The following is a 115,343-nucleotide window of genomic DNA, read 5'->3' as shown; positions in this document are numbered from 1 at the left end:
CCGCCGAGGCTGATCCGGATCAGCCCGCCGCCGCTGCAGCACCCCGGCTCCGCCAGCGGCACTTCGACGCTGTCCCCGACGGTGTCCAGCCGATAGCTCCGCCCGTGCGTGGCGGTCACCGAGATGACCGGCGCGGCGTAGCGGACGTCGGTACGGTCGGTTCCGGCGGCGAGCGCGACCAGCGACGGAGCGGTGAGGAACCGGATCGTCACCTCGGTCGGGGTGCCCCGGAACAGCGTGATCGCGGTCAGTTCGGTCCGAGCCGAGGACCGCATGCCGAGCGTCGGCTGCCCGGGGACGGCGACTAGCTGGTTCTGTGTCCGGCTCTGACTGCCCCGCCAGACGTGCATCAGCGGCGCGTCCTCGTCGGGACGCAGCACCAGCTCGCCCGGGCGGGCGATCGCGGAGCTGAGCACGGTCCCGCTGCCCCACTGAGCGTTCGCGGTCAGCCGGCTGCTGCCGAGCGTCAGGAAATCCAGGTCCGCGCCGGAACTCGTCCGGGTCATCGTCCCGGACTCCTCGTCACCGTCCCCCGCGCTGCGGGTCACCGCCGCAGGCGGCGCACCGGGCGGGCCGGTCATCTGGACCGCGGACGCGGCCGACCGGGGCGGCTCATCGGTGTCGACCCGTGCCGTCGTGGTGCCCAGACGGAGTCCGCTCAGTGCGGTGCCGCGCGGCCCGGCGTCCGAATCGGCCAGACGCAGCACGCTCGCGGAAGCGCGAGCCTGATAGGACACCCGCTCGACCTGGGCGACAGTGCTCATAGTGCTTTGTCCACCGTTGTTGACCATGACCACCCAGGCGGTCGTGAGAGCCAGTCCTGCCACTCTCCGGGACCACTGGTACATAAGGAACCCTGTTCTCCCGAGGGGACGGTACGGGCAAATCAACGACTTCTTCCGGCGAGCCGTGACGGTCGGACGGCGGTAAGCGGTGTACCGTCTCGTCTTTGCTGTCCGAATGGCCCTACGTGCGGGGTAGCGCGCCGGTATCGTGCGTTCATGGGCATGCTGTGCGCGGTGAGCTTCACCCGGCATGGCCGGCTCTACTACTGCGATCCCGGCTCCTATTCACCGAAGGTCGGCGATCGGGTGCTGGTGCCGACCGACGACGGCGTTGAGGTCGCCGAATGCGTCTGGGCTCCGCAGTGGGTGTCGGACGAGACGTCGGGCTTCCCGGTGCTGGCCGGGTTAGCGGCCGAGGGTGACCTCGAACGCGACAAGCTGCTGCGGCGCAAGAAGGCGCAGGGAAAAGTCGCGGCGAAGCGGCTGATCCGGGCACACGACCTGCCGATGAAGGTCGTCGCGGTCGACCACGCGCTGGACACCAACCGCACCACGATCTACTTCACCGCGCCCCACCGTGTCGACTTCCGGGCGCTGGTCCGCGACCTCGGCGCCACGCTGTCCGCGCGCGTCGAGCTGCGGCAGCTCAATCCGCGGGACGCCGCGAAGGCGCAGGGCGGGATCGGTCCGTGCGGTCGTGACCTGTGCTGCTCCACGTTCCTCACCGACTTCGAGCCGGTGACGATCCGGATGGCGAAAGACCAAGACTTACCGCTGAACCCGATGCGCATCTCCGGGGCCTGTGGCCGGCTGATGTGCTGCCTGAAGTACGAACACCCGCTCTACCAGGCGTTCGACGCGTCCGCGCCGGCCATCGGCGAGAAGGTGGAGACGTCGGCTGGCCGTGGACGGGTCGTCGGCCGGTCGGTGCCAACCGACTCGGTGACCGTACGGCTCGACGCGGACGGCAGCCGTTGTGTGTGCAGCCGGGCGAGCGTGTGCGGCTCGCGACAGGCTTACGAGTCGTCGACGGCGTCCGAAGGGCCGGTCGGGGGCTGAGGGCGGCATCATGAGCGCATGGAGCAACTCGACACCCGAGTGGCGTACAAAAACCCTTGGCTGAGCGTTCGCGAGGACACCGTTCGGTGGCCGGACGGCTCGACCGGCATCTACGGCGTCATCGACAAGCGTGACTTCGCGCTCGTCGTCCCGTTTGACGGCGGCGGCTTTCACCTGGTCGAGCAGTATCGCTATCCGGTGCAGGAGCGCTGCTGGGAGTTCCCCCAAGGCGGCTGGCCGCCAGGTGCCGCCGGGGGCACCGGCTTGGAGCTGGCCCAGGCCGAGCTCGCCGAGGAGACCGGCTACCGCGCGGCCACCTGGACCTTGTTGGGCCACTTGCAGGCCGCGCCGGGCGTCATGAGCCAGTACTTCGACGTGTACCTCGCCGCCGACCTGACCCCCGGCGAGCATGCCCGCGAAGCCTCCGAGCAGGACATGCGCCAGCGCTGGGTGTCGGTCGAGGACTTCGAGAAAATGATCCGCTCCGGCGAGGTGCGCGATGCGCATTCGATCGCCGCCTACGCTCTATTCTCGCTCGTCCGGGGACGCTAATCGCGGTTCCGGGACCGCGATATCAGAACAATTGCCACAATAAGAACACCGATAATCCCCACGGCGGCGATGACACCCTCGACCGGCATGCGTGGTAACTCCTCGTTGGCTTCAGCGGGGGAAGCCGGCTCGCCCAGTGCGGCCGGCGCGTGGGGCGTCGCCGGTCTAGGCGGTACTCCGGCGGCGACGCGGTGGGTGCCGCCACACAGGTTCACGAACAGCGTCCCGTCGGCGTCGATCGCGTAGACCGCGTACCGCTCGCCGATCGTGAACTCCACGCCGCACGACGCCGCACCGTTGTTCGTCGAGACCTTCACCGTGGGTCCGGCGACCGTGCCCTTGAGCACCCTCTCGACGGTGAAGACGTACGTCACCGGCTCCGGCGACCCTTCCTCCGGCCTACCGACGAGCTGACGTGCTGTTCCCACGAAGACGACGCCGGCCTCGGCCGCAGCTTCGCTCGGCGTGACCGGCACGCAGTCACACGCGCACGCGGGGGCGCTGCTGATCGTCACGGCGCTGATGCCGCAGAGCACCGCGCCGAACAGTCGCACCCATGCCGACCCCCGTGGCACCCGCGTTCCTCCTCGGCCAGTGGCGACCCCGCACGGTCGCCGAGCGAGCGCAGCGGGTTACTCAGGCGTCCGGACGACGATAGCGGCCTGCCGCATACGCTGGTAGGACCACCGCCTGGGCCACCAGCACGCTGCCGCCGTCGACGTCGAACGTGATTGCTGGCGATCCGTACAGCTCGTAGCCCTCGTCCAGTGCCTCGCTCACCCGTGCAGCCAGAACGTCGCCGTCCGGACCTGTCAACAGAAGGTAGCGGAGGCGTTCCCTAACGTGGTCCATCCAGCGTCCTCCGGCCGTGAAGGGGATGCCCACACCGTAGGGGGTGCGGGGGGTGGGTGCACGGATTCGGTTGCTGGGGGAGGACCCGCTACACTGGTGACGCACGTTGCCGCCTTAGCTCAGTCGGCCAGAGCGACGCACTCGTAATGCGTAGGTCAAGGGTTCGATTCCCTTAGGCGGCTCTCTCCTGGCAGTGCAAACGCCCGACAGCCTTAGGCTGTGGGGCGTTCTTCGTTGGGGAGCGTTTGCGCTCGGCTGGTCGGTGTGACTGTCGCGAGGGCTGGCCTCAGATGCTGGTTGACGAGTTCGAGCGAATCGCGACTGCGGCGCAGCGTGAAGGCGTCCGGCTGGAGTTCCTCCTCGGGAAGTTGGGAGTAAAGGTCGAGCCGGACGGCAACCACGGCGAGATCTTCCGCTGGGTGATGCAGCGCTGCCTCCAGCACCGTCCCGGCCTGTGGCTTTATCCTGCGCGAGGCCTGAGGGTCAAGGCGTACCGCAACGGCCATGCCAAACCGGACGGTGCCCTCGCTCCGGAGGGGAGCTTCGGGCCAGGTGAGTGGGCGGACGCCGACCACGTCCTCATGGTTCTCGAGGTGACTTCGTACGATGCCGATACGGACAAGAGGGACCCGCGAGTAAGAGCCGCGCGCATACGCCGAGACCGGCATTCCGGTATATCTGCTGATCGATCGGGAGGCGGGCGAGGTTCTAGTCACAGCGCGCCGGAGGACGGTGTGTATGCCACTCTCGTTCGTCGCCCATTCGGCAAGAGCGTGGAATTGCCCGAGCCGGTGGGCATCGTGTTCGAAACCGAGCCACTCAAGGAGTGGATTCACTAACTAGCCCTCGTGTTTCATTATGCCATCGTGGGCACGAGTTTCCGCTATGGCGTATCTCGATTGAATCCAAAGCCATGGTCGATCGCGTCTATGGCGAAATTCCTGGCTTTCCGCCTGGAAGCGTATTTGCAAATCGATTTGAGCTCGCAAGTTCAGGCGTGCATCGGCCGCTACAGGCGGGAATATCGGGCGGCAAGGACGGTGCTGACTCCATAGTGGTTTCCGGTGGATACATTGACGATGAGGACTACGGGGATGAGGTCGTCTACACCGGTCAAGGCGGCAATGATCCGGACACGGGGCGTCAAATCGCCGATCAGCACCTGATCCGGGGAAACCTTGGACTCGTGCGAAGTCAGGAAGAGGGCAGGCTGGTCCGACTCATCCGCGGTGCAAACGGAGATCCCAGGTACTCACCCTCCTATGGGCTCCGATACGACGGACTATTCCGGGTGATGCATCATTGGTCCGAGCCGGGCATTGATGGTTTCCGTATTTGGCGATTTCGCATGGTGGCGCAACAGTCTGAGCGGGCGCCGCTTGGAATTGAGCTTCTAAACGGCCGCCTTCGAATAGTCATGGAGCAGGCCGACGGAACGGTTAAGCTTGCTGGATCCGCAGGCCAGGTTCACAATTTGCTCTACGTGGTTACGGCACAGACGCTGCAGTGGCGTAATCGAATAAAGGAGCTAGAAGATCTGATCAATTCGCCGCAGGTGCGTGAGCATGACCTGCAGCTATTCTTTGAGCAAAATCCCGACTTCCTTTTCGGCGATGCTTACGAGAGTGCTTATCCGCAGATAGTACTGCAGCGCGAACTCGAGGGGCCGCTCATTCCGGACTTCGCCCTTAAGCCCACCAATACGAATGCGTTGTGCGACTTACTAGAGATCAAGCTCCCCAAAGTGAAGTTGATTAGAGAGAGTCCTAACCGTGTTCGACTCAGCTCAGCCATCATGGAGGCGTGCGCTCAACTCCGCGAATATCGCGACTATTTTGAGGACGCAGAGCGACGCAAAGCCGTCCAAAGAGAGTACGGCCTGCAATTCTTCCGTCCCCGAATGATCGTGTTGATCGGACAGCGCCGAGGTCATTCGTCCATGGGCATGCGGAAAGCCGAGACAGACGTCCCCAGTCTCTCAATCGTCACCTACGACGACATCTTAGAGCGTGCAAAGGCCAGGCTGCGCAGGCGCTGAGAGCTACCACTAGGCCGGTCGCCGCTGGCCCCCGCCTGAACCTGGTCGATAGCCAGGGGTGCTCGCGAGGTCGGTGAGCGACTCTCGGCGTTGGAGCCTCGAACCCGGTTCGGTTCAAGACACGCCGTTGGGGTTCGGCTCTTCGGCCCAGCGTGCTCGGGCTGACGCGAGGTGCTCCTGCAGATATTCGGGATTTGGGGCTTGCGAGGGGGATACCTGCAGCTTGGCGCCTTGGAATGCATGCAAATGGGGGAAATGATAAAGGGCCGGATCGACCTCGACGGTCCATGTACTCGGGTCGACGGCGATGCGCCAGTTGTCGAAGAGAAGGTGCAGGTCGGCCCGGAGGAGAAGTCCTCCGGCGGTGTCATGCTTACCGGAGTCCGCATAGAGATACAGGTGTGCGGCTTGGAGCGCCTCGCGCGGTTGGGGCCCGGAGATCGCGCACACGTTGCCGTGCATTCTCAAGAGCTCCTGGCGGAAGCCTGATTGGCCCTTGCGCACCCGCACCTTGGTAACGCGATGCCCGCCTGGCAACTCCACTGCTTTAGGCGGCTGTCCGACAGCGAGACTTTCGAGCGCGGACATGGAACTCTTGCGTCGAAGAAGGTCGCGGAGCCCAGCCAAATCCAGCGGCCGAATGGCGTTCTGCCTGCTGTGGCTGAGGTATACACCCTCTAAGTCTGAGGCGGCCAGGCTGATCGGCGTCCAGGTATCACTGTAGTGCGCCTCACTGGCGGTGACCTCAACGCTGATGCGATCCGGCTCGTCGAAGTTGGCCTTGCAATGCGTGCAGTGATAGCGCGGCCGTAGAGTCTTCCGAGGTTCCGGCCCGCCCTTCTTGCACGCAGGGCATCGGTTCATGAGCTTGGGGCGAAGCTCGTTCCGGATGAAGTCGATATAACCGAATCCAAAGACGGTTTCGTTGTCCCTGATGATCAGAAGGTCACCGTCTGTGACGCGTCGAGAGTTCGCGACTTGCGAGTCATAAGCGTACTTCACGCCGAGGACGTCGCCATACGAATGCCAGACGGGAGTATCGATCTCAATTCCGTGAGAGAAGCAACTCCAAGCCTGCTGCTTGTCGAATTGAATCGAACTCTCATTGCCGGGACCCAGCGCCATTCGGTGACACTTGCACCGGAGTGCTCAGCGGCTAGAGATGCCTACGAGCCGATGAGGCTGGCCCGCGGATGTTCGCCGACCAATTCGGCATATCGCAAGAAGAGTGTGTGCTGACGCGTGTGCCTGCCTGGTTGGCCGGCGGCAAACAACGCGTCGACCAGCGCGTCCAGGGAATCGTGAGCGGCGCCCAGCGCCGGAGACATCGGGTCGGGGGAGTACAGCGCTGCTAGCGGGACAGCTGGGTCGCGGGTGGCTAGGACGGCACGGCCGGCCTCGGCGATCGCTCGGCGGGTGGCGGGGTTCACGGCCGGCAGCGGCAGCGTGTTCCAGACCACCGTGTTCGTGAAGCTCGGATCCGACTTCATCCGACCCCCGACCGTCTTCTGCCACGTCATGAACATCGACGACGAGATGATGCCGAACAGGAAGCCGTCCGGGTCCGGCGACGTGAACAGCTTGATCGACGCGATCACGTCGGGCGACAGATGCCCGGCTGTGGCGTACGGGCGGTTCTCGGTGAACGTTTGGGGGATCGCCAGGTACGGCACCGATGGTTGGCGGCGCTCGTGGAAGAGGTGCGGTGTGGCGGCGGCGGCTCGGGTCGCTGCCTTGGGACTCGCGAGGCGGCGGGCACGCACCTCGGCGAGACGCCGAGCGAGTAGCGGACTCTGGTAGAGCGATTCGAGCGACGCCCCCTCGAACCAGAAGCACCATCGTGCGAGGTTGTTGATCAGCTCATCGCCGCCGCGGTACGGCCGGAGATAGCGTGCGGCGATCGGGTCGGCGGCGACGTCCGGGAATTCTGCCGGCGAGACGGTGAGGAAACCCCAGTCAACAGCTTTCGAACCGGCCTGTACCGCCGGTAGGTCCGGTGAGAGTGGAGTGCGGCGCGGCGTGACGAGGATGTCCGGACCGTCGACGAGATAGGCGTTGATCGTCGGCACCGGGGAAGCCCGGTCGTTCTCGATCAGCACCGGCTGGACCGTCGGGTCTTGGGTGAAGCCCACGACGACGCAGTGCACCGCGGCGGTACGCCGCCCAGGGGCAGCCGGAAGGGAAGGCGGGGGTACCGACCAGGTGAACGTGCGGTGCGCGAACTTTATGCGCCAGCCGGCGTCGACCATCGCGCCGAAGAGCGTCGGCACCGCCTGGCCCTGCACGATCGAGTTCGTGGAGACGAAAGCCCAGTCACCCACGCAGTACGAAGCAGCCTTTGCGTGCCAGCCGGTCACGTAGTCGAGCAGCCCCGAGTAGCGCGGTCCCCAGGCGGCGCGGAGGTCGGCGCTCTGTGCGGCGCTGCGTTCCTTTGGCCCGCGGAACGGCGGGTTCCCCGCCACGATGACCGCCGACGACGGCGGGCACACGGACGTCCAATCAATTGTCAGTGCGTTGCCGACGACGATCGTGGCCGACGATTTGTTGGTTGCCCGCTCGGGCGCAGCGCCGACGCGCTCGGCGAACTCCAGGTCGCACTGGCGCTCGGCCAGCTCCAGTGCGGCGGCGGCGAGGTCTGCGGCGTGAGCGTCCAGTTCGATGCCGTAGAAGTTCGCCAACTGAACGTGCGGTTGCCCCGCGGTGCGCAGCCGCACAAGCACCTCGTGCTCCAGCCGCCGCAACTCCCGATACGCGACGACGAGGAAGTTCCCGCAGCCGCAGGCGGGGTCGAGGAAGCGCACTGAGGCCACTCGCTGCCGGACCGCGTGGAGCTGGCGTGGGTCGGAGGCCGAAGCCACGGCCGAACGCAAGGCGCCCAGGAAGAGTGGTTCGAGCGTTCGCAGCACGACGGCCTCGGACGTGTAGTGCTCACCGAATGCCCGTCGCGCCTTGGCGTCCCGCCCGGCCTGGTACGCCTCACCGATCGCGAACGGATCCACGCCACACGCTAACCCGGTTCCCGGTTTACGCCGGGCGTACTGGCCACCGCAGTTCACGCGGGTCGCCCGATCGACGCCGAGGCACGCGAAATCGTCCTCTAAGCGCCTGTACAGCCCGCAAACGCGTCAACCGACGGGGCCGCACGGTGTCGGCGAACGGGCGAGCGTTCGTGGACGCCGTACTAGCAGATCCAGTTGTTCGATCGGATCTGGCGATTCCAGCTGCCGCTGCCCATCGAGACGTCGGCCAGTCGGGGCGCACCCTGTTGCCGGGCGAGGACCAGCGACGACGTCCCGGCCGCACTCTTGAGGTTGGTCTGGTTGAACAATTGGACCTTGCAGTTGGCGCCGTTGTTGTAGATCGACGCGGCGCAGGCGCTCCACGTGCCGCCCGGGCAGCTGGCGTGCGGGAACGATGCCCAGGTCGTGTTTTTCCCCGCCAGCTTGCCCATGTCGCCGGTGTAGTCCGGGCCGGTCCAGAAGCAGACGTAGCCACTCGGGCAGGCTGAGACGTCGCGCTTCGGGACTGGTGCCGGCGCTGCGGCGGGTGGCGGGCTCGGCTGTGGCGCGGGTGCGGGCTCGGTGCTGGGCGGGGCTGTGGATGGTTGGGTGGGCTGGGGAGCCGGCGAAGACGGAGCCGGCGAGGACGGCGCGGACTTGGCGGGCTGGGTTGTCGGCGCGGCAGATGCGGTGACCTGGCTGGTCGGTTGGAGGCTCGATTCGCCATGCCCCGCGCCCGGTGCAGAGGAAGCGGCCTGGGTGGTCGCCGCTCGCGCCTCGGATGGGTCGGCTCCCGAGCGAAAGGCCACGACGGCGAGCACGGCAACGAGTCCGAGGACGATCGTCCCGGCGACCCCGGCAAGTGCTGCGGTACGGCGACGGTTGCCGGTCTGCGGATCAGGTGTGGCGGGCCGAACGGCTCCGGCGGGCGGCGCGGGAGGAAACGCCGGGCCTGAGGGGAAGACGGGCGGCGAGGAGATCAGCCCTGGCGTCCCTGCGGGCCCCTGTGTGACGGCGGGCCCTCGGGGAACGGTGGGCGCCTGCGAAACGACCGGGGCCTGCGGAACGGTGGGCCCCTGGGAAACCAGCGGCGCCTGCGGAAAGAGCGCCGCCTGCGGAACAGTGGGCCCCTGGGACTCGGTGGGCCCTTGCGGGACGCCGGGCCCTTGCGGGACGCCGGGCCCTTGCGGGACGCCGGGACCCTGTGAAACGGCGGGAACGGTCGGCGCCTGCGGAACGGCGGGCCCCGGTGGAACGGCGGGAACGAACGGACTCTGGGGAACGGCGGCCCCCGGCGTGACGCCCGGCCACTCCGGAAACCCGGAACCCGCCGGAAACAGCGGACCGGCTGCCGGCGGCGACGAAACAACCGGCGCGACGGTGGTAACCGCCCCCGCGGCCTGAGCGGCCTGCGCCGCCCCCGCCGCGCGGGCGGCGTCCGCGAACGCTGCCGCCGTCGGGTGACGCTTCCCGGGGTCCCGGTCCAGAGCCCGCAGCACCAGCGCCGCCACCTCCGCCGGAACTTCCGGCGGCAAACTCACCGGCCCGCCCTGCAGCAGCTTCGTGATGACCTGCACGGTGTCCCCGGTGAACGGCGGGTTCCCGGTCAGGCAGCAGTAGGCGACCGCTCCCAGCGCGTAAATGTCGCTCGCGGCCGAGATCTCCCCACCGGTCGCTTGCTCGGGTGCCATGTACTGCGGCGACCCGATGATGAACTTGCTGTTGGTCAGGCCGGCCAGGTCTGCGGAGCGGGCGACGCCGAAGTCGATCAGGACCGTGGTGCCGTCCGGTCGGAGCAGGAGGTTGCTGGGCTTGACGTCGCGGTGGACGATCCCGGCCTGGTGCGCGGCGTGCAACGCGTCCGCGGCCTGGGTCACGATCGACAGCGCGGTGGCGACGTCGAGGGTCCCGGCAGCCTTGATCCGCTTCGACAGCGGCTCACCGTCGATGAGTTCCATCACGACGAAGTCGAGACGGTCGTCGTCGATCAGGGCGTTCTCGCCGTAGTCGTGAACCTGGACGATGCCCGGATGCCGCAGCGCCGCCATCAGCCGCGCCTCGGTGCGGAAGCGGGCGATGAACTCCGCATCCGAGACCAACGCGGGTAACAACGCCTTGACGGCGACCTCGCGTTGAAGCAGCGTGTCGGTGCCTGACCACACCTCTCCCATACCGCCGACCGCGATCCGGCGGTTCAGCCGGTAGCGACCGCTGAGCATGGTTCCGGGAGAGAGCACCCGAACACGGTACCGTTCCCCACCTATCTCAGTGGACACGCTGTTCTTGCTGCAACGGCCTCTAGTGCCGGGTGCCCACGTAGGTTCACACGAGTTCTCGGCCGGTAACAGGATCTTAAGAGGTGGTTTTGCGCGTTTCGGTGTCGAGCGTCTGATCAGGGTGATCCGAGTCGCTGGTGGCCGCTGAAGTGGGTGGATTCCGACGGGCTACCACCGGTCGGAATCCACACACTTGCTCAACTGCCGGCCGGTCGTTGGGAGCGGGAGCTGGTTGGTGTGGGTGGGCTGCGCGGAGAGGGTTGCGGCGTTCTCCGCCTGCCTCGCTGCATGATTGTGGCGGTTTCCGTGCCAGGGCACGGAAAACGCCACAACGACACTCCGCGCTACACGGAAACGGCTACATCCATTCGGTGGGGAGCGGCGTCCACCCCGGGTCCACTCCCGTTGCCGGCAGGCAAACGGCGAAAACTGTCACCGGGCGACAGTAGAACGACGCCGCACCAGATAGGACCCCTCAAAGCCCGACGTGACCGAGTCCCAGGGTGGCGTTGACCTCGAGGTCTCGCCGGGCACTGGGGATCACGGTGATCGATCCCCGGTGAGTAGGACGCGTCTCGTTGGCGGGACCACTGGTCCGAAATCCGCCAGCAGCGCGGCCGGGTTCCGGTGGGGGACCCGCGTACTGCGGGGTCGCCCGAATCCAGACACCGGCGCCAGGCCTGTGGCGGGCTGGACTACGCCGCACCCGGCAGCCGGACCGTCACGACGAGTCCACCTTCGACCCCCGGCACCGCGGACACCGACCCACCGTGCGCGCGAGCCACCGCCTGGACGATCGACAACCCGAGCCCGGCGCCCGAAGACCCGGCCACTCGCTCCGAGAGTCGCCGGAACGGCTGGAACAAGCCCGGCACCTCGTAGCGCGGCACGACCGGTCCGGTGTTGCGCACCTCGAGCACCGCCGACCCCTGCGCTACTCCGGTCGCGATCTCGATGCTGCCGTGCGACGGCAGGTTGTACCGCAACCCGTTCTCGACCAGGTTCTGCACGAGCCGCTCCAGCAGAACCGGGTTCCCCGTCGTCGGCGCCTCGGCCAGCTTCGTCAGCACGGTCACCGACCCCGGTGACACCGAGCCCGCGACGTGGTCGGCGAGATCGGCCAGGTCCAGAAACGCGCGTTCGCCGACGTCCCGCTCCGAGCGTGCGAGCAGCAGCAACCCGTCGATAAGCCGTTCGTGTCGGCCGTTGACGGCCAGCAGCGTCTCGGCCAGGTGCCGCACCTCCGGCACCGGATCCGACCGGTGCAGCGCGACCTCGAGCAGCGCACGGTTGACGGTCAGCGGCGTCCGGAGCTCGTGGGAGGCGTTCGCGATGAAGCGCCGCTCGCCGTCGAAGGCGTGATCGAGGCGCTCGAGCATCACGTCGAACGTGTCGGCGAGTTCCTTCACCTCGTCGTGCGGGCCTTCTAGCGCGATGCGCTCGTGCAGGCTGCGGTCGGCGATGGGCGCGTCCGCGATCCGCCGCGCGGTCTCGGTCACCCTCTGCAGCGGATGCAGCATCCGGCCGGCGATCAGCCAGCCGAACGCGGTCGCCGCGATGCCGACCAGCAGCAACGCGACACCGCCCTGGGTGAGCAGCGCGGTGAGCGCCTCGTTCTGAGCGTCCATCCGGACGTCGGTGATCACCGATTCGCCCTGCCCGGGCACGCCGGACTTGACCAGCGGGCGGGTTCCCCCGTCGGCAGGCAGACGCTGGGCGACCAGCACGTACGTGACGGCGAGCAGCACGACACCGGAGAACATGAACAGCCCGCCGTACACCAGCGCGAGCCTGACCCGGAGCGTGAGCCTGTTCATGGGATCCGGTACCCGACACCGGTTTCGGTCAGCACCACCGGCGGTTCGCCGAGCTTGCGCCGCAGCTTGAGGATCGTCAGCCGGACCGCGTTCGTGAACGGGTCGGCGTTCTCGTCCCAGGCCTTCTCCAGTAACTGCTCGGCGGAGACCGCGGTGCCGTCCGCCCGGAGCAACTCCGCCAGCACCGCGAATTCCTTTCGCGACAGCGGCACGTACCGGCCGTCGCGGTACACCTCGCGACGGTGCGGATCGAGCCGGATCCCGGCCCGCTGCAGGACCGGTGGCGCGGCCGGCCGCGCTCGGCGCCCGAGCGCGGTCACCCGCGCGGCGAGTTCGGGGAACGCGAACGGCTTGGGTAGGTAGTCGTCTGCGCCGATCGCGAGACCGGTGACCCGGTCGTCGATCTCGGCCGCCGCAGTCAACAGCAGAATTCGGACGTCCGGCCGCTCGGCAACCGTCGTACGGCAGACGTCGTCCCCATGGACGACCGGCAGGTCACGGTCCAGCACGACGACGTCGTAGTCGTGCACACCGATGCGCTCCAGCGCGGAGCCACCGTCATACGCGACATCGACCGCGTGCGCGTCGCTGCGGAGCCAGGTGGCCACCGCGTCGGCCAGGAGCGGTTCGTCCTCCACCACCAGGATCCGCATTTCTCCATAGTGACTCCTCACTGCATTTCTTTGGCGTTTCCGTTTTCGGAAACGGCCGGGAAGCGCGTCGGCGACTCCAATTCGACGTGCGGGCGCCGCACGACGTCCGCACGTCGATTCGAGAAGGAGAGATGATGCGACTCAGGTGGGGAGTGCTCGTCGGCTTGCTGACCGTCCTTGCGCTGGCCGGCGGTGGGAGCGCGGCCTGGGCGACCGACGGCGGGTCGACGAGTGGTGGTCCGACGCACACACGCTCGTCCGGGGACGGGCCGACGCTCGTCGGGGTCGGGGAACCCGGCGACACGCCGTTCACCCAGGAGCAGGCGGAGAAGTTCGCGAAGTGCATGCGCGCCAACGGCATCCCGGACTTCGAGACGCCGAAGGTGACCGAGCCGGAGGGTGACAAGCCGGGACGGATCGAGTCGACGCTGCCGAGGGACGTCGACCCGGAGACGGCCAGGAAGGCGACGGAGAAGTGCGCTGAGGCGGGCGGACTGCCCAAGCCGGTGAAGCCGTCCGCGGCCGACGTGAAGAAGCTCAAGCAGTACGCCAAGTGCATCCAGGAGAACGGGATCGAGAACTTCCCGACGCCGGAGGCTGACGGTCGACTGGAGTTCCCCGAGGGCATCGACCCGGACAGCGAGGAGTTCCAGGCGGCGGAGAAGGCCTGCCAGAAGTACGCACCGCGGCACGGCAAGAAGACCGTGCACAAGGGCGACGGCGAGAAGGCCCTGCACGTGGCGTGAGGAAAGCGGCCGCGCTCACCCGGGGTGAGCGCGGCCGATCTAGACGTTCCAGGCTGGTGGCACCACCGGCTCGGTACGCAGCTCGGCGCGGGCGATCGACCGCAGGTGCACCTCGTCCGGGCCGTCGAACAGGCGCATCGCCCGGTGCCAGGAGTACATCCAGGCGAGCGGCGTGGTCTCGCTGACGCCGGCCGCGCCGTGCACCTGGATCGCCCGGTCGATGACGCGCGTCGCGGCCCGTGGCACCGCGACCTTCGCCATCGCGACGAGGTTCCGTGCGGCCTTGTTGCCCGACTCGTCGATCGTCGCGCAGGCGAGGTGGCAGATGGCCCGGGCCTGCTCGATCTCCAGCCGGGACTCGGCGATCTGCTCCTGGACGACGCCCTGGTCGGAGAGGCGGGAGCCGAACGCGACGCGGGACTGGGCCCTGGCGACCAGCAGAGCCAGCGCCCGCTCGGCCGCCCCCAGCGCCCGCATGCAGTGATGGATCCGGCCCGGCCCCAACCGCGCCTGGGCAGCCGCGAAACCGCCGCCCTCCTCGCCGATCACGTTGCTCACCGGGACCCGGACGTCGCGGAACTCGACCTCGGGGTGACCGTGCTGGTCCCAGTGCCCGAGTACCGTGTGGTCGCGCACGACGGTGACGCCGGGGGTGTCCCGCGGCACCAGCACCATCGTCTGCTGGCGGTGGGTGGGCGCGTCCGGGTCGGTCTTGCCCATCACGATGAAGATCGCGCACCGTGGGTCCGACGCGCCGCTGATCCACCACTTGCGCCCGTTGATGACGTACTCGTCACCGTCGCGGACGATCCGGGTGCTGATGTTGGTGGCATCGCTGCTGGCGACGTCGGGCTCGGTCATCGCGAACGACGACCGGATCTGCCCGTCGAGCAGCGGCCGGAGCCATTGCTCCTTCTGCTCGTCGGTGCCGAGCAGGTGCAGCAACTCCATGTTGCCGGTGTCGGGCGCTTGGCAGTTGATCGCCTCGGGCGCCAGGTCGTTGCTCCAGCCGGACAGCTCCGCGATCGGCGCGTACTCGAGCTGGGTGAGCCCGGACTCGGACGGCAGGAAGAGGTTCCAGAGGCCGAGTTTCCGCGCGGTCTCCTTCAGCTCCTCGACGACCGGCGGGACGACGTGGTCGTCGGGCCCGGCGGCGCGGCGGTAGGAGACGTAGCGGGCCTCGCTGGGCAGCACGTGGTCACGAAGGAATTCGACCATCCGTTCCCGGAGCTCCACGGCTCGGTCCGACGGCGCAGGCATAGTCATCGTTGGCCTCCTGAACAGACCGATCGCTTGCTAGGTCCTGAACTTAGGTGCCTCGCTTCGAGGCGTCAACGCGGACGACGTCGAGAGCGAACTGCACGTACTGCGCCGCGACCGTCGTCGGCGGCGTCGGCCCATCCGGTGACCACCAGGTCGGCAGCGCGGTGCACATCGTCACGACCGCCCGGGATGCCTCGTGCGGCAGCGGCGTGGCGAACAAGCCGCGTCGCTTGGCCTCGCGGACCTCGACGTCGACCATCCGCTGGACGTCCACCCGGAGCGCGGCGATCCGGGTCCGGTCGGGCTCGTCCAGGCTGCGCATCTCGCTGGCGCCGATGAAACCCAGCTCGCGGCGGTGCGTGTGGAACAGCGCGAGGCACTCGACCAGCAGACCGAACCGCTCGACCGGCCCGTCGCCCTCGGCCCGCGCGGCTTCGGCGCGGGTGAGCAGCTCGTCCATCGTGCGGTCGAGCAGCGCGACCAGGAGGTGCTGCTTGGTCGGCCAGTGGTGGTAGAGGCCCGGAACCGACAGCTGCGCGCGCTGCGCGATGTCGCGGATCGTCGCGCCGTGGTAGCCGAGCTCGACGAACGCGCTCAGGGCTCCGGCCAGCGGTGCCGGGAGGTCGAGCGGCGGGAAGTCGCGCCACGTGCCCGTGTCTACCGGCGCGGCTGCCGGAGCGCGGAGCGCCGCGACGTCGGTGCCGAACAGCCGCGCGGCGCTCTCGACCCGCTCGGCCGGGATCCCGGTGCGGCCGTTCTCCACCGCACTCCAGGTGCCCGCGCTCACGCCGAGCGCCTCCGCGGTCGCCCGGAGCGTCAGCCCGGCCGAGCGCCGTGCGATACGCAGGCGGTCACCCAGCAGCACGCGTTCAGCGTTCATGCGTGCCCTCCTTGACAGCCGTGTTCAACTGAACAGATCGATCGATCGCTCGTCTTCAGGAGAGTACATGGCTGACGCGCCGGGCGTGGACGTCGAAGCACTCGAAGCGTTCCTGCGCGCCGAGCTGCCCGGGCTGCTCACCGGCCCGTTGAGCGTCGAGCTGCTCACGGGGGGCCGCTCGAACCTCACGTACCTGCTGAGCGACGGCACCGGCCGCTGGGTGCTGCGGCGGCCGCCGCTGGGGCACGTCCTGGAGACCGCCCACGACATGGGTCGCGAGCACCGGTTGCTGAGCGCGCTGCACCCGACGAACGTGCCGGTGCCGCGGCCGCTGGTGCTCGCCGGCCGGGACGTGATCGGAGCGCCGTTCTACGTCATGGAGTTCGCCGACGGTGCGGTGCTCAGCACCCGCGACCAGCTCGCCGCGTTCGACGCCTCCGGCGCGACCGCGCTCGCCGACGGGCTGATCGACGTGCTGGCCCGGCTGCACCGCCTCGATCCGGACGCCGTGGGGCTGGGCGACCTCGGGCGGCCCGCCGGGTACCTGGAGCGGCAGTTGCGCCGGTGGGCCAGGCAGCTCGACGCGTCCCGCAGCCGTGACCTGCCGGAGCTCGACCGCCTGCACGAGCGGCTGTCCGCGCGTCTACCGGAACGGCAGGGGAGCGGCATCGTCCACGGCGATTACCGGCTGGACAACGCGATCGTCGACCCGCGGACCCGGACCGTGACCGCGGTGCTGGACTGGGAGATGGCGACGCTGGGTGACCCGCTCACCGACCTCGGCTCGGCGATCATGTGGTGGGACGGGATGCGCGGGCTGAACGGCCCGGTTGCGGCACTGCCCGGTGACCTCGCCGCGTTCCCCGACGGTGGTCACCTGGTGGCGGAGTACGGCAGGATCACCGGCACCGACCTCAGTGAAATGCCCTGGTACTGCGGGTTCGCGTACTACAAGATGGCCGCGATCTTCGAGGGCATCCACTACCGGTCGCTGCAGGGCATGACGGTCGGAGAGGGCTTCGATCGAATCGGGCCGCTGGTGCTGCCCCTGACGGAGCGAGGCCACGCGGCCCTCTCCGGCGGGCTCCACGGCTGAACGGACGCGCGCCTCGACGGCCCTCCCAGCGTGGGCCCTCACCCCCGCCGAGCCGGTACCGTCCCTCCCATGCCGAGCCCGGCGTTGCGTGTCTTCCTGAGCCACACCGATGAGTTCCGGCGGTTCCCGGAAGGACGCTCGTTCGTCGACGCTGCGGAGAACGCGGTGACGCGGGCCGGATGCCTGGTCACCGACATGGCCTACTTCCCGGCGCAGGACCGGCTCCCGGCCGAGGTCTGCCGGCAGAAGGTGCGCGAGGCGGACGTGTGGGTCGGGATCCTCGGTCTGCGCTACGGCTCGCCGGTGCGGGACGAACCCGAGCACTCCTACACCGAGCTGGAGTTCGAGGCTGCGACCGAGGCCGGCCTTCCGCGGCTGGTGTTCTTGTTGGACGCGGAGAGCGTCGTCCCGATCCCGGCCGCGCACATGCTGGACGCGCAACACGCCGACCGGCAGGAGGCCTTCCGCCAGCGGGTCCGCGAAGCGGGCGTCGTGACCCGAAAGTTCGTGTCACCGGACGAACTCGCGCTGGAGCTGCACCACGCGCTCGTCGATCTGGGCCAGCACGGGCCGCGAGCGCAGCGCCTGTTCATGGCGCCGGCCCGCACCCACCGGATCGTGCAGCGACCCGCGCTGTCCGACCGGCTCGTCGAAGCCTTGACCAACAAGAGCCTGATCGGGCTGACCGCGCTCGGCGGTGCCGGAGGCTTCGGCAAGACGACGCTCGCGGGCGAGGCCTGCCGGGATCCCCGCATCGCCGAGCAGTTCCCGGACGGCGTGCTCTGGTTGACGCTCGGCGAGCACGTTGCCGGCGCGGATCTCGCCGCCGCGATCAACGAGCTGGCCGAGCAGATCACCGGTGAGCGTCCGTCGTTCACCGACCCGGAGCAGGCCGGACACCATCTCGGCCGGTTACTCGGCGGCCGGCGTGCGCTGCTGGTGTGCGACGACGTGTGGCATCGCCACCAGCTGGAGCCACTGCTCCTCGGTGCGCCGCAGTGCACCCGGCTGGTGACGACCCGGGTGCACGCCGCGCTGCCGGACGGCACGCCCACGATCGACGTCGACGCGATGAGCGTCGCGGAGGCGGACGAAATGCTCGCCGACGGCCTGCCCGAGCCGGCACCGGACCTGTCCGGGCTGCTCGGCCGCACCGGTCGGTGGCCGGTGCTGCTGCGGCTGGTCAACGGCGCCCTGCGGCGGTACCTACGCCGGGGCGCACCGGCCGCGGACGCCGTCCGCCGGGTGGAGGAACGGCTGGCCAAGGGTGGCCCGGCGAGCTGGGACCCGGCGAACCCGGCCCGGCGGCAGGAGGCCGTCGCCGCCACGCTCGAAGCGAGCCTGGAGCTGCTCGACGAGACCGGTCGTGGACGCCTGGACCGGTACCTGGAGCTGGCGATCTTCCCCGAGGACGTGCGGATCCCGCAGCGCGTCCTGGAGGTGTTCTGGCGCTCCACCGGCGGACTCGATGCCGACCAGGTCGAGCACCTCTGCCTGGACCTGGCCGACCTCTCGCTGGTCGCCGACTACTGGTTCGGCGACGAACCGTGGCTGCGGCTGCACGACGTCGTCCGCCACTACCTGCGGCACCGCATCGACGCCGGGCTCCCGGCCCTGAACGCAGCGCTGCTCGACGCCTACCGAACGGGCCTGCCGCACTGGTGGGCGCTGCCCGATTCGGCCGGCTACCTCTGGCAGCAGCTGACCACGCACCTCGCCGAAGCCGAGCTCACCGACGAACTCGACGCGCTGGTGACCGACCTGCGCTGGCTCACCACCGCACTCCACCGCACCGGCCCGGCGGGCATCGAAGCCGACCTCGCGCGGTCTTGCGACCCCACGGCCGCGGTGCTGGAGCGCGCGATCCGGCAGAACGCGCACCTGCTGACGCCGCTCGACCCGCCGCACGCGCTGGACGCCACGCTCGTCAGTCGGCTGACCGCCTATCCGGAACTGCGCGAGCGCGCCGAACAGCACCTGGCGAGCCTCGGCCCCGTGCTGCGGCCGGTCTGGCCGCTGCCGAGCTCGCCGCATCCGGGGCTGATCCGCGTCCTGGGTGGTCCCGCGATGCCGCTGGGTGACGTCGTGATGAGCCCGGACGGCACGTGGCTCGCGACTCCCGGCCGCGAGGACGGCACGGTCTACCTCTGGAATTCCGACGGCACCCGGAGGGCGGAGCTGAGCGGTGATCCGGCCGACGTCAGGGTGCGGATCAGCCCCGACAGCCGGTGGCTCGCGGTGGCCCAGCGCTCCGTCTCGCTGGGGCGGCAGCAACTCCGCGACGTGTATCTGTGGAACGCCGACGGCTCTCGCCGCGCAGCGCTGCCCGGGCACCTCGGCGCCACCGCCGTGGTGATCAGCCCGGACGGAACCTGGCTGGCCACGGCCGCGCGAGGACCCAACCGCCGCGGGCGGGTGCGGCTGTGGAACGCCGACGGCTCGAAGCGGACGGACCTGCCGGGTGACGTCGATGCGCTGGAGTCCGAATGGGCGGCACCGTTCGTCGGGATCAGCCCGGACGGGACCTGGTTGGCGACCTGGAACCGGAGTGACACCACCGTGCGGGTCTGGCACCCGGATGGTTCGCCGAGGGCACGGATTCGGGTGGCGAGCGCGGAGATGATCGAGCTCGCGCCGGACGGCCGCTGGCTCGCGATCGCCGGGGCGGGTGGCGTTGCGCTGTGGACTCCGGACGGCGTACTGCACGCCGAGATGCCGGGGCGGGTCGACACGCTGAAGCTCAGCCCGGACGGACAGTGGCTCGCCACCGGGCTAGGAAACACGGTCGTGCTCTGGGACAGCGACGGGACCCGCCGGGGTGACGTCCCGCTTCCCAACCCCGCCAGTGGGCTCCTGATCAGCCCGGACTCCACCTGGTTCGTCATCGCCTCGGGCCGACTGCCCCCGGACCAGCCGACGACACAATTCTGGGGCGCCGACGGCACGATTCGGGCGGTGCTGCCGCGCTCGTCGTACAGCCACTTGCTGATGTCGATCAGCCCGGACAGTGCCCGGCTGCTCGCGCCGACGCAGGGCGGCGGCATGGGGGTGTGGGACTCGTTCGGTGTGCCGCAGGCGACGTTCTCCCGGGAAGCGGGGCGGGTGAGCACGGTGCGTACTAGTCCGGACGGGACGGTGGCGGCCGTCGCGAGCGCGGAAGACGGAGCCGTACGACTGTGGAGCCTCCCGGGCGTAGTCGCGGCGGGTAACCACGGCACGCGCGGCCTCCTCCAGTTCCTGGCCGCCTCGGACGGCACGTGGTTCGCGGTGATCGACAGCGCACACGGGCGCGTGCGGCTCCTGGACGGCGTCGGCGCGGGCCGGGCCATGGCCGAAGCGGTCCGCGGTGGGCTCATTCTGAGCCCGGATGAGACCTGGTTCGCGGTCGTCAATATGCCTCGCGACGAGATGACGCTGTGGACGCGCGACGGAGCACCGCTCGGTACGGTCACCGATCCACGCGGCGGAATCCGGGGCGTGGCGATCAGCGGGGATGCCCGCTGGTTGGCCACCGCGGGGAGGAACGGAACCGTCCGGCTCTGGAATCTGGACGGCACGCTGCGGGCGAGCATCGCGCCGCCACACGCCGGCGGCGGGATGCTCCGCTCGATCGAGGTGAGCCCGGACGGGAGCTGGCTGCTGACCCGCCACGTCGGCGACGACCTGCTGCGGCTGTGGAACGCCGACGGGACCCCGCGGGCCACCGTCCCGACGCCGACTGTGTCAGGCGAGCGGACTAGGGCGTTCGGTGCACTCATGTCCCACGCCGCGCTCAGCCCGGACGGCACCTGGTTCCTGGTGGCCGGCACCAGCCCGGTCGGCCGCGACGAAACCGTCCGGCTCTGGAACTCCGACGGCACCCCCAGGGCGTCCATCCACCGGCACGCGCAGTCCGGGGGACATCCGGTGATCAGCCCGGACGGCACCTGGATCGCGGTGCCGACCGGCGACGGCGTTGACGTCTGCGGCGCCGACGGAGCGGTTCGCTGCTCGATCGTCGCCCCGCTGAACGGCGGGACGCCGATCCGGATCAGCGCGGACAGCCGGTGGCTGGTGACGAGTCGGGTGCGCGCCGACCTAACAGGCGACGCCGTGATGGTGTGGACGTCGGACGGGGAAGCGCGGGGGAGCTACCCAGCGACCACGGCCGCGATCAGCGGGGATTCGCGCTATCTGGCCACCGCTGAGCGGGACGGCACCGTGCGGATCTCCGAGTTGGCGAGCGGGCGTCAGGTCACCGCGCTGCGGATCGAGCCGCGCGCGACCGGGCTGCGGTGGCTGGCCGGCTCCGCGCGGCTACTCGCGACCGGAGCGCAGGGCCTGACCGTCCTAGAGACGAATGTCGGTGGGGGTCGCTAACGTGTGCGACCTAAGTTCTCAGGGATCACGGGGGTCCCGGTGGACACGGCAGAAGGATTACTCACGTGAAAGCCGTAGCGTCGGCGTTAGCGTTGCTGGTCATCGGAGTAGGCCTGTTGGGTTGGGGCGGATGGAACTACATCGCCGGCACCACGGGGGAGAAGGCCACGGCGGTGGTCGAACAGTGCACGAAGTCGTACGGGCGCAAGGGCCGCTCGCGGACGACGTGTTACGGCACCTGGCAGCAGAACGGGGTCGCTCAGCGCGGGCAGATCGACGGCGTCGGTGACGACGACCAGGGCAAGAGCGTCGAGGTCCGCATCCACGACGGCGAGGCCTACGCGTTCAGCTGGCCCGGTGTGCTCGTTCCGGGTGCCATCGGCGTTGTCATGCTGATCGCGTCCGTGTTCTGGATGGCGTCGGCGTTCAAGGGCAAGAAGGAAGAGCCACCGGCCCAGGGCTGGCAGGGAGGGCCGCACCCGCAGGCCCGCGTTCCGCACCCGGCCGGGTACGCCCAGCACCCGCAGCCCCAGCACCCGCAGCCCCAACACCCGCAACCCCAGTACGCGCACCCTTACGCGCAGCGGCCCGGTTACCCGCCGCAGGGCCAGCGTCCGCCGGCCTACCCGCCTGCCGGGTACGGCCAGCAGCCCGGTTATCCGCCGCCCGGTTACCCGCCCGCCGGTTATCCGCCGCCGGGGTACCCGCCCGCGCAGTACCCGCCACCCGGTTACCCACCTCGGTAACCCGCACCACCTGGGGGAGACGATGAGCGATACGGCATTGAGCGTCGAGGTCAACGGCATCAACCAGATCGCCGAGTCCGAGCGCAAGGGCAGTCCCAGGGACTTGTTCTGGCCGTGGTTCGCCGCGAACGTCTCGGTGCTCGGCGTCAGCTACGGGTCCTACATCCTCGGGTTCGGCATCTCGTTCTGGCAGGCGGCGCTGGTCGGCGTCGTCGGTGTGGTGATCTCGTTCCTGTTCGTCGGCATCATCTCGATCGCCGGTAAGCGGGGCTCCGCGCCGACGATGACGCTGACCCGCGCGGCGTTCGGCGTCCGCGGTGGCCGGCTGCCGTCGCTGATCTCCTGGCTGCTCACCGTCGGGTGGGAAACCTCGCTGGTCGTCGTCGCGGTGCTCGCCACCGCGACGATCTTCGACCGGCTGGGCGCAGGCGGCGGCACCGGGACCAAGGTCGTGGCGCTGATCGTGATCGTCGCGATGGTCGCGCTGGGCGGCACACTCGGGTTCAACCTGATCATGCGCGCGCAGCGGTGGATCACCTGGATCGCGGGTCTGCTCACGGCCGTCTACCTGGTGTTCGCCGCGGACAACATCGACTTCGGCCGGGTCGTCGACCTGCCGGGTGGTTCCGCACCGGCGGTGATCGGCGCGTTCGTCTTCACGATGACCGGCTTCGGCCTGGGCTGGGTCAACGCGGCCGCCGACTACTCGCGGTACCTGCCGCGGTCGGCGTCGACCCGGGGTGTCGTGCTGTGGACGACGCTCGGTTCGTCGCTGCCGCCGGTGGTGCTGCTGCTGTTCGGCATCCTGCTCGCCGGCTCGTCGGACGACCTGAACGCGGGCATAGCCGCCGACCCGGTCGGCGCGCTGACCACGATCCTGCCGACGTGGTTCCTGGTGCCGTTCGCGGTCGCGACGATCCTCGGGCTGGTCGCCGGCGCGATCATGGACGTGTACTCGTCCGGCCTAGCGCTGCTCAACGTCGGGCTGCGGGTGCCGCGCTGGGTCGCGGTCTGCATCGACTCGACGCTGATGCTGATCGGCGCCGTCTACGTGGTGTTCTTCGCCAACGACTTCCTCGGGCCGTTCCAGGGCTTCCTGATCACGCTGGGTGTGCCGATCGCGGCCTGGTGCGGCATCTTCATCGCTGATATCGCGCTGCGGAAGAAGGATTACGCGGAGGACGAGCTGTTCACCCCGAGCGGTCGGTACGGCGACGTGCGGTGGGTATCGGTCGGGCTCGTCGTGGTCGGCTCGATCGTCGGCTGGGGCCTGGTGACGAACACGCTGGCGTCGTGGCTCGACTGGCAGGGCTATTTCCTCGGACCGCTGGGCGGCAAGTCCGGTGACTGGGCGTTCGCCAACCTCGGCGTCCTCGTGTCGCTGGTGATCGGCTTCGTCGGGTACCTGCTGCTGGGACGGGGTGCGGTGCGCGGTCAAGAGGCGCTGCCGACTGTGCCAGAGTCACCGGTGACCGAGGGGGCGAACTGAATGGGCTACACGGCAGCGGCTGCGCGGTACGAAAACAAGACCTACCGGCGGGTCGGGCGAAGCGGGTTGAAGCTTCCGGAGATCTCGCTGGGTCTCTGGCAGAACTTCGGTGACGAGACGCCGCTCTCGACGCAGCGGGCGATCATCCGGCGGGCGTTCGACCTCGGCGTCACCCACATCGACCTGGCGAACAACTACGGCCCGCCGTACGGCAGCGCGGAGATCAACTTCGGGCGGATCTTCGCCGAGGACCTGAAGCCGTACCGGGACGAGCTGGTGATCTCGACGAAGGCCGGCTACGACATGTGGCCGGGGCCCTACGGCGACCACGGCTCTCGCAAGTACCTGCTCGCGAGCCTCGATCAGTCGCTGGCCCGGATGGGGCTGGAGTACGTCGACATCTTCTACTCGCACCGGTTCGACCCGGAGACGCCGCTCGAGGAGACGATGGGGGCACTGCACACGGCGGTGACCTCCGGCCGTGCCCTGTACGCCGGGATCTCCAGCTACTCGCCGGAGCGGACGCTGGAGGCGGCGCAGATCCTGCGGGACCTCGGGACGCCGCTGCTGATCCACCAGCCGTCGTACTCGATGTTCAACCGCTGGATCGAGGGCGGGCTGCTCGACACGCTCGGCGAGCTCGGCGTGGGGTGCATCCCGTTCTCGCCGCTGGCCCAGGGCCTGCTGACGAACCGGTACCTGAACGGGATCCCGGCGGGCTCCCGGGTGGCGCGGGAAGGCTCGGCGACGTCGTCGATGCTGACCGAGGACACGCTGGGGCGGATCCGCGCGCTGAACGAGATCGCCGGGTCGCGCGGGCAGTCGCTGGCGCAGCTCGCGCTCGCGTGGGCGTTGCGCGACGAGCGGATCTCGTCGCTGCTGATCGGTGCGTCCAGCGTCGCGCAGCTGGAGGACAACCTGGCGGCGACGCGGAACACCACGTTCACCGACGCCGAACTGGCCGAGATCGACAAGTACGCGGTCGAAGTCGGCATCAACCTGTGGGCGAGCTCGAGCGAGAGCTGAGCCCTGCACACCCCCAGCAACCGGAGGGTGGGCGAGTTACCGGCTACGGCGCGGCGGGACGTCACGGCGGCAGCAGCGCGCGCCGGTCGCGGGAGCGACCGGCGCGCGCCATGCAGGCGTCGATATCAGGCGTTGGTTTTTTCTCGGGCCTCGGCTGACGGAGACGGGACCCGGGAGAGGGGTGAGGGCCACCAGAAGTGACGGTCCAGCAGCACCACGAGCGCCGGGACCAGCACGGTCCGGACCAGCAGGGTGTCCAGCAGGACACCCAGCCCCACGATCACGCCGATCTCGGTGAGCGTGATCAGCGGCAGGACACCGAGCACCGCGAACACCGCGGCCAGCAGGATGCCCGCGCTGGTGATCACACCGCCGGTGACCGCCACCGCCGTTTTGATGCCTTCCCGGGTGCCGTGGCGCAGCGCCTCTTCCCGGGCCCGGGTGACCAGGAAGATGTTGTAGTCGACGCCCAGCGCGACCAGGAACAGGAACGCCAGCAGCGGCACGACGGTGTCCAGCGCCGGGTAGCCCAGCACGTGGGTGAACAGGAACGTGCTGGCTCCCAGCGATGCGAAGAACGTCGCCACGACCGTCAGCATCAGCAGCAGCGGCGCGACGATCGCCCCGTGCAGCAGCACGATCAGCACGATCAGGACCACGCCCAGCACCAGCGGCACGATCACCTTCAGGTCCCGGATCGCGGCCTCGCGGGTGTCGAGCTCGGTGGCGACCGAACCGCCGACCAGCGCCCCGGTCGAGTCCAGCCGGTCGCGCAGCGCGCGGATCGCGTCGTAGCTCTCGGACGTCGCGGGTGCCGCCTTCAGCACCACGTCGAGTTCGGCCAGGTCACCGGCTGTTTCGCCGGGCCGCACCGACGCGACGCCCGGCGTGTCCTCGGCCAGCGCGGTCACCTCGGCGATCTTGTCCGGCGTGGTCATCACCGCTACCGGGTCGGTGGCACCGGCGGGGTAGTACCGGGCCAGCGCCTCGAGCCCGTCGACGGACTCGGCCTTCACCCGGAACTGCTCGGACTGGCTGAGCCCGAGCCGGGCGTCGGTCAGACCGGCCGACATGGCCCCGAGCAGCACCAGTGAGAAAACGATCACTGCGACCGGACGGCGAGAGACACCAGCCGCGACGCGGGCCCAGGCTCCGGTCCGCGACTTGTCCGGGTCGCCGACCTTCGGCACGAACGGCCAGAACAGCCCGCGACCGCAGACGACGAGCGCGGCCGGAAGCACGACCAGGCCGAATACCGCGGCGACGACGATGCCGATCGCGCCGGCCAGACCGATCGCCCGGTCATTCTCCAGGATCGCCAGCGCGAGCGTGAGCAGGCTCAACGTCACGGTGACCGCACTGGCCACGATCGCACCACCACCGGAGCGGAGAGCCTGGCGCATCGCTGCCCGGCGATCCTCGGTGAGGCGTAGCTCCTCGCGGTAGCGGGCGATCAGCAGCAGCGCGTAGTCGGTGCCGGCGCCGAAGACCAGGACGTCGACGATGCCGGTCGTCGACGGGTCGATGTTCAGGCCGGTGGCCCGGGACATCAGCGCGATGATCGAGGCGGCGACCACGTCGGCGAGGCCGACGACTGCGAGCGGCACCAGCCACAGCACGGGGCTGCGGTAGGTGATCAGCAGCAGCAGCGCGACGACGCCCGCGGTGACCGTGAGCAGCTTGAAGTTCGCGCCGCTGAACGAGGACGCGATGTCGGCCAGGAAGCCTGCGCCGCCGGTGACCTGGGCGGTCAGCCCTTCGGGGAGACCGTCCTTCGCCTTCTCCCGCAGCTCGGTGACCCGGTCGATGACCAGCTCGTTGTCGAGGTCGGCGGCGAACGGCACGGCGAGGAGTGCGGCGGTGCGGTCCGGGGAATAAATCGGGGGAGAGATCCGGCCGCCGAGCGCGAGGGGGGTGAACTCCTTCGCATCCGCCTGGATCGCGGCGATGTCAGCGTCGGTCAGCGGTGCGCCGTCCCGTGCGTACAGGATCAGCGCCGGGTTCGTCTCCCCGCTCGGGAGCTGCTTCTGCAACTCGGCGACTTTTGCGGATTCGGCGGACGACGGGAGCGCCGCGGTCGGCTCGTTGCTGTTCTCCGCGGTGCCGCCGAACGCGATCACCAGCCCGGAGAACAGCGCCGCCAGTAGGAGTACCAGCCAGGCCGTCCGGCGTCCGGTCACAAACTCGGGCATCGCTCTTCTCTCGATTGTGAAGTCTCTCGACAGTCGAGATTCTTAGTGACGCGGCTATAGTCTGCAACTCGTGGACACGGACGACCACCGGCGAGAGCAGACGCGGGCGCTGGGACGGGAGCTACGGCGATACTTCGTCGAGGCGCGGCTGGTCAGCCACGCGTTCGCCGACCTGCACGGCCTGCACGCGACCGACCTGCACGCGCTGATCGAGGTGATGGACGCCGAGGGGCGCGGCACGCCGACGACGCCCGGCCGGTTGGGGGAGGCGCTGGGCCTCTCGTCCGGGGCGACCACCGCGGTGATCGACCGGCTGGAGCGGCTCGGACAGATTCGCCGGGTCCGGACCGGTACCGACCGTCGTCGGGTGTACCTGCACTACGACGAGCAAGGCATGGTGCTGGCCAAGGAGTTCTTCGGACCGCTGCACGAGCGGATCTACCAGGTCGTCGCCAGCTTCACCGAGCAGGAGGTGGAGGTGGCCCACCGATTCCTGACCGCGGTGACCGACGCCGCCGCCGATCACCGCCGGGCGGTTCGGGACGGCCTCAGCTGAGGCTGACCGCGACGCTGCCTGCGGAGGCCGTGACGCGGAGGCGGAGCGAGTCGAGCCGCTCGCCGTTCGGCAGGTCGAACGCGAGCTTGCCGGTGACGGCGGCGCCCGGTCCGATCGGGGTGAGGAACGTGCGGCTGCTGCCGTTGGCGTACCGGGACGCCGGGGCGCTGCCCAGGTAGCGGTCGCCCGCGGTCGTGTAGCCGACCTGGTCCGCGGCGGTGAACACCTGGGCGCGCCGACTGACGTTGCGGACGCTCAGCGTCACCACGCAGAAGTGGCCGCGGGACGGTTGACCAGCGGATCCGGCGTTGACGCCGACCTCGGGAACGCCGCACTGCTGGTCGGTGACGCGGTACTCGAACGCGCCGTTCCGTACCGTGCTGCCGAGTCTCGGCTCGTTGCCGAGCAACTCGACGGTGTTTTCATCGAGCGATGGGCTGGCCACCGCGACCGGTGCCGCGCTCGTCCGACGGGGCTTCGGGTCGTCAGCCGGTCCGCCGTCGACGATCCAGATCCCGACGCCGCAGAGGCCGAAGACGACAACGGTGGCCAGCCCGATCATGACGGAGGCCATCCGGTGGCGACGTTTGGGCGGAGTCCAGTCGAACGTCGGCGGATCGTGCTTTTCCATGAAAAGCACCGTAAGTGATGTTGTCGATGTTGCAGGATGCGACTCCTGTGAAACGTGCGGTCAGGCTTTGGGGGTTCCCGACCCGCCGACCGTCGCCCCCGGCTCCGGCTCCGGCTCGGGGCTCGACCCGGGGTTCGGCTTCGGCGCCGGGGCGGCGTCCGTCGGCGCGGGCGCGGGAGGCGGGACCTGGCCCGGGGCCTGGGCCTGGGCCGGGGCCGGGGCCGGGACCTGGGCGGAAGGCGGGACCTGGGCCGGAGGCGGGACCTGGGCGGGAGGCGGGACCTGGGCCGGGGCCGGGACCCGGGCGGAAGCCGGGTTCGAGGTCGAGTTCGGGACCCGGGCTGGAGTCGGGGTCGAGGTCGGGACCCGGGCCGGAGCCGAGGTCGGGACGCGGGCCGGGGTCGGGACCGGAGTCGGGACCCGGGCCGAAGCCGGGGTCGAGTTCGGGACGCGGGCCGAAGTCGGGACGCGGGCTGCGGCCGGGGCCGGGGCCGCGTCTGCGGCCTCGCGGACCAGCACACGCGTGGGGACGCCACGGCGCGGCGACGCCGTCCGTACTACGACCCACCCGAGCAGCAGCACGTTCACCACGGTGAGCAGCGTCCGAGCCGGGACGCTGTCCGCGCCCTCCCAGAGCGCCTGCAGCGCCACCACACCGATCATCGCGAGCACGAGCCGCCGCAGCGCCCGCCCGCTCCAGTGCTGCTGAGCAGCGAGCCAGAGCGCCGCAGCCGCGATCCCGGCCCAGGCCAGGTGGGAGGCCGGACCGAGCAGCCCGCGGACCAGCACCGCGTGGGCGGCCGGCCCGACCAGATCCGGGGACGTGACCAGGTAGCCGACGGCCTCCGCGGTTGCGAACCCGGCACCGGCGGCGGCGCCGATCAGGAGGCCGTCCGCGGCTCGCCGAGTGGGCAGCGCGAACAGCACGGCCAGCGGCACGAGCAGCGTCACCGACGTCTTGACCAGCGCGACCGCTACCGTCGACGCCGGACCGAGGTGCTCCAGGGTGGGATACCCGAGCAGCCCGGCCGTCCCGGCGCCGAGCAGCGCGGCGGTCGCCGCGGACGCTGCCACCACCCACGTCGGCAGCGTGAACCGCAGCTGGTGTCCGAGCGCGGCCGCGTAGAACGCGGCGGGTGCGGTCGCCGCGCCGATCACGAGGACCGTCGTCACCAGGCCAGGCTCGTCCGACGCCGCGAGAATGCGTTCACCCGCGACGAAGGCGCCCACGCCGACCGCGAGGACAGCGATCCAGAGGTCTCGACGCCACTGCATGTCTCAAATACTGACAAAAATGTCGCAACTTCGCCTTCCCCGTGGACCGAGTGTCACGGATGGACGGTGCCGAATGTCCCCATCGGGTTCTCCGAGCCGAAGCCGCGGCGGCCCTGGATCCGGTCCGGAAGGTGGGCGCCGAGGACGACTCCACCGCACACCCCGCCCGTTCGAACGCGACGGTAGGGGGCGGGCGGTGGAGTCGCTGTCGGGTCACTTACCGGCGCGAGCGGCGTTCGCGTGAATCGCGTCTCGGATGTACCCAGCCAACCCCGGCGTATCGGTGTCGTAGTTGGCCGTGAACCGCTCGTCGTCGACGTACATCGTGCCGAGGCCGCGGTGGATCTCGTAGTTGCAGTCGTAGAACCACTGGGTGATGTGCTGCCGGTGCTCCTCGGCCGCGTCCATCGCCTCCACGGCGTCCGCCGGGGTGCCGGCCAGGAACGCGGCGCGGAACTGCTCGACGTTCGCCGCCGCCTCGGCCTTGATCGTCAGCCAGTCGTCCTTGGTGTACCGCGAGGTCCGCTGCTGCGACTGCCGGTACGCGTCGGTGTCGCCCCAGCGCTCCTTGACCTCTTCCTCGTACTGGGTGGGGTCGTTGTCGCCGAACACCTCGAACATCTCCTGCGGGTTGAGCGAAACGCCCATCCTTCTCGCCTCCATCGTCTTCTCGACGGCGGCGACCATCTGCTGCAGCTCCTCGATCTTCCCGGTCAACAGCGCGTGCTGCCGCCGCAGATGATCGATCGGATCAACGGAGCTGTCATCCAGGATCGCCGCGATCTCGTCCAATCCGAACCCGAGTTGCCGGTACGCGAGGATGCGCTGCAGCCGCGCGAGGTCGTCGTAGGAGTACCGGCGGTATCCGGCGCTCGTCCGCTCGCTGGGGGTGAGGAGCCCGACCTCGTCGTAGTGGTGCAGTGTCCGAACCGTGATCCCGGCGTCCTTCGCAACCTGCCCGACCGACCAACTCATGCGAAGGACGGTAAGGACTCACGCCACGTGAGGGTCAAGCATCATTCTCGGGAACCTGCCTACTATGCCCGTAGGAGAAGGGGGCTACATGACGGCAGAACCAGCGCGCCTCGTCGTGGTCGGTGCCGGCCCCGGCGCCACCGGGCTGCTCGAACGTCTGATCGCCAGCGCCCCCGAGCTGCTCGGCGATCGTCCGTTACAGGTCACGCTGGTCGATCCGCACCCGCCGGGAGCGGGCCGAGTCTGGCGTGCGGACCAGTCGCCGCTGCTGCTGATGAACTCGATGGCCGAGGACGTCACGATGTTCCCGGACGAGACCGTGCTCGTCGACGGGCCGCTCGCCCCCGGCCCCGCGCTGCACGAGTGGGCCGACGAGACCGGCACCCCGGGCGTCGAGGGACGTTCGTTCGTCAGCAGGCACGTCCAGAGCGGCTACCTGACCTGGGTGTTCGACCAGGTCCGGGCGTCCGCGCCCGCGAACATCCGGATCGAGACCATCGCCGATCGCGCGGTGCGGATCGAGGACGGTACGGGTTCCGCCCAGCGCGTCCATCTCGCCGGACGGACCGAACCGCTGGAGGCTGACGTCGTAGTGCTCGCGCTCGGCCACCTCGACGCCGAGCCGACCGGCGAGACGGCGCGGCTCGCGCAGTACGCGCGCGCCCACGACCTGACCTACGTGCCGCCCGCCTACACCGCCGACCTCGACCTCGCCCCCCTGCAACCGGGCCAGGACGTGCTGGTCCGCGGGCTCGGGCTCGCGTTCGTGGACCTCGTCGTGCTGCTCACCGAGGGCCGTGGCGGCCGGTTCCTGGAGGACGGTAGTTACGCCCCGTCCGGCCGCGAGCCGCGGCTGCACGTCGGCTCCGGCCGGGGCGTCCCGTACCACGCGAAGACCGGCTACCGCCTGGCCGGACCACCGCCCAAGCTGCCCCGGTTCTTCGGCCCCGAGCAGATCGACGCGCTGCCCGACGGCCCGCTGGAGTTCCGCCGGGACGTCTGGCCGCTGATCGCCAAGGAGATCGGCTGGGGCTACTACCACGAGCTGTTCGCCGCCCATTCGGAGCGCACCACGCTGCCCTGGGACGACTTCGCCGCCGCCTACGCGGCGGTGCCCTGGTACAGCGACGCCCGCGTCGATCTCGTCGCCTCGGCCGTTCCGGCCGAGGAGGACCGCCTCGACCTCGACCGGCTCGACCGCCCGTTCGCCGAAACCCGCTTTGCGGACGACGGCGCGGTGCAGGCCGCCTTACGTCACTACATCCATGCGGACGTCGTCCGCCGGAACGATCAGGCGTACAGCGCCGATCTCGGGGCGTTCCTCGCGCTGCTGTCGATCTACGGCCAGTTGCCGCGCGTGCTGGCGAGTGGCCGGCTCACCGGGCGGAGTCAGGTCGAGGAACTCGACGGGTGGTGGCACGGGTTCTTCAGCTTCCTCGCCAGTGGGCCGCCCGCGTTCCGGCTCGAGCAGCTGCTGGCGCTCTCCCGGGCAGGCATCGTCCACTTTCTCGGCCCGGACGTCCGGATCGACGGTGCGGGCGGCCGGTTCCGGGCGTGCTCGCCCGCCGTCGACACGGTCGTCGAAGCGGACGCCGTGGTCGAGGCGCGGTTACCGAAGCCGACCGTGGTGGCCACCGCCGACGAGTTGCTGCGCGATCTGATGGTCACCGGCCAGGGCGTCGAGGAGACCGTGGACGCCGTCTCCACCGGTCGCCTGCGGACCAGCCGAGACAACCGGGTCATCGACCGGTACGGCGAGGAGCATCCGCGCCGGTTCGCGATCGGCTGGTACACCAGCTCACGTGGTGCGGCCGCGTTCGCCCGGCCGCGGACGAACGCGGCCCCGTTCCGGATGGCCGACCAGGTTGCTCGCGCGGTGCTGTCCGCTTTAGGGGCAAGTGTGGGCAGCGCCACGCCGCAGTGCTAGCGGAACCGCTTGCTGGCAGCTAGCACTCGCGGTAGCGTAGCCAACGTCGGAGCGGAACGCGTGGTGGAGGGGGCGAGGTCGTGACTTCGCTCAAGTCGCCACAGGACGCGGTCCGGACGCTCGGCGAGTTCATCCGCGAGCAGCGGGCGGGTTCGCAGATCTCGCTCCGGCAGCTGGCCAAACAAGCCGGCATCAGCAACCCGTACCTGAGCCAGATCGAGCGCGGCCTCCGCAAGCCGTCGGCCGAGATCCTCCAGCAGATCGCCAAGGCGCTGCGGATCTCCGCGGAGACGCTCTACGTCCACGCCGGGCTGCTCGACCGGGAGACGCTCGACGGCGTCGAGGGGTTGCGGACGGACGGTGCGCTCGGCGCAACGGCGTCCGCGATCACCGCTGACGAGTACCTGACCGAGCGGCAGAAGCAGATCCTGCTGGAGATCTACCACTCGTTCCGACGCGAGAACGAGGCGACGGCCACCAGCCCCGGCCACGCCGAAGAGACCACGACCGGCTTCTCGCAGTCCTGAGCGCTGTCCCGGCGCCGCTGCCGGGGACGACAGGCGAGCCCGCCTGCGCCGGGAAACACGCGCTATCCCCATGCACGAGCCAGGGAGGAATTCATCATGGCTACCGCTAAGACCGAGACCAAGAAGACCGGCAACACCGTCGAGGCCACCGGCGACGTGAAGTTCGCGCTTCCGGACGCCAAGCGCGGCCTCTACGCCTACGTCGGCGTCGCGGACTACGCCGTCGAGCAGATCCGCGCGCTGCCCCGCTACCAGGGTGCGGTCGTCGAGGTGCTCCGCAGCCAGGTCAAGGACCTGCAGACGCAGGCCCGCGAGCTGCCGCAGACGCTGCGCACCTCGCTGACCGGCCTGTCGGGCAAGGTCAACGAGACCTATGTCGACCTGAGCGGCCGCGTGACCGGCACCTACACCGAGTTCGCCGACCGCGGCGAGAAGCTGGTGTCCGGCATCCGCAAGGACCCGGCGACCACCGCGGCCGTCGACCAGGCGAAGACCGCCAAGACTCAGGTGAAGGCCGCCCGGACTTCCGTGAAGAAGGCGGCGTCCGAAGCGGAGACCGCGACCGAGAAGGCCGGCGACAAGATCGGCTGACCCACCGGTCCCATTACGGCCCGGAACGCTACGGCGTTCCGGGCCGTCGTGCGTCCGCGTTCGTTCGTCGATGGCGATTGCCATTGACGTTTGCCTATTCGCGGCTCACTCTCGATCCCACCCCTATTGGCACCATCGGGAGGTGGGACGATGCGGTCCAGCTTCTCCGTCGGCACCGGTTCCCAGTGGACCCGCGCTGCCCGGTCCGGCGCGTCCGAGTAGGTTCGACCGCCTCACAAGGGCGGCGTTCCCAGGCGTTCACCAGCACGAATACGTTCCAGGCCCAGCCAGATGAACTCGACAGCCATCGATTCGGCCCGTTCCCGCGGCACTTCGGGGTGATCGAGCCACCACGAGATCAGTGACATCAAACCGCCGGTCACCATCGGAGCCAGCAGCGTGACCACCGGTTCCGCCGCGGCCAGCCGGGTGGGGTTCTGCCGGCGGTTGAGCAGCATCAGATCGACGATGATCGCGCCGAGCCCGTCGCGCAGGCCACGGAGCTCGGCGCCGACCTCGGGCTTGTCGAAGTGCCGGATGATGACCGCCCAGGCACTGGGCCGGCCGGTGGCGAAGTCGAACAGCGTCTTCGCCAGTACCCGCATCCGGTCCAGCCCTGGGTCGCCCGGGTTCGTCGCTTCGTGCAGCTGCCGGGAGAGGTCGTCGACGATGGCCGCGGTGACGGCCGCGAACAGCTCCTCCTTGGACTCGAAGTGCTGGTACAGCAGGCCCTTCGAGACGCCGGCCGCAGCGGCGACGTGCTCCATCTGCGTGAGGTGGAACCCGCGCCGCCCGAACTCGTCGAGTGCGACCGCCAGCAGTTGCTCGCGCCGGGACGCCGACGTGAGCCGACGCCGTACCGGCGCATTCACTTGTTCAGATACGGGGCGAGCTCGGTACGCGCCACCGACATGATGTGCACCTCGTCCGGCCCGTCGGCCAGGCGTAGCGTCCGCAGACCGGCGTAAGCCCTCGCTAGCGGGAAGTCGCCGCTGACGCCGCCACCACCGTGCAGCTGGATGGCCTTGTCCAGGATGCTGGTCGCCATCTGCGGCACGACGACCTTGATCGCCGCGACCTCGGTGCGCGCCGACTGGAAGCCCTTCTTGTCGATCAGCCAGGCGGTCTTGAGCGTCAGTAGCCGCGCCTGCTCGATCGCCATCCGGGACTCCGCGATCCACTGCTGGACGACGCCCTGCCGAGCCAGCTCCTTCCCGAACGCGACCCGCGAGACGGCGCGGCGGCACATGGCGTCCAGAGCCCGTTCGGCCATGCCGATCGCCCGCATGCAGTGGTGGATCCGACCCGGACCCAGACGCTGCTGAGCCAGCGCGAAAGCGCTGTTCTCCGGGCCCAGCCGGTTCGTCACCGGCACCCGGACGTCGGTCAGCCGGATCTCGCAGTGACCGTGCTGGTCGTGGTACCCGAAGACGCTCAGATCGCGGACGACCTCCAGGCCGGGGGTGTCCATCGGGACCAGGATCATCGACTGCTGCGCGTAGGGCGGACCGTCCGGATCGGTCTTGCCCATCAGGATCATGACCTTGCAGCGCGGGTCGGCGGCGCCGCTGGTCCACCACTTGCGACCGTTGATCACGTAGTCGTCGCCGTCGCGGACGACCTTGGTGCTGATGTTGCGGGCGTCCGAGCTGGCCACGTCGGGTTCGGTCATGCCGAAACAGCTGCGGATCTCGCCGTTGAGCAGCGGGGTGAGCCAGGTCTGCTTCTGCTCGTCGGTGCCGAAGAGGTGGAGCAGCTCCATATTGCCGGTGTCCGGAGCGGCGCAGTTGATCGCCTCCGGCGCGAGCTGTGGCGAGCGCCCGGTGATCTCGGCGAGCGACGCGTAGTCGGTGACGCTCAGGCCGTGCTTGGGGTCCTCGGAGTCCGGCAGGAAGAGGTTCCATAGCCCGCGCGACCTGGCTTCACGCTTCAGGTCCTCGACGATCGGCGGGAGCTGGTGCGGCTGACCGGCGGCGGTCAGCTCGGCGCGCTGGGACTCGTAGACGGGCTCGGCCGGGTAGACGTGCGAGTCCATGAACTCGGTCAAGCGGTCGATGTACTCCTGCGCTCGCGCGCTGGGCTCGAAGTCCATGGGCTCTCCCGAGATGTGAGTCACTGAATGGCCCCTAAAGTAACCGACGAGTCAGTAAGTTGTCAGGGGACACCGACCAAGGAGGTTCGGATGGCAAAGGCGGCCTGGGTGACCGGCGGGGCCAGCGGTATAGGTGCCGCAGTGTCGCGTCGGCTGGCTTCACAGGGGTACCAGGTACTGGTCACCGACGTTGATGTCGCTGGTGGCGAGAAGGTCGCGGCCGAGGTCGGTGGGGTTTTCCGCCGCTGTGACGTGCGCGAGCCGTCCGACAGCGTGGCCGCCGTTTCGGCGGCCGTGGACACCTTCGGGGGCCTTGACCTGGCCTTCCTCAACGCGGGCGTCGCGACCGGCTTCGGGCTCGAGGACGGGTTCTCGCCCGAGGCCTACCGCCGCGTGATGTCGATCAACCTGGACGGCGTCGTCTACGGCGCGCACGCGGCGATCCCTGCGTTGAAGGCCCGCGGTGGCGGCGACATCATCGCGACCGCCAGCCTCGCCGGCCTGACCGCCGTGCCGTTCGACCCGATCTACGGCGCGAACAAGGCCGCGGTCGTCGGCCTCGTGCGGGCCCTCGGGCCGCTGTACGCGCCGCAGGGCATCCGGGTGAACGCGCTCTGCCCCTCGTTCGCCGAGACCGCGATCATCGAGAACGTCCGGGACGTGCTGGTGGGGTCCGGCGTGCCGCTGCTGGAGGTCTCCGACGTCGTCGCGGCGTTCGATGCGATCCTGGCGGGCGAGGGCACCGGAGAGGCCTGGTACGTGCAGGTCGGGCGCCCGGCAGAGCCGTTCGCGTTCCGCAACGTCCCCGGGCCGCGCACGCCCGCGGGGGACAAGGCACCCGCCGCGGACCCATCCGTTCAGATCACTGCGTTCCGGGAGGGCTGATGCGCGCGATCCAGATCACTGAGTTCGGCGGACCCGAGGTACTGGTCCCGACCGATTTGCCCGACCCCGTCGCGTCGGGTACTGCACTTCTTTTGGACGTCGACCGGGCGGGCGTCAACTACGCGGACACCCACCAGGCCGAGAACTCGTACCTCGCGGCGGCGTCGTTGCCGCTGGTGCCGGGCGCCGAGGTCGTCGGGCGGCTGGCGGACGGCCGCCGGGTCGTGTCGCTGCTCGCCGGGGGCGGCGGGTACGCGCAGAAGGCGCTGGTCGAGCCCGCGCTCTCGTTCGACGTCCCGGACGGGGTCGACGACACGACCGCGCTGGCGATGGTCGTCCAGGGCGCTTCGGCCTGGCTGCTGCTGCGTCGGTCGGCGCCGCTGGCGGCGGGCGAGTCGGTGGTCGTGCATGCCGCGGCAGGCGGGGTGGGGTCGCTTGCCGTGCAGCTGGCCAAGGCCTGGGGTGCCGGACGAGTGATCGCGACGGCGTCCAGCGAGGAGAAGCGCAAGCTCGCTCTCTCCCTGGGGGCGGACGTGGCGGTGGACTCCCGTGCCCCGGACATGACCGCGGCGCTGCGTGAGGCGAACGGCGGCAAGCGGGTCGACATCGTCCTCGACATGACCGGCGGGCGGGTCACCGACCAGAGCCTCGCCGCGCTGGCGCCGTTCGGAAGGCTGGCGTTCTACGGCATGGCCAGCCGGGAGCAGCCCACTCCGGTCAGGCCCGCGAGCCTGCTCTCGCACTCCACCACCGTGGCCGGGATGTGGCTCGCACACGCGTTCCTGCTGCCCGGTGACGTACTGCGGCCGGCGATCGCCGAGCTGTTCGGCATGGTCCTCGACGGTCGCCTCCGCGCTGTCCCCGGTGGGGAGTACGCGCTGTCCGAGGCCCGTCTCGCGCACGAAGCCCTGCGGTCCCGCAACACCGTCGGCAAGCTGATCCTCGACCCCTCCCGCTAAGGAGCTTGAGTGGACATCAACCTGGAAGGGCGCGTGGCTGTCGTCACCGGCGCCTCGCGTGGCATCGGTGCCGCGATCGCCAAGGCCTACGCCGACGCCGGTGCGAAGGTCGTGCTGACGGCCCGCAAACTGGAAGGGCTGGAGAAGGCGGTCGCCGAGATCGGCGAGGATCGTGTGCACGCGATCGCCGCGCACGCCGGTAAGGCCGAGGACGCCGAGCGGGTCGTCGCCGAGACGCTGCAGAAGTACGGGCGGCTCGACGTGCTGGTGAACAACGCCGCGACCAACCCGTACATGGGGCCGGTCATCGACGCGGAGCTCCCGGCGTGGGACAAGACGTTCGAGGTGAACCTGCGCGGGCCGCTGGTGTGGACGCAGGCTGTCTACCGCGGATGGATGAAGGAGCACGGCGGCTCGGTCATCAACGTCGCGAGCATCGACGGGCTGCGCGCGGGTGGGCCGCTGGCGATCTACGGCATCACGAAGTCGGCGCTGATCTTCCTCACGCAGCAGCTGGCGACCGAGGTCGGGCCGAACGTCCGGGTGAACGTGCTCGCGCCGGGCCTGGTGAAGACCGAATTCGCGCGGGCGCTGTGGGAGGGGGCAGGCGAGGACGCCAAGTACCCGTGGCCGCTGCAGCGGCTCGGTCAGCCGAACGACATCGCGAGCGCGGCGTTGTTCCTGGCCAGCGACGCGGCGTCCTGGGTGACCGGCGGCCTGTTCGTCATCGACGGCGGCGGCAGCCTGGGCGGCCCGTTCTCCTGACCCCCGGCTTAACGCGAAACTGGCCTCTAAGCGCGCCTTAGAGGCCAGTTTCGCGTCGCTAGGCGTGCGTGATCAGGGCGTGCGGGCCAGCGCGGCTCGGATGTGCGTGGGTGCCGCCGCCAGGCCTTGCCGTGAAGCTGATCAACGGTCAGCAGCCCTCGACGAATCGCGTCCGAGTCAAGGAACGGCCGGTCGAGCAGCTCCTCCGGGCGGTGCGCGGTTTCGCGTCAGCTCGCGCGCAAGGGGCGGCGCATCGCTAGACGGGGGGCGATTTCGTCCAGGCCGTCGGCGATCTCGTGGGCTCGGGCCTCTCGCAGGCCCGGGGTCAGGTCGGCTTCGTCGAGGTCGACGAACCCGTACCGCCGGTAGAACGGCGCGTTCCACGGCACGTCCCGGAACGTCGTCAGCGTCACCGCGGGCAGCCCACCGCGCCGCGCCCAGCCGATCACCGCGGCCAGCAGCCCGCGGCCGATGCCCTGTCGCGCGTACGCGGCGTCCACCGATAACTGGGACAGGTGCGCCGCGCCGTCGACGACGTCCACCGCGGCGAAGCCGACCGGCGTACCGGTCGGCCCGGGCGCTACCAGGACGATCGCGCACTTTCGCAGCGCGTCCGCGGACATGTATTCGGCGGGCAGGACCATGCCCGCCTCCGCGAAGGGGGCCTCCGAGGCCTTCTCCACCTCAGCGAGGCCCGCCAGCTCTTCGTCGGCGGCCGGCCGTACCGCTGCCACCCCGTCGATTCCGCTCACCGGTGCATCATCCCGGTGCGGAGTGCCGCTGACTACTCCGACGGCGGGTGCGCGTCACCGGTGCCGGTGTAGTCACCGTGCGCCTCGACCGCGCGCTTGCGGGACAGCTCGATCTCCCGCTCCGCCTCGGCACGCCCGACCCACTGGGCACCTTCCACGGACTTCCCGGGCTCGAGGTCCTTGTACACCGTGAAGAAATGCTGGATCTCCAGCCGGTCGAACTCCGGCAGGTGGTGGATGTCGCGCAGGTGCTCCTGCCGCGGGTCGTTCGCGTGGACGCAGAGGACCTTGTCGTCCGGGCCCTTCTCGTCCTTCATCCGGAACATGCCGATCGCGCGGGCGCGGATCAGGCAACCCGGGAACGTCGGCTCCTGCAGCAGGACCAGGGCGTCCAGCGGGTCGCCGTCCTGACCGAGCGTCTCCTCGATGAACCCGTAGTCGGCCGGGTACTGGGTCGCGGTGAAGAGAATCCGGTCGAGGCGGATGCGTCCGGTCTCGTGGTCGACCTCGTACTTGTTGCGCTGACCCTTCGGGATCTCGATCGTGACGTCGAACTCCACGGATGGGCTCCTCATCGGGTCGGGCTGATTACGGCTAGTGTCTCGCAGGTCGGAAACAGCCCTTGGGGAGGATATGCAGAACGGCCGCCACCCTGTGCTGTGGCTCACCCTCTGCTGGGTCCTCGCTGCCGTGCTGATTACGGACCTGCTCTGGTTCGTCCGCGGTGGCGCGAGCGAGGTGGACGACGGGCGCGTCGGGGTACTGATCCCCGCCGTCGCCGCAGGTCCGGTGTTCACCGAACCGCCAACGGTACTCAGCCCCGACGACGACTCTGCCGAGCCGCCCACCGAGGCGGGACTCACCGCTGCGTTGACCAGCCTGCTCACTGACCGCCGGCTCGGAACCAGCGTAGCCGTGTCCGTACGGGACGCGGAAAACGGGAGCACGCTGTTTAGTCGAAACGCCGACACTCCGGTCACTCCTGCCTCGACGACCAAGACCGTCACTGCCGCTGGGGTGCTGCTCGCCTACGGGCCGTCGCACCGGCTGACGACCACCGTGCTGCAGGGCTCGACGCCGGGCGAGATCGTGCTCGTCGGCGGCGGTGACCCGACGCTGGCATTCGACGAGCAGCACAGCTACCCCGGCTCGGCGCGGCTCGACACGCTGGCCGCGAGCGTGCGAACCGCCTTGAAGGGCACCCAGGTCACCCGAATCGTCGTCGACAGCAGCCTCTTCAGCGGCAGTGCGGTCGGCCCAGGGTGGGACTCGGACATCGTCTCGGGCGGCTACTCGGCGCCGGTGAACGCGCTGACCGCGAACGGCGGCCGGTTGCAGCCCACCGCCGATCACGAAGCCCCGCGGACGTCGACGCCGGACCTGTTCGTCGGCCGGCGGTTCGCCAGGCTGCTCGGCGCCGAGGGTGCCGAGGTCGTTCAGGGAACGGCCGCCGATGGTGCCCAGCAACTCGCCGAGCTGAAGTCGCCGCCGCTCTCGCACCTCGTCGACGCGATGCTGACCGAGTCCGACAACGTGATCGCCGACTCGATGCAGCGGCTGGTGGCGGTCAAGAAGGGGCTGCCTGCGACGTTCGCGGGTGGCGCCGAGGCCGTGAAGGCGGTGCTGTCCGAGGCGGGAATCGACGTCAGCGGGTTCGGCCTGGTCGACGGCAGCGGCCTCTCCCGGCTCAACCGGCTGACCCCGAACCTGCTCACCGGGCTGCTGAGCGCCGCGGTCGGCACCCAGCACCCGCAGCTGCGGACGCTGCTGGCCGGGTTGCCGGTGGCCTCCTACAGCGGGACGCTCGCCGACCGCTTCGAGGCTCCCTCGGCGACCGCAGGTGTCGGCCTGGTGCGCGCGAAGACCGGAACGCTGTCCGGGGTCAGCTCGCTGACCGGCGTCACCGTGACCGTCGAGGGACGCGTGCTGGTGTTCGCCGCCGTGGCCAACGGAGTGCCCAGCGGCGGGACGCAGGGGGCGCAGGACGCGCTGGACCGGATCGCGGCGACGCTGGTGCAGTGCGGGTGCCGGTGAGCAACCGGTCCGGTGGGCGCCGCGTGCGATTCACCCGTACCGTGAAGAGATGACGCAGATGGTGGACTGGGATCTGGCGGTCTCCACCGCCGCGACGCTTACCGGTGGTGGCCCGCGGGTGAGCGTCACCGAGGCGGCGGACGTAGTGCTGGAGCTGCGTCGCCTGACCGACGCGGCGGAACGGCACGTCGCCGCGTACACGGGGTTGAGCGCGCAGGTCGACCATCCACCGGTCCAGGTCGTCGACCGCACCGACTGGGTCCGCTCGAACGTCGAGGGCCTGCAGATCGTGATGGACCCGGTCATCGAGAAGCTGCAGTCGGTCTCCCCGCCCAAGCCGTCGCCGCTGGGGCCGATGGGCGGCGCGGTCGGCACCGCGGTCAAGGCGGTGGGCTCCAAGGCCACCGGCATCCAGGTCGGCACGATCCTCGGGTTCTTCTCCAGCAAGGTGCTCGGCCAGTACGAGGTGTTCTCCGGAGCCCCCGGGCGGCTGCTGCTGGTCGCCCCGAACGTGGTGGAGATCGAACGCAAGCTCGGCGTCGACCCGACCGACTTCCGGCTCTGGGTCTGCCTGCACGAGGTCACCCACCGGACCCAGTTCACCGCGGTTCCCTGGCTGCGCGACCACTTCCTGTCCGAGGTGAACGCGTTCGTCGACGCCACCGACCTCGACCCGGACGCGCTCGCCGACCGGGTCCGCAACGGGATCTCGGCGCTGGCCGACGCGGTCCGCAACCCGGAGTCCAAGGCCTCGGTGCTGGACCTGGTGCAGACGCCGGCCCAGCGTGCGGTGGTCGACCGCCTGACCGCGCTGATGACGCTGGTCGAGGGCCATGCCGAGTTCGTGATGGACGGCGTCGGGCCGGACGTCGTGCCGACCGTCGAGGGGATCCGGGCCCGGTTCAACGCCAGGCGCGCGGCTCGCAACCCGTTCGAGAAGCTGGTGCGGCGGCTGCTGGGCATCGAGGTCAAGATGCGGCAGTACGCCGAGGGGCGGCGGTTCGTGGCGGCCCTCGTCGAGAAGGTCGGCATGAACGGTTTCAACCAGATCTGGACCTCGGCCGAGACGCTTCCGCTCCCGTCCGAGATCAACAACCCGGACGCCTGGGTGGCGCGCGTCCACGGCGCCACCGCCGCCACGAACTAGATGGTCGGGCCGCCGGCAGCGGTTGCCGCGGTACGGGTCGCGGTGCGGGCCGTCCTGCGTGAGCTGCCGGCCGGCTCGCTCGTGCTGGTGGCCTGCTCCGGCGGGCCCGACTCCGCCGCGCTGGCGGCGGCCACCGCGTTCGAGGCATCCCGGGCGGGGCTGCGGGCCGGGCTGGTGACGATCGACCACGGCCTGCAGCCGGGTTCGGCGTCGCGCGCGGCCGATGTCGCCGCGTGGGGGACGAAACTCGGGTTCGAGCCGTCGGAGGCGGTACCGGTCGAGGTGGGCACCGGCGGCGGGCCGGAGGCGGCGGCCCGGTACGCCCGGTACGCCGCGCTGGACGCCGCCGCGGTTCGGCACGGCGCCGCGGCCGTGCTGCTCGGGCACACCGCCGACGACCAGGCCGAGACCGTGCTGCTCGGGCTCGCCCGCGGCTCGGGAGCGCGGTCGGCGGCCGGGATGGCGCCGGTTCGGGGCGTCTACCGGCGTCCGCTGCTGGAGCTGTCCCGCGCGACGACGCACGCGGCCTGCGCGGACGAAGCGCTGCCCACCTGGCACGACCCGCACAACGTCGACCCGGCCTACGCCCGGTCACGGGTGCGTGCGGTGCTGCCCGCGCTGGAGGAGGCCGCCGGCGGCGGCCTGATGGCCGGTCTGGCGCGCAGCGCCGCGCTGCTGCGCGCCGACGCGGACCTGCTCGACGAGCTCGCGGCCGAACTGCTGGCCCGAGCGATGGTCCCCGCCGAGGATCCGCGCGCGCCGGGTCAGGCGGACGCCGTTCGCGCGGACGCCGCTGCGCCGGCCGCCGAGCGCGGGCTGGACGTGCGCGTGCTGGCGGACGCCCACCCCGCACTGCGCGGGCGGGTGCTGCGGCGGTGGGCGATCGAGCAGGGCGCTCCGGCCGGCACGTTGGCATCGACGCACGTCGACGCCTTGGACGCGCTGGTCATCCGCTGGCGCGGCCAGGGAGCGGTCCACCTCCCCCTGGGCATCGAAGTGGTTCGAACCAACGGCATCCTCGTCGCCAGGCGGTTTGTACCGAGGTGAGGCCCTGGGGGCTGGGGAGAGAGCGGACGCCCGTAGGCTGCAATTGTGACGAGCCAGTTGCAGAACTCCGGCCCGTACGCGGCCGACATCGAGCGCGTGGTCGTCTCGGCCACCGACATCAAGGACAAGATCGCCGAACTGGCCCGGAAGGTCGAGGCCGACTATCAGGCCGACCCGGAGAGCCCGCTGCTGCTGGTGGGTGTGCTCAAGGGCGCGTTCGTCTTCATGGCCGACTTCGCCAGGGAACTGCAGCACCCGACCGAGGTCGAGTTCATGGCGGTGTCCTCGTACGGGTCCTCGACCACGTCGTCCGGCGTGGTGCGGATCCTGAAGGACCTCGACCGTGACATCGCCGGGCGGCACGTCCTGGTCATCGAGGACATCATCGACTCCGGGCTGACGCTCAGCTGGCTGCTGAAGAATCTGGCCAGCCGTAACCCCGCCTCGGTCCAGGTCGTCGCCCTGCTGCGGAAACCGGACGCGGTGAAGGTGCCGGTGGAGGTGCCCTACGTCGGCTTCGACATCCCGAACGAATTTGTCGTCGGATATGGCCTCGACTACTCCGAGCAGTACCGCGGATTGCCGTTTGTCGGGGTGTTGAAACCCCAGGTTTACGGCGCCTCCTGAGCGGTCAGGGAACGGTGACCAGGGTTCACCCGTTGTCTCGAAGGGTTGCCGACCGGCCACCTGCACGGTCGGTGGGCGCGGAGTACGCTTCGAAGACCGGGTGAACTCGTAGTTATAACGCCCGCCGAAACACCTGTAGTGCACACCGACACGCGCCTAATAGCCTGAGAATCGGGAGGGGCCGGGGCTCTGCTTTTCGGAGTACCCCGCACGGAGCATGGAACGTACTCGCTTCATCCGCAGGCCCTTGGTCTGGATCATCCTGATGATCCTGGTCGCTCTGTTGCTGGGTTCACTCTTCACCGGCGACGACGACTACAAGAAGGTCGACACCTCCGTCGCCCTGGCACAGGTGCGCGACGGCAACTACAAAGAAGCGCAACTCCAGGACAAAGAGCAGATCCTCCGCCTGGACCTGAACAGCGACTACCGGGGCTCGAACAAGATCGAGGCCTCGTTCCCGTCGCAGTCCGCCGACGACGTCTTCACGTTGCTGTCGGACCAGGCCAAGTCGAACGACGGGCCCGCCTTCGATACGAAGGTCACCCAGGAGTCGATCTTCGTCACGCTGCTGATCACCCTTCTGCCGATCCTGGTCGTCGTCGTCCTGCTGTTCCTCTTCATGAGCCAGATGCAGGGTGGCGGCAGCCGAGTCATGAACTTCGGCAAGTCGAAGGCCAAGCTGGTCAGCAAGGACACCCCGAAGACGACGTTCGCGGACGTCGCCGGTGCGGACGAGGCCATCGAGGAACTCCACGAGATCAAGGAGTTCCTGCAGAACCCGGCCAAGTTCCAGGCGATCGGCGCGAAGATCCCGAAGGGCGTCCTGCTCTACGGCCCGCCCGGAACCGGTAAGACGCTGCTGGCTCGTGCCGTGGCCGGCGAGGCGGGGGTGCCGTTCTACTCGATCTCCGGCTCGGACTTCGTCGAGATGTTCGTCGGTGTCGGCGCCAGCCGGGTCCGCGACCTGTTCGAGCAGGCGAAGCAGAACGCCCCGGCGATCATCTTCGTCGATGAGATCGACGCGGTCGGCCGTCACCGTGGCGCCGGCCTCGGCGGTGGCCACGACGAGCGCGAGCAGACCCTCAACCAGATGCTGGTCGAGATGGACGGCTTCGACGTCAAGGGCGGCATCATCATGATCGCCGCGACGAACCGGCCCGACATCCTCGACCCGGCGCTGCTGCGTCCCGGCCGCTTCGACCGGCAGATCGCCGTCGATCGTCCGGATCTGGAGGGTCGTAAGGCCGTCCTTCGGGTGCACGCCAAGGGCAAGCCGTTCTCGCCGGACGTCGACCTCGACACCATCGCCCGCCGTACGCCCGGCTTCACCGGCGCCGACCTGGCGAACGTGATCAACGAGGCCGCGCTGCTGACCGCCAGGCAGGACAAGAAGGCGATCACCAACGAGTACCTCGAAGAGGCGATCGACCGTGTCATCGCTGGTCCGGAGCGCAAGACCCGGGCGATGAGCGCGAAGGAACTCAAGGTCACCGCGTACCACGAGGGTGGGCACGCGCTGGTGGCCTGGGCGCTGCCGCACTCGGCGCCGGTGCACAAGCTGACGATCGTCCCCCGCGGCCGGTCGCTGGGCCACACGCTGATCCTCCCGACGGAGGACAAGTACACCCAGACCCGGTCCGAGATGATCGACACGCTGGCCTACGCGCTCGGCGGCCGCGCGGCGGAGGAACTCGTCTACCACGAGCCGACCACCGGCGCGGGCAACGACATCGAGAAGGCCACCGGCATGGCCAGGGCGATGGTCACCGAGTACGGCATGAGCGCCAAGCTCGGTGCGATCAAGTACGGCACCAGCGACTCGGAGCCGTTCCTCGGCCGCGACATGGGCCACCAGCGCGACTACTCGGACGCGATCGCGGCCGAGATCGACGGTGAGGTCCGGGCGCTGATCGAGCTCGCCCACGACGAGGCGTACGAGATCCTGTCCGAGTACCGCGACGTCCTCGACGCGATGGTGCTCGAGCTCCTGGAGAAGGAGACGCTGAGCAAGGACGACATGGCTCGCATCTGCGCCAGGGTGCAGAAGCGTCCGCCGATGTCGCCGTTCAACGGGTTCGGCAAGCGGGCGCCGAGCGACAAGCCGCCGGTGATGACGGCGGCCGAGATCGCGGAGCTGAAGAAGAAGGCCGAGGACGAGGCGACCGCTCGCCTGGCCAGCGGCCCGCACAGCCTGCGGAGCAACGGTGGTGCGCATGCGGCCCCGGACGACGAGCCGCACGTGGTCATCAACCCCGGTAGCGACGCCGCGGTGCCCGCCCCCGGCGACCCGCTGACCGACCCGCTGCCGCCGCAGAGCGACACGCTCGGCGGTCCGCCGGTTCCCGGTCAGCCGGGCTGGCCGGGTAACCCCGGGCATTCCGGGCCGGCCGGGCCGATGCACCGCTCCGAGGGGGAGGACCTGCGCTGAGCACCGAAGCCCAGACGCCGGTGGCTCAGCCGTCGACGGCGCCTGATTCTGGGGCCATGACGCCCGCTGGTGACGGAGGCACGTCGGCGGAGCACACCGTCGATCTGCTGCGGATCCAGCGGGCGGTCCGGGAGATCCTCTCCGCGGTCGGGGAGGATCCCGACCGCGAGGGCCTGCGCGAGACGCCGGCCCGCGTCGCCCGCGCCTATGCGGAGATCTTCTCCGGGCTGCACGTCGACCCGTCGGCGCTCCTCACCACGGTCTTCGAGGAGGACCACGAGGAGATCGTCCTGGTGAAGGACATCGAGCTCTACTCGACCTGCGAGCACCACCTGGTGCCGTTCCACGGGGTGGCCCACGTCGGTTACATCCCGGGCGAGGAAGGCCGGATCACCGGGCTGTCGAAGCTGGCTCGCCTGGTCGAGGCGTACGCCCGGCGTCCGCAGGTGCAGGAGCGGTTGACGTCGCAGATCGCCGACACGCTCATGGAGAAGCTCGAACCGCGCGGCGTGATCGTGGTCGTCGAGTGCGAGCACCTGTGCATGTCGATGCGCGGAATCCGCAAGCCGGGTGCGCGCACGGTGACGTCGGCGGTCCGGGGCTGGTTCCAGCGGTCCCAAGCCGCACGGGCCGAGGCGATGAGCCTGATACTCGGGTCAGGTCGGTGAACACGCCCGATCGGTGCCGCGTGATGGGCGTCCTCAACGTGACGCCCGACTCGTTCTCCGACGGCGGGCGTTACGAGAACCTCGACGCCGCTGTGTCCCACGCTCTCGAGCTCGTCGCCGAGGGCGCCGACCTGATCGACGTCGGCGGTGAGTCGACGCGCCCCGGTGCGGAACGCGTCGACGCCGACGTGGAGATCGCCAGGGTCGTCCCGGTGATCCGCGCGCTGGCGGCCGCGAACGTCGTCGTCAGCATCGACACGACCCGCGCCGCGGTGGCCGCGGCGGCCCTGGAGGCAGGCGCCACCGTCGTCAACGACGTCTCCGGCGGTCTGGCGGATCCCTGCATGGGGCACGTGGTCGCGGACGCCGGCTGCCCGTGGATCCTCATGCACTGGCGCGGCCACAGCCGGGACATGCAGCAGTTGGCTTCGTACTCGGACGTGGTGACCGAGGTGCGCGACGAGCTGTCGGCCCGGGTCGACTCGGCGCTGGCGGCCGGGGTGGCTCCGGAGTCGCTGATCCTCGATCCGGGACTCGGTTTCGCGAAGACCGGCGTCCACAACTGGGAGCTGCTCGCGCGGCTCGACGTCTTGCAGGAGCTGGGTTTCCCGGTGCTGATCGGGGCGAGCCGCAAGTCGTTCCTGGGCACGCTGCTGGCCGACGCCGACGGTAAGCCGCGCCCCGTCGACCAGCGCGAGGACGCCACGCTGGCGATCACCGTGCTCTCCGCCCAGGCCGGAGCGTGGGGTGTGCGCGTGCACGAAGTGCGGCAGAGCGTCGATGCGATCGCGGTGCTGGAGGCGTACCGGAGGGCAGCGCGATGAGTGCGGACCGGATCGTGCTGACCGGGTTGACGGTCACCGGCTACCACGGCGTGTACGACCACGAACGCCGGGACGGGCAGCCGTTCGTGGTGGACGTCGTCCTCGAGCTGGACACCGCCAAGGCGGCCGCCAGCGACGACGTCACCGACACCGTGCACTACGGGGAACTGGCCGAGAAGCTGGCCGCGGTCGTGGCGGGCGAGCCGGTGAACCTGCTGGAGAAGCTCGTAGCCCGGCTGGCCGACGTCTGCCTGGAGGACAAGCGGGTCAGCGCCGCCGAGGTCACCGTGCACAAGCCGAAGGCGCCGATCCCGCTGGAGTTCGCCGACGTCGCCGTGGTGATCCGGCGGGAGCGTCCGTGAGTAGGGCCGTGCTCTCGATCGGCTCGAACCTCGGTGACCGGTTGGCGCATTTGGCCGGAGTGATCACCGCACTCCGGGGCGCCGGGCCGGTGCGCGTCTCACCGGTCTACGAGACCGACCCGTGGGGCCCGGTCGCCCAGGACAACTATTTGAACGCGATCGTCATCGCCGACGACCCCGGCCGCGACGCGGCCGGATGGCTGTCTTTTGTCCGCGCGTGCGAGCAGGCCGCCGGTCGGGTGCGCGACGTGCGATGGGGTCCCCGAACACTCGATGTGGACGTTGTGCAAGTGCACAACGCGCGCGGAGAGCCAGTGATCTCCGACGACCCCGAGCTGACGCTGCCGCATCCGCGGACCCACGAGCGGGCGTTCGTGCTCGTGCCGTGGTTCGCGGTCGATCCCGACGCGACGCTCGCCGGTCGGGGCTCGGTGCGTGAGCTGATCGAGGCACTGCCGGATGATGAGCAGGCCAGCGTCCGTCGTCGCGATGATTTGAGCCTGGAGAGGTGACCAGCAGTGACTCCGCCCCCCAGCCCACCGACGCCGACCCCGCGGTTGACCCCCACCCGCCCCGGCAGCCTCGCGCTGGTGGCGCTGGTGGCTTGTGTGGCGGCCTGGGCGATGGCGAACCGGTTCTACGGTGACCTGCCGACCTTCACCTGGTTCCCGGCGCTGACGCTGGCGCTGCTGGCGATCTTCGAGCTGATCGTGGCGCGCGCGACCAAGGCCCGGATCGACCGGCAGGAGGGCGCCGCTCCGGTCGAACCACTGGCGGTGGCGCGGTTCGCCGCGCTCGCGAAGGCGTCCTCGCTCGGCGGGGCGCTGTTCGTGGGGCTCTACGCGGGCCTGCTGCTGTTCCTGCTCGGCGAGCGTGACCGGTTGGCCGCGGCCGCCGACGACCTGCCGGAGTGCGCGGGCGGACTGGTGGCGGCGGCCCTGCTGGTCGGGGCCGCGCTCTGGTTGGAGCGGTCGTGCCGGATCCCGGACCCACCCGACGACGAAGAGTCCTGATCGAAGGATGAACCCATGAGTGACCTGGCCACCCTGGACGCGTTGTCGACCGAGGAGTTGCGCGACCGTGCGTTCTCGAGCGCGCGGAAGCGGGGTGACATCGGCTTCTTCTGGAACCTGATCGAGCGCTTGCCGAGCGCCCGCGACACCGAGTCGAACGACGAGAGCCTCGGCAGCGTCGGCAGTTCGATCGAGGAGGTCGTGGGCCTGTGGCGTGAGCTGACCGGGCACGAGTACGGAGAGCAGGAGCCGCTCATCCGCGCGGCGTTCATCGACTACCTGCTGAAGCATCCGGCCTGATTGCTGGGCCGTCCGCAGGTGCGGTCGGGGACTACTGTCGGAATTCGACGGGGGTCGGACGCGATCGTGCGCCGGGAGGTCAGATGGTGGACGGGAAGCTGCACAGGGACGATCCGGGCATCGACGAGCGTGACTCCGGGACATTGACCCTGCCAGGTACCACGACCGGCGAGTACGCGTACCCGCCGGACCTCGATCTCCGCTTCGCCGAGGACACCCCGACCGAGATGCTCGGCGGGAACACACCGCCGTACGGAGTGCCGACCGTTCCGCCGCCGGAGCCGCCGATCTTCGCTCCGCCCGGGCCGGAACCGACGCCGGAACGTCCGATCAGGGACAAGGTCTGGCCGCACCTGATCTGGGAAATCGTCCTGGCCGCGGCTGTCATCACCGAGGTGCTGCTCGTCCTGGCGCAGGACGATCAGGTCTTCCGGGGCGACGCCGGGCCCGCGGTGCTGCTCTGGATCGCCACCGCGGTCCTGCTGGGCAGCGCGGCGGCGCTCTCGCTGCGCGCGGGTATGCCGAACATCGCGATCGGTGCGATCGCGATCGCGGCCGGTGCGGACTACGCCTGGCTGGTCGGGGTGGAGGGCCACTCGTTCGGTCAGGCGCTGGCGATCGCGTTGGCGGGTGGCGCCCTGGCCGGTCTGGTCATCGCGCTGTTCAGCACGGTGTTCGGCGTCCCGAGCTGGGCGGTGAGCCTCGGCATCGCCGGGCTGCTGTCCGGCCTGGTCCCCGCGCTGGCCGGTAGCGCCGCGCGTCGGATCGGCGGCGAGACGCCGGACGTCCACGTGTCGGCGGAGTGGTGGTTGGTGGGTGCTGCCGGGATCTCGGTGCTGGGCGGGTTGCTGCTCGCCGTGCCCGCGTTCCGCCGGTTCGTCGGCCGTTCGCGTCCCACCGGGGACCCGGCGAAGCGCGCCGGGTTTGTCGCCTCGATCGCGGCGGCCGGCGCGCTGGCCGGATCGGGTGCGCTCGCGGCGGCTGCCGGCCTGCTCGACACCGCCAACCGGGGCAGTAGCGCCGCCGGGTACACCGGGATGGCCGAGCTCGCGATGATCGGCTTCAGCGTCGCGCTGCTCGGCGGGGTGAGCGCCCACGGACGCCGCGGCGGTGTTTTCGGGGTGGTGCTCGCGGCCGCGCTGCTCGGGCTGGTGCGGCTGCACCTCGACCTGGTCGGCGCGGACAGGTGGGTCGGCGCGGTGATCTCCGGAGCGGCGATTCTGCTGGGTCTGGCCGTCACCCGGCTGATGGAGCGGCTCGGGCGCCGCTGAGGGTGTCTGTTTTGCCCTCTCCTGGTTGCCGGGGCATGTCTTGCAGATGTTGTGACGGTTACCACATACTCGGCAGCTGACGGAACGATGCTCCCGAGGGGACCCGGATGGCACTGACGTCCTCGACCCGGACCGGGTCCGCGCAGCCGGAGTCGGCCCAGACCGGCGCGCCGGTGCTGCGGTTGGACGACGTCCGGGTGCGGCTCGGTAACACGGTCGCGCTGGGCACGCTCTCGCTCAGCGTCGAGCCCGGGCAGGTGGTCGGTGTCGTCGGCCCGGACGGCGTCGGGAAATCCACGCTGTTCAACACCGTGTGCGGCTTCGTCCGGCCGGAATCGGGGCAGATCACCTGGCGTGGTGCGGCGTTGCGTCCGCGCCCGCATCGGCTGACCGCGGTGGGCGTAGCGCGGACGCTGCAGGGCGTCGGTTTGTACGGCGGCCTGACCGTGCTGGAGAACGTGCTGGTCGGTTCGGCGGGGGTGCCCCGGGTGCCTGCCGTTCCCGCCGGGCGTCGTGCCGGGGTCGGCGTCGCGCTGCTCGGCTCGGCCCGCTTCCGGCTCCAGGGCGCGGCGCTCCGCGAGCTCGCGCTGGATCACCTGTCCCGGCTGGGGCTCGGCGAGTACGTGGACGCGGATCTCGCGGCGATGCCGCTGGAGCTGCAGGGCCGGGTAGTGCTCGCGCGCGCTCTGCTCGCCGGTCCGGAACTGCTCTTGCTGGACGATCCGGCCGAAGGGCTGGGAGCGGCTGAGGCGGCGGCACTGGCCGGCCTGGTGCGCAGCCTGCCCGCCGGTACGCCCAACGCGGTGCTGCTCGCGACGTCCGATTCCGAGTTCGCCCGGCGTGCGTGCGATCGCGTCGTACACCTCGAACCGGACGCCTCGGACGCTCCGGGTGGCCACAGTCACTAAAACCGTCATCGTCTCGGATTTTCGGCGCAGATTACGACGTAGTTAACATCAGCCCGAGGTTTCGTGATCACGTGTAGTTAGATTTACGGGCGTTGATGGCCGGGTGTAGTGCGGCTATCGGGTTACCGTGGCGTTGTGGATCCGCAGAGTGCACAGCCGGCGGCCCCGGCCGGGCCGGCTACGGACAGTGGTGATCCGTCCACTGACGAACCAAAACCGGGCGAACCGTCCGGTGTGGACCCGAACTCATCCGACAAACGGGTCGATCCGCCCGCCGGGGAGGCTTCTGGATCCCCCAGAACGCGGACACCGGGTGAGCGACTCGCTAACCTCGATCGCATGCCGCCGCCTCACCTACCGCCCCCGGAGCGCGGGGAGAGTGAAAGCGCACCGACTCCCGGCTTCCGGCGTCACGTCGGCAAGTTGTTCTGGGTCGGCGTCGCCATCGCCCCGATCGCGGCGCTGCTCCTCGTTCTCGGTAGCGGTGTCGGGCCCCTGCGGGCAGCCGCCGTGCTCGCGGTGTTCTCCGTCGTCATCATCGGGCTGAGCGTCGTCCTGCGCGACGACGCCGCGATGGTCAAGGACGACGTCGAGGATCAGCTCCGCACCGAGGTCGACCGGCTCCGCGCCGACATCGATTCGCTTCGCCGCGGTGTTGAGGTGTCCGTCCACCGTGAGTTGGAGCGGGTGCACCGCGAGCTGGAGGCCACCCGCCGCGACAGCGTCCTGCGGGCCGAGTCCACGCGGCTCAACCGCTTAACCGGCGCGTTACCGGCGGGCGAGGACGACTACCCGCTCGACGGCCGCTACCGGGGCACCGACCCGCGCACCCCCGCCGAGCGCCGGGCCATCACCGCCCGGATGGAAGCGGACATCAACCTGCCGCCGCCCGACCCCGGCTACGACTGGTTCGGTAGCACCGAGGGTGAGGACGGTCACGAGGGCGCGCCCCGGCAGGAGCCGATCCGCTACGAGGCAGGTACCTACGGCAGCGCCCGCCCCAGCGAACCGGCCGCGCAGGCCGCGCCGACGGCACCGGTCGGGCCGGAGGGACCCGCGGGCAACTGGCCGCGCCACCCGGCCGAGGCCGAGCAGGCGCCCGGCCGCAGGCGGCGGGGGAACCGCTACGAGGACGAGGCCGCCGCGGCCAACGCGAAGCCGGCGGGCACCGAGTACGGCCGCCGCCGCGCCGAGGCCGACGGCGCGGACGCCGCCGCGCGCTACCAGACGTACCAGGCGGGCACGTACGGGTCCGGCACCTACGACCCGGACACCGAGGACACCTCGGGCCGGCGGCGCAGTGGCCGCCGCCGCGCTGCCGAGGAAGACCCGGCGCCCTCGTACGAGCTGATCGATTACGACGACGCTCCGCCGGTCTACACGCCGCAGCGGCTCGACGCCGGTGTCTACGGATCCCGCACCGCGAACGGCGCCGAAGCCCAGCGAGCCGACGACGGCTCCGGCGAGGCGGGCACGATCGACTACACCGAGTTCTGGGCCCGCTCGGCTTCGCCGCCCCGCGCGGAGGCCGAACGAGGCGCCGACCGCGGCGTCGACGGCGACCGCAGCTCGGCCAGCGAGTGGTCGTCCTGGCGGGAGAACAGCGGTGGCTGGGACGTCGGCTCGCCGCGTTACAACCGCGACGACCCCCAGGTGATCACCGGCGCGATCACCGGTGACGTCTTCGACGTCCCGTACACGGTCGGCGGCCAGTCGCTGGGAGAGTCGGGATTCGGCGCCGGCAACGGTTTCGGGGCCGGAACCGGCTTCGGCGCGGGCAACGGTTTCGGCGCGCAGCGCTGGGACGAGGTGCCGGACGTCCCGCCGGCGCCCGGATGGTCCGCGGGCTCCGACCGGGCGGCGAGCGCCGCTGCCGACCAGGCGTCCGCCGAGTTCGAGCTGCCGAGCCTGGAGCACCTTCCACCGGCCGGCGCGCCCCCCGCGCCCGAGGGTTCGAGCGGTTCCGGCGGACGCCACGCGCGCCACGCCTCCGCCGAGGACGAGAGCAGCCGCTACCGCTCCTGGTGAGCTACTTGTCGATGTCGCCGACGACGAAGAACATCGAGCCGAGGATCGCGACCAGGTCAGGCAGCAGCGTGCCGGGCAGCAGCGTCGCCAGCGCCTGGACGTTCGCGTAGGACGCCGTCCGCAGCTTGAGCCGCCACGGCGTCTTCTCGCCCCGCGAGACCAGGTAGTAGCCGTTGATGCCGAGCGGGTTCTCGGTCCACGCGTAGGTGTGCCCCTCCGGCGCCCGCACGACCTTCGGGAGCCGGACGTTCACCGGGCCGCCGACGGTGGCGAGCCGGTCGAGGCAGGCGTCCGCGAGATCGAGCGAGACGTGCACCTGGTCGAGCAGCACCTCGAATCGCGCGTGGCAGTCGCCCGCGGTGCGGGTGACGACCTTCAGCACGTCGGTGAGCTCGCCGTAGGCCAGGTACGGCTCATCCCGACGCAGATCGACGTCGAGCCCGGACGCGCGCGCCACCGGCCCGCTCACCCCGTAGGCCGCACCGACGTTCGGGTCGAGCACGCCGATGCCGACCGTCCGCGCCAGGAAGATGTCGTTCGTCCGAATGATCTGTTCGAGGTCGGTCATCCGGCGTCGGACGTCGGCCACCGCGTGCCGTGCCCGGCTGACCCAGCCGGCGGGGACCTCCTCCTTCACGCCGCCGACCCGGTTGAACATGTAGTGCATCCGGCCGCCGGACGCCTCCTCCATCACCGCCTGCAGCGTCTCGCGTTCCCGGAACGCGTAGAACATCGGCGTGATCGCGCCGATCTCCAGCGGGTACGACCCGAGGAACATCAGGTGGTTGAGGACGCGGTTGAGCTCGGCGAGCAGCGTCCGGAGCCAGGTGGCGCGCTCGGGCACCTCGATGCCCATCATCCGCTCGACGGCGAGCGCGACACCGAGTTCGTTGGAGAACGCCGACAGCCAGTCGTGGCGGTTGGCCAGCATGATGATCTGCCGGTAGTCGCGCACCTCGAACAGCTTCTCGGCGCCGCGGTGCATGTATCCGACGATCGGCTCGGCCGAGACGACCTGTTCGCCGTCCACGACCAGACGAAGCCGCAGGACGCCGTGCGTCGAGGGGTGTTGCGGGCCGATGTTCAGCACCATGTCAGCGGTGGCGAGACGGTCGTCGCTGACCATCTCCGCGCCGCTGCCGACGCCAACGGTGAGCTCCACGTGCTCATCGTTCCACGATGCGAGTTAGCGTGGCGGGATGACCGGTTCAGTAGTCCCCGCTCCCGCGTTTGACCCCTGGTCGCCGGAGTTCGTCGCGTGGCCCTACGACGTCTTCGCCGATCTCCGGCAGAACGCGCCGATCTGGCGGTTCGAGCGGACCGGTCAGTGGGTGTTCTCCCGGCATGCCGACGTTGACGCGCTGCTGCGCGACCGCCGCCTCGGCCGCACCTACCTGCACGTCGCCACGCACGAGGAGATGGGCCACCAGGCGCCCCCGGACCATCTCGAACCGTTCTGGACGCTGAACAACAACGGGATGCTCGACCGCGAGCCGCCCGACCACACCCGTCTCCGGCGGCTGGTGTCCAAGGCCTTCACCCCTCGGACCGTCGAGCGGCTCGCGCCGCGCGTCCGGGAGTTCACCGACCAGCTCGTCGACAACCTGCTCGACGCCGGCTCGGACGGCTCACCGGTCGACCTGATCTCGACCGTGGCCGAGCCGCTGCCGGTCGCCGTGATCGCCGAGATGCTCGGCATCCCCGACGCCGACCGGCACCTGCTGCGGCCCTGGTCGGCCGACATCTGCGGGATGTACGAGCTGAACCCGTCGGCGGAGGCCGAGGAGAAGGCGATCCGGGCCAGCGTCGAGTTCACCGAGTACCTGGTCGCTCTCGCCGCCGAGCGTCGGAAGAACCCCGGCGACGACCTGATCAGCGCACTGGCGTCGGTGGCCGACGCCGGGGACCAGCTGACCGACCCGGAGCTCGTCGGGACCTGCGTCCTTTTGCTCAACGCCGGTCACGAGGCGACGGTCAACGTGACCGGCAACGGGTGGTGGGCTCTGTTCCGCAACCCCGACGAGCTGGCGCGTCTGCGGGCCGGCGAGGTCGGGTACGGCACCGCGATCGAGGAGCTGATGCGGTGGGACACCCCGCTGCAGCTGTTCGAGCGGTGGGTGCTGGAGGACATCGAGGTGCACGGCGTGCGGATCCCGCGTGGTGAGGAGGTCGCGCTGCTGTTCGGGTCGGCCAACCGTGACCCCGAGGTGTTCGCGGACGCCGAGCGTCTGGACCTGGGACGGTCGCCGAACCCGCACATCTCGTTCAGCGCCGGCATCCACTACTGCCTGGGTGCGCCGCTGGCTCGGCTGGAGTTGGCAACCTCGTTCGAGACGATGGTGCGGCGGGTGCCGAACCTGGCGCTCGCGGAGACTCCCCGCTGGAAGGGCAGTTTTGTCATCCGCGGGTTGGACGCGCTGCAGGTCACGGTCTGAGACGTCGATCGCGCGGTGAAATCACCCAGCGAATAGGTGAGAGCTGCGCATCGTCCGATCCGGCCACGAACGGGCGTCGACGCATCGTAGGGTGTCAGCCAACTCGGTTTGCCCCAGTGGCGCTTCGCAACGGAAGATGTGCCATCGGGGGAGCGCGGTCACGCCGTCGTGGTCCCGCGGCTGCGCAGACGGGTCAGGAGAAGGTCTTACAACGCTGGGACGGTTGTGGCGTGAGTTTCGGAGTAGCCGACGATCTGGGTCAAAGCGGCCGTCACCGAGCTGCTGACTATTCCGAGCCTCCCCGGCGGCGTTCGCGGCGGGAGGGGTGGGACGGCCCGCCTCCGGAGCGGCGACGTCCGGATCCGCTGACCGATCCGCTCGGCGCGCTGGAGCCCGAGCAGCGGCCGGAGCGGCGGGAGCGTCGCAGTTTCGGTGAGGCCGAGGATCTGTCGCCCGGCCGTTCGCTGTTGCGCCGCGACGACCCGGCGCGGGTGGCGGCCCGGGAGGGTCGCACCGGCCGTTCCGACGAGCGTGAGCGGCCGCACCGCCGTGGCGAGGACGAGCTCGGCCCGCGGCGGTTTCCGCAGCAGCGGCGGCCCGAACCCGGCGAGGAAGACGGATACCGCAGCCGAGCGCTGCGCCGCCCCGACCCCGACGACCGCCCCCGAGGTGTAACCGACACCGGTGACCGCCCGCGCCGGGCCGAAGTGACCGATCGTCCGCGTGGCGTGGCCGACACCGGGGACCGCCCGCGGCGGGGCGATCTGGCCGACCGCCCCCGCGGTGTGGCGGACACGGGTGACCGTCCGCGTGGGATTGCGGACACCGGGGACCGCCCGCGGCGGGGCGATCTGGCCGACCGCCCCCGCGGTGTGGCGGACACGGGTGACCGTCCGCGTGGGGTGGCGGACACCGGGGACCGGCCTCGGCGGGGTGCCGATACCGGGGACTGGCCGCGTGGGATTGCGGACACCGGGGACCGGCCTCGGCGGATGCCGGAGACCGGCGACGTCATGCGCGGGGTAGACCTGGCGGACCGGCCGCGGAGCAGCGGCGACACCGGGGACCGCCCGCGCGCGGCGCGAGCCTCGGTGCCGGTGGCCGGACGTGCGGTCGTCGCCGATCCGGTCCGGCCCGAACCCGTTCGGCCTGACCCGCTCCGACGGCCCGCCCCCGAGCCAACCGGCCGACCGGACTTCCGCCGGGCGAACCCGTTCGAGATGCCGGACCCGCGCGGTTACTCGCAGGCCGCGGTCGTCACCGGACAGTTGGTCGTCCTCGCAGGCCAGACCGGCGTCGACCCGGACGGCCGCGTCGTCGACGGCGGTCTGGTCAGCCAGTTCGACCGGGCGGCCCAGAACCTGCTCGGCGCGCTGGCGGCCGCAGGCGGATCCCCGGAGGACCTGGTCAGCCTCACGGTCCACGTCACCTCGATCGACGAGTACCAGGCGAACGCCCGCGCGATCGGCCACGTGTGGCGCGGCCGCGCCGGCGGCACCGTCCCGGCCCTCTCCCTCGCCGAGGTCCGCCGCTTCTGGGACCCCGAAGCCTCAGTACAACTCGCCGCCCAAGCCCTAGTGGCGGCCCGCTGAGAACGACGCTGACAGACGAGCGCGAGGCCTTGAGTCACAGCTAGGACGCGGCGGCCTCGCGCTCGACTGCCAGCGCCGCCCTCAGCGCGCTCAACGTCAGAACCTCACGCTTTTGGCGTTCTTCGGGTTGAAGAGCCAGAAGAACGAACCGAGGCCGGTGGGCGCCGTGAGTTCGGCGGCGCGGGTGGCGGTGCTGAGCGCGCGCAGGTAACCCGCCGGGTCGGTGCTCGCCAGCTCCCGTGGCGGCAACCCGCCCGAGACCCCCAGCCCCCGCAGCACCTCCCGCTGTCGACGCACCACCGCACCGGGCCCCGATGCCGCGGCCACCGCGTCGATCGCGACGTGTGCGGTCAGGTCGCAGCTCCCGTCCGGCACCGGCGGCACCTGCCTGCCGTCGCGGTAGCCGGTCAGCGTCCCCCCGACCGGACGCGAGCCGGCCTCGTGCCCGTAGTCGACCGCGACCGCGAGCCCACGCGATACCTGCGCCACTGCGGACGCCCACGCCGCATCCCGCGGAGCGCCGATCTCCGCCCGGTCACCGGGCGCCTCCAACGGCCACCAGCGCGCCATCCACGCGGCCTCGGCGCCGGAGACCGGCGGCCCGAGTTCCTCGGCGCCGGTCGCCGGGTCCACCAGCACGATCCGGTCGACGCCGTCCGCGTCCCGGGATACGACGTCGACCGGCACGTTGTCGAGCCACTCGTTCGCCACCAGCAGCCCGGTCACCGGCGGCATCGCGGAGGCCCAGCCGACCCCGGGCACCAACCCCGACGGTCGTGGCCCTCTCTCCACGGCGGTCAGCCGCACGCGTCGCCCCAACTCGGACGAGACCCCCAACGAGGACAGCAGCTCACCGCCGCCGGCTCCGACGTCCACCAGATCGATCGGATCCGGCCGACCGAGGGCGGCGTCCACCCGCTCCAGCAGGGCGCCGATCGCGTCCGCGAACAGGTCCGCGGCGGCATGCACCGACGTGCGGAAATGCAGAGCCGGACGGGTGGAGAGGTAGAAGCCGCCCGGCCCGTACAACGCGTCCTGCGCGGCTTCCCGCCACGGAACCAGCACGGACGCAGACTCTAGGCGGTGACGTCCCGGGAGCCGAAGCGTGCCCACGCCGCCGAACCGAACACCGCGGTGTAGACGGCGGCGCTCAGCAGGCCGGAGACCAGCGGCCCGTAGTTGATCGGATCGCGCAGCAGCTCGCCGAACGTCGTCCAGTGGTGCGTCAGCAGGTAGGGGTGCACCGCGGCGAGCTGCGGGACCGCGTCGAGGACCTCGCAGGTCACCGCCGTCGCCACCACCGCGATCGTGGCGCCGATCGGCTGCTCGGTGAGCGTCGAGACGAACAGGCCGACGGCGACGAGCGCGACCAGGCACGCGGTCAGGTAGAGGCAGACCAGGGCCAGCCGTGCCAGCCCGCTGCCGAAGCCGACCTGCGCCCCGGACAGCAGCGCGGCCGGGCCGCCCCCGAACAGCAGCACGCCGATGCCCGCACCGACCGCCGCGATCAGCGTGACCCCGACGAACGTGTACGTGACGACCGCGGCGAATTTCACCAGCAGCAGCCGGGTCCGGCTCACCGGCACGGTCAGCAGGTACCGCAGCGTGCCGAGGCTCGCCTCGCCGGCGATCGTGTCGGCCGCGATCGCGGAGATCGCGAGCGGCAAGAACAGCGGCAGCGCCACCGCGAGCGCGGTCAGCGCGACGAACAGCCCGTTGCCGTTGATCAGCGCGAGGAACGCCGGTCCCTCACCGCCGCCCGCAGGTCCTGACCACCGGACCGCGACCGCGACGACGACCGGGACGGCCGCGAGCATGCCGAGCGCGGCCAGGTTGCGGCGACGTCCGAACATCAACCGCAACTCGGAACGGAACAACCGGCCGACCGGATGCCCGCCGCGGACGCTGCGGGCCTGCGCGGGCACCGTGACCGTGGCCCGCTTGAGAGGCACAAAAGCCCCTGGGACCAGGGCGTACGAGGCGTCCGGCTCACGCACTGACATCAAAACCCTCCCCGGTGAGCCCGACGAAGACCTCTTCCAGATCAGGCACCACGACCCGGAAGCCCTGCACCGGCACGCCGTCGTAGACCAGCGCCGCCACGACCCGATCCGACGGCAGGTCGCCGAGTGCGGCGCTCACCCGCCGACCGTCGGCCAGGACGTCGGTGAGCGCCAGCCGGCGCACGGTCGCGACCGCGTCCGCCGGGCGGTCGGTCTCGATCTCGACCCGCGGCGCGGTGCTGCCCCGCAGCTCGGCGAGCGGACCCTGCGCGACCAGGCGCCCGCGGTGCACGACGCCGACGTGCGTGCAGATCTGTTCCACCTCGGCCAGCAGGTGCGTGGAGAGCAGAACGGTCGCTCCGGACGCCGCGAGGTCGGCGACCAGCGTCCGCACTTCCCGGGTGCCCTGCGGATCCAGGCCGTTCGTCGGCTCGTCGAGGATCAGCAGCTCACGCGGCCGGAGCAGCGTCGCGGCCAGCCCCAGCCGCTGACGCATGCCCAGCGAGTAGGCGCGGTAACGCTTCTTTCCGGCGGGGGTGAGGCCGACCCGGTCCAGTGCCGCCCCGATCCGTTCCGCGGAGGTCGCCGGATCGGCGGTGCCGTCGACCGCGTCCAGGCGGCGGAGATTGTCGAGCCCCGACAGGTGCGGATAGAACGCCGGTCCCTCGACCAGCGCACCCACCCGGGGCAGCACCGCCGCGGCGTCCTCGGGCATCCGGCCGTCGAGCAGCCGGTGCGAGCCCGCGGTCGGCCGCACCAGCCCCAGCAGCATCCGGATCGTCGTCGTCTTTCCCGACCCGTTCGGGCCGAGGAACCCGTAGACCGACCCGGTCGGCACCGCGAGGTCGAGCCGGTCGACGGCGACCTGCCCGCTTCGGAACTGCTTGGTCAACCCCGCGGTGGTGACCGCGAGAGCACCCTCACCGGCTTCGGTCATTGGGGGACGCTCGACCGCGGGCGCCGTCATCGCGCCGCCGCCTCGTAGAGCCGCTCCGGATCCACGGCGCCGACCACCAACCGGCCGTCGTCGGTGATCAGAGCGCAGAGCAGGTTGGACTCGAGTAGCCGGCCGCTGCCCCACGAGCCGCTGACCTTGGGGAGCGCGTCGAGCATCGAGGTCGCGGAACCGGTCGCCCGGACGCCGGTCACGACCGCGACCTGGGTCCAGCCCGACCCGACAACCGTGAGCCGATCGGTCAGATCCGGCTCCTTGCCCGCGGCGGGTGCCTCGTTCACGGTCGCCCCCGCGGGCGGCGTGAACTCGAACTGCGCCGGGTCCGGGGTGGCGAACGAGACCTGGGTGAACCCGACCTCGTACGCCGGGCTGCTCGCGCCGCGGGCGTAGACCCGGACGCGCAGCGGCATCTTCTTCTCGGCATCGATCGCGACCCGGACCTGGCCGATCCGGGTCGCTGCGTCCTTCGGCTTCAGCACGAGCTCGTACGCGGCCCGCCCGGCCACCCGCGCCGTGCCGTCGGTGGTGACCTCGGTGGTCGGCGAGATCGCCGCCAGGGCCTTGTCGGCGGCGTCCTGCGGGGTCGTGGGCATCGGTGTTCCGGAGACGGACGGCGTCGGGTTGACCCGCCGCAGGTCTTCGGCGGTGAGCCGGGTGTGGGTTGCGGTGTTCTTCTCGCTCGACCACGTCCACACGTCGTTGCCGTTGCGGACGACGTCCGACTCACCGAACGGACCGAGCAACGCGAGACGCTGCCGGTCCTCACCGCCGTACCAGACGCGCAGCGTGTGGACGCCGGTCAACATCGACGTGAAGTCGGCACCGCTGGAGCCGGCGCCGGAGAAGTCCGGCATTCCCAGCTCGGACCGCTGCACGACGGTGCCGGACAGCGCGTGCGGAACCGCGGTCTGCAGATCGACCAGCAGCTCCGCGGCCGTACGTGGTGGTAGCGAGGGTGCCGCGTCGGCGGTCAGCATCCGTCCGACGCCGCCGACCGCCAGCGCCAGGACCAGCACGATCGCCGGGACCACCCACCGCAGCGCCGGCCGGCGGACCAGGAGCGGCCGGTGCCTGGCGGACGCGAACGGATCGGCGGTATCCGAGGTCCAGCTCGGATCCGGCCCGCTGAGCACGTCCGGCGGCTCGGGACGGTTCGGCGGGGACTGCTCGGGCGGTGGTGCCCCGGAATCCCGCGGAGACATGGCAGACACCTCCCGGTGGGCGGCGGTACACCCCGATGCTGCTCGGTGCATGCTGAGATCGGGCTGAGATGAGGGGATGTCCTCAGCCTCCTCTCAGTGGTGGTGCCGGACGCTGACCCGGCCGCCATCCGGGGCAACGAAGGGGAGCGCGTGCGGGTACTGGTCGTCGAGGATGAGGTGCGGCTCGCCGCGGCACTGCGGCGCGGACTGCAGGCCGAGGGGTTTGTCGTCGACATCGCGCACGACGGCCAGGACGGCCTGGAGCGGACGCGGCAGAACGAGTACGACGCGGTCGTGCTGGACGTCATGCTGCCCAAGCTCTCGGGTTACCGGGTCGTCCAGGCGCTACGGGCGGAGCGCAACTGGGTGCCTGTGCTGATGCTCTCGGCCAAGGACGGCGAGTACGACCAGGCAGACGGGCTGGACGCGGGCGCCGACGACTACCTCACGAAGCCGTTCTCGTACGTGGTGCTGGTGGCCCGGCTGCGGGCGCTCCTGCGGCGGGGAGCACCGGAGCGGCCGGTGGCGCTGACCGCGGGGGACCTCGTGCTCGACCCGGCGTCGAAGCGGGTGACCCGCGGCGGCGCCGAGATCACGCTGACCGCTCGTGAGTTCGCGCTGCTCGAGTACCTGATGCGCCACGCCGGTGAGGTGGTCAGCAAGGTCGAGCTGCTGGAACACGTCTGGGACCTCTACGACACCGGCGAGGCCAACGTCGTCGAGGTGTACGTCGGTTACCTGCGGCGCAAGATCGATCAGCCGTTCGGCAAGCGGGCCGTGACGACGGTTCGTGGGGCGGGGTATCGGCTCGAACCGGACGGCGGATGAGGTCAGGGCTGAGCGTTCGCTCTGTGCTGCGGTTGCCGGGGCAGGCGTGGCGGCGGGCCCGGCTGCGGACCAGGCTCGTCGCGCTGGCGGCTGCCGCGCTGGTCGTCGCGCTGGCGCTGAGCCTGGTCGTGCTGGTGATCGTGCTGCGGGTGACGCTCGAACGCGCGCTGGACACCGCGGCACTGCAGACCGCGCGTGACGTCGCCGCGCAGGAGGACGCCGGTGGGTTGCCGGAGCTGATCCCGGCGGGCGGCACCACGGTCGTCCAGGTGATCGGCGCGGACGGCCGGGTCCTCGCCGCGACCGGTGGCGCCGACCGGCTCGTTTCGGCGCTGCCGGCGGACGAGTTGGCCGAGGTGAAGCGGGACGGCCAACGGTACGAACCCGGCCACCTGTTCGGGGTGGACGGGACGGTCCGGGTGGCCGCGGTGTCGGCCGGTACCCCCGCTGATCCGAAGACCGTGCTGGTGGCGGTGCCTGCTGCCGAGGTGCACGAGTCGATCAAGGTCGTGCGGGTCGTGGTGCTGGGCGGTTATGCGGCGCTGCTGGTCTTCCTGGTGGTGCTGGCCTGGCGGATGGTCGGGGCGGCGCTGCACCCGGTGGAGGCGCTGCGCCGCGGTGCGGAGACGATCACGGCCGGCCGGACCGGGTCGGGGGACGCCGCTCGGCTCCCGGTGCCCCGCGCGCAGGACGAGATCTACCGCCTCGCGATCACGCTGAACAGCATGCTGGCCCGTCTGGACGCCGCCCGGGCGCGCCAGCGCGCGTTCGTCGCGGACGCCGCCCACGAGCTGCGCAGCCCGCTGGCCAGCCTTCGGACGCAGATCGAGGTGGCTGAGGTGACGTCGGTTCCGGCGGACACCGCTGACCTGCTCGCCGACGTCGAACGGCTGACGCGTCTCGTCGACGATCTGCTGCTGCTGGCGCGCATGGACGACGGTCCGGTGCAGCGTCGCCCGGCCGAGCCGGTGGAGCTGACGGTCGTCGCGGACGCGGTGACCGGCCGGGCAACGGGGGCGCGCGTGCCGGTGGTGCGGGCCGACCGGCCGGGTGCGGCGTCCGCGGTCGTCGAGGGTGATGAGGACGCGTTGACGAGGGTCGTGACGAACCTGGTCGAGAACGCGGTGCGGTACGCCGACACGGGCGTGGAGGTGCGGGTGGCGTCCGACGGGCAGCAGGCCCGGCTGGACGTGGTGGACGACGGTCCGGGGATTCCGGCGGCGGATCGGGAACGGGTGTTCGCGCGCTTCACCCGGACCGGCGACGCGCGGGATCGGGACAGCGGCGGCGCGGGGTTGGGGCTCGCGATCGCCCGCGAGATCGTGCGCCGCCACGCCGGGTCCATCGTCCTGAGCGACGTGGAGCCGCACGGGCTGGTGGCGAGCGTCCGCCTGCCGCTCTCGCAGCCGCCGGAGACAGATTGACGCCTTGACGATCCGGCTCTGGGCCGTTGCCGAATCGTCAAGGCGTCACGGGCAGGTCGCTCCCTCAGAGCAGGTGAGCGCCAAGGCTGGTGAGCATCGCGAGTAGTGCGATGCCCGCGGCAGCACACTGGACGGCGGCGCCGTTGAAGAACGGGATGCGCGCGTCGGCCGCGTATCGTCCTGGCCCGGTGAGCAGCAGCGCGAGCGCGCCCCCGCTGAGGATGAGCGGCAACTCGATGCCGTCGTGGCTGGCGAAGAAGCCGTTGCCGAGGTTCACCGCCACCATCGCGTTCACCGTGACGCCGATGATGCCGCCCGCCGCGAGCGGGGTGAGCAGGCCGATCGCGAGGAACAGCCCGCCGAACAGCTCGCCGACGATCGCGGCCAGCGCGAACAGGGCGCCGGGCTGGTAGCCGAGCGCGGAGAACCCGTCGGCGGTCGGTCCGAGGCCGTCGCCGCCGAACAGGCCGAACGCCTTCTGCGCGCCGTGCGCGGCCATCGTGAGGCCGACGACGAGCCGTAGGACGAGCAGGCCGGCGTCGGCGACCGCGGCCGGCGTCTCGATCGTGAGGAGTGCGCTGGTGGAGGTCCAGTCGGGCGGTGCCGCGTGGCGGGGCCCTGCCCAGATGGTTCGATTGGTGGACGGTTGGGCGGCGTAACTGAGGTCGAACGGTCCGGTCGCGCGGGGCGGGGCGGCGTGCTCGGGGTGCGGTCCGTGGGCGGTTGCCGCTGAGTCGGACGCCGCTGGGCCCGGTGCCGCTGGGCCGGGTGCCGTGTGGGGGGCTGCTGTGTGGGGGGCTGCCGTGTGGGGGGCAGCCCCGTGGGGAGCTGCGTGGGTCGGCGGCGCGGGCTGCGCTCGGGTCGCCGGTGGCGGCATCGTCGGCGGGGCCATGCCCGGCATACCCGCGGCCAGCGCGGTGTCCGCCGGATCCGGCGTCGGCGCGGGTTTCGGCGGGGTGGGCATCGTGGTGGGCATCGCCACCGGACCCGGCATGACCGGCCGGCCGAGGACCGGCACGAACGGCTCCGGGGCGGCGGACGCCACCGGCACGGGCGTCGCGGCGGCCGGCGGGGCGGCGAGGGCTTCCGGTGCGGGTGGCGTGTCGTCCTCCGCGGCGGCCGGCTCGGGGGCCGGTGGCGGCATCACGCTCGTCGGTGCAGCCACCACCGCACTCCACAGCGCGTCGAGCACCGACCGCTCCTCGAACATCGAGTGATGCTCGTGGTTCGCCGCTCGACGACCGTGCCGCCCGGTCGTCGCGCCAGCGGAGCCGTTCCGCTCGTCCGTCTGTTCTCGCTGCTCCGCAGCGACGTCCGGCGACTGCTGACCCGATTTTGCCGGGCCAGCAGTGTGGCGGGGCACCGTTCTGGCGCGAGCCATACAGCCTCCTTAGTCGCCTTCATCTCATTAATAGATGAATACTCCAATTCCGGCAAGTGGTGTAATTCGGTCAGTGGAACACTGACAAAAGTTGACGGCGGTAACGGTGCTGTGACACACCCGACACGCTCTACCTCGGCGGTCGGTGCTCGCGCATACTTGCCGCGACCGGTACCCCGCGTCCGAGGACTGGATCATGGATCACTCGCACGGCTCCCCACCGGAGCGGTCGTCCCCGACCGACCGGCCCGGACGGCTCGCTGTCGGTCTCGTCGGCGCAGGCCGCGCCGGATCGGTGCTGGCCCCCGCGCTGGCCCGCGCCGGACACCGCACGGTGGCGCTCTCCGCGGTGAGCAGCGCCTCCCTCGACCGCGCGGCCCGGCGTCTGCCCGGCACGCCGATCGTTCCCCCGGACGCCGTGGTGGCCGCCGCTGACCTGGCGCTGCTGGCGGTCCCGGACGACGCCCTGGAATCGCTGGTCACCGGACTCGCCGAGGTCGGCGCGTTCCGCCCGGGTCAGCTGGTCATGCACATCTCCGGTGCCCACGGGCTGAGCGTCCTACAGCCGGCGATCCGCGCGGGCGCTCTGCCGCTCGCGCTGCACCCGATCATGACGTTCAGCGGCCGCGACGAGGACGAGAACCGGCTCACCGGGACGCACTGGGGCGTCACGACGGTGCCGGAGCTGCGCCCGGTCGGCGAGGCCTTGGTCCTGGAGATGGGCGGCGAGCCGATCTGGGTCGAGGACAGCCGGCGTCCGCTCTACCACGCCGCCCTGGTCGTCGCCGCGAATCACCTGGTCACGCTCATCAACGACGCGGCCGACCTGCTGCGCGCGGCGGGCGTCGAGCAGCCCGCGCTGGCGCTCGCGCCGCTGGCCGGTGCGGCGCTGGACAACGCGTTGCGCTCCGGGGACGCCGCGCTGACCGGCCCGGTCTCCCGTGGCGACGCCGGAACCGTCGCCGGACATCTCGAAGCCCTGCGCGGACGCCAGCCGAGCGCGGTCGCCGGTTACCTGGCCATGGCCCGCCGCACCGCCGACCGGGCGATCGCCGCCGGCCGGCTCGACCCGGCCGCCGCCGAAAACCTCCTCGACGTGCTCGGTGAGCACTCCGCGTCGACGTGACGGGCCCTCACGGCGGTGGAGCCCGTCGGGCCGCGCAGGAAAGGAGTTAGCCATGGCTGCAGTACGCACGCCGGTCGTGGTCACCGACCGGGAGTCGCTGGCCCGCGCGCGTGACCGGGCGGACGGTCCGGTTGCCGTCGTGATGACGATGGGCGCCCTCCACGAGGGCCATGCCGCGCTGCTGCGCCAGGCCAGGGCCCGCGCCGCCACCGTCATCGCGACGATCTTCGTCAACCCGCTGCAGTTCGGTCCCAACGAGGACTTCGACCGCTATCCCCGGACGCTCGAGGGTGACCTGGGGATCTGCGCGCGCGAGGACGTCGACGTGGTGTTCGCCCCGACCGTGAACGTCATGTACCCGAACGGGCAGCCGAACACGCGGGTCAACCCGGGGCCGCTGGGCGAGATCCTGGAGGGCGCCAGCCGCCCCGGTTTCTTCCACGGCGTGCTCACGGTCGTCCTGAAGCTGCTCAACCTGACCCGTCCCGACGTCGTCTTCTTCGGTGAGAAGGACTACCAGCAGGTGGCGCTGGTCCGGCAGATGGTGCGCGACCTCGACCTGGACATCGAGGTCGTGGGCGTGCCGACCGTCCGCGAACCGGACGGGCTGGCGCTCTCCAGCCGGAACCGGTACCTGTCCGAGCCCGAGCGGACGACCGCGCTCGCGCTGGCCGCCGCACTGCGCGCAGGCGCAGAGGCCGCCCCCGGTGGTGCGGACGCCGTCGAGACAGCCGCCCGTGACCTGCTGGGCAGCACCGAGGGGATCGACCTCGACTACGCGGTCGTCACCGCTCCCGACCTGGGCGCCGCGCCGGAGACCGGCCCGGCGCGGCTGCTGCTGGCCGCCAAGGTCGGCACGACCCGCCTGATCGACAACGGCCCGGTGCTGCTAGGCGAGCGGAATACCCGATGAAGGCTGCCGGCACCGCCCCGCGGCGGCTGCTCGCACCGTCACCGGGCTGGACCGTCACCGCGGACGTCTGCGTGATCGGATCCGGGGTCGCCGGGCTCTGCGCCGCGCTGCACGCGCGGGAGGCGGGCCTGTCGGTCGTGGTCGTGACCAAGGTCAACATCGACGACGGCTCGACCAGGTGGGCGCAGGGCGGCATCGCGGCCGTGCTCGACCCGCTCGACACCCCCGCGGCGCACGCGCAGGACACGCTGATCGCCGGCGTCGGGCTGTGCGACCCGGCCGCGGTGGACGTCCTCACCCGCGAGGGCCCGGCGCGGCTGCACGAGCTGATCCGGGTCGGCGCGGAGTTCGACCGCAACCCGGACGGCTCGCTGATGCTGACCCGCGAGGGCGGCCACCACGCGAACCGGATCGTGCACGCGGGCGGCGACGCCACCGGTGCCGAGGTGCAGCGGGCGCTGCACGCCGCCATCCACCGCGACGCCGGCATCCGGCTGATCGAGCACGCGCTCGTGCTCGACCTGCTCACCGGCGCCGACGGGCGGGCGGCGGGGGTCAGCCTGCACGTGCTCGGCGAGGGTTCCGAGGACGGCGTCGGCGCGGTGCTGGCCAGGGCCGTCGTGCTCGCGACCGGCGGGCTCGGACAGGTCTTCGCGTCCACCACGAACCCGGCCGTCTCCACCGGCGACGGGGTCGCGCTCGCGCTGCGCGCCGGAGCCGTCGTCACCGACCTGGAGTTCGTCCAGTTCCACCCGACGGCGCTGTACCTGGGGGCGAACGCCCCGGCTGGCCAGCAACCGCTGGTGAGCGAGGCGATGCGCGGTGAGGGCGCCTACCTCCGCAACGGCGCCGGCGAACGGTTCATGGTCGGGCGGCACGAGCTGGCCGAGCTCGCGCCCCGGGACGTCGTCGCGAAGAACATCACCAGGGAGATGCTCGCCGAGGGCGTCGAGCACGTCTGGCTGGACGCCCGCCACCTCGGTGCTGACTTCCTCGAGCACCGATTCCCGTCGATCCTGGCGCGGGCCCGCCAGTCCGGCATCGATCCGGTCACCGACCTGGTGCCGGTGGCGCCCGCCGCGCACTACGCGTCCGGCGGTGTCCGCACCGACCTGCGCGGGCGAACCAGCGTCCCCGGTCTATACGCCTGCGGCGAGGTGGCGTGCACCGGCGTGCACGGCGCGAACCGGCTGGCCTCGAACTCGCTGCTGGAGGGGTTGGTGTTCGCCGGGCGGATCGGCGCCGACCTCGCGAAGGACCTGCCGCCCCAGGCCGAGCCGGTCGACGTCGAGGGCAGCGGGCTCGAACACTTCGTGGTGTCGTCCACCGTGCGGGAAGACCTGCAGCACGCGATGGTCCGGGGCGCGGGGGTACTGCGCTCCGCTGACTCGCTCCGGTCCACCATGGAAACCCTCACCCAGCTCGGCGGCAAGCGCTCGATGGACCCACGCCCGGTGAACTGGGAGGTCACGAACCTCCACACGGTCGCGACCGCGCTGGTCGGCGCCGCGCTGGCCCGCGAAGAGACCCGCGGCTGCCACTGGCGCGAAGACTTCCCCGACGCCGTCGACGCGTGGCGAGGGCACCTGCTGGCCGCGATCGCGCCCGACGGCGCGCTGACCGAGACGTACGAGGCGATGACATGAGTTCGCTGGACGAGAAGTTCCAGGAGGCCGGTCTCGACCCCGCCTGGGTGCGCGACCTGGTGGCCCGCTCGTTGGCCGAGGACCTGGGCGGCCCGGACGGCGTCGACGTGACGAGCGTGGCCACGATCCCGGCCGAACAGGTCGACATCGTGGACGTGGTGGCGCGGGAGTCCGGTGTGGTCGCCGGGCTGCCGGTGGCCCTGGCGGTGTTCGAGACGGCCGGAGCCGCTTCCTTCGAGGCCCACGTCGCCGACGGCAGCGCGGTGGAGCGCGGCGACGTGGTCGCGACGGTCACCGGGCCGACGCGGGCGCTGCTCACCGCCGAGCGCACCGCGCTGAACCTGCTCTCCCGGGCCAGCGGCATCGCGACCCATACCCGCCGGTGGGCGGAGGCGATCGAGGGGACGGGCGCGCAGGTGCTCGACACCCGCAAGACGACGCCGCTGCTGCGTCCGCTGGAGAAGTACGCCGTCCGGGCCGGTGGGGGCACCAACAAGCGGATGGGCCTCTACGACGTCGCGATGATCAAGGACAACCACAAGTTCGCGGCGGGTTCGATCACCGCGGCCTTCGACGCCGTCCGGGCGGCGTTCCCGGACGTGCTCGTGCAGGTCGAGGTCGACACCGTCGCCGAGGCGATCGAAGCCGTCGACGCCGGTGCGACGTTCCTGCTCCTCGACAACATGCCGCCGGCGCAGCTGCGCGAGGTCGTGGCCGCGGTCGGCGGCAAGGTCGAACTCGAGGCGACCGGCGGCCTGACCCTCGACCGGGCCCGGGAGTACGCCGAGACCGGCGTCGACTACCTCTCGGTCGGTGGGCTCACCCACTCGTCCCCGATCCTCGACATCGCCCTCGATCTACGTCCCCGTCCGGAAGGTGCCTAGCGGTGCTGCTGACCATCGACGTCGGTAACACGAACATCGTTCTCGCCACGTTCGACGGGGACAAGCTCGTGCACTCGTGGCGGGTGCGGACCGACAGCCGGATGACCGCGGACGAGCTGGCGCTGCTGTTCCGAGGCCTGCTGGAGAGCGAGGCCGTGCAGATCACCGGCGTCTCGGCGTGCTCGACCGTGCCGGCGACGCTGCGCGAGCTGCGGTCGATGCTCGACCGGTACTACGGCGACATCCCGACGATGATCATCGAGCCGGGCGTCCGGACCGGCGTGTCGATCGTGATGGACAACCCGAAAGAGGTCGGGTCGGACCGGATCATGAACACGCTGGCGACGTACCACCTCTACGGGGGCCCTGCCGTCGTCGTCGACTTCGGGACGTCGACGAACTTCGACGTCGTCGGCCCCGACGGGGCGTTCATGGGCGGCGCGCTGGCGCCGGGCATCGACATCTCGGTGGACGCGCTGGCCGCGCGGGCCGCGCAGCTGCGGAAGGTCGAGCTGGTGCGGCCCCGGTCGGTGATCGGGAAGAACACGGTCGAGGCGCTGCAGTCCGGGATCATCTACGGGTTCGCCGGCCAGGTGGACGGGATCGCGCGGCGGATGGTCGAGGAGCTCGGCGGTGTGACCGCGGTGGTGGCGACCGGCGGGCTCGCGCCGCTGGTGATCGGTGAGTCCCGGGAAATCACCCAGCACGAGCCGAACCTGACCCTGATCGGCCTGAGACTGGCCTACGAGAAGAACTCGTAGCTCGAAAGCCCCGCTCCTCTGGGCGGGGCTTTTCTCCGCGCGGCGTCTTGAGCGATCGCTCAAAGGCTGTCTATGCTCCTGGTTGAGCGGATGCTCAAAAGGAGGCGGGCATGGACGTGCGGCGGCGCCGGGGGCTGTGGTGGCGGGTCGGGTGGACGGTGGTCGTCGGGATCTTCGCGGTGCTGGGGTTCGCCCTGACGGTGGCCACTGGCCGCGAGGACAGCGCGCTGCTCTTTGTCGGGCTCCCGGCCGGGCTCGCGCTCCTGCTCGCGCTCTCGCCCGCCCCCCACAGCCTGCACGGCACGGTCTTCGTCTCGGTGACGATCTTCGTGCTGCTCTTCGCCGCGCTGCTCCAGGAGGGTGCGATCTGCCTGCTGATGGCCGCGCCGCTGGTGTACGCGATCGCGCACGGCGTCGCGGGCCTCGTGCAGCTGTTCGACCGCGGGGTCGGCGTCGCGCTCGTACTTCCGCTGCTGGCCCTCGTCGCGATCGAGGGCGTCGTCCCCACCCTGCGTATTTCGCCGGTGCAGGCGGTCACCGTCACCAGGCAGACCGCGCTGACCCCGGCCGAGGTCCAGGCCGCGGTAGCGGCCGGGCCGCGCTTCGGCTCGGTCCGCCCGCTGCTGCTCCGCCTCGGCTACCCGACCCCCGATCACGCGGCCGGGCGCGGAGTGGACGTCGGCGGGCAGTGGCACATCGGTCAGCACGGCGGAGCGATCGTCACCGAGGTCGTCGCCAACGAGCCCTACCGCGACGGACGCCGGATCGACTTCCGCCGGGTCTCCGACACCTCGATGACCAACCACTCGCTGATTTGGCGTACCGCCCGGCTGAGCTGGTCGTCCGCGCCGGGCGGCGGGACCGACGTGCGCCTGACGATCGAGTTCGAGCGCCGCCTCGACCCCTCCTGGTACTTCGGCCCGATCGTGGACTCGTTCGCCCGCGCCGGCGAGAACTACCTGCTCGACAGCCTCGGGCTGGAACCGGCGTGACCGACCTGGCGATCGCGCGGTACGCCGTCCTCGCGGTGCCGGTGATCGCCCTCGGCGCTGCGGCCTATCCGCTGCGGCACTCGAAGCGCACCGGCGGAGCGCTGCTGCTCGCGTTCCTCACCGCGCTGGTCGGCGTCGCGGCGCTGGACCGGCTCGCGCGGCAGGTCGGCTGGTGGTCGTTCCCACCGGTCTCCGGCGCGTTCGACGGTCTGCCGGTCGACCTCTGGCTGGGGTGGGCGGTGCTGTGGGGGCCGCTGCCGGTCGCGGTCGGCCGGCTCCTGTCCGGTCACTGGCCCGCCTGGCTGCGGACGCCGGTCCTGCTCGCGGCGGTCGGCTGGGTGGACGCGGTGACGATGCCCGCGCTCACCCCGCTCACCGACCTCGGTTCCGGTTGGGGCTGGGGCGAGGTGCTCGGGTTGTTGCTGGTCGCTACGCCCGCCGTCGTGCTGGGGGAGTGCACGGCGTCGCGCCACCACCTGCGGCTGCGGGTCGTACTCCAGTTGACGCTGTTCAGCGCGCTGGTGTTCTGGCTGTTGCCGACGGTGGTGATGGACCTGGGTGGCGGTTTCTGGAGTGCGGTGGTGCGTGCTCCGCGCTGGTGGCAATCGGTGCTCGCCCAAGCGGCGCTGCTGGCGGCGGTGCCCGGCCTCGCGGCGGTGCGCGAGTTCGTCGAGCGTGGTGGCGGGACGCCGTACCCGTGGGATCCGCCGGAGCGGCTGGTCACCACCGGCCCCTACGCATACCTGGCGAACCCGATGCAGGTCTCGGCGACGCTGCTGACCGGCGTGCTCGCGATCGCCACCGCGAGCTGGGCGGTGGCCGCGGCCGCGGTGATGACCGTGGTGTTCAGCGAGGCCGTCGCCGAGAAACACGAGGACGACGACCTGCGCAGGCGGTACGGGCCGGAGTGGGCCGCGTACCGGAGCCGGGTCCGGCGGTGGGTACCGCGGCGTCGTCCGGCCGTGTTCTCGCCGGCCACGCTCTATGTGGACCTGGGCTGCGCGCAGTGCCGTGAGCTGTATCGGGCCTTCGATCGTCGGGTACCGGTCGGGTTGTCGCTGGTCGACGCCCGCGAGTATCCCGGTGCGCTCCGCCGCGTCCGGTACGAACGCGGCGACGGTGTGGTGGCCGACGGCACCGCGGCGGTGGCGCTCGCGGCCGGACACGTCGACGCCGGGCTGGCGATGCTCGGTTGGCTCGCCCGCCTGCCCGGGCTCGGGTGGCTGGTGGCCCGCGTCGCCGACACGATGGGCCTCGGCCCGAGCGCCGACCCGGTCGGGCGCGGGCTACCGTCAGCGGCGGGGACATCCCCGGCCACGGAGGGCGCCCCGGAGTACGGCTGCCCACCCGACGCGGCCCCGGTGAACGGAGAAGGATGGCGGAGGACACCCGGCAGCGTTTGATCGACGGCGCGATCGAGACCGTCCGCCGCAACGGCATCGCCGGAACGTCCGCGCGGACGGTCGCAGCGACCGCAGGCGTCAACCAGGCGCTGGTCTTCTACCACTTCGGAAGCGTCGCCGACCTGCTCAACGAGGCCTGCCGATCCTCGACCGCGGCCGACGTCGCGCGCTACCGAGACCGCTTCGCCGCGATCCGGACGCTACGCGAGCTGCTGACGCTCGGCCGTGAGCTCCACGCCGACCAGCGCGAACGGGGTAACGTCACGCTGCTCGCGCAGATGCTGGCCGGCGCGCAGGGCGACGAACGCCTGGCCGTCGCGACCCGTGAGGCGATCCAACTGTGGGTGCGGGAGATCGAGAGCGTGCTCCGCCGGGTGGTGACCGGATCGCCGATCGAAGCGGTCGTCGACGTGAGCGGCCTGGCTCACGCGGTCTCGGCGGCGTTCGTCGGCATGGAGCTGTTCGAGGCCGTCGACTCCGCCGGGTCGTCGGCGGCACTGGACGCGCTCGACCGGCTCGGAATTCTGCTCGAGGTCGCCGACGATCTCGGCCCGGTCGCCGGTTCCGCGTTGCGCCGCCGGATCCGTGGTGTGGCCGGATCGAATTGAGCGCCGCATCACCGTCGGAATTGAGACCGCTTACCACCGGTCAAAACGAATCGGCATGGGTCGATAGGCTTTGACGCGTGACCGAGAACTCCACCGACCCTGGTTCCCCTGCACTGCCCGGGAACGCCGACCCGGCCGCTGACGACGACGCGTTCGAGAGCGACCTCCCCGAGCAGGTCCGGGTCCGGTTGGAGAAGCGGGCCCGGATGCTCGCGGACGGCGTCGAGCCGTATCCGGTCGGGTTCCCGCGCACGACGACGCTGGCCGAGATCCGTGGTCGGTACCCCGATCTGGGGCCGGACGAGCACACCGGCGAGCGGGTATCGGTGACCGGGCGGGTCATCTTCATCCGCAACACCGGCAAGCTCTGCTTCGCGACGCTGCGGGAAGGCGACGGCACCGAGCTCCAGGCGATGCTGAGCCTGGCTCAGGTCGGCGCGGAATCGCTGGAGGGCTGGAAGTCGCTGGTCGACCTCGGTGACCACGTCGGCATCGACGGTGAGGTCATCACGTCCCGTCGGGGTGAGTTGAGCGTCCTCGCCGACCGTTGGGTGCTCACCGCAAAGGCACTGCGGCCGTTGCCGGTCGCGCACAAGCCGATGGGTGAGGAAACCCGGATCCGGCAGCGTTATGCAGATCTGATCGTTCGGCCGGAAGCGCGCCGGATGGTAGAAGTGCGTACCGAGACCGTGCGTGCGCTTCGGGATTCCCTGAACCGTCGGCAGTTCCTCGAGGTCGAGACGCCGATGTTGCAGACTGTGCACGGTGGTGCTGCTGCGCGGCCGTTCATCACCCATTTCAACGCGTTCGATCTCGACGTCTACCTTCGGATCGCTCCAGAGCTGTTCTTGAAGCGTTGTGTGGTAGGCGGCATTGAGAAGGTTTACGAGATCAATCGAAACTTCCGTAACGAAGGGGCGGATTCCACGCACTCGCCGGAATTCACCATGCTCGAGGTGTACGAAGCCTACGGCGACTACGACACGATGGCCCGACTGACCAGGGAGCTCTACCAGGAGGCCGCGACCGCGGTGTTCGGGTCGACGGTCGTGGAGCGCTTCGACGGCTCGGAGATCAACCTGGGCGGCGAATGGGAAACCGCTTCGCTCTTTACGCTCGTCTCCGAGGCGGTCGGTGAGGAGGTCACTCCGGACACCCCGATCGAGACGCTGCGCACGTACGCCGAGAAGCACGGCATCGCTGTGAATCCACTGTGGCTGCACGGCAAGCTGGTCGAGGAGCTGTTCGAAGCATTGTGTGAGGAGCGGTTGGCCGGCCCGATCTTTGTCCGGAACTATCCGCTCGACACCAGTCCGCTGACGCGTCCGCACCGGTCGCTGCCGGGCGTCGCGGAGAAGTGGGACCTCTACATCGACGGGGTCGAGCGCGGCACCGCGTACTCCGAACTGGTCGATCCGGTCATCCAGCGGGAACGCCTGGTCGCGCAGTCCGCGCTGGCCGCCAAGGGTGACGTCGAGGCCATGCAGTTGGACGAGGACTTCCTGCGCGCGCTCGAATACGGCATGCCACCGTCGGGTGGAATGGGTATGGGCGTGGACCGTATGCTCCAGGTGTTCACCGGCCGCGGCATCCGCGACACGATTCTGTTCCCGTTCGTCCGGCCGGTTTAAGCGTTCCGGTCGGCTTCGGTCGGCGGGGTGCTGAGCGGTTACCCAGCGTTTTGTGGATACTGGGTATTGGCGTTCTGGTCGGTGCCGTGATTGTATTTAGCGGTACCCAGGTTTTTCTGGTGATCCGGGAGGAATTCGTGGCGCAGAAGGTGCAGGTGCTTCTCGTCGATGACATCGACGGAGGAGAAGCAGAAGAGACGGTCTCGTTCTCGCTCGATGGCGTGACTTACGAAATCGATCTGTCTTCCAAGAACGCGGCGACGTTGCGTGACGCCGTTGCGCCTTACGTCGGTGCCGCGCGTAAGACCGGTCGGTCCGCCGCCGTGAAGCAGGCCGCTGCTGCCCGCACCCGTTCGTCCGGTTCCACTGCGACCGCCGATCGCGAGCAGAACCAGGCCATCCGTGAATGGGCGAAGAAGCGCGGATTCAAGGTTTCCGACCGCGGCCGTATCCCGAACGACATCGTTCAGAAGTTCCACGCGAGCTGATCCGAGTGGCGGTGGCCGATCGCGGTTAACCGCGGCGCCGCCACTCGACGAACTCCTTCCCGGCTCCTCGCTCGTTGCCTCGCATCAGCCCCGCCGATCTCGTTGGCGCCACCCCGCGGACACTGCCTCGCAGAGCGTCCGTAATCTGCTGTTAGGGGTAGTTGGCGGTCGGCGACAGCCGACCGCGGCGAAGACGAGGCGGGCGTTCGCTCTCAGCGGACAGCCGGTCGGAAGCCTGGCTTCCGCCTCACCGTTGTAGAAAACGTAGTCGTGGACGCCGTCTCCGCGGCGCTCCGGTGGTTACCGGATCCGGTCCCCGTGGCGGGTGGCCGGAGGTCATCACCCGACTACAGTGGTGGGACGGGCGCCATCAGGTGTTCGCGACCACACGGTGCCCACCGGCACGTGAGGAGCTAACGAGGGATGTTCGAGAGGTTTACCGACCGCGCGAGGCGTGTTGTCGTCCTGGCTCAAGAAGAAGCCCGGATGCTCAACCACAACTACATCGGCACCGAGCACATCCTGCTCGGCCTCATCCACGAGGGTGAGGGCGTCGCGGCCAAGGCGCTCGAGTCCCTGGGGATCTCGCTGGAGGGCGTTCGCCAGCAGGTCGAGGAGATCATCGGGCAGGGCCAGCAGGCGCCCAGCGGCCACATTCCGTTCACGCCGCGAGCCAAGAAGGTGCTCGAGCTGTCGCTCCGCGAGGCGCTGCAGCTCGGTCACAACTACATCGGCACCGAGCACATCCTGCTCGGGCTCATCCGTGAGGGCGAGGGCGTCGCCGCCCAGGTCCTGGTGAAGCTGGGGGCCGACCTCAACCGGGTCCGCCAGCAGGTGATCCAGCTGCTCTCCGGATACCAGGGCAAGGAGCCGGCGGGCTCGGGTGCTCCGGCCGAAGGCACCCCGTCGACCTCGCTCGTCCTCGACCAGTTCGGTCGCAACCTGACCCAGGCCGCGCGCGAGCAGAAGCTCGACCCGGTCATCGGTCGGGAGAAGGAAATCGAGCGGGTCATGCAGGTGCTGTCCCGCCGCACCAAGAACAACCCGGTGCTGATCGGCGAGCCCGGCGTCGGCAAGACCGCCGTCGTCGAAGGGCTGGCCCAGGCGATCGTCAAGGGCGAGGTGCCCGAGACGCTCAAGGACAAGCAGCTCTACACGCTCGACCTCGGTGCGCTGGTCGCCGGGTCGCGCTACCGCGGTGACTTCGAAGAGCGTCTGAAGAAGGTGCTCAAGGAGATCCGCACCCGCGGCGACATCATCCTGTTCATCGACGAGATCCACACGCTGGTCGGTGCGGGTGCCGCCGAGGGCGCGATCGACGCCGCGTCGATCCTGAAGCCGATGCTGGCCCGGGGTGAGCTGCAGACGATCGGCGCGACCACGCTCGACGAGTACCGCAAGTACGTCGAGAAGGACGCCGCTCTCGAGCGTCGGTTCCAGCCGATCCAGGTCGGCGAGCCGTCGCTGGCGCACACGATCGAGATCCTCAAGGGGCTGCGCGACCGGTACGAGGCGCACCACCGCATCTCGATCACCGACGGCGCTCTGGTGGCCGCGGCGACGCTGGCCGACCGGTACATCTCCGACCGCTTCCTGCCGGACAAGGCGATCGACCTGATCGACGAGGCCGGTGCTCGGATGCGCATCCGCCGGATGACCGCTCCGCCGGACCTGCGCGAGTTCGACGAGCGCATCGCGGGCGTGCGGCGCGAGAAGGAGTCCGCGATCGACGCGCAGGACTTCGAGAAGGCCGCGTCGCTCCGCGACAAGGAGAAGCAGCTGCTGGGCCAGAAGGCGCAGCGGGAGAAGGAGTGGAAGGCCGGTGACCTCGACGTCGTGAGCGAGGTCGACGACGAGCAGATCGCCGAGGTGCTGGCGAACTGGACGGGCATCCCGGTCTTCAAGCTCACCGAGGAGGAGACCAGCCGTCTGCTCCGCATGGAGGACGAGCTGCACAAGCGGGTCGTCGGCCAGGAGCAGGCGATCAAGGCGGTCTCGCAGGCCATCCGGCGTACCCGGGCCGGCCTGAAGGACCCGAAGCGTCCCGGTGGTTCGTTCATCTTCGCCGGCCCGTCCGGTGTGGGTAAGACCGAGCTCTCGAAGGCGCTCGCCGAGTTCCTGTTCGGTGACGAGGACGCGCTGATCCAGCTCGACATGTCCGAGTTCCACGACCGGTACACGGTGTCGCGTCTGGTGGGTGCGCCTCCCGGCTACGTCGGTTACGACGAGGGCGGCCAGCTCACCGAGAAGGTGCGCCGCAAGCCGTTCTCCGTGGTCCTCTTCGACGAGGTCGAGAAGGCTCACCCGGACGTGTTCAACACGCTCCTGCAGATCCTGGAGGACGGTCGCCTGACCGACGGCCAGGGCCGGATCGTGGACTTCAAGAACACGGTGCTGATCCTGACGTCGAACCTGGGTACCCGCGACATCGCCAAGGCCGTGTCGCTCGGCTTCCAGGCAGGCAACGACACGACCAGCAACTACGAGCGCATGAAGCTCAAGGTCCAGGACGAGCTGAAGCAGCACTTCCGTCCCGAGTTCCTCAACCGGATCGACGACACGATCGTCTTCCACCAGCTCACCGAGGAAGAGATCGTTCAGATCGTCGACCTCATGCTGAACCGGGTGGACACCGCGCTGAAGAACAAGGACATGGGGCTGGAGCTCACCGACGCGGCCAAGAAGCTCCTGGCCGCCAAGGGCTACGACCCGGTGCTGGGTGCTCGGCCGCTGCGCCGGACGATCCAGCGCGAGATCGAGGACACGCTCTCGGAGAAGATCCTCTTCGGGGAGCTGGCCGCCGGTCAGATCGTCGTCGTCGACGTCACCGGGCTCGACCCGGAGGACAAGACGAAGGGCGAGTTCACGTTTCGCGGTGCGGACAAGCCCGCTCCGCTCCCGGACGCAGTGACCGCCGAGATCGCCGGCGAGACCGCGGCCGAGTAAGACGCGCTTTCCGCTCGAAGGGCGGGTCCCGCTACGGGACCCGCCCTTCGGCGTTCCCGGGCCGTTGCGGGCCCTAGAAAGTTGGCCAATTCCCGACGGATCCGCGGGCGGGGATACGTCGAAGACCGGCCAACTTTCTGGGCTCAGCGGGCGCCGGGGAGGGCGTAGCGGCCGTCGGGGAGAGGGTCGACGAGGCCGTCGGTGACGAGGCCGTCCAGCGCCCGGCCGCGCTGTACGGGGTCGTGCCAGACGACGTCCAGCGCGGCTTGCGGCACCGGGCCGTCGGCGTCCCGGAGAACGGCCAGCAGCCGCCCGCGCACCTGCCGGTCGGTGCCCGCGTACCCCTGCGGACGCCGCACCGGCCCGTCATAGGCCGGTTTACCGGCGCGGAACCAGGCACAGTCGGCCACGACCGGACAGTCGGCACACCGGGGCGCCCTCGCGGTACACACCAGAGCCCCCAGTTCCATGACGGCGACCGCGTACCGGGCCGCGACCCCGGCATCGGTGGGGACGAGCGGCTCCGCCAGCGCGAGGTCGCGGGTCGCGGAGCCGGGGGCGGCGTCCGCGACACCGGTCACCACCCGGCTCAGCACCCGGCGGACGTTGGTGTCCACGACCGCGTGCCGCTGGCGGTACGCGAACGACGCCACGGCTCGGGCCGTGTACGCGCCGACGCCCGGCAGCGCGAGCAGCGCCTCCAGGTCGGTCGGCAGCTCACCGCCGTGCCGCGACGTGATCGCTACCGCGCACTCGTGCAGGCGCAGCGCACGCCGTGGGTAGCCCAGCCGCCCCCAGGCGCGGACCGCCTCGCCGGGCTCGTCGGCGGCGAGCGCGGCCGGCGTCGGCCAGCGGGTCATCCACTCCTGGTAGGCGGGCAGGACGCGGGAGACCGGCGTCTGCTGGAGCATGATCTCGCTGACCAGGACGTCCCAGGGCGTGGCGTCCGGGGTGCGCCACGGGAGGTCGCGGGCGTTCTCGCCGTACCAGTCGAGCACGAGGGCTGCGAACCGGGTCGCGAGGGGCAGATCAGGGGGGAGCGTCGTTGACATCAGCGTCGATCGTGCCAGGCTCGACGCTGCCGCGCGCCCGGTGGACGCCGTATGCGTGTGATCGTCTCCACGTCAGGTTGAGACTCGGCGCGCCGTCACGCATCAGCGGCCTCGGGACGATACCGTTCCTCCACCATGAACTGGACGATCGGACCCCACCCTTCCGGCGTCTACTGGCGTCGGCGCCTGCTGATTCTCGTACCCCTGGTGATCATCGTGCTCGCGTTCGCGTCGTGCCTGATCGCCAACGGATCGGGCAGTGACGCGGCACGCGTGGTCGGCGTGCCGTCGACCAGCGAGGCGTCCCCGGCGAGCGGCAGCAACTCCTCCGACCCCGGGGAATCCGGCGTCGGCTCGGCCGACGCTTCCCCGAGTCAGGAGTCACCGGACTCCGCGACCGCGGCACCGCAGGCACCGGCAGGTGGATCGACGGCCGCTGCGGCGGCGTGCCCGGACTCGGCGCTCACGCTCACCGCGGTGCCCTCCGACGGTTCGGTGCGGATCGGCGAGTTCGCCGCGATGCGGCTGGTGGTCAAGAACTCCTCGTCGGACGCGTGCCGGCGCGACGTCGGCTCGGAAGAGCAGGAGCTCAAGATCCTGTCCGGTACGAAGCCGGTCTGGTCCTCCGACGACTGCAGCTCCCGCGCGGACAGCGCCGCGTCCTCCGTCGAGCGGAAGATCGTGCCGGGGGAGACGCTCAACTACTACATCAAGTGGGGCGGCACGACGTCGTCGAAGAACTGCGTCACCGGCGCCCCGGTCAAGCCGGGCAAGTACCAGCTGGTCGCCCGCCTTGGCACCCTGGAGAGCAAGCCGGTGGCGTTCACCGTAAATCCATAACAACGGCGCCGGAGCCCGGGCAGGGCGGGGCGCGCCGCGTATTGGTTCATACTCAAGTGGTCGCGCCCGCTCGGCAGCGTCGTTCTGGCCGGGCCGCAATCAGACGTACCGCTCCAGGATTGAGGATTCGGCTAGGCGGGAGAGGCCCTCTCGGACGGAGCGGGCCCTGGCGTCGCCGACGCCCTCGACTGCGCGCAGGTCGTCGACGGTCGCGCCCAGGAGCTTCTGGAGCCCACCGAAGTGCTCGACCAGCCGGTCGATGACCGCGCCGGGCAGGCGGGGCACCTTCGCCAGCAGCCGGTACCCGCGCGGGCTCACGGCGCCCTCCAGAGCGTCCGCAGTGGCCGGGTAACCGACGCCGCGGGCGACCAGCGTCAGATCGAGCAGCTCGGTCGCGGACAGCCGATCGAGGTCGTCGAGGACGTCGGCGACCGACCGGGTACGGCGGCCGGCTGGCAGGTAGTCGCGGATCACCAGTTCGCGGTCGGCGTCGACACCGGCCATCAACTCGTCGAGCTGGAGCTTGAGCAGACGCCCGTCGGTGCCGAGCTCGATCACGTAGCCGGCGATCTCGTCCGAGATCCGGCGAACCATCTCGAGCCGCTGGGTCACCGACATCGCGTCGCGGACCGTGACCAGGTCTTCGATCTCCAGCGCGGAGAGCGTTCCGGACACCTCGTCCAGCCGAAGCTTGTAGCGCTCCAGCGTGGCCAGTGCCTGGTTGGCCTTGGACAGGATCGAGGACGTCTCGTCCAGCACGTACCGGGTGCCGCCGACGTAGAGCCCGATGATGCGCATCGACTGGCTGACCGAGATCACCGGGAAGCCGGTCTGCCGAGACACTCGCTCGGCGGTGCGGTGCCGGGTGCCGGACTCCACCGCCGGTATCGACGAGTCGGGCATCAGGTGGACCGCCGCGCGCACGATCCGCGAACCGTCGTTGGACAGCACCAGCGCACCGTCCATTTTCGCCAGCTCGCGGAGGCCGGTCGGGGTGAACTCGACGTCGAGCGGGAAACCACCGGTGGAGATCGCGTCGACGGTCTTGTCGTGCCCGAAGACGATCAGGGCGCCGGTGTTGCCGCGCAGGATCCGGTCGAGCCCATCGCGTAGGGAGGTTCCCGGTGCGATCCGGGCGAGCGTTTGCCGGAGCTGCTCCTCGCGCTCCGTCCCGACCACGGCTGTACCTCCAGGCATCTGATTCTCCGGCAGTCTACGGCGGCCACGCCTCTCCGCGCGGTGTGGGCCCGCTGGGGACGCCGTGTCGGAGTGCCGACACAAGGCCGTACTTCACCGCCGTCGACCTGTCGGGGAGTCTTCCCCGGACGGCGTCGTCCCTACCCCGGACAGGCTACGTACCTTATCCCGGAACACGTGCCCCAAGGCGGCCCGCAAATCGTCGACCTCGGTGACCTTGATGTTGGGCGGAGTGCGCTCGATCGACCCGGTCGGCACCAGGGCCTGCCGAAACCCCAGGCGCGCGGCCTCGGCCAGCCGGCGTTCTACTGCCCCCACCCGGCGGACGTCACCGGACAACCCGAGTTCGCCGATCGCGACCAGATCGGGTGGCAGAGCCTTGTCCTTGGCCGCGGATGCCACGGCCAACGCGACCGCGAGGTCACCGGCGGGCTCGGTGACCTTCGCGCCGCCGACGGTCGCGGTGTAGACGTCCTGCTCCTTCAGCCGCACGTTGCCGCGCCGCTCGGTGACCGCGAGCACCATCGCCACCCGTGCCGAATCGAGCCCGCTGACCGCCCGCCGCGGCGTCGGGAGGTGGGTCGGCGCCACCAGCGCCTGAACCTCGGCCAGCAGCGGGCGGACGCCCTCCAGGAGCACCGAGACGCAGGTGCCCGGCACCGCCTCGGTGTGCCGGGTGAGGAACAGGCCGGACGGGTCGGCGAGGCCACGGATGCCCCGGTCGTGCATCTCGAAGCAACCGACCTCGTCGGACGGGCCGTACCGGTTCTTCACCGCGCGGACGAGCCGCAGCGTCGAGTGCCGCTCGCCCTCGAAGTGCAGGACGACGTCGACCAGGTGCTCGAGCACTCGCGGGCCGGCCACGTTGCCGTCCTTGGTGACGTGGCCGACCAGGATCGTCGCCATGTTGCGTGCCTTCGCCGACGCGATCAGCGCCGCGGTAACCGCGCGCACCTGGGTGACGCTGCCGGGCGAGCTGTCGAGCGCTGGCGAGGAGATCGTCTGCACCGAGTCGACGACCAGCAGGCCGGGAGAGACCGCTTCGACGTGCCCCAGCACCGCGGACAGGTCGGTCTCGGCGGCGAGGTAGAGCGACGGGTGGAGACGGTCGGTGCGGTCGGCACGCAGCCGGACCTGGGCCGCGGACTCCTCACCGGTGACCACCAGCGCCGGTGCCGCGCCGCCGGCGGCGTAGCGGTGGGCGACCTCGAGCAGCAGCGTGGACTTGCCGACGCCGGGCTCACCGGCCAGCAGCAGCACGGCGCCGGGCACCAGGCCACCGCCGAGCACCCGGTCGAGCTCGTCGACGCCGGTCGGCCGGGCCTTGGCCGCCCGCACGTCGATGTCGCCGATCGGGCGGGCAGGCGCGGTGACTGGGCCGGGACCCACCTGCTGCAGCGCGACCGGACCCGCCCCGACCTCGTCGATCGTGCCCCAGGCCTGGCATTCGGGGCAGCGGCCGACCCACTTCGCAACGGTGAGCCCGCACTCGGTGCAGCGGTAGGCGGGGCGCTCACGGGTGGCCTTCGCGGCTGCGCGGGGTGGCATGCGCGGAACCCTACGTTGCAGGTGTGACAAACCACGTTTCCCCAGCAGAGACGGGGCGGCCGGACCGTGGAGGTCCGACCGCCCCGTCGTCGAGCGTGGGGGAGACGCCTACTCGGCGTGCTCCGCGTCCGCGGGAGCGCCGTGCTCACCCTCGTCACCGGCATGGGTGACCGACTCGCGCGGCAGCGGCGACGCGGGCGGGGCGAACGGCAACTGCAGCACGATGGTGCCCGCCCGCTCGAAGTTCAGCGTCACGGTGACGACCGCGGCCGCGTCGAGCTCCTCCTTGATCGAGGTCAGCACCAGCTGCGGCCCGCCGGCCTCGAGCGCGACCAGCCGCTGGGCGGGCAGCTCGAGCGGCAGCGTCGGGCCCGGACTCGCGGTCGGGATCGGCGACTCCACGGCCGGGGCGGTCCCACGGGACGGCGCGGGGCTGGGCACCCCGCCGCTGAGCGTCGGCGACGGCGTCCCGGTGACGACCGCGCCGGACGGCGTTTCCTCGCCGGGGCTCGGGGTGCCGCCTGCGGACGGCGACACGGTCTCGGAGACCGGGGCGCTCGGGGAGTGCGGCGCCTCGGTGGCCTGGGCGCCCTCGGGGACGACCTGGAGCTCCACCGAGCTCGCCAGGTCGCTGCTGGCGGAGACCAGCCGGTCGGCGGTCTCGCCGTTGTTGATCAGGCGCAGCGACAGCGGGACGTCGCTGCCTGCCGCCCAGTCGTAGCCCTGCGACGGGAACGCGACGAGCGCGTTGCGGATGGCGATGTCGCCGGCATGCGCGTCGACGCCGGGGATCGACGGGACCTTGAGCGCGGTCTCGGCGACCTGGCCGGCACTGCACCCGGTCAGCGCGAAGGCGCCGACGAGGCCTAGCGTGATCAGGGTCGCGGCCCGGCGGCCACGCCGCTTCGGCTGACCTAGCGGTCGAGCGGCAGATCCCCTCACGGCGGCTTCCTCTCTGGCCTCTACTGACACAGGCGGGCGGTCGGCGCCGACTGTGCGTATACACCTCGGGTATCTACGATGTGTAGACCGGCTATAGCGTAGTGTCTGGCCGTCGCGGGCCCGCGCATCGGGTCGGCGTGCCACGCCGGACGCGCCCTGAACAGCGCCGATCTCGGTCTCAGCTGCTGAGGAGCAACAGGGCGACGTCGCAGACCGCGGCGACGAGCACCGCGCGGAACAGCGCCCGCGAGCCCGGACGGCGTCCGAGGACGGCCCCCAGCGTCAGCGCGACCGCGGTCGTGGCCAGGATGCCCCACGCGACCGGCTCCGGCGGCCCCGGCGGGCCGAGCGTCAGCACGATCGCCACCAGCGCCATCAGCCCGGCGGCGATCGCCTCGCTCGCACGTCGGCCGAGCCGGTGCGGCAGCCCCCGGATTCCGGTCGCCGCGTCCTCCTCCAGGTCACCGACGACGTTCGCGAAGTGCGCGCCCGCGCCGAGCGCCGCACCGGCCAGCGTCAACCACGCCGGTGGCCACGGCGCCCCGGGGAGCGGGAGCGTGACGAACGCCGGCGCCGCCCCGAACGCCAGCGCGTACGGGACGGGGGAGAACGGCGTCGACTTCAAACGAGCGTTGTAGGCCAGCGCGCAGCCGACCGCCGCGAGGTGCAGCAGCCCGGCCCGCCAGCCGGAGAGCAGCGAGAGCGGGACGCACGCCGCTCCGGCGACCAGCGCAGCCGCCCCGACCAGCCGCCGGGACACCTCGCCGGTGGCCACCGGCTTGTCGGTACGGCCGACCGCGGCATCGCGGTCGGCGTCCAGCCAGTCGTTGCTCCAGCCGGTCGCCAGCTGGCCGGCGAGGACGGCCGCGGCGACCGCAACCAGGCCGGCCGCGGACCGGCCGACGGTTGCGGCCAGCGCGGTGACGCCGACGGTCACCGCGAGCGCCGGTTCCGGGTGACACGCCCGGACCAGCGCCCAACCGGTGCGGATCCACCGGACGGAAGCGCGGCGGGCGGGCGTCGAGATCGTCAACGGGTCAGCGGATCGTCAGCGCGGCGAGCTCGGGTCTGAGCTGGAGCGGGTCGGTGACGTTCGGCACGATCCGGCGGATCCGTCCGTCGGTACGTACCAGCACGGCGGTCGGACCGGTGGCCGAGACGCCGGCGATCGCGGCTCTCGCCGTACCGGTCGGATCGGCGAGGGACACCAGCCGGGTCGCGGGCACACCTGGATCCTGCGTAACCGGCTCCTTACTCTCCGTGATCCAGACGACGGTGAGCTGGCTCTCCTCGGTTGCCTTCACCATCTGATTCCGTACCGTCGCGCAGCTGGTGCAGCTCGCGGGCGAGACCAGCAGCACGGCCGGCCGGAACTCGCGGAGCGAGGAGCCCTGCCCGCTCCGTCCGATCAGCGAGAGGGCGGGCACCAACCCGCCTGCCACGCCGACGGCGACGCTCGGGCTGGCGAGCGGCTCTCGCCGGGGAGGGCGGTTCGGTTTGGGCAACACGATCACCATCAGGCTGCCGATCGCGGCAACCAGGAAGAGGATCAGCGCGCACAGCGGCCCGGACAGGCCGGGACGCGTCCAGCGTCGTCGTCTCCGAGGGTCTTGACCGGCCAGTTCGGCCTGAACCAACGCGATCTCGTCGGCCAGCTCGCGCAGGTCGTCGGGGACCACGATCGTCCCCCAGTCGGGCGGCAGGCCGCGGATTTCCCCGTCGTGGCCAGGCTCGTCGCTGGCCGGTTCGTCACTGTCAGGTCGGCGGCTCATCGGCGCCTCCACCACGCTCTCCCCTACTGTGACCGACTCCTCGACGGTGCGCCACCTCACTCCCAAAACGGTGTGGAAAACCCTCGGATCGGGGGTCGCGCGCGGGTGCGTCGCCGGTGCGTCGGTCGGTTCGGAGGGCTCCCCGGGAACCACCTACGGAATCCGTAGTTCGGACGCTGCCGCGCCCGCGTCGACCATCCGCGAACAGGGATTTCGGGTCAGCTGACGAGCATGCGGCTGATCTCACATGCTGGACCTGGCGGAACCCGGTACCGTCCTTTGTGCGGAGCCCGGCCACCGGCGATGACCAGCACGCCGATCAGGGGCCGGGTGAGCGTGTCAAGCTTCCAAGAGTTTTGTCACGTCCCCTGACCTGCGGTTTCAGTGGCCTGGACCATGCCCGATCGCGGTGACGCCGTGTTATCCTTGACACAGCGAAAGGGGTTTCCGACTCATGACTTTCACCGTCGGCGAGACCGTTGTGTACCCCCACCACGGGGCCGCTCTCATCGAGGCCATCGAAACCCGAACGATCAAGGGTGTCGAAAAGCAGTATCTCGTCCTGAAGGTCGCCCAGGGTGACCTCACTGTGCGCGTCCCTGCGGAGAACGCAGAAATCGTCGGCGTCCGCGAGGTGGTGGGCGAGGAGGGTCTGGACCGAGTCTTCCAGGTTCTCCGGGCTCCCCACACCGAGGAACCGACGAACTGGTCCCGTCGCTACAAGGCGAACCTCGAGAAGCTCGCCTCCGGCGACGTGAACAAGGTTGCCGAGGTCGTGCGTGACCTCTGGCGGCGCGACAAGGAGCGTGGCCTCTCCGCTGGTGAGAAGCGCATGCTCGCCAAGGCCCGCGACATTCTCGTCGGCGAACTCGCCCTCGCCGAGGGAACCGGTAAGGACGACGCCGAGCAGCTGCTCGACAAGGTTCTTGCTTCCTAAGTCTGGTCAGGACAGACAGGCTGCGGACACTCACTACGCAGTTGCGCTCGTCCCGGCCGCAGGCCGGGGCGAGCGTCTTGGTCCCGGGGCGCCGAAGTCCCTTCGTCACCTCGGCGGAGAACCGCTGGTGGTGCACGCGGTCCGGCGCCTAGCGGCCGCCCGGAGCGTCGCGGCCGTCGTCGTCGCGGCGCCGCCCGGCGCCGCCGACACGGTTCGCGAGCTGCTCGCGCCGGTCGTCCTGACCGCGGAGTTGGTGGTCGTCGAGGGCGGCGGCACCCGGCAGGCCTCGGTGGCGGCAGCGCTGGCCGCCGCGCCAACCCACTGCGACGTCGTCCTCGTGCACGACGCCGCGCGAGCGCTGGCACCGCCCGGGCTCGCCGACGAGGTCGCCGCTGCGGTCCGGGCCGGGCATCCGGCGGTGGTACCGGTGCTGCCGGTGGTCGACACCGTGCGCCAGGTCGGCGCCGACGGTGCCGGGTCCTCCACAATCGACCGGGAGCTGCTCCGGCTGGTCCAGACCCCGCAGGGATTCGCCCGCGCGGTACTCACCGAGGCACACGCCGCGTGCCCCGACGCCCTCACCGATGACGCCGGGCTGGTCGAGCGGCTGGGGTTGCCCGTGCACACGGTGCCGGGGCATCCGTCCGCGCTGAAGGTCACCCGCCCGTTCGACCTGGTCGTCGCGCACGCGGTGCTCGCGGAGGAGAGCGGCGTGCAGGACCCGTCGAGTGGCATGGCAGGCTCGCGGACGTGACGACAACACCCGAGCCCACGTCGGAGATCGTCGAGATCCCCGACATGGTGGAGCTCGGCTCTCAGATGCCGGCGCCGATCAGCCCCGCGCCTGCCGGTGCTCCGCAGCCGGTCGGTGGGGCGTCCCCGCAGTTGCCGCGGGTGGGGATCGGCACCGATGTGCACGCCTACGACCACGGCCGGGAGTGCTGGGTCGCGGGGCTGGAGTGGCCCGGTCAGCCGGGGCTCGCCGGTCACTCGGACGGTGACGTCGCAGCGCACGCCGCGTGCGACGCGCTGCTGTCCGCCGCGGGGCTGGGTGACCTCGGGAGCAACTACGGCACCGATCGGCCGGAGTGGGCCGGTGCGTCGGGCATCGCGCTGCTCACCGAGACCGCGCGCCGAGTGCGGGCGGCCGGGAACGTGATCGGGAACGTCTCCGTCCAGCTGATCGGGGTGGCGCCGCGAATCGGTGCGCGTCGAGCGGAGGCGGAGCAGGTGCTCGGGGCGGCGGTCGGCGCCCCGGTCTCGATCTCCGCGACGACCACCGACGGCCTGGGTTTCACCGGCCGCGGTGAAGGCCTAGCCGCCACGGCCGTTGCCTTGATTGCGGCCCGCTGAGAACGACGCTCGCAGGCGAGCGCGGGCCTTGAGACCACAGCGAGGTCGACGTGGCCTCGCGCTCGACTGCGAGCGCCGCCCTCGGCGAGCTCCAGCGCCGTTTTCGCCTTTTTGATGGGTCGGGCGGTATCAACTCTTCGGCTTGATTCGGTGTGAGGTGAGTGCCGTACTGAGGCGGCGCTTAACCGGGATCGATACGCTGACCGCCATGCGACCGGCAGAGGAGGATCCGCTCCTGGCCAGCCTGCTGGCTGCGGTCGCCGCCGCCGCGGGCGACATCCCGCTGCGCTTGCACGTCGCCGGCCTCCTGCTCGACCGAGGCCGCGCCGCCGAGGCGCTGGAGCACTGTTCGACCGTGCTGCGCTCGGACCCCGCGAACGAGGAAGCGATCGCGCTGTTGCGCCGCGCCTCCGCCGAGCTCGGCATCGCCCGTCCGGGCAGCCGGGTGGCCGCGGACCGGCCGAGCGCCGACCCGGCGATGGTGGGTCGCTCGGGGTTCGACTGGGACGCCGCCGAAGCCCAGGTCCAAGACCTGCCGGAGATCGGCCCGGTCCGCGACGGGTTACCCGACCCGGTCGGCGTCGGTGACGTGGACGGTGTGGTGTTCACGGATCTGACGTTGGCGGACGTCGTCGGGGCTTCGGACGCCAAGGAACGGATCGAGCGGGGGATCGCGCCGATCCGTAACCCCGCGCTCGCCAGGGCGTTCGGCAAGCGCACCACCGGGGGCATGCTGCTGTACGGGCCGCCCGGCTGCGGAAAAGCGTTCGTGGCGCGCGCGATCGCCGGTGAGCTGCGGGCGAACTTCTACCGGGTCGGACGGTCGGACGTGCTCGACCGGCCCGCGTCCACCGCCGAGATCCTGGCCTCGAATCCGGCTGCCGAGCGGCGGTTACGCGCGGTCTTCGCGACCGCCCGCCGTAGCGCGCCGTGCGTGCTGTTCCTCGACGACGTGGACGCGATCGGGCCGAAGCGCTCGCGGCTGCAGAATCCCAGCACGCTGCGCGCGGTCGTCAACCAGCTGCTGTTCGAGCTCGACTCGCTGGCCCGTTCCGACCACGGTGTCTTCGTGCTGGCCTCGACGACCCGGCCGTGGGACCTCGACCCGGCGCTCCGGCGGGCGGGTCGCCTCGACCGGATGGTGCTGATCGCGCCACCGGACGCCGATGCCCGCCGCGCGATCCTGCGCTACCAGCTGCGGGACCTGCTCGTCGCCGACTTCGACCTGGGGGCCATCGCGGAGGCCACCGCCGGCTACTCGGCCGCTGACCTGCGCCGGGTCGTGGACACCGCGGCCGACACGGCGCTGTCGCAGTCGCTGCGGCGTGGCCACGCGCGGCCGATCGAGGAGTCGGACGTGCAGGCGGCGGTGCGGCGGGTGCGGCCCAGCGTGGGGACCTGGCTCGATCTGGCACGGGCTGCCGCTGGGCCGTCCGAGGGCAGCTACGAGGACCTACACCTCTACCTGCGCACCCACCGGCGGAAGCCCTGACCGAGGCGCACGATGCGCGCTCGTCGGGAACCACCGCCGACCTCCCTGCCTGCGGTGGTACGTGGGACGGCGTAGAAGTTATTCGCCGTGGGCGTCTCGGGTGCGGGCGATGACCGACCGGAACCAGTCGTAGGACGCCTTCGGCGTCCGTTCCTGCGTTTCATAGTCGACGCGGACGAGTCCGAACCGCTTCGCGTACCCCTCGGCCCACTCGAAGTTGTCGAGGAACGACCAGCAGAAGTACCCGCGGACGTCGACTCCGGCGGCCATCGCGGCGTGGACCGCGCGCAGGTGGCTGTCGAGGTAGGCGATCCGGTCGTCGTCCTGGACGCGGCCGTCCGCGTCAGGCTTGTCGTCGTACGCGGCGCCGTTCTCGGTGATGTAGACCGGCGGCAGCTTCTCGCCGTAGCGCTCGTTCAGGCCGGTGAGCAGCTCGGTGAACGCCTCCGGGACGACCGGCCAGCCCATCGCGGTGGTGGTGACGCCGGGGTATTCGACGATCTCGTGACCGAAGTTCTCCGGCCCGGAAGCCCGCACCCGGTGCGGGTTGTAGAAGTTCAGGCCGTAGAAGTCGAGCGGCGTCGAGATCTTGTCCAGGTCGCCGTCCTTGATCACCGACAGGTCGGCGCCGCGGTACACGGCGGGCACGTCGTCCGGGTAGCGCCCGAGCAGCAGCGGGTCGGCGTACGTGCGGTTGTGCAGCAGGTCGAGGATGTGGGCGGCGGTGTGATCGGCCGGATCGTCGGTAGCGGGGTGCACCGGCGCCATCGCGTTCGTGACGCCGAGCTTGCCGCTCACACGCGCGGCACGAAGCGCGTCGATCGCGAGCCCGTGCCCGAGCAGCTGGTGGTGCGCGATCGGGAACGCCCCGGCGAGCAGCCGGTGCCCCGGCGCGTGGGTGCCGAGCGCGTAGCCGAACGCGGTGACGACGAACGGCTCGTTCAGCGTGATCCAGTAGCCGACGCGGTCGCCCAGCCGCTCGGCGACGATCGCGGTGTACTCCGCGAACCGCTGCGGGATGTCCCGCTGCATCCAGCCGCCCTTGTCCTCCAGCGCCTGCGGGAGGTCCCAGTGGTACAGGGTCGCGGCGGGCGTGATGCCCTTCGCCAGCATCGTGTCGACGAGGCGGTCGTAGAAGTCCAGGCCGGCGGGGTTGGCGGGGCCGTCACCGGTCGGCTGGATCCGCGGCCACGCGATCGAGAACCGGTACGAGTCGACGCCCAGGCCGGCCATCAGGTCGAAGTCCTCGGCGTACCGGTGGTAATGGTCGTCCGCGACGTCACCGGTGTCGCCGTTGTGGGTCTTGCCGGGAAGATGGCTGAACGTGTCCCAGATCGAGGGGCCGCGCCCGTCCTCGTCGACCGCGCCTTCGATCTGATAGGAGGCGGTCGCTACACCCCACACGAAGTCGGGCGGGAACTGGGGAAACTGCTCGGATCCGGTCACGCTCCACCTCCGATGGAGCAGCTTAGCGGGGTAACCGAATGACCTCGTCACGCGAGTTAGAGGCGTTGGTTCGGCGTGAATGAGGTAGGAATGAATGGCTTACTACGGCATTGTCCACCAGTTTGAGGGCGAAGTGTCGATAGTCACAATGTCCACGGAAAGGAAGGACGTGATCTAGATGTCGCTTGCAGTGGCGGCCGAGGCGCTGTTCGTCAGCCCGCTGCAACCGTCCGAGCACCCCACCCCCGCTCAGGTGGAAGCCGCGATCGACGACAGCCTGCGGAGCTTCGGTGGTCCCACCGGCTGCGCCTGCTGGCTCGCCGCCGAATACGGCGAGCACCCCGAGGTGGCGGCCGATCGGATGCGCTGGGCGCTGCAACTCACCGCTAACTGACGCCCGACAAAGAGAGAACGGCGGGACGACCCCTTCGGGGCCGCCCCGCCTTGCTGTATCCGGAGCGGATCAGCCCTTGTAGGCCTCGTCCATTCGCGCGAGAACCTGGTCCGGGGTCGCCTTACCCGCGAACATGTCCTGGATCGCGGCGAAGTGCTCGTTCTGGACCTTCGGGTTGGGCCAGAGCTGGTCCATGAACGGCACCGTCTTGCCCGCCTTCTGCGCGTCGATCAGCGGCTGCAGCGCGGGGTCGGCCTTGAACTGGTCGTTCGGCAGGCCCGGCAGGTTGCCGGTCTCCTGGGCGTAGATGTTGACCGCCTCGGGAGTGGCCAGGAAGTCGATGAACTCGTGCGCGAGGTCAGAGTTCTTCGCCTTCGCGTTCACCGCGTACGAGCCACCCGCCGCACCGGGCATCTGGGTGTCGGCCGCGGTGTCGGTGGCGGGCACCGCGAACATGCCGAACTCGGTGCCGCTCGGAGCCTCGGCCTTGAGCTGGTTGAGGCCCGAGGTCACGTGGATCATGCCGACCGACTTACCGGCGGCGACCTGCGAGACCGCGTTCTCCACCGACGTGCCGAGCGGGTTGGCCGAGAAGCAGCCGCGCTTGTCCATCTCCAGGTACTGGTCGAGCGCGGTCTTCCACGCCGAGCCGGCGAACGTGGCCTTGCCGTCCTTCATCTGCTGCGCGAAGTCCGGCGTCTTGCCGTAGACCAGCGTCGCGGCCAGCGCGTAGTCGGCCAGCTGGGTGACCCAGTTGGTCTGGTTGCCGAGCGCGAACAGCGGCTTGCCCTTGGACTTCGCGGTGTCGCAGAGCGTCAGCATCTCGGTCCACGTCGTCGGCTCCTTGCCGCCGATGTCGGCCAGCGCCTTCTTGTTGTAGAGCGCGCCGATGCCGGCGAACGTGAGCGGGACGACGTAGGTCTTGCCCTCGACCTCGGTGACCGGCTTGATGCCGCTCGGGATGTCCTTGACCCAGGGCCGGTCCGACAGGTCCTCGATGTAGCCGGTCGGGGCCAGCACCTCGATCGCGCCCGGGTTGCCGTTGCCGGGCCAGGCGAAGAACACGTCCGGGGCAGTACCGCTGGCCAGCTGCGTGCGCAGCGTGCTCTGGTACTGGTCGGTGTCGGCGTACGAGGTCGTGATCTTCACGTTCGGGTGGGTCTTCTTGAACGCGGCGATCAGCGCCTCGGTGCCGACCCGGTCGGTGGCGACGGACGAGACGCGCAGCGTGTCGCCGTCGCCGCCCTCGTTGGCAGCGTTCGTGCCGCCGGAACACGCCGCACTGAGCGCAACGCTCGCGGCGAGTACGGCAGTGGCGAGAAACCGCTTTCTGGACATCGGTGTCCTCCCGGGAGGGGGTTGTGGGGGTTATCGGGACGCGGTGAATCGATAGGTGCCGGATCCCAGCCGGAGCTCCGGGCCAGGAACGGCTTCGCCGTTCTCGTCCCGGATCGAAGCGGGGTCGGACGTGGGGACGAGCAGGTCCGCGGTGGCGCCCGGCGGGATCTCGACCTCGACGACGACGTCGTCGCCCTGGATCCGCCACCCGCTGGAGACCCGGCCGCGAACCGTCTCCTGGCTCGCCTTTGCCCAGGTCAGGAGCCCGCCGACGGTGGGGCGGAGCAGCAATTCGCGGTACCCGACCGAGCCGGGCGCCTGGTCGATGCCGGCGACGCCGCCGTAGAGCCAGTCGCCGATCGAACCGAGGCTGTAGTGGTTGAACGAGTTCATCTGCGCGGCCTGGAAGCCTCGATCGGCGGTCCAGCCGTCCCAGCGCTCCCAGATCGTGGTCGCGCCGTGGACGATCGAGTACCCCCAGGACGGATAGGTGTCCTGGTGCAGCAGGGCGTACGCCAGGTCCGCGCGTCCGTGCCGGGCCAGCACCGGGCAGAGCAGCGCGACGCCGACAAAACCGGTGGTCAGGTGGTTGTCGCGCTTCTCGACGTCGGCGGCCAGCCGCGCTGCCGCCGGTTCGGTCAGGTGCGAGGGCAGCAGGTCGAACGCGAGCGCGAGCAGGTAGCCGGTCTGGGTGTCGCCGGTGACTCGGCCGTCGTCTTCGACGAACGCGTCGTTGAACGCCTCCTTGATGCGTTCGTGCAGGTCCTCGTACGGCTTCGCGTCTTTCCCGAGGACGCGTGCCGCGGCGGCGACCAGCGCGGTGCTTTGCGCGAAGTACGCCGTGGCCAGGAGGTCGCGCGGTGTATCGGCGTCCACCTGGAGCCAGTCGCCGTAGTTGTTGCCGGTGCGGTGGCGCCAGACCAGGTCCGGGTTGTGGCGGTGGACGTGCGCGATCCAGGCGGTCATCGAGTCGAACGACCGCTCGAGCGTCCGCTTGTCGCCGTAGACCCGGTAGAGGAGCCAGGGAATGATCACACCGGCGTCGCCCCAGGCCGGCGCGCCCTCGGTGATCATCGCGACCTTCGGTGCGATGTCCGGGAACGCGCCCTCCGGGGTCGCGGCGGCCTGCACGTCGGTCAGCCAGCGGGCGAAGAACGCCTGGACGTCGGCGTTGCGCATCGCGGTCGGCGCGAAGATCTGCGCGTCCGCGAGCCAGCCGAGCCGCTCGTCGCGCTGCGGGCAGTCGGTCGGCACCGACACCCAGTTGCCGCGCTGTCCCCAGCGGATGTTGCGGTACAGCTGGTTGACGGTCTCGTCGTCGCACTCGAACGAGCCGGTGAACGGGGTGTCGCTGTGCAGTACCCGGCCGACGACGTCCCGCGCGTGGAGCTGGCCGGGGTAGCCCACGATCTCGACGTACCGGAAGCCGTGGAACGTGAACGACGGCTCGAACACCTCGGTCGCGGCGCCTCCGGCGAGGTAGATGTCGGTGGCTTCGGCGGTGCGGAGGTTCTCCAGGTAGAGCTCGCCGTCCTCCAGCACCTCGGCGTGGCGGAGGCGGATTCGCCGGCCGGCCTTCGCGCCGTGGATCGTCAGCCGGACCCGGCCGACCATGTTCTGGCCGAAGTCGACGAGGTGGCGTCCGTCGGTCAGCGCGGTCACCGAGACCGGGTGCAGGTCCTCGGTGACCCGGATCGGCTCGTCGGGCTCGGCGACGAGCGCCCCTGGCTTTTCGTCGACGATTTTGACGGGTGTCCAGGAGCTCGCGTCGTAGCCGGGGGTGTCCCAGCCGGGGATCGCCTGGGTCGCGTCCTCGTACTGGCCCATCAGCATGTCGGCGTAGCGGATCGCGCCCGGACGCTCGACCCACTCGGAGTCGGTGGCGATCGTGCGGGTCGAGCCGTCGGCGAACTCGACGACCAGCTGCGCGAGGAACTGCGGCGCGTCACCGTAGTGCTGGGCCTGGTGGCGGCTGTCGAAACCGACGAAGCCCGACCACCAGCCGTCGGCGAGCACCGCACCCAGCACGTTCTCGCCGGCCTGCAGCGCGTCGGTGACGTCGTAGGTCTGGTAGAGCACGCGCGTCCGGTACTCGGTCCAGCCGGGCGCGAGCTCGCGGTCACCGATCCGGGAGCCGTTCACCCGGGGCTCGTAGGCGCCGCGGGCGGTGGCGTACAGCCGCGCCCTCGTCGGCTTCTCGGAGAGCCGGAAGGCCCGACGGAGGTGCGGTGGTGCGGGCAGGTGCCGGACGCGGTCGGTCAGGTCGTCCACGACCGGCGGGTCGAACGGCGGGTGGACGTCCGGGTCGCGGGCGATCCAGACGCCGGCCCACTCGTCCGGGTGCAGGACGGCGGTCTCGAACCAGGACTCGGCGCTCCCGGCCTCGGCGCCGTCGGCGTCCCAGACCGTGACCCGCCAGTCGTACCGGGTGCGCGAGTGCAGCGCCGGACCGTCGTAGGCGAGGCCGGAGTTCTCGGCGCTCTCGACCCGGCCGGTGTCCCAGCGGGTGACGCCGTTCTCGGTCACGACGATCCGGTAGGCCGTCTGCGCGTCGCCACGCCGTTCGGATGTCAGGCGCCAGGACAGCAGCGGCGTGCGCTCGTCGATACCGAGCGGCGCAGCGCGGCCATCAGTGGTCAGCGCGTACGGGGTCAGCATGTTCAACCCTTCAGCCCTCCGGCGAAGCCCTTGATGATGTGGCGTTGCATGGCGAAATAGACGACGAGGATCGGCAGCGAGCCGATGACCAGGCCGGCGAAGACCAGCTCCCACTGCGAGACGTACTGGCCGAGGAAGCCGAAGATCGCGACCGGGATCGTCTGCTGGGTGCTGCCGCTCAGATAGAGCAGCGGGGTCAGGAAGTCGTTCCAGACCAGGACCGCGTTGAGGATCACGACGGTGCCCGTGACCGGCCGCAGCAGCGGGAACACGACGCTGCGGAACGCCTGGAACGGTGAGCAGCCGTCCAGCAGCGCCGCCTCCTCGTAGTCGCGGGGCAGCGCGCGGAGGAAGCCGACGTAGAGGAACGTCGCGAACGGCACCTGGAGGCCGCTGTAGAACAGCACCAGGGCCCACGGCGTCCCGAGCAGGTGCAGGTCGCGGATCGTCTGGTAGAGCGGCAGCAGCGCGAGCTGGAACGGCAGCAGCAGCCCGAGCATGACCAGCAGGAACGTCGCCCGAGACCAGGCGGCGGTCGAGCGAGCCAGCGCGTACGCCGCCAGCGACGAGACCAGCACGATCACGATGACGCTCGCGATCGTCACCAGCGCGCTGTTCGCGATCGCCCCGCCGAGACCGGCCTGCTGCCAGGCGTCGGCGTAGTTCTGGGTTGTCGGCGACGTGGTCGGGCTGGCCGCGGACGACGGGTCCTGCGGATCGCGGAGCGACAGGTTGACCAGCACGTAGAGCGGGAACGCGAACGCCACGGTGACCGCGAGCATCACGAACTCGAGGACGAACGTGCGCCAGCTGTAGGTCCTCACGAGGCAGCCCCCTCCCGGCGACGGAGCAGCCAGTACTGGCCGCTGGAGATGAGCGCGACGAAGATCGTCAGGACGATCGCGAGCGCGACGCTGTAGGCGAACTCGCCGAACTGGAACGCGTCCTTGTAGATCAGCGTCGAGAGCGTCTCGCTGGAGTGGCCGGGACCGCCTCCGGTCATCACCCAGACCTGGTCGAACAGCTTGAGGCCGCCGATGATCGACAGCATCAGGTTGATCGTCGTAGCCGGTGCGAGCAGCGGAAACACCACATGCCGGAACCGCCGTACCGGGCCGGCGCCGTCCACCTCGGCGGCCTCGTAGACGTCCTGCGGGATGCCCTGCAGGCCGGCCAGGAAGATCACCATCGAGTAGCCGGCGAACTGCCAGACGATCACGCCGACGACCGACCAGATCGCGATGTTCGGGTCGCCGAGCCAGTCCTGCTTCAGGCCGCCGAGCCCGACGCCGTCGAGGACGGAGTTCACCGCGCCGTCCGGGGCGAGCAGGTTCTTCCAGAGCGCGCCGACGACGACCGGCGTCATCACGGCGGGGGCGAACAGGAACACCCGGAGCACGTTCCGGCTCTTGATCCGCGAGTTGACGCCCAGCGCGAGCAGCAGGCCGATCGCGTTCTGGACGATCGTGATCGCGACCGCCACCAGCAGCGTCTGGCCGACCGCGGCGCGGGCGTCGTCGTCCTCGAGGATCGCGCGGAAGTTCTCCAGCCCGACCCAGGCCCGGTCCGGGCTCAGCCCGTCCCAGTCGGTGAACGCGAGCAGCGCACCGCGTCCGCTCGGGATCAGGACGACGAACGTGTAGAGCGCGAGTGCCGGGATCACGAAGAGCCAGAGCGTGCTCGGCCTCCGGCGCGGGCGTCGGCGGGTCGGCGCGTCGTCGACGGGCGGCGGCGACGCGGACTGCGCGGGCCGGGTGCGCGTGCGCGCGGGCATGGCCTCACCTCCGGGCGGACAGCGTTGTCAGAATTCCGGGAGCCGATTGAAACGTTCCATCGACTGGTCTTGGCCAGGAAGCATGCGCTACGTCACAGGGGCGTCGATAGCCTTGGATGCGCCCGCGGTAGCACGAAATTAACTTTCGCGTCGCCGCGCGGTAGCGTCGGTAGCATGCGAGTCGACCCGGTCGGCGAGTCCAAGGGTGGGCTCCTCTACCTGCGCGAAGGCGCCCAAGCGCGGGCACTTCGGTACCTCCACACGACCGTGCAGAAAACCCACACGCACAGCTTTTTCGAGCTGGCCTTTGTGCTCGGCGGCGAGGGGACGCACGTATCTCCCGCCGGACGGGACCAGCTGCGCCGGGGCGACGTCGTCGTGTTACGGCCGGGCGTGTGGCACAGCTACGAGGAGTGCAGCGACTTACGCCTCTACAACCTGTGCTTCGGTGCGGAGATCCTGCACCGGGAGCTGGCGTGGTCGCGAGCCGATCCGGGGTTGGGTTACCTGCTGTGGACCGGTCCGATGGCGATGCAGCGGCGCGGGGTGCTCAACGCGCTGTTACCCGACCCCCGGTTGGCCGAATGTGTCGACCACCTGGACGCGCTGGCCGAGCTGGGATCGGAGTCGACGCTGACCCACCGCGGTGACATGGTCGCGCGGTTGACGCTGACGCTCAGCGTGGTGGGGCGCGCTGCCGCGGCGGCGCGGGAGGGAGAACCGGCCGGCCTGACGCACCCCGCCGTGCTCGGCGCGATGCGGCTGCTGGAGGAGCGTTCGGCGTATCCGTGGACGCTGGCCGAGCTGGCCGACGAGCTGCACCTGACACCGGGTTACCTGGTGCGGTTGTTCAAGTCCGCGACCGGGTTGCCGCCGATGGCGTACCTGGCGCGGCACCGCGTGGAGAAGGCCGCGGAGCTGCTGCTGGACACCGACGAGCCGGTGACGCAGATCGGCCAGTCGGTGGGGTGGCCGGACCAGAACTACTTCGCACGGCGGTTCAAGGCGCACTTCGGGGTGACGGCGACGACCTACCGCAGCCAGTTCGCGCAGAACCGGGCACACCTGCGGAACAAGTCCGCGTCGGACTTCGTCGGCCCCAGCCTCGCCGGGTAGCCCGCGATTCTCGGCCCGGCAGAATGTCGGAGCCGCGAAGTAATCTCCGTAACGTGCCCACACCCACCTCCCCCGGATGGATCCGCCGCCTCTTCTCTGCCTGCTGGGCACATCCCCGCCTCGTCGTCGGCGTCATCGCCGCCTCGATCGGTGCCACCCTTCTGGAAGGTGTGGCACCGCTGCTGACCAGGGAAGCCATCGACGACGCGATCGATGGGCGGGTCGACAAGGTCACGCTGATCACGAGCATCCTGGCCGGTCTGGCCGTGCTGCGGTTCGGTGCGACGTTCGTGCGGCGGTACACCGCGGGCAAGCTTTCGCTCGACGTCCAGCACGACCTGCGAAACGCTGTGTTCACGACCCTGCAACGCTTCGACGGTCCCCGCCAGGACGCGTTGCGCACCGGCCAGGTCGTCTCCAGAGCCATCTCCGACCTGCAGCTGGTGCAGGGCATCCTGGCGTTCGTCCCGTTCTCGCTCGGCATGGTGCTGCTGTTCGTCATCGCGGTCGTCGCGATGTTCTCGCTCTCGGTGCCGCTGACCCTGGTATCGCTCGCGGTCGCCCCCGCGGTCGCCTGGGCCGCCGGCCGGAGCCGCCAGCGGTTGTTCCCGGCGACCTGGTCGGCCCAGCAGCGGGCCGGTGAGGTCGCCGAGCGGGTCGAGGAGGCGGTCACCGGCGTCCGGGTCGTGAAGGGCTTCGGCCAGGAGACCCGCGAGATCGTCGAGCTGGAGAGCACGGCCAGGCGCCTGTTCGCCGACCGGATGCGCGCGGCGCGGATCAACGCGGTGCTCACCCCGACGCTCGCCGCGCTCCCGCAGCTCGGCCAGGTCGCCGTGCTCACGCTCGGCGGGTGGCTCGCGCTCACCGACCGCATCACGATCGGGACGTTCGTCGCGTTCGCGGCCTACCTCGCCACGCTGGCCGGCGCGACCCGGGTGGTGTCGGGTCTGCTCACGATGGGGCAGCTGGCCCGGGCAGGCGTCGAGCGGGTCTACGACGTGATCGAGAGCCGGCCGGGGGTGGTCGACGACCCGAACCCGATGCCGCTGCCGGACGGGCCGCTCGGCATCACCCTCGACCGCGTCGAGTTCGGCTACACCCCCGACGACACGGTGCTCGACCGCCTCTCGCTGGACGTCCGGCCGGGCGAGACGCTCGCGCTGGTCGGTCCGCCGGGCTCCGGTAAGTCGACGGTCTCGCTGCTGCTCAACCGCTTCTACGACGTCCGCGGCGGCGAGGTCGCGCTGGGCGGCGTCGACGTGCGGAAGGTGCGGCTGGCCGAGCTGCGCGGCGCGATCGGCGTCGTCTTCGAAGAAGCGTTCCTGTTCTCCGACTCGGTCCGCGCCAACATCGCGTACGGCCGGCCGGACGCCACCGAAGCCGAGGTGGAGGCCGCCGCGCGGGCGGTCGAGGCACACGGCTTCATCACCGCGCTGCCGGACGGTTACGACACGCTCGTCGGTGAGCGCGGCCTGACGCTCTCCGGCGGTCAGCGGCAGCGGATCGCGCTGGCCCGCGCGCTCCTCACCGACCCGCGCGTCCTGCTGCTCGACGACGCGACGTCCGCGGTCGACAACGTCACCGAGGCCGCGATCCACGCCACGCTGCGCGAGGTCACCGCCGACCGGACGACGATCCTGATCGCGCACCGGCGGTCCACGCTCGCGCTGGCCGACCGGGTCGCGGTCCTCGACGGCGGCCGGGTGGTCGACGTCGGGACGCAGGCCGAGCTGGTCGAGCGGTGCGCGCTGTTCCGGTCGCTGCTGGCCGGTCCGGACGAGGAGGGCGACGTCGACCCGGTCGGCACCCAGGGTGCCGCCCCCGAACCGGACGCCCACGGCGTGACACCCGCGCTCTGGCCCGAGGTCGACGACGCCGACGACCCGCTGGTCGCGCCCACCGACGACCGGGCCGTGCAGGCGCTCGAGGCGCGGGCGTCCGGGGCGATTCGCGGCGGCGGCCGCGGCGGTCCCGGCGGCTTCCACGGTGACCAGGGCGGCATGCCCGCCACCCCGGAGCTGCTGGCGCAGGTGCGGGCGCTGCCACCGGCGACCGAGACCCCCGACCTGCCCGGCCTCGACCCGCGGGCGGCCGACCCGGAGTTCCGCCTGGGCCGGCTGTTGGGCCCGGTCCGGTTGCTGCTCTGGGCGACGATCGCGCTGATCGCGGTCGACGCGCTGGCCACGGTCGCGTTCCCGCTGCTGGCCCAGCACGCGATCGACGCCGGTGTGGTCGGCGGGTCCGGGCGTCAGCTCGCGCTCATCGGTGCGCTCGGCGTCCTGGTCGTGCTCGTCGACTGGCTCGCGGTCCGCACCCAGACCGTGACCGCGTCGAAGGCCGGCGAGAAGGTGCTCTACCTGTTGCGGATCCGCAGCTTCGCGCACCTGCAGCGGCTCGGGCTCGACTACTACGAGCGCGAACTGGCCGGCCGGATCATGACCCGGATGACGACCGACGTCGACGCGCTCTCGACGTTCCTGCAGACCGGGCTGGCGACCGCGGTGGTCAGCGTCCTGACGATCGTCGGCGTCACCGCCGCGCTGCTGATCACCGACGCCGGGCTGGCGCTGGTGGCGCTCGCCGTGCTGCCGATCGTGGTGATCGGGACGCTGATCTTCCGGCGCCTGTCGGCAGCGGCGTACGAGCAGGCCCGCGAGCGCGTCAGCATCGTCAACGCGGACTTCCAAGAGAACGTCTCCGGGATGCGCGTCGCGCAGGCGTACGTGCGGGAGGCGCGGTCGGCGTCCGACTTCGCGGACCGCAGCGACGCCTACCGTCAGTCGCGGATGCGGGCGCAGACCTACATCGCGACGTTCTTCCCGTTCGTCGCGCTGCTCTCCGACCTGGCACAGGCCGCGGTGCTCGCGGTCGGCGCGCACCGGATCGCGAGCGGGGGCGTCACGCCGGGCATCCTGACCGCGTTCCTGCTCTACCTCGGGCTGTTCTTCCAGCCGATCCAGCAGCTCTCCCAGGTCTTCGACGGCTACCAGCAGGCCCGGATCGGCCTCGGCCGGATCGGTGACCTGCTGCGCACGCCGACGTCGGTGAGCGACGCACCCGACCCGACGCCGATCCCGGACCGGCTGACCGGCCGGGTCGAGCTGCGCGAGGCGCGCTTCCAGTACGCCGGTGCCGACACCGAGGCGCTCCGTGGCGTCTCGCTGACGATCGAGCCCGGCGAGACCGTCGCTCTGGTCGGGGAGACCGGCGCGGGCAAGTCGACCGTGCTGAAGCTGCTGGCCCGGTTCTACGACGTCACCGACGGCGCGGTGCTGGTCGACGGGGTCGACGTGCGGCGGTACCGGCTGGCCGACTACCGCAGCCGGCTCGGCGTCGTGCCGCAGGAACCGCACCTGTTCACCGGCGACGTGGCGTCGAACGTCAGCTACGGGCGGCCGGCCAGTGTGCCTGCGCAGGTCGAGCACGCGTCCCGCGCGGTCGGGGCGATCGGCATGGTCGGATCGATCCGCGGCGGGTTCCGGCACCCGGTCTCCGAGCGCGGCGGAGGGCTCTCGGCGGGCCAGCGTCAGCTGGTCTCGCTGGCGCGCGCCGAGCTGGTCGACCCTGACCTGCTGCTGCTCGACGAGGCCACCGCCGCGCTCGACCCGGCCAGCGAGGCCGTCGTGCTCGCGGCCGGGGACGCGCTGTCGCGGCGGCGGACGACCGTCGTCATCGCGCACCGGCTGGCGACCGCCGCTCGCGCCGACCGGATCATCGTGATGGCCGACGGGCAGATCGCCGAGCAGGGAACCCACGCGGATCTGGTTGCCGCTGACGGCGTATACGCCCGGCTCTGGGAAGAAGACGGAGCGGCCGCGCTGGCGGCCGAGGCAGCTGCCCTCGGCCGGCCGTCGGTCGATGCGGTGGGTTAGGGGAATGGACACCGGGAACCGGTAGGTAGGGTGCGGACCGGACCACTGCCGGTGAGGGGCGTCGGGATGCCCTCCGATCATTCCGTTGGGGCTGGGCCCGTTTTCTGGGGAAGGGTTTTGTTGGACTGGGACCTTGTCGCGGCCGATCCGGGCGGTGCGGAATTGCTGCTGCCGTGGTTGGAGCGCCTGGTAGCGCTGCCGACCGTGTCCGGCAACCTCGCCGCGTCCGAGGAGGGACTCGACCTGATCGGCGAGTTCCTCGCCGAGCGTGGGATGCGGATCCGCAGATTCGACCAGGACGGTTTTGGTGCGCTGGTCGCGACCGTGCACCCGACGATGACGCCCACCGTCATGCTCACTGCTCATTTGGACGTCGTCCCGGGGCCCGAGCACCTCTTCACGCTGAAGCGGGACGGTGATCGGCTGATCGGGCGGGGTGTCTTCGACATGAAGGGCGCGATCGCCGCCTACCTCGCGCTGATCGACCAGCTCGCGCCGGAGCTGCACCGGTACGACCTCGGCGTGATGATCACGACCGACGAGGAGACCCGCGACCTGGGCGTCAAGCTCTTGCTGCAGGAGGAGGGGTACCGGGCGCGGGTGGCGGTGCTGCCGGACGGTGGTGACAACTGGCAACTCGAAGAAGTCGCCAAGGGCGCCTGGCGGGTGCGGGTGAGCACGTACGGCGTCGCGGTGCACGGGTCGCGGCCGTGGACCGGGGAGAGCGCGTCGCTCAAGCTGCTCGACCTGCTGACCGACATCCGCCGGCGGTTCCCGGTCGAGGAGCCGCACGTCGACACGTTGAACATCAGCTTCCTGCGGGCGGGCACCGCGCCGAACCAGCTGCCCGACCAGGCCGAGGCCGTGCTCGACGTCCGGGTCATGGGGCCGGAGGAACTCGCCGCGGTCGAGCGGGACGTCGCCGAGATCTGCCGGCGGCACGGTGCCGACCTGGAGCTACTCGTGCTGTTTCCGCCGGTCAAGCACGACCTCGCTGATCCGCTGCTGGCGGAGTTCGCGCGGAGCGTCGAGCGGGTGACCGGCGTGGCGTGCGGAGGGTGTCTGTCGTTCGGGTCGAGCGACGCCGCCCAGTTCGCGTCGGTGGGGGTGCCGTGTGCGGTGACGCGTCCGCGGGGCGGTGGTCACCACGGGGACGACGAGTGGGTGGACGCGGGGTCCCTAGCGCAGCTGGTGCCGGTGCTGCGCGACTTCGTCTGCCGCGTCGCCACCCACGAGTAACGCCTGCATTCACGCGAAACCGACCTCTAAGCCGCGGTTAGACGCCGGTTTCGCGTGAAACGCCGCGGGGGCGTCCCGTCAGGACGGGAGGAGTTCGCGGGCCACGGAGAGGAAGAGGTCGTTCTCGGCCGGGGTGCCGATCGTCACGCGGACGCCGTCGCCGGCGAACGGCCGCACGATCACCCCGCGCTTCTCGCACCCCTTCGCGAAGTCGACGGCGTCGTCCTCGATCGGCAGCCAGACGAAGTTCGCCTGGGTCTCCGGCACGTCCGGCCGCAGCTCCACGAGCGCGTCGCGCACCCGGGACCGCTCGCCGACCACCAGCTCGACCCGGCGGGCCATCTCGTCCTCGGCCTCCAGCGCGGCCAGCGCCGCGGCCTGCGCGACGTGGTTCACCGAGAACGGCGTGACGACCTTGCGGACCTCGTCGGCCACCACCGGGTCGGCCGCCATCCAGCCCACCCGGATCCCGGCCAGGCCCCACGCCTTCGACATCGTCCGCAGCACGACCACGTTCGGACGGTTTCGTGCCACTTCCAGACCGTCCGGCACCTCGGGGTCGCGGACGAACTCCCGGTATGCCTCGTCGATCACGACCAGGACGTCCGGCCCGACCCGGTCGAGGAACCGTTCCAGGTCGTCGCGGTGTGCGGCCGGCCCGGTCGGGTTGTTCGGAGTGCACACGATCGCGACCCGTGTCCGGTCGGTCACCGCGGCGGCCATCGCGTCCAGGTCGTGCTCGTGCGCGCCGGTGTTCGGCACTCGGACGCTCGTCGCGCCGGACGACGTCGCGATGATCGGGTAGGCCTCGAACGAGCGCCACGAGTACAGCACCTCGTCGCCGGGCACCACCGCAGCGCGGACGATGTGCTCGGCCAGCGCCACCGACCCGCAGCCGGAGACGATCCGGTCGGGCGCGACGTCGTACCGCTCGCCCAGCCGCGCCCGCAGCGCGGTGACGCCCGGATCCGGGTAGCGGTGGCTCTGCGCGACCGCCTCCGCCACCGCCTCGACGACGCCGGGCAGCGGCCCGTAGGGAACCTCGTTGCTGGCGAGTTTCACGGCCTCCGCGATGCCCGACTCGCGTGCGACGTCGCTCGGGTTCCGGCCGGCCACGTAGCGGGGGATCGTGGCGAGGTCAGCGCGGGTCAGCGGCATCGGTACTCCTAGCTGTTTCGGTCAGTTCGGCTTCTGCGCCTGCGACGTCGGCCCACCGGCGACCGGCACGGCCGCGGACCGCACCACGATCGACGTCACGGCCTTGTCGTGCAGGCACTGGCGGGCCGGGCGGTCCCAGGTGCACCAGAGCAGGTCGGCGATCTGCAGCGGCAGGCCGCACAGGAAGCTCACGGCGGGGCTCGGCAGCATCAGGATCAGCCAGCGGCGGATCGACTGCCCGAACGTCAGCGTGTGGTCGTCGACGACGCGGATGACGCGGATGCCGACGATGCGCTTGCCGAGCGTCTGGCCGCTGTTCGCGGTGGCGGGGACCTCGTAGGCGAACCAGAGGCCGATCGTCAGGACGAAGATGATCCAGTTGAGGCGGCTCGCCTCGGCGGAGAGCGTCTCCTTGCCGAGCAGGACGTCGTTGAGGACCGGTCCGACCTCCTCGGCGAACTGGAGGTAGAAGTACCCGTTCACGACGAGGCAGAGCAGGAACACGGCGACGACGTCGATGAGCCGGGCCAGCACCCGGAGACCGAGCGGCGCGAGCTTGGTGGTGTCGATCGGCATCGTGGCGGTGGTGCCGGGGATGCGGATGTGGCCGGGCGGTACCGGCGGCAGGTTCGGCGGCTGACCCCAGCGGGGCTTGCGGGTGCCCTGACCACCCGTCGCGCCGCCCGGGAATCCGGGCGCGCCGGGGAAGCCTTGGCCGCCCTGAGCACCCGGGGCGCCGGGGAAGCCCGGCCCACCCTGAGCACCGGGCGCGCCCGCGGCGCCGGGGAAGCCCGGTGCACCCGGGTAGCCCGGCGCACCCGGGTAGCCCGGCGCACCGGGATATCCGGGCGCGCCGCCAGCCCCGGTTCCGGTTCCGGCCGCGCCGGCCCCGGTTCCGGCCGCGCCAGCTCCGGTTCCGGGCGCACCGCCGGATCCGGCTCCGGGCGTGCCAAGGGCGGTTCCCGGCGCTCCCGTGCCGGGCGCGTTCGGCGTGCTCGTTTCGCCGCCGGGCGTGCCCGGCGGCGTCCAGGACGGGCTCCAGCCGGAGCCACCCGGTGTCGGGGCGGACGGTGCGGTGCTCGCCACGTCGGCCGGCGGTGGGCCGGACGGCGGGGTGGCACTGACGGGCAGCGGAGCGCCGAGCCACTGCTCGCCGTCCCAGTAACGCTGCGTGTCCGGATCCGCCGGGTCGGGATACCAACCGGGGATCGGGCTCACCGGATCACCTCACACAATCTGCTGCTGTTCCCACGTCTGCCCGCCATCCTGCCGTACGGCTCTCAGCGGCAGCCCATCACACAGCTCGATGCGAATTATTCGCCTCCCGTGCGCAGCCAGTTCAGGCCGCCGCACAAGGCCGGCCGCATAACCCTCAACGCAAAGCCGCCGCTCTGCGTGCCGGGGGCAATGGCACACAGAGCGGCGGCATGCGAGGTTCGTCCGGCGGCGGGGGGTGCCAGGCGAACCGGACCGGTCGGGCCGTGCGGGGGATGGCCCGAGCCGGTGTTCGGTGCGAGGGCCGCTGTGGGGTCCGACCTCCAGCGGCGCGGGGGGGTCCGCAGGAGCGGCAGCGACCCTCGCACCTCCGACATCGGCGCCGCCCGCCCACGCCCCAGACATTCCCGGGCGTGCCACCGACCCGCACCGCGTTCACACCCGCCCGCGCTACCGGGGAACAGGAATCAGGCTCAGCCCACCGGCGGGGCGGCCGCTCCCAACGCGTCCAACGCGCCGGTGAAGCACTCCATCGGCGGCGTCACGAGCCCTGCGCCGACCTGCCCCACGCCCGCGACACGACCGGCCATCCCGGTGTTGATCTGCGGCAACACACCGCTCCGCACGACCTTCGTGACGTCGATACCGGTGGCGGATCCGCGGAAGTCCAGGATCGGCAGCGCGTACGCGGGGTTCTCCCCGGTCGTGATCCCGTACATCTCCCGGCTGGTGCGGAGCGCGTCCGAGACCGTCCCGCCCACGAACCGGACGATCGCCGGCGCGCTCGCCATCGCGAAGCCGCCGATCCCGGCGGTCTCGGTGATCGCCGAGTCGCCGATGTCCGGGTTCGCGTCGTCCGGCCCGTACGAGCCCAGGAACAGCCCCTGCGGCGTGTTCGCCGGCCCGGTGAACCACTGGTCACCGGTCCCCGACACCTGGATCCCGAAGTCCGTGCCGTTCCGCGCCATCGTCGTCACGACCGTCGACCCGGGGATCCCGGACGCCGCCGCGGTCTGCAGCTTGCAGGCGGGCATCACGAGGTTCAGGAAGAAGTGATCGTTGCCGCCGACGAACCGGGCCACGTCGGCCACGTCGGAAGACGCGACTCCGGCGTCGAGCATCGCGGGCAGCAGGTCACGCAGCAGCATCAGCGTGCCCGCGCGGTTCCGGTTGTGGCCCTCGTCGCCCATCTGGACCATCTGCGCGATGATCCCCTTGACGTCGACCGGGCCGTGCTGCCGCACCGCGGCCTGCAACGCCGGACCGAGCACCGCCGACATCCACCGCAGCCGGTCGATCACCTCGGGCCCGTAGGCGCCGTAGCGCAGCACCTTCCCGAGCCCTTCGTTCAGGGAGCACCAGGACGTCCGGTCGTGCGCTTCGTCGCGGAGCACGAACACCCACATCGACGGCGACACCACGCCGGCCATCGGCCCGACCCCGCCGTCGGAGTGGCACGGTGCCCACTCGGCTCCTCCGCCGGAGAGCAGGTGCTCGGCGTCCTCGACGGTGTCGGCGAGCCCCTCGAACAGCGCGGCGCCGATCAGCGCACCGCGCAGCGGCCCGGAGGCCCGCTCCCAGCTGATCGGCGGCCCGGCGTGCCGGAATTGCCCGGCGCGCAGCCCCACCACCTCGGAGGCGGGCCGGACGTCGACCAGCGTCGCTCCGGCCGCCAGCATCCGCTCCACCGCGAGCGCGTTGCCGGCAACCCGCCGCTGATCGGCCATCACCCTGGCCAGCGCGTCGAAAGAACCGGCGGGCGGCTGCCAGGCGACCGGCGTCACGGCCGCGGCTTGGGCGGTCAGCGCCTCGGTGAACAGATCGACGCCCGCGGTCACCACGGTCGGTTCGCCGGAAAGCAAAGAACTCATTCGGTCACCTCGGCGGGGTTCAGGATCGCGACGGCCTCGCGAGCGGCTTCGGCGTTGGACGAGAACACGCGGGCTCCGACGCCCTGGAGCGCGGCAGCCTGGCGCTCCAGCCCTTGCGGGTCGCCCCCGCTGCCGACCAGCGCGATCACCACGTCGAACGGACGGTCGGCCGCGACCAGTGCGGACGCGATCGCGGGCGCCAGCTCGGCGGCCGGATCCGGGTGCGCCCCGTGCCCCAGGACGACGTCCAGCAGGACGACGCGGCAGGACGGGTCGGCGGCTTCGGTAGCCAGCCGCTCCAGGCGCAGCGTCCCATCGATCATCGGGTGCGGGCGTCCGGCGGTCAGCGTGTCGTCGCCGAAGTCGATCATCGCGTGACCGTCGGCCTTCAGATCGGCACCCAACGCCCACGCGGGTTCCAGCGGGATGTTCGACGCGATCGGCCCGAGCGCGGCTGACGCGATCAGCATCGCCTCGTCGCAGAGCGTGCCGCCGCTGTACAGGCCGCGCAGGCTCCCCGAGGCAGCCGCGAACGGCGCGACCAGGTCACGGGGTTCTTCCGACGGCAACCACCGCGGCCAGGGCGACGGCGCCGAGCGGCCGAGCACGCCCAGCACCTCGGTCACTACCGCGGTGAGATCGGGGCGACCGCTGCCGAGCAGCCCGAACACCACGGGCTTGGACAGGCCGGAAGCGTGCGCGCGGACCCGGGAAGCCACCTCGTCGGCGGGCGGCTTGGAGATCACCAGGATCACCTCGGTCGCCGGGTCGGCGTCCAGCGCGTCGAGTGCGGCCAGCGTGGAGCGGCCGGCGACGACGCCGGACAGGTCGCGCCCGCCGACGCCCAGGCAGTGCGAGACGCCGACGCCCGCGGCGTCCAGCAGCGTCATGGCCTGCTGCGCGCCGGTGCCGGACGCGGCGACCAGACCGACCGGTCCCGGCCGCACGACGTTGGCGAACCCGAGGCCGGCGCCGCCGACGACCGCGGTACCGCAGTCCGGGCCCATCACGAGCAGTCCGCGGGCGGCAGCCAGATCCTTGAGCGCGACCTCCTGCTCGACCGGCACGTTGTCGCTGAAGACGAGCACCGACGCCCCGGCGTCCAGGGCGTCCACGGCGTCGGCGAACGCGTACCGGCCGGGGGTCGAGATCAGGGCGAGGTTCGCCCCTGCGGTGTTCACTGCTGCGCCGACGGTACGGGGAGGTGGGAGCGTGCTGTCGCCGGTGGCCTGCGGTGTCTTGGCCGCCAGCGCCGACTCCAGCGCGGTGAGCGCGGCGTCCCGGGTGGCCTCGTCGACCGCGGCGATCGCCACCACCATGTCACCCGGAGTGGCGTCGTCCGGCACGCGGAAGCCCATTCCGGTGATCAGCTCGACGTTGAGCTCGGTGCCCATCGCGACCATCGCGCCGGTCACCCCGTCGAGGACGCCGACGGCCTGGCTGACCTGGAGCAGCTGGACCGAGTCGCGGTACGTGCCGCGTCGCAGCTCAATATGGTGCAAAGCGGTCACTCTGCGATCCCTTCGGTTCGGCTTCGGTCAGAAAAGACAACGCCATTCGGACGCCGTGCAGCAGCCCCAGCCCCGACGAATGCCCGACCCGGAGGAGGGCGTCGACGGTGGGCTCCAGCCGGTCGGCGGGGTCGGTGAGCACGGCGGCGAGCTCGGGGATGCACTCGCCGCGGGCAGCCTGGGCCAGCAGAGCGGCGGAGACGAACGTGGTGGCCCCCGGTCGGGCTGCCAGCTCCTCGGAGACCACCGAGCCCAGCACCTGCCCGGCGGGGTGCCGCGCGGCAGTGAGCGTCACCAGCGCGCCGGCCAGGACGTCGTCTCCCAGCGGTGTCAGCCCCGCACCGCGTCCCAGCAGCGTGCGCACCGCGCCGGCGGGGTCGCCGAGGTCCAGGTCCGTCCCGAAGTGCGGCGCCGGCCCGCGAAGTGCCCGCTGCCTGGCGTCCGAAGAAAGAAGGTGCACCCGTGGGCGGGCCGGACGCCACCACCGGGTGACGGCGACGGAGACGTCGCCGATCTCCAGTCGGCCCTCGCCGACCGAGGCGGTCGCGCCGACCGCAGCGGCCGGAACCGCGACCCCGGGACCGAGCACCACCGCGCAGGGGACCCGCACCGCATCCGCGGACGCGAGGCACAGCGCGGGGGACTCGGCATCGGGCGTCCGGAGGTACAGCGCACGAGAGAGCGAGGCGGCGACCGTGACGGTCCGCACCGGCCCGCTCAGCACCGGGGCCAGCGACACGGAAGCGGCGGCAGGCAGCACGAAGACCTCACCCCCTTTCGTCTGGCCGACCGTAAGTCCGCGTCTACGGTGGTCGGCATGGGAAGAATTGCCAAGGATGGCCGGGTGCCTTCGGCCAACTTGACGGCGTCCCCGGTGGGGTTGCCGGTTCGTGACGTCCTCGAGGCGAACTCGTTGACGGGCGCGCGGGTGCTCGCCGGCGAGGCCGGTCTCGACCGGGTCGTGCAGCGGCTCAACGTCATGGAGGTGCCCGACATCCTGCCCTGGGTGAAGCCGCACGAGTTGCTGCTCACCACCGGCTACCCGCTGCGGAACAACCCCTCCGAGCTCGTCGACCTGGTTCGCGAGCTGGACGAACGTGGCCTGGCCGCGCTCGCGGTCAAGTTGCACCGCTACCTGGACGAGCTGCCGGCCGAGGTCCTGGCCGAAGCCGACCGGCGGGGCTTCCCGATCATCGAGGTCGCCGAGGCAGTGGGCTTCGACGACATCCTCAACGAGGTGCTCAGCGCGCTGCTGCACCGGCAGGCCGCGGTGCTGGCCCGGTCGGACGAGGTGCACCGGGCGCTGGTCAGCGTCGTGCTGGAGGGCGGCGGGCTGAACGACCTGGCGGCCGAGCTGACCCGGATACTGGGCGGCCCGGTGATCGTCACGACGCCGGACGGCCGCGTGTCCGCTCGGGCCGGTGACCAGGACGGTTTGGAGAACACCGGCTGTTTCGACTCCACCGGCCGGTTCCGGGTGGACGACGAGCCGACCGGCGTCCGGCCGCACGAGGGTGGTTTCCACACGACGGTGCCGGTGGTCGCCGGGCGGATCGACCACGGGCGGATCGTGGCGTTCTCCGACGCTCCGCTGGACGCCGCGGACGTGTACTCGCTGGAGCGCGCCGCCACCGTGGCCGCGCTCGCGGTGACCAAACAGCTGGCGATCGATGCGGTCGAGGGCAAGTACCGGGCGGACTTCCTCCGCGACCTGCTCACCGGCCGGATCGAGGACGTGCCGACCGCGGCGGCGCACGCCCGGTCGCTCGGCTGGGACGTGGAACGGCCGCTGGTCGTGGTGGTCGCGGAGCTGGACCCGGTGACGGTGCCGACCGGGTCGGTGCCGGAGCTGCGTCCGGTGCAGGAGCGGTTCGCCACCGCGTGGCAGTCGGTCGTGCGGTGGCGCGATTCGAAAGCGCCGGTCGTCAACTTCAACCAGGAGGTCGTGGTCCTGCTCGGTCTCCCGTCCGCGGGTTCGAATGCGGACGCCGTCGAGCGAGCCGTCAACGAGCTGGTGCGGCAGGTGGTCGGCGACGGGGGCGGAGGGCGGCGCTCGTTCTCGCTGGGCATCTCGCGTCCGGCCCTGACTCCGCACGAGTTGCCGCGGGCGTACGAGCAGGCGCGGAAGGCGGTCCGGATCGGGCGTCGGCTGCACGGCGACGGTGCCAGGGCGAGCTTCGACCGCCTGGGTGTGCACCGGTTGTTGTCGCTGATCCCGGACACGGCGGAGCTGCGTGGTTTTGTCGAGGAGGTTCTCGGCGAGCTGGCGGCGGACACGCCGGAGAACGCCGACCTGCGCCGGACGCTGGCGGTGCTGCTCGAGACCAACTGCACGGTGGCCGAGGCGGCGCGGCGGTTGCACTTCCACTACAACACGCTGCGATACCGGATCACCAAGCTGGAGAAGCTCGTCGGACCGTTCACCGACGACGCCGCGCTCCGCTTGGACTTGGCCCTCGCGCTGCGCGTCTTGGAAATTCGTGGGCTTTGAGCTGGTTGACAACCCGGCATGCGCGCTAGAAGCACTCTGGGTATGGGCGAGTATTCAATTTAGCTCTGAAATGCAACGCAGATCCCCGGCGCGTTCGGGTGTCGGAAGTCAACCGGTGGTGTGTATGATCACTCCGCGGACCGGGCCGTTTTTCTCGTGCGCGAGAGAGTGCGCGCGAGTCGTCTTTTTGCTGATGAGCTTCGTTGGGACCGAACGCGCGACGGTACCCGCGCGGAAGGTGGGACAGTGTCAGAGGGGGCGGCGGCCGCTGTCGATGTTCTCGACGGCGAGCTGATCGATCTGCAGGGCCTGGATTTGGACCAGGTCAGGGCTCTGGTCGACCATGCTGCACTCCCGCTGGACTCCGTCCTCGGCCGATCGATTCAGCGCATCTGGGAGGAAGCCCAGACTGTCGGCGACACGGCGGCTGGCTTCACCTCGAGCTTGTAGCGGCAGGAACCGCACGCGGACGGCCTCCGGATGACGTCGCAGGACTCGACCAGAAGCGGTGCCGAGGTGGCGGTCGTCCCACTCCCGGGATCTGTCAAAGCAGACTCATTTGAGCTGCCATTCCGGCAGTTCATTCTCAAGGTACATGCGCGCTGTAACCTGTCTTGCACTTATTGTTACGTTTACCACATGGCTGATCAAACCTGGCGAGATCGGCCATTCCGTATGTCGTCGGAAACGGTGCAGCAGACTGCCTGCCGAATAAGCGAGCACGTTGACCAGTACGAGCTCCAGTTTGTTCGGGTTGTCCTGCATGGTGGCGAGCCCTTGCTGGCTGGCGCCGATTTCCTGGCTGAACTGGCGGCGACAATTCGGGCAGCAGTGAATCCCAAGTGCAATATTGACTTTTCGCTGCAAACGAACGGCATCCTGCTTACACCGGCGAATCTCGACGTGATCCTTCGGCACAACATCGGGGTCGGCGTTTCGCTCGACGGGATTCCTGCGGATCATGACCGACGGCGGATCTATCTCGACGGCCGGGGAAGTTACCAGGAGGTCGCGAAAGGACTCCGCGTCCTCGCTTCTCCACCGTACCGTCGCCTCTATCGCGGGATCTTGACCACCATCGACCTGGATGCCGATCCGGTGGAGACCTACCGGCATCTCGTGGATTTCGCGCCGCCTCTGGTTGACCTCCTGCTGCCGCACGGCAACTGGAGTTGCCCACCTCCCCGCCGCACGCCGGACGAGGCCACCCCCTATGCGGACTGGCTGGTCGCGGTGTTCGACCAGTGGTATCACGCGGCGAGTCCGCGGCCGCGCATACGCATCTTCGAGGAGATCATCCATCTGCTGTTGGGTGGTGCGAGTCGGGCGGAGTCGGTCGGCTTGACCCCGTCCACGCTGATCGTCGTGGAGACCGATGGGTCCCTCGAACAGGTGGACGCGCTGAAGTCCGCGTACGACGGAGCTGCGGCAACAGGGCTGCATGTCTCCCGCAACCCGTTCGGTGACGCGCTCCGCCATCCGGCTATTGCGAGTAGGCAGCTTGGAGTGGCCGGTTTGTCGAAAGAGTGCCAAAAATGCCCGATCGTACGCATCTGTGGGGGTGGATATTATCCGCATCGGTATCGCAGCGGCTCCGGCTTTAACAATCCATCTGTATATTGTCCGGATTTGAAAACCCTGATAGCCCACATCTCGCGCCAAATGACCGCAGACCTGGCGCCACTCCTGAGTAGGTAGTGATGCACGCCGTAAGCGTCTCCCCCGAGGACCTTCACCACCTGGGCGCGGGTATAGCCCGGATCGACGGCGCATTGGCCGTCGGTCAATTGAGCCGCCGTCTGCTCGCTATCCACGCACTGCTCGGGGAAGTGGAGAGGCGCGCTCCGCGGCTCTTCTCGGAGGCAGGCACCGAGCATGCCCGCTCCGTGCTCACCGCGGTTCAGCGCCGAGCGCCGAAAGTGGCGGAGGCGTTGATCCGTCAGCCGCAGACCGGCGGCTGGCTCCTCCATTGCCTGCGCGCTGTGCCGGAGAAGGACGACGCGGACGCGTCGTCGTTCTCCGACGACATCGGATACTTCGGTGCGATTGCCGCCGCAGCGGCGTTTCAGGCGGGTGAGGCCTTCGACGTGCGTGTCAGATCCCGAGCCGATGGCACGGTCATGCTGCCGACGCTCGGTCTACTGCTGACCGACGCCCCGTCGGCATGGGGCAGCGCGTCGTGGGCTCCCGGAGACCATGCCCTCGCCGTACGGGTCGCCGGAAGCGCGCTGCAGGTTCCGGTGAACACACCAGGGTCGGGATTCGAGCAGTGGTGGCCGCTGCGTCGGCTGCGTAGCCAGGCCGGCGGGCGGGTGATCGAACTGGAGCTCGACGACATCGACCCGTTCCGGGACCGGCAGGGCCTCGGCGCTATCGGACGACTCACTGACGAGCAGGTGACACGCTGGCAGGCTGCTCTCGACGCTGGCTGGGAGCTGCTCGTCCGCCATCACGGCGAGCGTGCCGCGGCGGTCAGCATCGGCGTGACGAGCCTGACACCGATCGCGGGGGCGGACAACGCAGCAGAACTTAGTGCGACGCCCCGAGAGAGCATCGGCGCGATAGCGCTTACCGAACCTGCCACCGGACGGAGCCTGGCCGAAGCCCTGGTGCACGAACATCAGCACTCCGTGCTGTGGGCGCTGCTCGACCTGATTCCTGTGGTGGACGAGGACGCCAGCCAGCGCTTCTACGCCCCGTGGAGGTCGGATCCCCGGCCGGCTCGTGGCCTGCTACACGGGATCTACGCATACCTCGGTTTGATCGATCTGTGGCAGGAGCAGCGCACAACCGACACCGGGCCGCTGGGCCAACTGGCCCAGTTTGAGTTCGCGCTGTGGCGCCGTTGCGTGGACGGAGCTGTCGCCGACCTGTTGACTTCGGAGCGGCTGTCTCGGGCAGGGACGGTTTTCCTGGAAGGCATCCGCTCCCGCCTCGGGACGCTGCTCGCTGAGCGAGTGCCGGGGCCGTTTCAGGAGTGGGCTGACCGCGCGGCGGAGGACCTTCGCATCCTGTGGCGGGTACGCAACCTTCGCGCGAATCCGTCCGCGATCGCGGATCTCTGCGCTGACTGGCGGGAGGGTCGACAGGCGGGCCGAGCCGTTCCGGTGGAGATCGTGCCCGTTACGCAACGCTTTGCCCAGTCGCCTCGCGTTCGACTTACTCGGATCCGACTCGGGGACCCCGAACGCTTCGCGGCCCTGCGCGGCGACGTGGCGTCGATTCCAGGTGTCACTCCCGCGGACGTGCTGCTCGTGTTGGACGAGCCCGAAGCGGCATTGCAAGCGTATCGGGGGGCCGACCTTCGCATGCCCGAGGCCTGGGCGGGTCTGAGCGTCGCGGTGCTCGCCTCAGCGCATCCGGCAGGCATCGGGCTGCAGACCGCCCCCGAGATCGTCCATGCCGTACACGAGTGCGTCGAGCGGTGCTCGGGCAGCGCACCCGATCCCGTGACGCTGGCGGCATGGATCGGTGGGAGTCAGATCG

98 protein-coding genes, 1 tRNA gene and 3 pseudogenes (3 of these 102 running past the window's edge) are annotated in these 115,343 nt (G+C 70.6%); 61 read left to right on the top strand and 41 right to left on the bottom strand.

All coding sequences use genetic code 11. The annotated features are described in order from the left end of the window. Positions 1–764, bottom strand: partial view of an LPXTG cell wall anchor domain-containing protein gene (locus BUB75_RS09705; protein WP_073254498.1) — the 5' portion only. It extends 460 nt beyond the left edge of the window; only the first 764 of its 1,224 coding nucleotides appear in the window; the start codon lies at positions 762–764; the stop codon falls past the left edge of the window. Positions 765–1,001: 237 nt separating this feature from the next. Between BUB75_RS09705 and BUB75_RS09700 the strand changes: the two genes are divergently transcribed. Both BUB75_RS09700 and BUB75_RS09695 read left to right on the top strand, forming a co-directional pair. After that, the gene (locus tag BUB75_RS09700) at positions 1,002–1,844 is read left to right on the top strand and encodes a PSP1 domain-containing protein (RefSeq protein WP_073254496.1); all 843 of its coding nucleotides are present in this window, start codon (positions 1,002–1,004) and stop codon (positions 1,842–1,844) included. 18 nt (positions 1,845–1,862) lie between these two features. After that, positions 1,863–2,396 carry an NUDIX domain-containing protein gene (locus BUB75_RS09695; RefSeq protein WP_073254493.1) on the top strand — a complete coding sequence of 178 codons (534 nt, stop codon included), beginning with the start codon at positions 1,863–1,865 and terminating at the stop codon, positions 2,394–2,396. On the opposite strand, the gene BUB75_RS09690 is transcribed toward BUB75_RS09695, so the two are convergent. After that, a complete protein-coding gene (locus BUB75_RS09690; RefSeq protein WP_178379808.1) occupies positions 2,393–2,872 on the bottom strand; it encodes a hypothetical protein in 480 nt (159 codons plus the stop codon). The two genes, BUB75_RS09695 and BUB75_RS09690, sit on opposite strands and share 4 nt — an antisense overlap. A 160-nt stretch (positions 2,873–3,032) precedes the next feature. Continuing rightward, positions 3,033–3,248, bottom strand: a complete 216-nt coding sequence (locus tag BUB75_RS09685; protein ID WP_073254487.1) for a DUF1737 domain-containing protein — start codon at positions 3,246–3,248, stop codon at positions 3,033–3,035. Positions 3,249–3,356: 108 nt separating this feature from the next. Here BUB75_RS09685 and BUB75_RS09680 point away from each other — a divergent pair. From BUB75_RS09680 to BUB75_RS44135, 3 genes and pseudogenes are all read left to right on the top strand, one after another. Further along, positions 3,357–3,430: transfer RNA gene (locus BUB75_RS09680), tRNA-Thr, on the top strand. Between the two features lie 108 nt (positions 3,431–3,538). After that, positions 3,539–4,087, top strand: a pseudogene (locus tag BUB75_RS09675) (Uma2 family endonuclease). A gap of 74 nt (positions 4,088–4,161) precedes the next feature. Next, complete coding sequence (locus BUB75_RS44135; RefSeq protein WP_084740600.1) at positions 4,162–5,286, top strand: Shedu anti-phage system protein SduA domain-containing protein; 1,125 nt, start codon at positions 4,162–4,164, stop codon at positions 5,284–5,286. A 114-nt stretch (positions 5,287–5,400) separates the two neighbouring features. On the opposite strand, the gene BUB75_RS44960 is transcribed toward BUB75_RS44135, so the two are convergent. The 5 genes from BUB75_RS44960 to BUB75_RS09640 form a co-directional block, all read right to left on the bottom strand. Continuing rightward, positions 5,401–6,411, bottom strand: coding sequence for an HNH endonuclease (locus BUB75_RS44960; RefSeq protein ID WP_143175100.1), 1,011 nt, complete (start codon positions 6,409–6,411; stop codon positions 5,401–5,403). A gap of 41 nt (positions 6,412–6,452) precedes the next feature. Beyond that, a complete protein-coding gene (locus tag BUB75_RS09655; protein ID WP_073254482.1) occupies positions 6,453–8,285 on the bottom strand; it encodes a DNA methyltransferase in 1,833 nt (610 codons plus the stop codon). Positions 8,286–8,467: 182 nt separating this feature from the next. After that, entirely contained in the window at positions 8,468–10,522 is a 2,055-nt protein-coding gene (locus BUB75_RS46155) for a serine/threonine-protein kinase (RefSeq protein WP_178379807.1), read from the bottom strand. A 734-nt stretch (positions 10,523–11,256) separates the two neighbouring features. Then, entirely contained in the window at positions 11,257–12,378 is a 1,122-nt protein-coding gene (locus BUB75_RS09645) for a sensor histidine kinase (protein ID WP_073254477.1), read from the bottom strand. Beyond that, entirely contained in the window at positions 12,375–13,031 is a 657-nt protein-coding gene (locus tag BUB75_RS09640) for a response regulator transcription factor (protein ID WP_073254474.1), read from the bottom strand. Before BUB75_RS09640 ends, BUB75_RS09645 begins: the two co-directional genes overlap by 4 nt. A gap of 134 nt (positions 13,032–13,165) precedes the next feature. Here BUB75_RS09640 and BUB75_RS09635 point away from each other — a divergent pair, with 134 nt between their 5' ends. Beyond that, a complete protein-coding gene (locus BUB75_RS09635) occupies positions 13,166–13,777 on the top strand; it encodes a hypothetical protein (RefSeq protein ID WP_143175099.1) in 612 nt (203 codons plus the stop codon). Positions 13,778–13,816: 39 nt separating this feature from the next. On the opposite strand, the gene BUB75_RS09630 is transcribed toward BUB75_RS09635, so the two are convergent. Continuing rightward, entirely contained in the window at positions 13,817–15,043 is a 1,227-nt protein-coding gene (locus BUB75_RS09630; protein WP_073254468.1) for an acyl-CoA dehydrogenase family protein, read from the bottom strand. Positions 15,044–15,086: 43 nt separating this feature from the next. Beyond that, positions 15,087–15,920, bottom strand: a complete 834-nt coding sequence (locus BUB75_RS09625) for a TetR-type transcription factor C-terminal domain-containing protein (protein WP_073254465.1) — start codon at positions 15,918–15,920, stop codon at positions 15,087–15,089. Between the two features lie 67 nt (positions 15,921–15,987). Here BUB75_RS09625 and BUB75_RS09620 point away from each other — a divergent pair, with 67 nt between their 5' ends. The 5 genes from BUB75_RS09620 to mgrA all read left to right on the top strand — a co-directional run bounded on the left by BUB75_RS09620 (position 15,988) and on the right by mgrA (position 24,636). Then, the gene (locus BUB75_RS09620) at positions 15,988–17,016 is read left to right on the top strand and encodes a phosphotransferase family protein (protein ID WP_073254462.1); all 1,029 of its coding nucleotides are present in this window, start codon (positions 15,988–15,990) and stop codon (positions 17,014–17,016) included. 69 nt (positions 17,017–17,085) lie between these two features. Beyond that, positions 17,086–21,375: an NB-ARC domain-containing protein gene (locus BUB75_RS09615; RefSeq protein WP_073254459.1), complete on the top strand. Its 4,290-nt coding sequence runs from the start codon at positions 17,086–17,088 to the stop codon at positions 21,373–21,375. Between the two features lie 65 nt (positions 21,376–21,440). Beyond that, positions 21,441–22,121, top strand: a complete 681-nt coding sequence (locus BUB75_RS09610) for a hypothetical protein (RefSeq protein ID WP_073254456.1) — start codon at positions 21,441–21,443, stop codon at positions 22,119–22,121. Between the two features lie 22 nt (positions 22,122–22,143). Further along, positions 22,144–23,610: a purine-cytosine permease family protein gene (locus tag BUB75_RS09605; RefSeq protein WP_073254453.1), complete on the top strand. Its 1,467-nt coding sequence runs from the start codon at positions 22,144–22,146 to the stop codon at positions 23,608–23,610. Continuing rightward, a complete protein-coding gene (gene mgrA / locus BUB75_RS09600) occupies positions 23,611–24,636 on the top strand; it encodes an L-glyceraldehyde 3-phosphate reductase (RefSeq protein WP_073254450.1) in 1,026 nt (341 codons plus the stop codon). Positions 24,637–24,761: 125 nt separating this feature from the next. Here mgrA and BUB75_RS09595 read toward each other — a convergent pair whose 3' ends face one another. Continuing rightward, a complete protein-coding gene (locus BUB75_RS09595) occupies positions 24,762–26,828 on the bottom strand; it encodes an MMPL family transporter (RefSeq protein WP_073254447.1) in 2,067 nt (688 codons plus the stop codon). Positions 26,829–26,898: 70 nt separating this feature from the next. On the opposite strand from BUB75_RS09595, the gene BUB75_RS09590 reads away from it, so the two are divergent. Beyond that, entirely contained in the window at positions 26,899–27,384 is a 486-nt protein-coding gene (locus BUB75_RS09590) for a MarR family winged helix-turn-helix transcriptional regulator (protein ID WP_073254444.1), read from the top strand. Here BUB75_RS09590 and BUB75_RS09585 read toward each other — a convergent pair. From BUB75_RS09585 to BUB75_RS09575, 3 genes are all read right to left on the bottom strand, one after another. Next, entirely contained in the window at positions 27,377–28,015 is a 639-nt protein-coding gene (locus BUB75_RS09585) for a DUF4352 domain-containing protein (RefSeq protein WP_073254441.1), read from the bottom strand. The genes BUB75_RS09590 and BUB75_RS09585 overlap by 8 nt on opposite strands. A 60-nt stretch (positions 28,016–28,075) precedes the next feature. After that, on the bottom strand, positions 28,076–29,290 hold the full coding sequence (locus BUB75_RS09580; RefSeq protein WP_073254438.1) for a PrsW family glutamic-type intramembrane protease: 1,215 nt from the start codon (positions 29,288–29,290) through the stop codon (positions 28,076–28,078). Positions 29,291–29,503: 213 nt separating this feature from the next. Further along, entirely contained in the window at positions 29,504–30,265 is a 762-nt protein-coding gene (locus tag BUB75_RS09575) for a MerR family transcriptional regulator (RefSeq protein WP_073254435.1), read from the bottom strand. Positions 30,266–30,353: 88 nt separating this feature from the next. Here BUB75_RS09575 and BUB75_RS09570 point away from each other — a divergent pair, with 88 nt between their 5' ends. The 3 genes from BUB75_RS09570 to BUB75_RS09560 all read left to right on the top strand — a co-directional run bounded on the left by BUB75_RS09570 (position 30,354) and on the right by BUB75_RS09560 (position 33,310). Next, entirely contained in the window at positions 30,354–32,192 is a 1,839-nt protein-coding gene (locus BUB75_RS09570) for an FAD/NAD(P)-binding protein (RefSeq protein WP_084740596.1), read from the top strand. Positions 32,193–32,272: 80 nt separating this feature from the next. After that, positions 32,273–32,719 carry a helix-turn-helix domain-containing protein gene (locus BUB75_RS09565; RefSeq protein ID WP_073254428.1) on the top strand — a complete coding sequence of 149 codons (447 nt, stop codon included), beginning with the start codon at positions 32,273–32,275 and terminating at the stop codon, positions 32,717–32,719. Between the two features lie 96 nt (positions 32,720–32,815). Next, entirely contained in the window at positions 32,816–33,310 is a 495-nt protein-coding gene (locus BUB75_RS09560; RefSeq protein WP_073254426.1) for a hypothetical protein, read from the top strand. 233 nt (positions 33,311–33,543) lie between these two features. Here BUB75_RS09560 and BUB75_RS09555 read toward each other — a convergent pair whose 3' ends face one another. After that, positions 33,544–34,182: a TetR/AcrR family transcriptional regulator gene (locus BUB75_RS09555; protein ID WP_073254423.1), complete on the bottom strand. Its 639-nt coding sequence runs from the start codon at positions 34,180–34,182 to the stop codon at positions 33,544–33,546. After that, a complete protein-coding gene (locus tag BUB75_RS09550) occupies positions 34,179–35,402 on the bottom strand; it encodes an acyl-CoA dehydrogenase family protein (RefSeq protein WP_073254421.1) in 1,224 nt (407 codons plus the stop codon). The genes BUB75_RS09555 and BUB75_RS09550 overlap by 4 nt, the downstream gene beginning before the upstream one ends. Positions 35,403–35,492: 90 nt before the next feature. On the opposite strand from BUB75_RS09550, the gene BUB75_RS09545 reads away from it, so the two are divergent. The 3 genes from BUB75_RS09545 to BUB75_RS09535 are packed head-to-tail and all read left to right on the top strand — an operon-like array spanning position 35,493 to position 38,011. Further along, positions 35,493–36,287 carry an SDR family oxidoreductase gene (locus BUB75_RS09545; RefSeq protein ID WP_073254419.1) on the top strand — a complete coding sequence of 265 codons (795 nt, stop codon included), beginning with the start codon at positions 35,493–35,495 and terminating at the stop codon, positions 36,285–36,287. Continuing rightward, positions 36,287–37,246, top strand: coding sequence for a quinone oxidoreductase family protein (locus BUB75_RS09540; RefSeq protein WP_073254417.1), 960 nt, complete (start codon positions 36,287–36,289; stop codon positions 37,244–37,246). The genes BUB75_RS09545 and BUB75_RS09540 overlap by 1 nt, the downstream gene beginning before the upstream one ends. 9 nt (positions 37,247–37,255) lie before the next feature. Beyond that, positions 37,256–38,011, top strand: a complete 756-nt coding sequence (locus BUB75_RS09535; RefSeq protein WP_073254415.1) for an SDR family oxidoreductase — start codon at positions 37,256–37,258, stop codon at positions 38,009–38,011. A gap of 227 nt (positions 38,012–38,238) precedes the next feature. On the opposite strand, the gene BUB75_RS09530 is transcribed toward BUB75_RS09535, so the two are convergent. Together BUB75_RS09530 and BUB75_RS09525 are read right to left on the bottom strand one after the other, a co-directional pair. Next, positions 38,239–38,763 carry a GNAT family N-acetyltransferase gene (locus tag BUB75_RS09530; RefSeq protein ID WP_218617402.1) on the bottom strand — a complete coding sequence of 175 codons (525 nt, stop codon included), beginning with the start codon at positions 38,761–38,763 and terminating at the stop codon, positions 38,239–38,241. 32 nt (positions 38,764–38,795) lie between these two features. Then, positions 38,796–39,323 carry an inorganic diphosphatase gene (locus tag BUB75_RS09525; RefSeq protein ID WP_178379806.1) on the bottom strand — a complete coding sequence of 176 codons (528 nt, stop codon included), beginning with the start codon at positions 39,321–39,323 and terminating at the stop codon, positions 38,796–38,798. A 130-nt stretch (positions 39,324–39,453) separates the two neighbouring features. Between BUB75_RS09525 and dacB the strand changes: the two genes are divergently transcribed. The 14 genes from dacB to BUB75_RS09455 all read left to right on the top strand — a co-directional run bounded on the left by dacB (position 39,454) and on the right by BUB75_RS09455 (position 53,423). Next, positions 39,454–40,797 carry a D-alanyl-D-alanine carboxypeptidase/D-alanyl-D-alanine endopeptidase gene (gene dacB / locus BUB75_RS09520; protein WP_178379805.1) on the top strand — a complete coding sequence of 448 codons (1,344 nt, stop codon included), beginning with the start codon at positions 39,454–39,456 and terminating at the stop codon, positions 40,795–40,797. Positions 40,798–40,846: 49 nt separating this feature from the next. Further along, positions 40,847–41,944 (top strand): zinc-dependent metalloprotease, encoded by a 1,098-nt coding sequence (locus BUB75_RS09515; RefSeq protein ID WP_073254409.1) that lies wholly within the window; start codon positions 40,847–40,849, stop codon positions 41,942–41,944. Continuing rightward, a complete protein-coding gene (tilS, locus tag BUB75_RS09510) occupies positions 41,945–42,991 on the top strand; it encodes a tRNA lysidine(34) synthetase TilS (RefSeq protein WP_073254407.1) in 1,047 nt (348 codons plus the stop codon). A gap of 57 nt (positions 42,992–43,048) precedes the next feature. Further along, positions 43,049–43,618 carry a hypoxanthine phosphoribosyltransferase gene (gene hpt / locus BUB75_RS09505; protein WP_073255238.1) on the top strand — a complete coding sequence of 190 codons (570 nt, stop codon included), beginning with the start codon at positions 43,049–43,051 and terminating at the stop codon, positions 43,616–43,618. Positions 43,619–43,835: 217 nt separating this feature from the next. Continuing rightward, positions 43,836–46,049, top strand: coding sequence for an ATP-dependent zinc metalloprotease FtsH (gene ftsH, locus BUB75_RS09500; protein WP_084740594.1), 2,214 nt, complete (start codon positions 43,836–43,838; stop codon positions 46,047–46,049). Between the two features lie 56 nt (positions 46,050–46,105). Next, the gene (gene folE, locus BUB75_RS09495) at positions 46,106–46,717 is read left to right on the top strand and encodes a GTP cyclohydrolase I FolE (RefSeq protein ID WP_073254404.1); all 612 of its coding nucleotides are present in this window, start codon (positions 46,106–46,108) and stop codon (positions 46,715–46,717) included. Between the two features lie 23 nt (positions 46,718–46,740). Beyond that, positions 46,741–47,541: a dihydropteroate synthase gene (gene folP / locus BUB75_RS09490; protein WP_073255235.1), complete on the top strand. Its 801-nt coding sequence runs from the start codon at positions 46,741–46,743 to the stop codon at positions 47,539–47,541. Then, positions 47,538–47,903 (top strand): dihydroneopterin aldolase, encoded by a 366-nt coding sequence (gene folB / locus BUB75_RS09485; protein ID WP_073254401.1) that lies wholly within the window; start codon positions 47,538–47,540, stop codon positions 47,901–47,903. Before folP ends, folB begins: the two co-directional genes overlap by 4 nt. Beyond that, a complete protein-coding gene (gene folK / locus BUB75_RS09480) occupies positions 47,900–48,415 on the top strand; it encodes a 2-amino-4-hydroxy-6-hydroxymethyldihydropteridine diphosphokinase (RefSeq protein WP_073254398.1) in 516 nt (171 codons plus the stop codon). The genes folB and folK overlap by 4 nt, the downstream gene beginning before the upstream one ends. A 6-nt stretch (positions 48,416–48,421) precedes the next feature. Continuing rightward, positions 48,422–48,916, top strand: coding sequence for a DUF3180 domain-containing protein (locus tag BUB75_RS09475; protein ID WP_073254395.1), 495 nt, complete (start codon positions 48,422–48,424; stop codon positions 48,914–48,916). Between the two features lie 15 nt (positions 48,917–48,931). Then, a complete protein-coding gene (locus tag BUB75_RS09470) occupies positions 48,932–49,216 on the top strand; it encodes a hypothetical protein (RefSeq protein WP_073254392.1) in 285 nt (94 codons plus the stop codon). A gap of 83 nt (positions 49,217–49,299) precedes the next feature. Next, positions 49,300–50,487, top strand: coding sequence for an ABC transporter permease (locus BUB75_RS09465; protein WP_073254389.1), 1,188 nt, complete (start codon positions 49,300–49,302; stop codon positions 50,485–50,487). A gap of 107 nt (positions 50,488–50,594) precedes the next feature. After that, a complete protein-coding gene (locus BUB75_RS09460; RefSeq protein WP_073254386.1) occupies positions 50,595–51,395 on the top strand; it encodes an ATP-binding cassette domain-containing protein in 801 nt (266 codons plus the stop codon). A gap of 339 nt (positions 51,396–51,734) precedes the next feature. Further along, a complete protein-coding gene (locus BUB75_RS09455) occupies positions 51,735–53,423 on the top strand; it encodes a hypothetical protein (protein ID WP_143175097.1) in 1,689 nt (562 codons plus the stop codon). Position 53,424: 1 nt separating this feature from the next. On the opposite strand, the gene BUB75_RS09450 is transcribed toward BUB75_RS09455, so the two are convergent. Then, positions 53,425–54,549, bottom strand: coding sequence for an NADH-quinone oxidoreductase subunit D-related protein (locus BUB75_RS09450; protein WP_073255232.1), 1,125 nt, complete (start codon positions 54,547–54,549; stop codon positions 53,425–53,427). Between the two features lie 73 nt (positions 54,550–54,622). Between BUB75_RS09450 and BUB75_RS09445 the strand changes: the two genes are divergently transcribed. Continuing rightward, entirely contained in the window at positions 54,623–55,858 is a 1,236-nt protein-coding gene (locus BUB75_RS09445) for a cytochrome P450 (protein WP_073254380.1), read from the top strand. Between the two features lie 230 nt (positions 55,859–56,088). Further along, positions 56,089–57,450, top strand: a complete 1,362-nt coding sequence (locus BUB75_RS47000) for a Rid family hydrolase (RefSeq protein WP_218617399.1) — start codon at positions 56,089–56,091, stop codon at positions 57,448–57,450. Between the two features lie 96 nt (positions 57,451–57,546). Here BUB75_RS47000 and BUB75_RS09435 read toward each other — a convergent pair whose 3' ends face one another. Genes BUB75_RS09435 through BUB75_RS09420 form a run of 4 tightly spaced genes read right to left on the bottom strand, consistent with a single transcriptional unit; the run spans position 57,547 to position 61,610 of the window. Next, the gene (locus tag BUB75_RS09435) at positions 57,547–58,515 is read right to left on the bottom strand and encodes an SAM-dependent methyltransferase (RefSeq protein ID WP_073254378.1); all 969 of its coding nucleotides are present in this window, start codon (positions 58,513–58,515) and stop codon (positions 57,547–57,549) included. An 11-nt stretch (positions 58,516–58,526) separates the two neighbouring features. Next, entirely contained in the window at positions 58,527–59,453 is a 927-nt protein-coding gene (locus tag BUB75_RS09430; RefSeq protein ID WP_084740589.1) for an ABC transporter permease, read from the bottom strand. After that, entirely contained in the window at positions 59,440–60,390 is a 951-nt protein-coding gene (locus BUB75_RS09425) for an ABC transporter ATP-binding protein (RefSeq protein ID WP_084740588.1), read from the bottom strand. The genes BUB75_RS09430 and BUB75_RS09425 overlap by 14 nt, the downstream gene beginning before the upstream one ends. A 26-nt stretch (positions 60,391–60,416) precedes the next feature. Next, entirely contained in the window at positions 60,417–61,610 is a 1,194-nt protein-coding gene (locus tag BUB75_RS09420) for a LolA family protein (protein WP_084740585.1), read from the bottom strand. Positions 61,611–61,760: 150 nt separating this feature from the next. Here BUB75_RS09420 and BUB75_RS09415 point away from each other — a divergent pair, with 150 nt between their 5' ends. Together BUB75_RS09415 and BUB75_RS09410 are read left to right on the top strand one after the other, a co-directional pair. Next, positions 61,761–62,438, top strand: a complete 678-nt coding sequence (locus BUB75_RS09415; RefSeq protein ID WP_073255220.1) for a response regulator transcription factor — start codon at positions 61,761–61,763, stop codon at positions 62,436–62,438. Then, a complete protein-coding gene (locus BUB75_RS09410) occupies positions 62,435–63,862 on the top strand; it encodes a sensor histidine kinase (protein WP_084740582.1) in 1,428 nt (475 codons plus the stop codon). Before BUB75_RS09415 ends, BUB75_RS09410 begins: the two co-directional genes overlap by 4 nt. Positions 63,863–63,926: 64 nt before the next feature. On the opposite strand, the gene BUB75_RS44950 is transcribed toward BUB75_RS09410, so the two are convergent. Further along, positions 63,927–65,243 carry a DoxX family protein gene (locus BUB75_RS44950; RefSeq protein ID WP_143175096.1) on the bottom strand — a complete coding sequence of 439 codons (1,317 nt, stop codon included), beginning with the start codon at positions 65,241–65,243 and terminating at the stop codon, positions 63,927–63,929. A 196-nt stretch (positions 65,244–65,439) separates the two neighbouring features. Here BUB75_RS44950 and BUB75_RS09400 point away from each other — a divergent pair, with 196 nt between their 5' ends. The 11 genes from BUB75_RS09400 (at position 65,440) to BUB75_RS09350 (ending at position 78,641) form a co-directional block, all read left to right on the top strand. After that, positions 65,440–66,369 carry a Rossmann-like and DUF2520 domain-containing protein gene (locus BUB75_RS09400; RefSeq protein ID WP_073254372.1) on the top strand — a complete coding sequence of 310 codons (930 nt, stop codon included), beginning with the start codon at positions 65,440–65,442 and terminating at the stop codon, positions 66,367–66,369. Between the two features lie 52 nt (positions 66,370–66,421). Further along, positions 66,422–67,282, top strand: a complete 861-nt coding sequence (gene panC / locus BUB75_RS09395) for a pantoate--beta-alanine ligase (protein WP_073254369.1) — start codon at positions 66,422–66,424, stop codon at positions 67,280–67,282. Further along, positions 67,279–68,928, top strand: coding sequence for an L-aspartate oxidase (locus BUB75_RS09390; RefSeq protein WP_073254366.1), 1,650 nt, complete (start codon positions 67,279–67,281; stop codon positions 68,926–68,928). The genes panC and BUB75_RS09390 overlap by 4 nt, the downstream gene beginning before the upstream one ends. Further along, on the top strand, positions 68,925–69,812 hold the full coding sequence (gene nadC / locus BUB75_RS09385; protein ID WP_073254363.1) for a carboxylating nicotinate-nucleotide diphosphorylase: 888 nt from the start codon (positions 68,925–68,927) through the stop codon (positions 69,810–69,812). The genes BUB75_RS09390 and nadC overlap by 4 nt, the downstream gene beginning before the upstream one ends. Positions 69,813–69,814: 2 nt before the next feature. After that, positions 69,815–70,573 (top strand): type III pantothenate kinase, encoded by a 759-nt coding sequence (locus BUB75_RS09380; RefSeq protein ID WP_073254360.1) that lies wholly within the window; start codon positions 69,815–69,817, stop codon positions 70,571–70,573. Between the two features lie 110 nt (positions 70,574–70,683). Next, complete coding sequence (locus tag BUB75_RS09375) at positions 70,684–71,565, top strand: SRPBCC family protein (protein ID WP_073254357.1); 882 nt, start codon at positions 70,684–70,686, stop codon at positions 71,563–71,565. Beyond that, positions 71,562–72,968, top strand: coding sequence for a methyltransferase (locus BUB75_RS09370; protein WP_143175095.1), 1,407 nt, complete (start codon positions 71,562–71,564; stop codon positions 72,966–72,968). The genes BUB75_RS09375 and BUB75_RS09370 overlap by 4 nt, the downstream gene beginning before the upstream one ends. Beyond that, the gene (locus tag BUB75_RS09365; RefSeq protein ID WP_073254354.1) at positions 72,941–73,576 is read left to right on the top strand and encodes a TetR/AcrR family transcriptional regulator; all 636 of its coding nucleotides are present in this window, start codon (positions 72,941–72,943) and stop codon (positions 73,574–73,576) included. The genes BUB75_RS09370 and BUB75_RS09365 overlap by 28 nt, the downstream gene beginning before the upstream one ends. Before the next feature lie 113 nt (positions 73,577–73,689). Then, on the top strand, positions 73,690–75,207 hold the full coding sequence (gene lysS / locus BUB75_RS09360; RefSeq protein ID WP_073255208.1) for a lysine--tRNA ligase: 1,518 nt from the start codon (positions 73,690–73,692) through the stop codon (positions 75,205–75,207). A gap of 137 nt (positions 75,208–75,344) precedes the next feature. Continuing rightward, complete coding sequence (locus BUB75_RS09355) at positions 75,345–75,695, top strand: histone-like nucleoid-structuring protein Lsr2 (protein WP_073255205.1); 351 nt, start codon at positions 75,345–75,347, stop codon at positions 75,693–75,695. Between the two features lie 423 nt (positions 75,696–76,118). Beyond that, positions 76,119–78,641 (top strand): ATP-dependent Clp protease ATP-binding subunit, encoded by a 2,523-nt coding sequence (locus BUB75_RS09350; RefSeq protein ID WP_073254352.1) that lies wholly within the window; start codon positions 76,119–76,121, stop codon positions 78,639–78,641. A 143-nt stretch (positions 78,642–78,784) separates the two neighbouring features. Here BUB75_RS09350 and BUB75_RS09345 read toward each other — a convergent pair whose 3' ends face one another. Next, positions 78,785–79,693, bottom strand: coding sequence for an HhH-GPD family protein (locus BUB75_RS09345; protein WP_073254349.1), 909 nt, complete (start codon positions 79,691–79,693; stop codon positions 78,785–78,787). A 135-nt stretch (positions 79,694–79,828) separates the two neighbouring features. On the opposite strand from BUB75_RS09345, the gene BUB75_RS09340 reads away from it, so the two are divergent. Next, positions 79,829–80,533: a hypothetical protein gene (locus BUB75_RS09340; RefSeq protein ID WP_073254346.1), complete on the top strand. Its 705-nt coding sequence runs from the start codon at positions 79,829–79,831 to the stop codon at positions 80,531–80,533. 99 nt (positions 80,534–80,632) lie between these two features. On the opposite strand, the gene disA is transcribed toward BUB75_RS09340, so the two are convergent. The 5 genes from disA to BUB75_RS09315 form a co-directional block, all read right to left on the bottom strand. Beyond that, positions 80,633–81,730, bottom strand: a complete 1,098-nt coding sequence (gene disA / locus BUB75_RS09335) for a DNA integrity scanning diadenylate cyclase DisA (RefSeq protein WP_073254343.1) — start codon at positions 81,728–81,730, stop codon at positions 80,633–80,635. A 93-nt stretch (positions 81,731–81,823) separates the two neighbouring features. After that, positions 81,824–83,278 carry a DNA repair protein RadA gene (gene radA / locus BUB75_RS09330; RefSeq protein ID WP_073254340.1) on the bottom strand — a complete coding sequence of 485 codons (1,455 nt, stop codon included), beginning with the start codon at positions 83,276–83,278 and terminating at the stop codon, positions 81,824–81,826. A 108-nt stretch (positions 83,279–83,386) separates the two neighbouring features. Further along, positions 83,387–84,220, bottom strand: a complete 834-nt coding sequence (locus BUB75_RS09325) for a copper chaperone PCu(A)C (protein ID WP_073254337.1) — start codon at positions 84,218–84,220, stop codon at positions 83,387–83,389. 178 nt (positions 84,221–84,398) lie between these two features. Further along, positions 84,399–85,253 carry a UbiA family prenyltransferase gene (locus BUB75_RS09320; RefSeq protein WP_218617397.1) on the bottom strand — a complete coding sequence of 285 codons (855 nt, stop codon included), beginning with the start codon at positions 85,251–85,253 and terminating at the stop codon, positions 84,399–84,401. A 4-nt stretch (positions 85,254–85,257) separates the two neighbouring features. Beyond that, positions 85,258–85,992, bottom strand: a complete 735-nt coding sequence (locus BUB75_RS09315) for a hypothetical protein (protein ID WP_143175094.1) — start codon at positions 85,990–85,992, stop codon at positions 85,258–85,260. Positions 85,993–86,446: 454 nt separating this feature from the next. Between BUB75_RS09315 and BUB75_RS09310 the strand changes: the two genes are divergently transcribed. The 4 genes from BUB75_RS09310 to BUB75_RS09295 all read left to right on the top strand — a co-directional run bounded on the left by BUB75_RS09310 (position 86,447) and on the right by BUB75_RS09295 (position 89,774). Next, positions 86,447–86,929, top strand: a complete 483-nt coding sequence (locus tag BUB75_RS09310; protein WP_073254331.1) for a CarD family transcriptional regulator — start codon at positions 86,447–86,449, stop codon at positions 86,927–86,929. Beyond that, on the top strand, positions 86,919–87,683 hold the full coding sequence (ispD, locus tag BUB75_RS09305; RefSeq protein WP_073254328.1) for a 2-C-methyl-D-erythritol 4-phosphate cytidylyltransferase: 765 nt from the start codon (positions 86,919–86,921) through the stop codon (positions 87,681–87,683). Before BUB75_RS09310 ends, ispD begins: the two co-directional genes overlap by 11 nt. A gap of 44 nt (positions 87,684–87,727) precedes the next feature. Then, positions 87,728–88,282, top strand: coding sequence for a 2-C-methyl-D-erythritol 2,4-cyclodiphosphate synthase (gene ispF / locus BUB75_RS09300; RefSeq protein ID WP_425430876.1), 555 nt, complete (start codon positions 87,728–87,730; stop codon positions 88,280–88,282). A gap of 208 nt (positions 88,283–88,490) precedes the next feature. After that, a complete protein-coding gene (locus BUB75_RS09295; RefSeq protein WP_073254324.1) occupies positions 88,491–89,774 on the top strand; it encodes an ATP-binding protein in 1,284 nt (427 codons plus the stop codon). A gap of 78 nt (positions 89,775–89,852) precedes the next feature. Here BUB75_RS09295 and BUB75_RS09290 read toward each other — a convergent pair whose 3' ends face one another. Further along, positions 89,853–91,220 (bottom strand): GH1 family beta-glucosidase, encoded by a 1,368-nt coding sequence (locus BUB75_RS09290; RefSeq protein ID WP_073254321.1) that lies wholly within the window; start codon positions 91,218–91,220, stop codon positions 89,853–89,855. Positions 91,221–91,398: 178 nt separating this feature from the next. Here BUB75_RS09290 and BUB75_RS09285 point away from each other — a divergent pair, with 178 nt between their 5' ends. Beyond that, positions 91,399–91,614: a hypothetical protein gene (locus BUB75_RS09285; RefSeq protein ID WP_073254319.1), complete on the top strand. Its 216-nt coding sequence runs from the start codon at positions 91,399–91,401 to the stop codon at positions 91,612–91,614. Positions 91,615–91,683: 69 nt separating this feature from the next. Here the strand turns inward: BUB75_RS09285 and BUB75_RS09280 are convergent, their stop codons facing one another. Genes BUB75_RS09280 through BUB75_RS09265 form a run of 4 tightly spaced genes read right to left on the bottom strand, consistent with a single transcriptional unit; the run spans position 91,684 to position 97,384 of the window. Then, positions 91,684–92,952, bottom strand: coding sequence for an ABC transporter substrate-binding protein (locus tag BUB75_RS09280; protein WP_073254316.1), 1,269 nt, complete (start codon positions 92,950–92,952; stop codon positions 91,684–91,686). A 30-nt stretch (positions 92,953–92,982) separates the two neighbouring features. Continuing rightward, positions 92,983–95,610: an alpha-L-rhamnosidase gene (locus BUB75_RS09275; protein ID WP_073254313.1), complete on the bottom strand. Its 2,628-nt coding sequence runs from the start codon at positions 95,608–95,610 to the stop codon at positions 92,983–92,985. A gap of 2 nt (positions 95,611–95,612) precedes the next feature. Next, entirely contained in the window at positions 95,613–96,392 is a 780-nt protein-coding gene (locus BUB75_RS09270; protein WP_073255196.1) for an ABC transporter permease subunit, read from the bottom strand. A 38-nt stretch (positions 96,393–96,430) separates the two neighbouring features. After that, on the bottom strand, positions 96,431–97,384 hold the full coding sequence (locus tag BUB75_RS09265) for a carbohydrate ABC transporter permease (protein ID WP_073254310.1): 954 nt from the start codon (positions 97,382–97,384) through the stop codon (positions 96,431–96,433). Between the two features lie 174 nt (positions 97,385–97,558). Here BUB75_RS09265 and BUB75_RS09260 point away from each other — a divergent pair, with 174 nt between their 5' ends. The 4 genes and pseudogenes from BUB75_RS09260 (at position 97,559) to BUB75_RS09250 (ending at position 103,611) form a co-directional block, all read left to right on the top strand. Continuing rightward, positions 97,559–98,500 carry an AraC family transcriptional regulator gene (locus tag BUB75_RS09260; RefSeq protein WP_073254307.1) on the top strand — a complete coding sequence of 314 codons (942 nt, stop codon included), beginning with the start codon at positions 97,559–97,561 and terminating at the stop codon, positions 98,498–98,500. Positions 98,501–98,523: 23 nt separating this feature from the next. Further along, a pseudogene (locus BUB75_RS09255) lies at positions 98,524–102,084 on the top strand (ABC transporter ATP-binding protein); the annotation flags it as partial. 81 nt (positions 102,085–102,165) lie between these two features. Beyond that, positions 102,166–102,372 (top strand): annotated as a pseudogene (locus BUB75_RS48785) (ABC transporter ATP-binding protein); the annotation flags it as partial. A gap of 120 nt (positions 102,373–102,492) precedes the next feature. Continuing rightward, the gene (locus BUB75_RS09250; RefSeq protein WP_073254300.1) at positions 102,493–103,611 is read left to right on the top strand and encodes a M20 family metallopeptidase; all 1,119 of its coding nucleotides are present in this window, start codon (positions 102,493–102,495) and stop codon (positions 103,609–103,611) included. Between the two features lie 78 nt (positions 103,612–103,689). Here BUB75_RS09250 and hisC read toward each other — a convergent pair whose 3' ends face one another. From hisC to BUB75_RS09225, 5 genes are all read right to left on the bottom strand, one after another. Beyond that, the gene (gene hisC, locus BUB75_RS09245; RefSeq protein ID WP_073254297.1) at positions 103,690–104,769 is read right to left on the bottom strand and encodes a histidinol-phosphate transaminase; all 1,080 of its coding nucleotides are present in this window, start codon (positions 104,767–104,769) and stop codon (positions 103,690–103,692) included. A 21-nt stretch (positions 104,770–104,790) separates the two neighbouring features. Further along, on the bottom strand, positions 104,791–105,987 hold the full coding sequence (locus BUB75_RS46150) for an RDD family protein (RefSeq protein WP_073254294.1): 1,197 nt from the start codon (positions 105,985–105,987) through the stop codon (positions 104,791–104,793). Between the two features lie 470 nt (positions 105,988–106,457). Further along, complete coding sequence (locus BUB75_RS09235; RefSeq protein WP_073254291.1) at positions 106,458–107,855, bottom strand: YlbE family protein; 1,398 nt, start codon at positions 107,853–107,855, stop codon at positions 106,458–106,460. After that, a complete protein-coding gene (locus BUB75_RS09230) occupies positions 107,852–109,366 on the bottom strand; it encodes an AllF/FdrA family protein (RefSeq protein ID WP_073254288.1) in 1,515 nt (504 codons plus the stop codon). Before BUB75_RS09230 ends, BUB75_RS09235 begins: the two co-directional genes overlap by 4 nt. Continuing rightward, on the bottom strand, positions 109,344–110,126 hold the full coding sequence (locus BUB75_RS09225; protein WP_073254286.1) for an oxamate carbamoyltransferase subunit AllH family protein: 783 nt from the start codon (positions 110,124–110,126) through the stop codon (positions 109,344–109,346). Before BUB75_RS09225 ends, BUB75_RS09230 begins: the two co-directional genes overlap by 23 nt. An 84-nt stretch (positions 110,127–110,210) precedes the next feature. Between BUB75_RS09225 and BUB75_RS09220 the strand changes: the two genes are divergently transcribed. From BUB75_RS09220 to BUB75_RS09205, 4 genes are all read left to right on the top strand, one after another. Further along, a complete protein-coding gene (locus BUB75_RS09220; protein ID WP_218617395.1) occupies positions 110,211–111,857 on the top strand; it encodes a PucR family transcriptional regulator in 1,647 nt (548 codons plus the stop codon). Positions 111,858–112,103: 246 nt separating this feature from the next. Then, positions 112,104–112,307: a hypothetical protein gene (locus BUB75_RS46145; protein ID WP_073254280.1), complete on the top strand. Its 204-nt coding sequence runs from the start codon at positions 112,104–112,106 to the stop codon at positions 112,305–112,307. Between the two features lie 30 nt (positions 112,308–112,337). Then, positions 112,338–113,555, top strand: coding sequence for an FxsB family cyclophane-forming radical SAM/SPASM peptide maturase (locus tag BUB75_RS09210; protein WP_084740568.1), 1,218 nt, complete (start codon positions 112,338–112,340; stop codon positions 113,553–113,555). Positions 113,556–113,557: 2 nt separating this feature from the next. Continuing rightward, positions 113,558–115,343 carry the 5' portion of an HEXXH motif domain-containing protein gene (locus BUB75_RS09205; RefSeq protein ID WP_073254277.1) on the top strand. It continues 65 nt past the right edge of the window, so only the first 1,786 of its 1,851 coding nucleotides appear in the window; it begins with the start codon at positions 113,558–113,560; its stop codon lies beyond the right edge, outside the window. Continuing rightward, positions 115,336–115,343, bottom strand: partial view of an FxSxx-COOH system tetratricopeptide repeat protein gene (fxsT, locus tag BUB75_RS09200; RefSeq protein WP_073254273.1) — the 3' end only. Its footprint extends 2,557 nt past the window's final position; only the last 8 of its 2,565 coding nucleotides appear in the window; the start codon falls outside the window, past its right edge; it ends in the stop codon at positions 115,336–115,338. The genes BUB75_RS09205 and fxsT overlap by 73 nt on opposite strands.

Source organism: Cryptosporangium aurantiacum (assembly GCF_900143005.1).
Lineage (GTDB): Bacteria > Actinomycetota > Actinomycetes > Mycobacteriales > Cryptosporangiaceae > Cryptosporangium > Cryptosporangium aurantiacum.
This window is presented reverse-complemented; position numbering and strand designations above follow the sequence as displayed.

Excerpts from the sequence above, each read along its gene's own strand:
- BUB75_RS09420 (WP_084740585.1), bottom strand. The coding sequence starts at position 61,610 with ATGTCTCCGCGGGATTCCGGGGCACCACCGCCCGAGCAGTCCCCGCCG.
- ispF (WP_425430876.1), top strand. The coding sequence starts at position 87,728 with ATGGTGGAGCTCGGCTCTCAGATGCCGGCGCCGATCAGCCCCGCGCCT.
- BUB75_RS09635 (WP_143175099.1), top strand. The coding sequence starts at position 13,166 with ATGCGACTCAGGTGGGGAGTGCTCGTCGGCTTGCTGACCGTCCTTGCG.
- BUB75_RS09640 (WP_073254474.1), bottom strand. The coding sequence starts at position 13,031 with ATGCGGATCCTGGTGGTGGAGGACGAACCGCTCCTGGCCGACGCGGTG.
- BUB75_RS09270 (WP_073255196.1), bottom strand. The coding sequence starts at position 96,392 with ATGCTCGCGGTCACCGTGGCGTTCGCGTTCCCGCTCTACGTGCTGGTC.
- BUB75_RS09595 (WP_073254447.1), bottom strand. The coding sequence starts at position 26,828 with ATGCCCGAGTTTGTGACCGGACGCCGGACGGCCTGGCTGGTACTCCTA.
- BUB75_RS09575 (WP_073254435.1), bottom strand. The coding sequence starts at position 30,265 with ATGAGTTGGTCGGTCGGGCAGGTTGCGAAGGACGCCGGGATCACGGTT.
- BUB75_RS09620 (WP_073254462.1), top strand. The coding sequence starts at position 15,988 with ATGGCTGACGCGCCGGGCGTGGACGTCGAAGCACTCGAAGCGTTCCTG.
- BUB75_RS09375 (WP_073254357.1), top strand. The coding sequence starts at position 70,684 with ATGGACGTGCGGCGGCGCCGGGGGCTGTGGTGGCGGGTCGGGTGGACG.
- tilS (WP_073254407.1), top strand. The coding sequence starts at position 41,945 with ATGGTCGGGCCGCCGGCAGCGGTTGCCGCGGTACGGGTCGCGGTGCGG.
- BUB75_RS09235 (WP_073254291.1), bottom strand. The coding sequence starts at position 107,855 with ATGAGTTCTTTGCTTTCCGGCGAACCGACCGTGGTGACCGCGGGCGTC.
- BUB75_RS09280 (WP_073254316.1), bottom strand. The coding sequence starts at position 92,952 with ATGTCCAGAAAGCGGTTTCTCGCCACTGCCGTACTCGCCGCGAGCGTT.
- BUB75_RS09465 (WP_073254389.1), top strand. The coding sequence starts at position 49,300 with ATGGTGGACGGGAAGCTGCACAGGGACGATCCGGGCATCGACGAGCGT.
- BUB75_RS09295 (WP_073254324.1), top strand. The coding sequence starts at position 88,491 with ATGCGACCGGCAGAGGAGGATCCGCTCCTGGCCAGCCTGCTGGCTGCG.
- BUB75_RS09460 (WP_073254386.1), top strand. The coding sequence starts at position 50,595 with ATGGCACTGACGTCCTCGACCCGGACCGGGTCCGCGCAGCCGGAGTCG.
- BUB75_RS44135 (WP_084740600.1), top strand. The coding sequence starts at position 4,162 with ATGGTCGATCGCGTCTATGGCGAAATTCCTGGCTTTCCGCCTGGAAGC.
- BUB75_RS09310 (WP_073254331.1), top strand. The coding sequence starts at position 86,447 with ATGACTTTCACCGTCGGCGAGACCGTTGTGTACCCCCACCACGGGGCC.
- BUB75_RS09605 (WP_073254453.1), top strand. The coding sequence starts at position 22,144 with ATGAGCGATACGGCATTGAGCGTCGAGGTCAACGGCATCAACCAGATC.
- nadC (WP_073254363.1), top strand. The coding sequence starts at position 68,925 with ATGAGTTCGCTGGACGAGAAGTTCCAGGAGGCCGGTCTCGACCCCGCC.
- BUB75_RS09695 (WP_073254493.1), top strand. The coding sequence starts at position 1,863 with ATGGAGCAACTCGACACCCGAGTGGCGTACAAAAACCCTTGGCTGAGC.
- BUB75_RS09260 (WP_073254307.1), top strand. The coding sequence starts at position 97,559 with ATGCGAGTCGACCCGGTCGGCGAGTCCAAGGGTGGGCTCCTCTACCTG.
- BUB75_RS09570 (WP_084740596.1), top strand. The coding sequence starts at position 30,354 with ATGACGGCAGAACCAGCGCGCCTCGTCGTGGTCGGTGCCGGCCCCGGC.
- BUB75_RS09515 (WP_073254409.1), top strand. The coding sequence starts at position 40,847 with ATGACGCAGATGGTGGACTGGGATCTGGCGGTCTCCACCGCCGCGACG.
- BUB75_RS09685 (WP_073254487.1), bottom strand. The coding sequence starts at position 3,248 with ATGGACCACGTTAGGGAACGCCTCCGCTACCTTCTGTTGACAGGTCCG.
- BUB75_RS09470 (WP_073254392.1), top strand. The coding sequence starts at position 48,932 with ATGAGTGACCTGGCCACCCTGGACGCGTTGTCGACCGAGGAGTTGCGC.
- BUB75_RS44950 (WP_143175096.1), bottom strand. The coding sequence starts at position 65,243 with ATGGCTCGCGCCAGAACGGTGCCCCGCCACACTGCTGGCCCGGCAAAA.
- BUB75_RS09345 (WP_073254349.1), bottom strand. The coding sequence starts at position 79,693 with ATGTCAACGACGCTCCCCCCTGATCTGCCCCTCGCGACCCGGTTCGCA.
- BUB75_RS09560 (WP_073254426.1), top strand. The coding sequence starts at position 32,816 with ATGGCTACCGCTAAGACCGAGACCAAGAAGACCGGCAACACCGTCGAG.
- BUB75_RS09585 (WP_073254441.1), bottom strand. The coding sequence starts at position 28,015 with ATGGAAAAGCACGATCCGCCGACGTTCGACTGGACTCCGCCCAAACGT.
- folB (WP_073254401.1), top strand. The coding sequence starts at position 47,538 with ATGAGTGCGGACCGGATCGTGCTGACCGGGTTGACGGTCACCGGCTAC.
- BUB75_RS09430 (WP_084740589.1), bottom strand. The coding sequence starts at position 59,453 with ATGTCAGTGCGTGAGCCGGACGCCTCGTACGCCCTGGTCCCAGGGGCT.
- radA (WP_073254340.1), bottom strand. The coding sequence starts at position 83,278 with ATGCCACCCCGCGCAGCCGCGAAGGCCACCCGTGAGCGCCCCGCCTAC.
- BUB75_RS09615 (WP_073254459.1), top strand. The coding sequence starts at position 17,086 with ATGCCGAGCCCGGCGTTGCGTGTCTTCCTGAGCCACACCGATGAGTTC.
- BUB75_RS44960 (WP_143175100.1), bottom strand. The coding sequence starts at position 6,411 with ATGGCGCTGGGTCCCGGCAATGAGAGTTCGATTCAATTCGACAAGCAG.
- BUB75_RS09210 (WP_084740568.1), top strand. The coding sequence starts at position 112,338 with ATGACGTCGCAGGACTCGACCAGAAGCGGTGCCGAGGTGGCGGTCGTC.
- BUB75_RS09390 (WP_073254366.1), top strand. The coding sequence starts at position 67,279 with ATGAAGGCTGCCGGCACCGCCCCGCGGCGGCTGCTCGCACCGTCACCG.
- mgrA (WP_073254450.1), top strand. The coding sequence starts at position 23,611 with ATGGGCTACACGGCAGCGGCTGCGCGGTACGAAAACAAGACCTACCGG.
- BUB75_RS09645 (WP_073254477.1), bottom strand. The coding sequence starts at position 12,378 with ATGAACAGGCTCACGCTCCGGGTCAGGCTCGCGCTGGTGTACGGCGGG.
- BUB75_RS09550 (WP_073254421.1), bottom strand. The coding sequence starts at position 35,402 with ATGGACTTCGAGCCCAGCGCGCGAGCGCAGGAGTACATCGACCGCTTG.
- BUB75_RS09340 (WP_073254346.1), top strand. The coding sequence starts at position 79,829 with ATGAACTGGACGATCGGACCCCACCCTTCCGGCGTCTACTGGCGTCGG.
- disA (WP_073254343.1), bottom strand. The coding sequence starts at position 81,730 with ATGCCTGGAGGTACAGCCGTGGTCGGGACGGAGCGCGAGGAGCAGCTC.
- BUB75_RS09410 (WP_084740582.1), top strand. The coding sequence starts at position 62,435 with ATGAGGTCAGGGCTGAGCGTTCGCTCTGTGCTGCGGTTGCCGGGGCAG.
- BUB75_RS09400 (WP_073254372.1), top strand. The coding sequence starts at position 65,440 with ATGGATCACTCGCACGGCTCCCCACCGGAGCGGTCGTCCCCGACCGAC.
- BUB75_RS09455 (WP_143175097.1), top strand. The coding sequence starts at position 51,735 with ATGCCGCCGCCTCACCTACCGCCCCCGGAGCGCGGGGAGAGTGAAAGC.
- panC (WP_073254369.1), top strand. The coding sequence starts at position 66,422 with ATGGCTGCAGTACGCACGCCGGTCGTGGTCACCGACCGGGAGTCGCTG.
- BUB75_RS09425 (WP_084740588.1), bottom strand. The coding sequence starts at position 60,390 with ATGACCGAAGCCGGTGAGGGTGCTCTCGCGGTCACCACCGCGGGGTTG.
- BUB75_RS09285 (WP_073254319.1), top strand. The coding sequence starts at position 91,399 with ATGTCGCTTGCAGTGGCGGCCGAGGCGCTGTTCGTCAGCCCGCTGCAA.
- BUB75_RS09630 (WP_073254468.1), bottom strand. The coding sequence starts at position 15,043 with ATGACTATGCCTGCGCCGTCGGACCGAGCCGTGGAGCTCCGGGAACGG.
- folP (WP_073255235.1), top strand. The coding sequence starts at position 46,741 with ATGGGCGTCCTCAACGTGACGCCCGACTCGTTCTCCGACGGCGGGCGT.
- BUB75_RS09365 (WP_073254354.1), top strand. The coding sequence starts at position 72,941 with ATGGCGGAGGACACCCGGCAGCGTTTGATCGACGGCGCGATCGAGACC.
- BUB75_RS09350 (WP_073254352.1), top strand. The coding sequence starts at position 76,119 with ATGTTCGAGAGGTTTACCGACCGCGCGAGGCGTGTTGTCGTCCTGGCT.
- BUB75_RS09445 (WP_073254380.1), top strand. The coding sequence starts at position 54,623 with ATGACCGGTTCAGTAGTCCCCGCTCCCGCGTTTGACCCCTGGTCGCCG.
- BUB75_RS09540 (WP_073254417.1), top strand. The coding sequence starts at position 36,287 with ATGCGCGCGATCCAGATCACTGAGTTCGGCGGACCCGAGGTACTGGTC.
- BUB75_RS09545 (WP_073254419.1), top strand. The coding sequence starts at position 35,493 with ATGGCAAAGGCGGCCTGGGTGACCGGCGGGGCCAGCGGTATAGGTGCC.
- BUB75_RS09275 (WP_073254313.1), bottom strand. The coding sequence starts at position 95,610 with ATGCTGACCCCGTACGCGCTGACCACTGATGGCCGCGCTGCGCCGCTC.
- BUB75_RS09450 (WP_073255232.1), bottom strand. The coding sequence starts at position 54,549 with ATGGTCAGCGACGACCGTCTCGCCACCGCTGACATGGTGCTGAACATC.
- BUB75_RS09265 (WP_073254310.1), bottom strand. The coding sequence starts at position 97,384 with ATGCCCGCGCGCACGCGCACCCGGCCCGCGCAGTCCGCGTCGCCGCCG.
- BUB75_RS09625 (WP_073254465.1), bottom strand. The coding sequence starts at position 15,920 with ATGAACGCTGAACGCGTGCTGCTGGGTGACCGCCTGCGTATCGCACGG.
- BUB75_RS09580 (WP_073254438.1), bottom strand. The coding sequence starts at position 29,290 with ATGCAGTGGCGTCGAGACCTCTGGATCGCTGTCCTCGCGGTCGGCGTG.
- BUB75_RS09700 (WP_073254496.1), top strand. The coding sequence starts at position 1,002 with ATGGGCATGCTGTGCGCGGTGAGCTTCACCCGGCATGGCCGGCTCTAC.
- hisC (WP_073254297.1), bottom strand. The coding sequence starts at position 104,769 with ATGCCGCTGACCCGCGCTGACCTCGCCACGATCCCCCGCTACGTGGCC.
- BUB75_RS09315 (WP_143175094.1), bottom strand. The coding sequence starts at position 85,992 with ATGAGCCGCCGACCTGACAGTGACGAACCGGCCAGCGACGAGCCTGGC.
- ftsH (WP_084740594.1), top strand. The coding sequence starts at position 43,836 with ATGGAACGTACTCGCTTCATCCGCAGGCCCTTGGTCTGGATCATCCTG.
- folE (WP_073254404.1), top strand. The coding sequence starts at position 46,106 with ATGACGCCCGCTGGTGACGGAGGCACGTCGGCGGAGCACACCGTCGAT.